The organism is Sphingobium sp. WTD-1 (assembly GCF_030128825.1).
GTDB lineage: Bacteria > Pseudomonadota > Alphaproteobacteria > Sphingomonadales > Sphingomonadaceae > Sphingobium.
On the sequence record NZ_CP119127.1, the window covers coordinates 1,045,343 to 1,158,561 of the forward strand.

Annotated in this window: 105 protein-coding genes (2 of these 105 running past the window's edge); 63 read left to right on the top strand and 42 right to left on the bottom strand. The window is 66.0% G+C overall.

All coding sequences use genetic code 11. From position 1 onward, the window contains the following. The 5 genes in view from N6H05_RS05180 to N6H05_RS05200 are tightly spaced (at most 22 nt apart) and all read right to left on the bottom strand, a layout consistent with a single transcriptional unit that may run on beyond the window. On the bottom strand, nt 1-1,155 hold the 5' portion of the coding sequence (locus N6H05_RS05180; RefSeq protein WP_284112959.1) for an acetyl-CoA C-acetyltransferase. 9 nt of this gene lie to the left of the window's left edge; the window shows 1,155 of its 1,164 coding nt (coding positions 1-1,155); it begins with the start codon at nt 1,153-1,155; its stop codon lies beyond the left edge, outside the window. Between the two features lie 3 nt (nt 1,156-1,158). Then, complete coding sequence (locus tag N6H05_RS05185) at nt 1,159-1,953, bottom strand: enoyl-CoA hydratase/isomerase family protein (RefSeq protein ID WP_284112961.1); 795 nt, start codon at nt 1,951-1,953, stop codon at nt 1,159-1,161. Next, nucleotides 1,953-2,714, bottom strand: a complete 762-nt coding sequence (locus N6H05_RS05190) for a 3-hydroxyacyl-CoA dehydrogenase (RefSeq protein WP_284112962.1) — start codon at nt 2,712-2,714, stop codon at nt 1,953-1,955. The genes N6H05_RS05185 and N6H05_RS05190 overlap by 1 nt, the downstream gene beginning before the upstream one ends. A gap of 22 nt (nt 2,715-2,736) precedes the next feature. After that, entirely contained in the window at nt 2,737-3,921 is a 1,185-nt protein-coding gene (locus tag N6H05_RS05195) for an acetyl-CoA C-acyltransferase (protein ID WP_097384870.1), read from the bottom strand. A gap of 12 nt (nt 3,922-3,933) precedes the next feature. Then, the gene (locus N6H05_RS05200; protein WP_284112963.1) at nt 3,934-5,058 is read right to left on the bottom strand and encodes an acyl-CoA dehydrogenase family protein; all 1,125 of its coding nucleotides are present in this window, start codon (nt 5,056-5,058) and stop codon (nt 3,934-3,936) included. 83 nt (nt 5,059-5,141) lie between these two features. Between N6H05_RS05200 and N6H05_RS05205 the strand changes: the two genes are divergently transcribed. The 12 genes from N6H05_RS05205 (at nt 5,142) to N6H05_RS05260 (ending at nt 18,914) form a co-directional block, all read left to right on the top strand. Beyond that, nucleotides 5,142-5,777: a TetR/AcrR family transcriptional regulator gene (locus N6H05_RS05205; RefSeq protein ID WP_284114172.1), complete on the top strand. Its 636-nt coding sequence runs from the start codon at nt 5,142-5,144 to the stop codon at nt 5,775-5,777. Nucleotides 5,778-5,889: 112 nt separating this feature from the next. Further along, the gene (locus N6H05_RS05210) at nt 5,890-6,429 is read left to right on the top strand and encodes a nuclear transport factor 2 family protein (protein WP_284112964.1); all 540 of its coding nucleotides are present in this window, start codon (nt 5,890-5,892) and stop codon (nt 6,427-6,429) included. An 11-nt stretch (nt 6,430-6,440) separates the two neighbouring features. Continuing rightward, entirely contained in the window at nt 6,441-7,316 is an 876-nt protein-coding gene (locus N6H05_RS05215; RefSeq protein ID WP_284112965.1) for an SDR family NAD(P)-dependent oxidoreductase, read from the top strand. A 1-nt stretch (nt 7,317) separates the two neighbouring features. Then, complete coding sequence (locus N6H05_RS05220) at nt 7,318-7,866, top strand: nuclear transport factor 2 family protein (RefSeq protein WP_284112966.1); 549 nt, start codon at nt 7,318-7,320, stop codon at nt 7,864-7,866. A gap of 163 nt (nt 7,867-8,029) precedes the next feature. Then, on the top strand, nt 8,030-9,478 hold the full coding sequence (locus N6H05_RS05225; protein WP_284112967.1) for an NAD-dependent succinate-semialdehyde dehydrogenase: 1,449 nt from the start codon (nt 8,030-8,032) through the stop codon (nt 9,476-9,478). A 19-nt stretch (nt 9,479-9,497) separates the two neighbouring features. Continuing rightward, the gene (locus tag N6H05_RS05230; RefSeq protein ID WP_284112968.1) at nt 9,498-10,175 is read left to right on the top strand and encodes an SDR family NAD(P)-dependent oxidoreductase; all 678 of its coding nucleotides are present in this window, start codon (nt 9,498-9,500) and stop codon (nt 10,173-10,175) included. Nucleotides 10,176-10,327: 152 nt separating this feature from the next. Next, nucleotides 10,328-10,483: a hypothetical protein gene (locus N6H05_RS05235; protein WP_004209077.1), complete on the top strand. Its 156-nt coding sequence runs from the start codon at nt 10,328-10,330 to the stop codon at nt 10,481-10,483. 186 nt (nt 10,484-10,669) lie between these two features. Beyond that, on the top strand, nt 10,670-12,499 hold the full coding sequence (locus N6H05_RS05240) for a flavin-containing monooxygenase (protein WP_284112969.1): 1,830 nt from the start codon (nt 10,670-10,672) through the stop codon (nt 12,497-12,499). A gap of 167 nt (nt 12,500-12,666) precedes the next feature. Continuing rightward, nucleotides 12,667-14,043 (top strand): aromatic ring-hydroxylating oxygenase subunit alpha, encoded by a 1,377-nt coding sequence (locus N6H05_RS05245; RefSeq protein ID WP_284112970.1) that lies wholly within the window; start codon nt 12,667-12,669, stop codon nt 14,041-14,043. After that, entirely contained in the window at nt 14,040-15,824 is a 1,785-nt protein-coding gene (locus N6H05_RS05250; RefSeq protein ID WP_284112971.1) for a thiamine pyrophosphate-binding protein, read from the top strand. Before N6H05_RS05245 ends, N6H05_RS05250 begins: the two co-directional genes overlap by 4 nt. 74 nt (nt 15,825-15,898) lie before the next feature. After that, a complete protein-coding gene (locus N6H05_RS05255) occupies nt 15,899-17,314 on the top strand; it encodes an aldehyde dehydrogenase family protein (RefSeq protein WP_284112972.1) in 1,416 nt (471 codons plus the stop codon). 1 nt (nt 17,315) lies between these two features. Beyond that, nucleotides 17,316-18,914 carry an SMP-30/gluconolactonase/LRE family protein gene (locus N6H05_RS05260; protein WP_284112974.1) on the top strand — a complete coding sequence of 533 codons (1,599 nt, stop codon included), beginning with the start codon at nt 17,316-17,318 and terminating at the stop codon, nt 18,912-18,914. Here N6H05_RS05260 and N6H05_RS05265 read toward each other — a convergent pair. Next, a complete protein-coding gene (locus N6H05_RS05265) occupies nt 18,900-19,733 on the bottom strand; it encodes an IclR family transcriptional regulator (protein WP_284112975.1) in 834 nt (277 codons plus the stop codon). The genes N6H05_RS05260 and N6H05_RS05265 overlap by 15 nt on opposite strands. 155 nt (nt 19,734-19,888) lie before the next feature. On the opposite strand from N6H05_RS05265, the gene N6H05_RS05270 reads away from it, so the two are divergent. The 4 genes from N6H05_RS05270 to N6H05_RS05285 all read left to right on the top strand — a co-directional run bounded on the left by N6H05_RS05270 (nt 19,889) and on the right by N6H05_RS05285 (nt 24,909). Continuing rightward, a complete protein-coding gene (locus tag N6H05_RS05270; protein ID WP_502958960.1) occupies nt 19,889-21,457 on the top strand; it encodes an acetate--CoA ligase in 1,569 nt (522 codons plus the stop codon). Nucleotides 21,458-21,473: 16 nt separating this feature from the next. Then, nucleotides 21,474-22,622, top strand: coding sequence for an FAS1-like dehydratase domain-containing protein (locus N6H05_RS05275; protein WP_010338881.1), 1,149 nt, complete (start codon nt 21,474-21,476; stop codon nt 22,620-22,622). A gap of 68 nt (nt 22,623-22,690) precedes the next feature. Next, nucleotides 22,691-23,908: a CaiB/BaiF CoA transferase family protein gene (locus N6H05_RS05280; protein WP_284112977.1), complete on the top strand. Its 1,218-nt coding sequence runs from the start codon at nt 22,691-22,693 to the stop codon at nt 23,906-23,908. Between the two features lie 83 nt (nt 23,909-23,991). Continuing rightward, a complete protein-coding gene (locus tag N6H05_RS05285; RefSeq protein ID WP_284112978.1) occupies nt 23,992-24,909 on the top strand; it encodes an SDR family NAD(P)-dependent oxidoreductase in 918 nt (305 codons plus the stop codon). Nucleotides 24,910-24,913: 4 nt separating this feature from the next. Here the strand turns inward: N6H05_RS05285 and N6H05_RS05290 are convergent, their stop codons facing one another. From N6H05_RS05290 to N6H05_RS05325, 8 genes are all read right to left on the bottom strand, one after another. Further along, nucleotides 24,914-25,321, bottom strand: a complete 408-nt coding sequence (locus tag N6H05_RS05290) for a nuclear transport factor 2 family protein (RefSeq protein WP_284112979.1) — start codon at nt 25,319-25,321, stop codon at nt 24,914-24,916. A 4-nt stretch (nt 25,322-25,325) separates the two neighbouring features. Next, entirely contained in the window at nt 25,326-26,489 is a 1,164-nt protein-coding gene (locus N6H05_RS05295; RefSeq protein WP_284112980.1) for a sulfotransferase family protein, read from the bottom strand. Nucleotides 26,490-26,510: 21 nt separating this feature from the next. Further along, the gene (locus tag N6H05_RS05300; protein ID WP_284114174.1) at nt 26,511-27,260 is read right to left on the bottom strand and encodes a 3'(2'),5'-bisphosphate nucleotidase CysQ; all 750 of its coding nucleotides are present in this window, start codon (nt 27,258-27,260) and stop codon (nt 26,511-26,513) included. 8 nt (nt 27,261-27,268) lie between these two features. Then, a complete protein-coding gene (gene cysN, locus N6H05_RS05305) occupies nt 27,269-29,203 on the bottom strand; it encodes a sulfate adenylyltransferase subunit CysN (protein WP_284112981.1) in 1,935 nt (644 codons plus the stop codon). A gap of 127 nt (nt 29,204-29,330) precedes the next feature. Then, nucleotides 29,331-30,236 carry a sulfate adenylyltransferase subunit CysD gene (gene cysD / locus N6H05_RS05310; RefSeq protein ID WP_161733842.1) on the bottom strand — a complete coding sequence of 302 codons (906 nt, stop codon included), beginning with the start codon at nt 30,234-30,236 and terminating at the stop codon, nt 29,331-29,333. A 23-nt stretch (nt 30,237-30,259) separates the two neighbouring features. Next, nucleotides 30,260-31,516: an alkyl sulfatase dimerization domain-containing protein gene (locus tag N6H05_RS05315; protein WP_284112983.1), complete on the bottom strand. Its 1,257-nt coding sequence runs from the start codon at nt 31,514-31,516 to the stop codon at nt 30,260-30,262. Then, nucleotides 31,513-32,526, bottom strand: coding sequence for a zinc-dependent alcohol dehydrogenase (locus N6H05_RS05320; protein ID WP_284112984.1), 1,014 nt, complete (start codon nt 32,524-32,526; stop codon nt 31,513-31,515). The genes N6H05_RS05315 and N6H05_RS05320 overlap by 4 nt, the downstream gene beginning before the upstream one ends. 21 nt (nt 32,527-32,547) lie before the next feature. Next, nucleotides 32,548-33,369: an SDR family oxidoreductase gene (locus N6H05_RS05325; RefSeq protein ID WP_099231313.1), complete on the bottom strand. Its 822-nt coding sequence runs from the start codon at nt 33,367-33,369 to the stop codon at nt 32,548-32,550. Between the two features lie 151 nt (nt 33,370-33,520). Between N6H05_RS05325 and N6H05_RS05330 the strand changes: the two genes are divergently transcribed. The 4 genes from N6H05_RS05330 to N6H05_RS05345 all read left to right on the top strand — a co-directional run bounded on the left by N6H05_RS05330 (nt 33,521) and on the right by N6H05_RS05345 (nt 36,534). After that, entirely contained in the window at nt 33,521-34,387 is an 867-nt protein-coding gene (locus N6H05_RS05330) for a helix-turn-helix domain-containing protein (protein WP_284112985.1), read from the top strand. Between the two features lie 127 nt (nt 34,388-34,514). Next, entirely contained in the window at nt 34,515-35,666 is a 1,152-nt protein-coding gene (locus N6H05_RS05335) for a sulfotransferase family protein (protein ID WP_284112986.1), read from the top strand. A 3-nt stretch (nt 35,667-35,669) separates the two neighbouring features. Beyond that, entirely contained in the window at nt 35,670-36,137 is a 468-nt protein-coding gene (locus N6H05_RS05340; protein ID WP_284112987.1) for a VOC family protein, read from the top strand. A 13-nt stretch (nt 36,138-36,150) separates the two neighbouring features. Beyond that, complete coding sequence (locus N6H05_RS05345) at nt 36,151-36,534, top strand: VOC family protein (RefSeq protein WP_284112988.1); 384 nt, start codon at nt 36,151-36,153, stop codon at nt 36,532-36,534. Nucleotide 36,535: 1 nt separating this feature from the next. Here the strand turns inward: N6H05_RS05345 and N6H05_RS05350 are convergent, their stop codons facing one another. Beyond that, the gene (locus N6H05_RS05350; protein WP_284112989.1) at nt 36,536-37,348 is read right to left on the bottom strand and encodes an SDR family NAD(P)-dependent oxidoreductase; all 813 of its coding nucleotides are present in this window, start codon (nt 37,346-37,348) and stop codon (nt 36,536-36,538) included. 246 nt (nt 37,349-37,594) lie between these two features. Here N6H05_RS05350 and N6H05_RS05355 point away from each other — a divergent pair, with 246 nt between their 5' ends. The 9 genes from N6H05_RS05355 (at nt 37,595) to N6H05_RS05395 (ending at nt 46,889) form a co-directional block, all read left to right on the top strand. Further along, nucleotides 37,595-40,024, top strand: a complete 2,430-nt coding sequence (locus tag N6H05_RS05355; RefSeq protein ID WP_284112990.1) for a TonB-dependent receptor — start codon at nt 37,595-37,597, stop codon at nt 40,022-40,024. Nucleotides 40,025-40,231: 207 nt separating this feature from the next. Next, the gene (locus N6H05_RS05360) at nt 40,232-40,912 is read left to right on the top strand and encodes a TetR/AcrR family transcriptional regulator (protein ID WP_284112991.1); all 681 of its coding nucleotides are present in this window, start codon (nt 40,232-40,234) and stop codon (nt 40,910-40,912) included. A gap of 42 nt (nt 40,913-40,954) precedes the next feature. After that, nucleotides 40,955-41,938: an acrylyl-CoA reductase (NADPH) gene (gene acuI / locus N6H05_RS05365; protein WP_284112992.1), complete on the top strand. Its 984-nt coding sequence runs from the start codon at nt 40,955-40,957 to the stop codon at nt 41,936-41,938. A gap of 4 nt (nt 41,939-41,942) precedes the next feature. Next, on the top strand, nt 41,943-43,619 hold the full coding sequence (locus tag N6H05_RS05370) for a class I adenylate-forming enzyme family protein (RefSeq protein WP_284112993.1): 1,677 nt from the start codon (nt 41,943-41,945) through the stop codon (nt 43,617-43,619). Further along, a complete protein-coding gene (locus tag N6H05_RS05375; protein WP_284112994.1) occupies nt 43,616-44,029 on the top strand; it encodes a nuclear transport factor 2 family protein in 414 nt (137 codons plus the stop codon). Before N6H05_RS05370 ends, N6H05_RS05375 begins: the two co-directional genes overlap by 4 nt. Before the next feature lie 5 nt (nt 44,030-44,034). Beyond that, complete coding sequence (locus N6H05_RS05380) at nt 44,035-44,907, top strand: sugar phosphate isomerase/epimerase family protein (RefSeq protein ID WP_284112995.1); 873 nt, start codon at nt 44,035-44,037, stop codon at nt 44,905-44,907. A gap of 27 nt (nt 44,908-44,934) precedes the next feature. After that, the gene (locus N6H05_RS05385) at nt 44,935-45,696 is read left to right on the top strand and encodes an SDR family NAD(P)-dependent oxidoreductase (protein WP_284112996.1); all 762 of its coding nucleotides are present in this window, start codon (nt 44,935-44,937) and stop codon (nt 45,694-45,696) included. After that, on the top strand, nt 45,696-46,118 hold the full coding sequence (locus tag N6H05_RS05390) for a nuclear transport factor 2 family protein (RefSeq protein ID WP_284112997.1): 423 nt from the start codon (nt 45,696-45,698) through the stop codon (nt 46,116-46,118). Before N6H05_RS05385 ends, N6H05_RS05390 begins: the two co-directional genes overlap by 1 nt. Nucleotides 46,119-46,196: 78 nt before the next feature. Further along, entirely contained in the window at nt 46,197-46,889 is a 693-nt protein-coding gene (locus N6H05_RS05395) for a CDP-alcohol phosphatidyltransferase family protein (protein WP_004209043.1), read from the top strand. A gap of 6 nt (nt 46,890-46,895) precedes the next feature. Here N6H05_RS05395 and N6H05_RS05400 read toward each other — a convergent pair whose 3' ends face one another. Continuing rightward, entirely contained in the window at nt 46,896-47,435 is a 540-nt protein-coding gene (locus N6H05_RS05400) for a cupin domain-containing protein (protein ID WP_284112998.1), read from the bottom strand. A 185-nt stretch (nt 47,436-47,620) separates the two neighbouring features. Here N6H05_RS05400 and N6H05_RS05405 point away from each other — a divergent pair, with 185 nt between their 5' ends. The 4 genes from N6H05_RS05405 (at nt 47,621) to N6H05_RS05420 (ending at nt 51,528) form a co-directional block, all read left to right on the top strand. Beyond that, the gene (locus tag N6H05_RS05405) at nt 47,621-48,403 is read left to right on the top strand and encodes a hypothetical protein (RefSeq protein ID WP_284112999.1); all 783 of its coding nucleotides are present in this window, start codon (nt 47,621-47,623) and stop codon (nt 48,401-48,403) included. A 100-nt stretch (nt 48,404-48,503) separates the two neighbouring features. After that, nucleotides 48,504-49,241, top strand: coding sequence for an SDR family oxidoreductase (locus tag N6H05_RS05410; protein ID WP_284113000.1), 738 nt, complete (start codon nt 48,504-48,506; stop codon nt 49,239-49,241). 51 nt (nt 49,242-49,292) lie between these two features. Next, nucleotides 49,293-50,762, top strand: coding sequence for an aldehyde dehydrogenase family protein (locus N6H05_RS05415; RefSeq protein WP_284113001.1), 1,470 nt, complete (start codon nt 49,293-49,295; stop codon nt 50,760-50,762). Between the two features lie 31 nt (nt 50,763-50,793). Then, on the top strand, nt 50,794-51,528 hold the full coding sequence (locus N6H05_RS05420) for a TetR/AcrR family transcriptional regulator (protein ID WP_010336464.1): 735 nt from the start codon (nt 50,794-50,796) through the stop codon (nt 51,526-51,528). A gap of 264 nt (nt 51,529-51,792) precedes the next feature. Here N6H05_RS05420 and N6H05_RS05425 read toward each other — a convergent pair whose 3' ends face one another. Genes N6H05_RS05425 through N6H05_RS05440 form a run of 4 tightly spaced genes read right to left on the bottom strand, consistent with a single transcriptional unit; the run spans nt 51,793 to nt 55,912 of the window. Continuing rightward, nucleotides 51,793-52,599, bottom strand: coding sequence for an enoyl-CoA hydratase/isomerase family protein (locus N6H05_RS05425; RefSeq protein WP_284113002.1), 807 nt, complete (start codon nt 52,597-52,599; stop codon nt 51,793-51,795). A gap of 10 nt (nt 52,600-52,609) precedes the next feature. Continuing rightward, nucleotides 52,610-54,820, bottom strand: coding sequence for an acyl-CoA dehydrogenase family protein (locus tag N6H05_RS05430; RefSeq protein ID WP_284113003.1), 2,211 nt, complete (start codon nt 54,818-54,820; stop codon nt 52,610-52,612). A gap of 5 nt (nt 54,821-54,825) precedes the next feature. Next, entirely contained in the window at nt 54,826-55,659 is an 834-nt protein-coding gene (locus tag N6H05_RS05435; protein ID WP_004209035.1) for a coniferyl-alcohol dehydrogenase, read from the bottom strand. A gap of 22 nt (nt 55,660-55,681) precedes the next feature. Beyond that, on the bottom strand, nt 55,682-55,912 hold the full coding sequence (locus N6H05_RS05440) for a ferredoxin (RefSeq protein ID WP_284113004.1): 231 nt from the start codon (nt 55,910-55,912) through the stop codon (nt 55,682-55,684). A 234-nt stretch (nt 55,913-56,146) separates the two neighbouring features. On the opposite strand from N6H05_RS05440, the gene N6H05_RS05445 reads away from it, so the two are divergent. Genes N6H05_RS05445 through N6H05_RS05470 form a run of 6 tightly spaced genes read left to right on the top strand, consistent with a single transcriptional unit; the run spans nt 56,147 to nt 61,045 of the window. Further along, nucleotides 56,147-57,400, top strand: a complete 1,254-nt coding sequence (locus N6H05_RS05445) for a cytochrome P450 (RefSeq protein WP_010336460.1) — start codon at nt 56,147-56,149, stop codon at nt 57,398-57,400. Further along, nucleotides 57,400-57,804 carry a Zn-ribbon domain-containing OB-fold protein gene (locus tag N6H05_RS05450; RefSeq protein ID WP_004209032.1) on the top strand — a complete coding sequence of 135 codons (405 nt, stop codon included), beginning with the start codon at nt 57,400-57,402 and terminating at the stop codon, nt 57,802-57,804. Before N6H05_RS05445 ends, N6H05_RS05450 begins: the two co-directional genes overlap by 1 nt. Beyond that, nucleotides 57,801-58,967 carry a thiolase family protein gene (locus N6H05_RS05455; RefSeq protein WP_284113005.1) on the top strand — a complete coding sequence of 389 codons (1,167 nt, stop codon included), beginning with the start codon at nt 57,801-57,803 and terminating at the stop codon, nt 58,965-58,967. The genes N6H05_RS05450 and N6H05_RS05455 overlap by 4 nt, the downstream gene beginning before the upstream one ends. 5 nt (nt 58,968-58,972) lie before the next feature. Beyond that, nucleotides 58,973-59,719 (top strand): DUF2889 domain-containing protein, encoded by a 747-nt coding sequence (locus N6H05_RS05460; RefSeq protein ID WP_284113006.1) that lies wholly within the window; start codon nt 58,973-58,975, stop codon nt 59,717-59,719. A 13-nt stretch (nt 59,720-59,732) separates the two neighbouring features. After that, on the top strand, nt 59,733-60,701 hold the full coding sequence (locus N6H05_RS05465; protein ID WP_284113007.1) for an alpha/beta hydrolase: 969 nt from the start codon (nt 59,733-59,735) through the stop codon (nt 60,699-60,701). A 50-nt stretch (nt 60,702-60,751) separates the two neighbouring features. Further along, entirely contained in the window at nt 60,752-61,045 is a 294-nt protein-coding gene (locus tag N6H05_RS05470) for a hypothetical protein (RefSeq protein ID WP_284113009.1), read from the top strand. 88 nt (nt 61,046-61,133) lie between these two features. Here the strand turns inward: N6H05_RS05470 and N6H05_RS05475 are convergent, their stop codons facing one another. The 3 genes from N6H05_RS05475 to N6H05_RS05485 all read right to left on the bottom strand — a co-directional run bounded on the left by N6H05_RS05475 (nt 61,134) and on the right by N6H05_RS05485 (nt 64,925). After that, nucleotides 61,134-62,408: an amidohydrolase family protein gene (locus tag N6H05_RS05475; RefSeq protein WP_284113010.1), complete on the bottom strand. Its 1,275-nt coding sequence runs from the start codon at nt 62,406-62,408 to the stop codon at nt 61,134-61,136. Next, entirely contained in the window at nt 62,401-63,267 is an 867-nt protein-coding gene (locus tag N6H05_RS05480) for a helix-turn-helix domain-containing protein (RefSeq protein WP_278393190.1), read from the bottom strand. Before N6H05_RS05480 ends, N6H05_RS05475 begins: the two co-directional genes overlap by 8 nt. A 77-nt stretch (nt 63,268-63,344) precedes the next feature. Further along, nucleotides 63,345-64,925: a class I adenylate-forming enzyme family protein gene (locus N6H05_RS05485; protein ID WP_284113011.1), complete on the bottom strand. Its 1,581-nt coding sequence runs from the start codon at nt 64,923-64,925 to the stop codon at nt 63,345-63,347. On the opposite strand from N6H05_RS05485, the gene N6H05_RS05490 reads away from it, so the two are divergent. Next, nucleotides 64,915-65,937 (top strand): enoyl-CoA hydratase/isomerase family protein, encoded by a 1,023-nt coding sequence (locus N6H05_RS05490; protein ID WP_284113012.1) that lies wholly within the window; start codon nt 64,915-64,917, stop codon nt 65,935-65,937. The genes N6H05_RS05485 and N6H05_RS05490 overlap by 11 nt on opposite strands. Here the strand turns inward: N6H05_RS05490 and N6H05_RS05495 are convergent. Genes N6H05_RS05495 through N6H05_RS05515 form a run of 5 tightly spaced genes read right to left on the bottom strand, consistent with a single transcriptional unit; the run spans nt 65,899 to nt 71,503 of the window. After that, nucleotides 65,899-67,293 carry an amidohydrolase family protein gene (locus N6H05_RS05495; RefSeq protein ID WP_284113014.1) on the bottom strand — a complete coding sequence of 465 codons (1,395 nt, stop codon included), beginning with the start codon at nt 67,291-67,293 and terminating at the stop codon, nt 65,899-65,901. The genes N6H05_RS05490 and N6H05_RS05495 overlap by 39 nt on opposite strands. Then, complete coding sequence (locus N6H05_RS05500; protein WP_284113016.1) at nt 67,287-68,441, bottom strand: CoA transferase; 1,155 nt, start codon at nt 68,439-68,441, stop codon at nt 67,287-67,289. Before N6H05_RS05500 ends, N6H05_RS05495 begins: the two co-directional genes overlap by 7 nt. 1 nt (nt 68,442) lies before the next feature. Beyond that, on the bottom strand, nt 68,443-69,939 hold the full coding sequence (locus N6H05_RS05505; protein WP_284113017.1) for a class I adenylate-forming enzyme family protein: 1,497 nt from the start codon (nt 69,937-69,939) through the stop codon (nt 68,443-68,445). Between the two features lie 10 nt (nt 69,940-69,949). Continuing rightward, nucleotides 69,950-70,240 carry a hypothetical protein gene (locus tag N6H05_RS05510; RefSeq protein ID WP_169862486.1) on the bottom strand — a complete coding sequence of 97 codons (291 nt, stop codon included), beginning with the start codon at nt 70,238-70,240 and terminating at the stop codon, nt 69,950-69,952. Nucleotides 70,241-70,276: 36 nt separating this feature from the next. Continuing rightward, entirely contained in the window at nt 70,277-71,503 is a 1,227-nt protein-coding gene (locus tag N6H05_RS05515) for a CaiB/BaiF CoA transferase family protein (RefSeq protein WP_284114175.1), read from the bottom strand. Between the two features lie 219 nt (nt 71,504-71,722). On the opposite strand from N6H05_RS05515, the gene N6H05_RS05520 reads away from it, so the two are divergent. Next, nucleotides 71,723-72,514 carry an SDR family oxidoreductase gene (locus N6H05_RS05520; RefSeq protein ID WP_284113019.1) on the top strand — a complete coding sequence of 264 codons (792 nt, stop codon included), beginning with the start codon at nt 71,723-71,725 and terminating at the stop codon, nt 72,512-72,514. A gap of 199 nt (nt 72,515-72,713) precedes the next feature. Further along, nucleotides 72,714-73,016 (top strand): hypothetical protein, encoded by a 303-nt coding sequence (locus N6H05_RS05525; RefSeq protein WP_004209466.1) that lies wholly within the window; start codon nt 72,714-72,716, stop codon nt 73,014-73,016. Nucleotides 73,017-73,130: 114 nt separating this feature from the next. On the opposite strand, the gene N6H05_RS05530 is transcribed toward N6H05_RS05525, so the two are convergent. Together N6H05_RS05530 and N6H05_RS05535 are read right to left on the bottom strand one after the other, a co-directional pair. Beyond that, nucleotides 73,131-73,595: a MarR family winged helix-turn-helix transcriptional regulator gene (locus N6H05_RS05530; RefSeq protein ID WP_278983945.1), complete on the bottom strand. Its 465-nt coding sequence runs from the start codon at nt 73,593-73,595 to the stop codon at nt 73,131-73,133. A gap of 82 nt (nt 73,596-73,677) precedes the next feature. Beyond that, nucleotides 73,678-74,934 (bottom strand): acetyl-CoA C-acetyltransferase, encoded by a 1,257-nt coding sequence (locus tag N6H05_RS05535; protein WP_010335447.1) that lies wholly within the window; start codon nt 74,932-74,934, stop codon nt 73,678-73,680. Between the two features lie 160 nt (nt 74,935-75,094). Between N6H05_RS05535 and N6H05_RS05540 the strand changes: the two genes are divergently transcribed. From N6H05_RS05540 to N6H05_RS05555, 4 genes are all read left to right on the top strand, one after another. Next, complete coding sequence (locus tag N6H05_RS05540; RefSeq protein WP_284113020.1) at nt 75,095-76,759, top strand: MFS transporter; 1,665 nt, start codon at nt 75,095-75,097, stop codon at nt 76,757-76,759. 133 nt (nt 76,760-76,892) lie between these two features. Then, nucleotides 76,893-79,082, top strand: a complete 2,190-nt coding sequence (locus N6H05_RS05545) for a TonB-dependent receptor (protein ID WP_284113021.1) — start codon at nt 76,893-76,895, stop codon at nt 79,080-79,082. A gap of 25 nt (nt 79,083-79,107) precedes the next feature. Continuing rightward, on the top strand, nt 79,108-80,145 hold the full coding sequence (locus tag N6H05_RS05550; RefSeq protein WP_284113022.1) for an NAD(P)H-dependent amine dehydrogenase family protein: 1,038 nt from the start codon (nt 79,108-79,110) through the stop codon (nt 80,143-80,145). Between the two features lie 2 nt (nt 80,146-80,147). Continuing rightward, nucleotides 80,148-81,083, top strand: coding sequence for an SDR family NAD(P)-dependent oxidoreductase (locus N6H05_RS05555; RefSeq protein WP_284113023.1), 936 nt, complete (start codon nt 80,148-80,150; stop codon nt 81,081-81,083). 98 nt (nt 81,084-81,181) lie between these two features. Here the strand turns inward: N6H05_RS05555 and N6H05_RS05560 are convergent, their stop codons facing one another. From N6H05_RS05560 to N6H05_RS05570, 3 genes are read right to left on the bottom strand one after another with little or no spacing between them, the layout of a single operon-like run. Beyond that, complete coding sequence (locus tag N6H05_RS05560) at nt 81,182-82,045, bottom strand: SDR family NAD(P)-dependent oxidoreductase (protein WP_284113024.1); 864 nt, start codon at nt 82,043-82,045, stop codon at nt 81,182-81,184. Next, on the bottom strand, nt 82,042-83,268 hold the full coding sequence (locus N6H05_RS05565) for an MFS transporter (protein ID WP_284113025.1): 1,227 nt from the start codon (nt 83,266-83,268) through the stop codon (nt 82,042-82,044). Before N6H05_RS05565 ends, N6H05_RS05560 begins: the two co-directional genes overlap by 4 nt. A gap of 50 nt (nt 83,269-83,318) precedes the next feature. Beyond that, nucleotides 83,319-83,972: a TetR/AcrR family transcriptional regulator gene (locus tag N6H05_RS05570; protein WP_284113026.1), complete on the bottom strand. Its 654-nt coding sequence runs from the start codon at nt 83,970-83,972 to the stop codon at nt 83,319-83,321. Nucleotides 83,973-84,041: 69 nt separating this feature from the next. Between N6H05_RS05570 and N6H05_RS05575 the strand changes: the two genes are divergently transcribed. The 9 genes from N6H05_RS05575 (at nt 84,042) to guaA (ending at nt 93,907) form a co-directional block, all read left to right on the top strand. After that, nucleotides 84,042-85,427, top strand: coding sequence for a hypothetical protein (locus N6H05_RS05575; RefSeq protein WP_284113027.1), 1,386 nt, complete (start codon nt 84,042-84,044; stop codon nt 85,425-85,427). Continuing rightward, nucleotides 85,424-86,842, top strand: a complete 1,419-nt coding sequence (locus N6H05_RS05580) for an acyl-CoA reductase (RefSeq protein ID WP_284113028.1) — start codon at nt 85,424-85,426, stop codon at nt 86,840-86,842. Before N6H05_RS05575 ends, N6H05_RS05580 begins: the two co-directional genes overlap by 4 nt. Before the next feature lie 113 nt (nt 86,843-86,955). After that, nucleotides 86,956-88,353, top strand: coding sequence for an MFS transporter (locus N6H05_RS05585; RefSeq protein WP_284113029.1), 1,398 nt, complete (start codon nt 86,956-86,958; stop codon nt 88,351-88,353). A 17-nt stretch (nt 88,354-88,370) separates the two neighbouring features. Next, nucleotides 88,371-88,673, top strand: coding sequence for a DUF1330 domain-containing protein (locus tag N6H05_RS05590; protein ID WP_284113030.1), 303 nt, complete (start codon nt 88,371-88,373; stop codon nt 88,671-88,673). A gap of 22 nt (nt 88,674-88,695) precedes the next feature. After that, nucleotides 88,696-89,349, top strand: a complete 654-nt coding sequence (locus tag N6H05_RS05595; protein WP_284113031.1) for a carboxymuconolactone decarboxylase family protein — start codon at nt 88,696-88,698, stop codon at nt 89,347-89,349. Nucleotides 89,350-89,467: 118 nt separating this feature from the next. Beyond that, a complete protein-coding gene (locus tag N6H05_RS05600) occupies nt 89,468-89,698 on the top strand; it encodes a biotin/lipoyl-containing protein (RefSeq protein ID WP_004209482.1) in 231 nt (76 codons plus the stop codon). Nucleotide 89,699: 1 nt separating this feature from the next. Beyond that, complete coding sequence (locus N6H05_RS05605; RefSeq protein WP_284113032.1) at nt 89,700-90,803, top strand: Gfo/Idh/MocA family protein; 1,104 nt, start codon at nt 89,700-89,702, stop codon at nt 90,801-90,803. A gap of 114 nt (nt 90,804-90,917) precedes the next feature. Further along, nucleotides 90,918-92,153: a TCR/Tet family MFS transporter gene (locus N6H05_RS05610; RefSeq protein WP_284113033.1), complete on the top strand. Its 1,236-nt coding sequence runs from the start codon at nt 90,918-90,920 to the stop codon at nt 92,151-92,153. Nucleotides 92,154-92,335: 182 nt separating this feature from the next. Next, a complete protein-coding gene (guaA, locus tag N6H05_RS05615) occupies nt 92,336-93,907 on the top strand; it encodes a glutamine-hydrolyzing GMP synthase (protein ID WP_017499169.1) in 1,572 nt (523 codons plus the stop codon). 150 nt (nt 93,908-94,057) lie between these two features. On the opposite strand, the gene N6H05_RS05620 is transcribed toward guaA, so the two are convergent. The 5 genes from N6H05_RS05620 to N6H05_RS05640 form a co-directional block, all read right to left on the bottom strand. After that, nucleotides 94,058-95,419, bottom strand: a complete 1,362-nt coding sequence (locus N6H05_RS05620; protein ID WP_284113034.1) for an aromatic ring-hydroxylating oxygenase subunit alpha — start codon at nt 95,417-95,419, stop codon at nt 94,058-94,060. A 74-nt stretch (nt 95,420-95,493) separates the two neighbouring features. After that, nucleotides 95,494-96,273, bottom strand: coding sequence for an enoyl-CoA hydratase/isomerase family protein (locus N6H05_RS05625; RefSeq protein ID WP_284113035.1), 780 nt, complete (start codon nt 96,271-96,273; stop codon nt 95,494-95,496). Next, nucleotides 96,273-97,481 carry an acetyl-CoA hydrolase/transferase family protein gene (locus N6H05_RS05630; RefSeq protein WP_284113036.1) on the bottom strand — a complete coding sequence of 403 codons (1,209 nt, stop codon included), beginning with the start codon at nt 97,479-97,481 and terminating at the stop codon, nt 96,273-96,275. Before N6H05_RS05630 ends, N6H05_RS05625 begins: the two co-directional genes overlap by 1 nt. Then, nucleotides 97,478-98,359, bottom strand: a complete 882-nt coding sequence (locus N6H05_RS05635; RefSeq protein WP_284113037.1) for an HpcH/HpaI aldolase/citrate lyase family protein — start codon at nt 98,357-98,359, stop codon at nt 97,478-97,480. The genes N6H05_RS05630 and N6H05_RS05635 overlap by 4 nt, the downstream gene beginning before the upstream one ends. A gap of 10 nt (nt 98,360-98,369) precedes the next feature. Then, nucleotides 98,370-99,536: an acyl-CoA dehydrogenase family protein gene (locus N6H05_RS05640; RefSeq protein WP_284113039.1), complete on the bottom strand. Its 1,167-nt coding sequence runs from the start codon at nt 99,534-99,536 to the stop codon at nt 98,370-98,372. A gap of 164 nt (nt 99,537-99,700) precedes the next feature. Between N6H05_RS05640 and N6H05_RS05645 the strand changes: the two genes are divergently transcribed. From N6H05_RS05645 to N6H05_RS05655, 3 genes are all read left to right on the top strand, one after another. After that, nucleotides 99,701-100,864, top strand: coding sequence for a CaiB/BaiF CoA transferase family protein (locus N6H05_RS05645; protein ID WP_284114176.1), 1,164 nt, complete (start codon nt 99,701-99,703; stop codon nt 100,862-100,864). A 103-nt stretch (nt 100,865-100,967) separates the two neighbouring features. After that, entirely contained in the window at nt 100,968-102,350 is a 1,383-nt protein-coding gene (locus N6H05_RS05650; protein WP_284114177.1) for an aromatic ring-hydroxylating oxygenase subunit alpha, read from the top strand. A 19-nt stretch (nt 102,351-102,369) separates the two neighbouring features. Continuing rightward, complete coding sequence (locus N6H05_RS05655) at nt 102,370-103,290, top strand: TIGR03619 family F420-dependent LLM class oxidoreductase (RefSeq protein WP_284113040.1); 921 nt, start codon at nt 102,370-102,372, stop codon at nt 103,288-103,290. Here N6H05_RS05655 and N6H05_RS05660 read toward each other — a convergent pair. Both N6H05_RS05660 and N6H05_RS05665 read right to left on the bottom strand, forming a co-directional pair. Continuing rightward, nucleotides 103,287-104,201 (bottom strand): acyl-CoA dehydrogenase family protein, encoded by a 915-nt coding sequence (locus N6H05_RS05660; protein ID WP_284113041.1) that lies wholly within the window; start codon nt 104,199-104,201, stop codon nt 103,287-103,289. The two genes, N6H05_RS05655 and N6H05_RS05660, sit on opposite strands and share 4 nt — an antisense overlap. Further along, nucleotides 104,201-105,346, bottom strand: coding sequence for an acyl-CoA dehydrogenase family protein (locus tag N6H05_RS05665; protein ID WP_284113042.1), 1,146 nt, complete (start codon nt 105,344-105,346; stop codon nt 104,201-104,203). Before N6H05_RS05665 ends, N6H05_RS05660 begins: the two co-directional genes overlap by 1 nt. Before the next feature lie 140 nt (nt 105,347-105,486). On the opposite strand from N6H05_RS05665, the gene N6H05_RS05670 reads away from it, so the two are divergent. The 4 genes from N6H05_RS05670 (at nt 105,487) to N6H05_RS05685 (ending at nt 110,234) form a co-directional block, all read left to right on the top strand. Continuing rightward, entirely contained in the window at nt 105,487-105,801 is a 315-nt protein-coding gene (locus N6H05_RS05670) for a Rieske (2Fe-2S) protein (RefSeq protein ID WP_284113043.1), read from the top strand. Nucleotides 105,802-105,891: 90 nt separating this feature from the next. Next, nucleotides 105,892-107,100 (top strand): acyl-CoA dehydrogenase family protein, encoded by a 1,209-nt coding sequence (locus tag N6H05_RS05675; RefSeq protein WP_349666212.1) that lies wholly within the window; start codon nt 105,892-105,894, stop codon nt 107,098-107,100. Beyond that, nucleotides 107,097-108,077: an acyl-CoA dehydrogenase family protein gene (locus N6H05_RS05680; RefSeq protein WP_284113045.1), complete on the top strand. Its 981-nt coding sequence runs from the start codon at nt 107,097-107,099 to the stop codon at nt 108,075-108,077. The genes N6H05_RS05675 and N6H05_RS05680 overlap by 4 nt, the downstream gene beginning before the upstream one ends. A gap of 24 nt (nt 108,078-108,101) precedes the next feature. After that, complete coding sequence (locus tag N6H05_RS05685; protein ID WP_284113046.1) at nt 108,102-110,234, top strand: hypothetical protein; 2,133 nt, start codon at nt 108,102-108,104, stop codon at nt 110,232-110,234. 21 nt (nt 110,235-110,255) lie between these two features. Here the strand turns inward: N6H05_RS05685 and N6H05_RS05690 are convergent, their stop codons facing one another. Further along, a complete protein-coding gene (locus N6H05_RS05690; protein WP_284113047.1) occupies nt 110,256-111,056 on the bottom strand; it encodes an enoyl-CoA hydratase/isomerase family protein in 801 nt (266 codons plus the stop codon). Nucleotides 111,057-111,190: 134 nt separating this feature from the next. On the opposite strand from N6H05_RS05690, the gene N6H05_RS05695 reads away from it, so the two are divergent. After that, nucleotides 111,191-112,879 (top strand): FAD-dependent oxidoreductase, encoded by a 1,689-nt coding sequence (locus N6H05_RS05695; RefSeq protein WP_284113048.1) that lies wholly within the window; start codon nt 111,191-111,193, stop codon nt 112,877-112,879. A gap of 130 nt (nt 112,880-113,009) precedes the next feature. On the opposite strand, the gene N6H05_RS05700 is transcribed toward N6H05_RS05695, so the two are convergent. Next, nucleotides 113,010-113,219 carry the 3' portion of a hypothetical protein gene (locus N6H05_RS05700; RefSeq protein WP_284113049.1) on the bottom strand. 90 nt of this gene lie beyond the right edge of the window, so 210 of the gene's 300 nt are visible here — the last part of the coding sequence; the start codon falls outside the window, past its right edge — the gene reads right to left on this strand; it ends in the stop codon at nt 113,010-113,012.

Consider the following 113,219-nt stretch of genomic DNA (forward strand, 5'->3'; position numbering starts at 1 on the left):
CTCCACGATCGTCACATTGGCGATGCCGCCGCCTTCGCACATGGTTTGCAGGCCATAGCGCTTGCCCCGTGCCTTGAGCGCATGGACGAGCGTGCTCATCAGCTTGGTGCCCGATGCGCCGAGCGGGTGGCCGAGCGCGATCGCGCCGCCATGGACGTTGAGCTTGGCCGGATCGGCGCCGATCGCCTTGAGCCAGGCCATGGGGATGGAGGCGAAAGCCTCGTTCACCTCGAACAGGTCGATATCGTCGAGCTTCAGGCCCGAGCGTTCGAACGCCTTGCGGGTCGCCGGGATCGGCTCCTCCAGCATGATGACCGGATCGCCGGCGGTGACGGTCAGGTTGACGATGCGGGCAAGCGGGGTGAGGCCGAAGCGCTTGATCGCCGCTTCGCTTGCCACCAGCACGCCCGATGCGCCGTCGGTCATCTGGCTGGCATTGGCGGCAGTGATGGTGCCGCCTTCCTCCAGCGTCTTGACGCTGGCCATCGCCTCCATCGTGCCGCCACGGCGCACCCCGTCGTCGGTGTCGAAAATCCCTTCGGGAGTCAGGACGGGGACGATCTCCGCCTTGAAGGCGCCGCTGTCGATCGCGGCCGCCGCCTTGGCGTGGCTGGCGAGCGCATAGGCGTCCATATCCTCGCGGGTGAAGCCATATTTGTCGGCGATCGCCTGGGCGCCGTGGAACTGGCTGAATTCGGCAACGCCATAGCGTTTCTGGATGCTTTTGGGCCAGGGGCCGTCGCCCAGGCCGGCGGCGGCGTGGAGCTGGAAGTTGGAACCCATCGGCACGCGGGTCATGCTTTCGGCGCCGGCGGCGATGACCAGATCCTGGGTGCCGGACAGGATCGCCTGTGCCGCGAAATGCAGCGCCTGCTGCGAGGAGCCGCATTGCCGGTCGATCGTCACGGCCGGCACGCTGTCGGGCAGTTTTGAGGCGAGGACGAGGTTACGGCCGAAGGCGAAGCTCTGTTCGCCCGCCTGGCTGACGCAGCCGACGATCACATCCTCGATGGCGGCGGGATCGATGCCGGTGCGATCGACCAGCGCGTTGAGAATGGTGGCGCCCAGATCGGCGGGATGGACGTCGATCAGCCCGCCCTTGCGGGCGCGGCCGCCGGCGGTGCGGACGGCATCGACAATATAGGCCTCGGCCATGGGTCAGGCTCCTCTGAAATTGGGGGGACGCTTGGCGAGCAGGGCGGCAAGCCCCTCCTGCGCCTCACCGGCGCCGGCGATCGCCATCGATCGCAATTCACGGTCGAGCTGGGTCTCGAAACCGGTATCGAAACTGTCGTGCAGCAGGGTGCGGGCGGCGCCATAGGCGGCGGTGGGCGCATCGGCGAGGCGGGCGGCGAGAGCCAGCCCTTCGGCCTCCAGCGCGTCATCATCGACCAGCCGGGTGACGAGACCGATGGCTTCGGCTTCCTCGCCCTTGATGCGGCGATTGGTGAGGATGATCTCCTGCGCGCGGCGCAGGCCGACGAGGCGCGGCAGCAGCCAGCTGAGCCCGCCATCGGCGGTCAGGCCAATCGCGCCATAGGCTGCGGTATAATGGGCCGAGCGTGCCGACAGTACGACATCGCCCAATATGGCGAGGCTGAAGCCCGCGCCCGCCGCCGGACCGTTCACCAACGTCACCAGCGGCTTGGCCATGTGAGCGAGGCGGGTGACGGCGGCGTGGAAGGTGGCGATAAGTTCGCTGAGGACGGTGGGCAGCTGCGCGCCCGCGCCGCCCATCAGCGCGACATCGCCGCCCGAGCAGAACAGCTTGCCATTGCCGGTGAGGACGACGCAGCGGACCGCCGGATCGCCCTCGCAGCGGATCGCGGCGTCGAGCAGCGCGCGGGCGAGCGGCAGGTCGATCGCATTGCCGACCGCTGGCCGGTCGAGCGTGATCCGGGCAATGCCGTCGGCGATCGCCAGCGCCACGCCATCGCTGCCCGCCCCGCTCATCAGCGCGGCGCCATGCGGATGGCGCCGTCGAGGCGGATCACCTCGCCATTCAGCATCGGGTTGCGGACGATCGATTCGACCAGCTGGGCATATTCGGCCGGCTTGCCGAGGCGGCTGGGGTGGGGCACCTGCGCGCCCAATGCATCCTGCACATGCTGGGGGAAGGCCTCCAGCATGGGGGTCAGGAAGATGCCCGGGGCGATCGTCATGACGCGGATCTTATGCTGCGCCAGATCGCGGGCGATCGGCAAGGTCATGCCGACCACGCCGCCCTTCGACGCGGAATAGGCCGCCTGGCCGATCTGGCCGTCATAGGCCGCGACCGAGGCGGTGTTGACGATGACGCCGCGCTCGCCGTCAATCTCCTCGGCCGCTGCCGCGCGAGCGGCGAATTTGGAGATCATGTTGAAGGTGCCGATCAGGTTGACGGTCACCGTCTTGCTGAACGTGTCGAGCGGATGAGGCAGATTTTCCTTGCCCACCGTCTTCACGGCCGGGGCGATACCGGCACAGTTGACCAGGATGCGGGCGGTGCCGTGGGCGGCCTCCGCCGTGTCGAGCCCGGCGGTGACGCTTGCATCGTCGGCGACGTTGACGCCGACATAGAGCCCGCCGATTTCGGCGGCGACCGCCTTGCCGGCATCCTCATTGAGGTCGAAGATCGCGACCTTGGCACCCTGCGCCGCGAGCATGGTGGCGGTGGCACGGCCGAGGCCGGAAGCGCCACCGGTGACGATGGCGGCCAGTCCCTTGATATCCATTATCTGTCCTCTCCTGGCAGAATTATACGAGTTCGACGGCCATGGCGGTGGCTTCGCCGCCGCCGATGCAGAGGCTGGCGACGCCGCGCTTGAGGCCGCGCGTTTCCAGCGCGCCCAAGAGGGTGGCGACGATGCGCGCGCCCGATGCGCCGATCGGATGGCCGAGCGCGGTGGCGCCGCCATTGACGTTGAGCTTGTCGGCCGGGATGCCCAGTTCCTTGGCGGCGATCATCGCGACCACGGCAAAGGCTTCGTTGACCTCGAACAGGTCGACATCCTCGACCGACCAGCCGGCCTTGGCCAGCAGCTTGCGCATAGCCGGCACCGGGGCGGTGGTGAACTTGGCGGGTTCATGGGCATGGGCGGCGGTGGCGACGACCTTCGCCACGATCTTCAGGCCCTGCTTTTCCGCAACGCTCTGGCGGGTCATCACCAGCGCGGCGGCGCCATCCGAAATGGACGAGGCATTGGCGGCGGTGATGGTGCCATCCTTGACGAAGGCGGGCTTGAGGCCGGGGATCTTTTCCGGCCGGGCCTTGCCGGGCTGTTCGTCGGTATCGATGACGGTGTCGCCGCCCCGGCCCGATACGGTGACGGGCGTGATCTCGCGGACGAAGGCGCCGCTGCCGATCGCCGCATTGGCGCGGTCGAGCGAGCGGATGGCATAGTCATCCTGGTCGGTGCGGGTGAACTGATAGTCGCGCACGGCCTCTTCGGCGAAGACGCCCATCGCCTTGCCGGGTTCATAGGCATCCTCCAGCCCGTCCATCATCATCGTGTCGATGATGCGGTCATGGCCGATGCGGGCGCCACTGCGATGCTTGGGCAGGGCATAGGGGGCGTTGGTCATGCTCTCCATGCCGCCGGCGATGACGATATCCGCCGCGCCCGAGGCAAGCGCCTCATGCGCCATGATCGCTGCCTGCATGCCCGAGCCGCACATCTTGTTGACGGTCGTCGCCTCGGTATTGAGACCCAGGCCTGCGCCCAGCGCCGCCTGACGCGCGGGCGCCTGGCCAAGGCCGGCGGGCAGCACGCAGCCCATATAGATGCGATCGATGGCGTCAGTGGCGACGCCGGCCCGCTCGACCGCGGCCTTGACCGCCGTCGCGCCAAGATCGGTCGCCTTGACCGCCGAGAGCGCGCCCTGGAACCCGCCCATGGGGGTGCGGGCATAGCTCGCAATGACTACCGGATCGTCCTGCATCGAAATACTCCTTCAAAGGCTGCGCGCAATGACCATGCGCTGGATGTCCGACGTGCCTTCGTAGATCTGGCACACGCGGACATCGCGGTAGATTTTCGCGATTCCGAATTCTTCAAGATAGCCATAGCCACCGAGGGTCTGCATCGCGCCGGATACCACTGCCTCGGCGGCTTCGGAGGCGAACAGCTTGGCCATCGACGCCTGGGTCAGGGCCGGCTGGCCGCTGTCCTTCATCGCGGCGGCGGACAGGACGAGCTGGCGCGCGGCCTCCAGTCGGGTGGCGAGATCGGCAAGGCGGAAGCCGACCGCCTGATGCTCGATAATGGCTTTTCCGAAGCTCTTGCGGTCCCTGGCGTAAGCGACGGCAATTTCCAGCGCCGCCTGCGCCATGCCGACGCACTGAGCGGCGATGCCGATGCGGCCGGTCTCCAGATTGGCGAGCGCGATGCGATAGCCCTGGCCCGGCTGGCCGATCAGCAGATCATCCTCGACGAACATGTCCTCGAAGCGCAGCGCGCAGGTGTCCGACGCGCCCTGGCCCATCTTGTGCTCGACCTTGTCGACCGCATAGCCCGGCCGGTCGGTCGGCACGATGAAGGCAGACAGGCCTTTCTTGCCGGCGTCGGGATCGGTGACGGCGATGATCATCACCAGCCCGCCGATCTTGCCGGAGGTGATGAACTGCTTGGCACCGGTGATGCGCCAGCCGCCATCGACCTTGACCGCGCGGGTGCGCACGGCCGACGCGTCGGACCCGGCATCGCTTTCGGTGAGGGCGAAGGCGCCGATGGTGCGGCCGCCGATCAGATCGGGCAGGAAACGGGCCTTCTGCTCTTCGCTGCCATCCTTGAGCAGGCCCGAGACGAGGATCGAATTCTGGATCGAGACGATGGTGGAGAGGGCGCCGTCGGCGGCGGCCAGTTCCATCAGGGCGAGGGCATAAGAAACCGAGTCAGCCTCCGCGCCGCCATAGGCTTCGGGCGCGGTCATGCCCCACAGGCCAAGGCCGGCCATCTCCTCGAACAGCGAACGGGGATAGCCGCCCTCCACCTCGAATCGGGCGCTATGGGGGCGGATCGTCGCCTGGGCGAAATCCCGGACGGTATCGCGAATCGCGCTCTGGATTTCGGTCAGCATAAACCCTTGCGTCTCTCCTATACTCATGAGTAGGTTGCGCCTGTTGCGATTTCTTGTCAACAGGCGGCATGGAGGAACAGCAGGTGTCGGCGAAAAGCGCAGTGGCGATCCCGTCTCCCTTCCGCACGCGGGAGGAAAAGGCGCGCGAGCGGGAAGAAAAGCGCGAGGCGGTGCTGCGCGCGGCGGTGCGCATGTTCAACGCGCGCGGTTTCCATGCGACCTCGCTGGACGATGTCGCCGCGAGCCTGGGGATCAGCAAGCCGACCATCTATCATTATCTGGGCAACAAGGAGCAGGTGCTGATCGAATGCGTCACCCGCGGCCTGGAAATGCTGCGCGCGGCGGCCGACGAAGCGCGCGCGGGCGAGGGCGGTGGTCTGGCCCGGCTTGTCTATTTCCTGCGTCGCTATGGCGCGGTGATCATGGATGATTTTGGCGCCTGCGTGGTGCGGACGGGTGACGAATGCCTGTCGGCCGAAGGGGCGATCCTGTTCCGGTCGCGCAAGCGCGACATCGACCTGGCCATGCGCGGGCTGATCGCCGACGCGGTGGCGGACGGGTCGATCGCCCCGGTCGACGTGAAGCTGGCGGCCTTCACCCTGGCGGGCGCACTCAACTGGGCGGCGCGCTGGCGCGATCCGGCGGGCGCGATGAGTGCCGAGGCGATCGCGGCGGCGCAGGTCGACCTGCTGATTGCCGGCCTCGCCCCGCGCGGCTGAGGCTGCCCGGCTTTCTCCTGTCCGAATTGGTCAAGCGACGCGCCATGGCGCACGCCTATGACCGGCCCATGGACAGACAGCCCGCCGCGACGGGCGGGAAGGAGAGGGCCGGATGGATATTGCCGCCACGCCATTGCAGGCGATGCTGGACCGGGAGACGATCCGCGATTGCCTCGCCCGGCTGGCGCGGGGTGAGGACCGGCGCGACGCCGATCTGATCCGGGCCTGCTGCTGGCCGGACGGCAGCACCGACTATGGCGTGTTCGCAGGCGATTTCGATGCCTATCTCGCCTGGGTGGTGCCCGGTGCCGACGCGATCCTCTGCACCCAGCATCTGCTGGGGCAGAGTTTCATCGACCTGGCGGGCGACGCGGCGCGGGTCGAGACGCAGGTCCAATCCTATCATCGCATCGACATGGGCGATGCGCAGCGCGACGTCATGATCGGCGGCCGCTATCTCGACATTTTCGAGCGGCGCGACGGCCAGTGGCGGATCGCGCGGCGCACCATGCTCTATGACTGGGTGCAGGATATCGGCGTCTCAGCCGACTGGAGCCAGGGCGTGATGGGCATGGCATTCAGCGCGCCGCATTTCACCGGCCGCGCGAACGGCGATCATAGCGTGCGCTTCTTCGCGCGCGAAACCGACTGAGGGAGAGGATCATGAAGCCGCTGGACGGCAAGGTCGCGATCGTCACCGGCGCAAGCCGGGGGATCGGCAAGGGGATGGCGCTGGCGCTCGCCGAGCAGGGGGCGACTGTCTATGTCACCGGGCGCACGGTCAATGCGGGCGACCATGAACTGCCCGGCACGGTCGGCGAGACAGCGGCGCAGTGCGATGCGCGCGGGCGGGGCATCGCGGTACAGGTCGACCATGGCGACGACGCGCAGGTAGCGGCCCTGTTCGACCAGGTGCAGCGCGAACAGGGACGGCTCGACCTGCTGGTCAACAACGCCTTTGCGATCCCCGAGGATCTGACCGTGCCGGGCAGCTTCTGGGAAAAACCCTTGTCCAACTGGGACATGGTCGATGTCGGCGTGCGCTCCAACTTCGTCGCCGCGCGCCATGCCGCGCAGATGATGGTGCCGCAGGGTTCGGGGCTGATCGTCGCGATATCGGGCTATGTCGGCGTGACCTATACCTATGGCGTCGTGTTCGGCACCGCCAAGTCGGCGGTCGACCGGATGGCGCGCGATATGGCGATCGAGTTGCAGCCCCATGGTGTCGCCTCGCTCTCGCTATGGCAGGGGCTGACCATGACCGAGCGGGCGCAGCGCAACATCGCTGCCAATCCGGCGATGAAGGCGCTGACCGTGACCAATCCGCTGGTCGGCTGCTCGCCCGAATTTCCCGGCCGGGTGATCGCCGCGCTGCTGGCCGATCCGGCGATCATGGCGCGATCGGGCGGCACCTTCATCACGGCGGAGCTGGCGCGGGATTATGGCATCACCGATGTCGACGGAAAGACCATCCCGTCGCTGCGGGCCGAGCGTGGGGCGCCGATCTGGCAGCCGATCGCCCCACGGACGGAGGCATAGGATGGACGCGGATCGCCAGGCGCGGATCGACGCGCTGCTCGACCGGCAGGACATTGTCGACTGCCTGACCCGGTTCAGCCGGGGCATGGACCGGTTCGACCGCGCCCTGTTCCTGTCCGCCTTTCATGATGACGCCACCGTCGCGGCGGGCAGCTTCGTCGGCGCGCCCGATGCGCTCTATGCCTGGGCCAGCGCCCTGCATGAGGGCGGGCAGGTGGCGACCCATCATAATCTGCTCAACATGACGATCGATATCGATGGCGACGGTGCCCATGCCGAAACCTATTATCTGTTCGTCGGCCGCAACCGGGACGAGAGCAACTGGATCGCCGGCGGGCGCTATCTCGACCGGCTGGAACGGCGCGATGACCAGTGGAGGATCGCGCTGCGCACCAACATGATCGAATGGTCGGGGATTGTGCCGACGCTGCCGCTCCCCTTTGGCGACATACCGGACCTGCATGCCAATGGCGCGCCGGCACGGGACGCGAGCGACCCCTCCTATCAGCGACCGCTGGTCAATCGACGGGCGCCGCATATTCCCCAATAGCGCGCATCGCGGGGTCGATCCTTGGGCGGGGACATTCTGTCCACGTTGACGCCGCTTGCGCTGCATCCCACCTTCGCATCGAAATGGGGCCATGCTGCGTTGAACGCAGTGGCGGGCGCGCCCTGCGCCCGTAGCCCCGCATCCTGCCGAAGAAGGTGATCCGATGACCATAGCCCTTGCCGACCCCAGCCTGCTGCGCGAACAATGCTATGTCGACGGCCAGTGGATCGGCACCGCCAGCATCGACGTGACCGATCCCGCGACGGACGAGCGGCTGGCTGGCATTCCCGCGATCGACGAGGCGGGGACGCGCGCGGCGATCGAGGCGGCCGAGGCGGCACTGCCAGAGTGGAAGGCGAAGACGGCTGGCGAGCGGTCGCGCATATTGCGCCGCTGGTTCGAGCTGCTGATCGCGCATCAGGATGACCTGGCCATGATCCTGACCCGCGAGCAGGGCAAGGCGCTGACCGAGGCCAAGGGCGAGATCGCCTATGCCGCGAGCTTTATCGAATGGTTCGGCGAAGAGGCCAAGCGCATCTATGGCGAGATCATCCCCAGCCATCGCGCCGACAGCCGCATCGTCGTCATCAAGCAGCCGGTCGGCGTGGTCGCCGCGATCACGCCGTGGAATTTCCCCGCCGCGATGATCACGCGCAAGGCGGCACCGGCGCTGGCGGCGGGCTGCACCATGGTGCTGAAGCCCGCGACCCAGACGCCGCTGACCGCGCTGGCGCTGGCCGCTCTGGCCGAGCGCGCGGGCGTGCCCAAGGGCGTGTTTAACGTCGTCACCGGATCGTCGCGGGTGATCGGCGCGGAACTGACCGGCAACCCGTTGGTGCGCAAGCTGAGCTTCACCGGATCGACCGAGGTCGGCAAGACGCTGATGGCGCAATGCGCGCCGACGATGAAGAAGCTGTCGATGGAACTGGGTGGCAATGCGCCCTTCATCGTCTTTGCCGACGCCGATCTGGATGCGGCGGTCGAAGGCGCGATCGCGTCCAAATATCGCAACAGCGGCCAGACCTGCGTCTGCGTCAACCGCATCCTGGTGCAGCGCGACGTCGCGCCGGCCTTTGCCGAGAAGCTGAAAGCCGCCGTCGCCAAGCTGAAGGTCGGGCCGGGCACGCAAGCGGGCGTGACCCAGGGGCCGTTGATCGACGAGAAGGCGGTTGAGAAGGTTGAGGAGCATGTCGCCGACGCGCTGGCCAAGGGCGGCACGCTGGTGAGTGGCGGGCATCGCCATGCACTGGGCCATAGTTTCTTCGAGCCGACCATCATCAGCGGTTGCACGCCGGAGATGAAGCTGGCCGACGAGGAGACGTTCGGGCCGCTCGCCGCGCTCTTCCTGTTCGATACGGAAGAGGAGGCGGTCGCGCTGGCCAACGCCACCGAGGTCGGCCTGTCGGGCTATTTCTATACCCGCGACCTGTCGCGCGCCTGGCGCGTGGGCGAGGCGCTGGAGGTCGGCATGGTCGGCATCAACACCGGCCTGATTTCGACCGAGGTTGCGCCGTTCGGCGGCATCAAGGAATCGGGCATGGGTCGCGAAGGATCGCGCCATGGCATCGAGGACTATGTCGAGATCAAATATCTGTGCATGTCCGGGATCTGACGCAGACTATCGAAAGGGGATGATGATGGCGGGAGTGGTGGCGGTAACCGGCGCGGCCGGTGCGCTGGGCCGGGCGGCGGTGCAGGTGCTGCGCGCGGCCGGCTGGACGGTGGCGGGCATTGATGTGGGCGCGGTTCCGTCCGACAAAGTCGACCTGGCGCTGGGCGGCGTTGACCTGTCCGACGAGCAGGCGATGGCTGGCGCAGCCGAGAAGATCGGCGAAGCGCTGGGCGGCCTCGACGCTCTGGTCAATATTGCCGGCGGCTTCAGCTGGGAGACAGTGGAGGATGGCTCGGTCGCCACCTGGGACCGGCTCTATGGCATGAATGTCCGCACCGCATTGATCGCGACTCGCGCCTTGTTGCCGCTGCTGCGCGATGGCGGCGGGGCGATCGTCAACATTGGTGCGGCGGCCTCGGTGAAGGCGGCCGCCGGCATGGGCGCCTATGCCGCGTCCAAGGCGGGCGTCGCGCGCCTGACCGAGGCGCTGGCCGAAGAACTGAAGGATGCGGGCGTGCGCGTGAATGCGGTGTTGCCCAGCATCATCGACACGCCGGCCAACCGCGCCGACATGCCCGACGCGGATGCCAGCCGCTGGGTCGCGCCCGAGGCGCTGGGCGGGGTGATCGCCTTCCTGCTGTCGCCTGCTGCGGCGCCGATCACCGGCGCGCTGATCCCGGTCACCGGCCGGGTCTGATCGCGATCGACCGGTTGCCGTTGCAAGGCGCGCAACCGGTCGATGGCGTTTCGTGCAACTGGCCTTGGCGCCTTTGCATTTGCGAAAAAAGCCTGGGAGGACCAGATGAACCTCGATGCTGCGACGCAGCAATATTCTTGTCTGAGGTTCTTATGTTTTCGCTCATCTCGCTCTATTTCGCCTATCGCCGGGACGTCGTCACCGCCGAGCGTTATATCGCCGCGCTGACCCCCGCTGCCGAGCCGGTTTCGGCCGATGTCGTGACCTTCCCGGTCGCCAAGGAAGAAAAGCTGGCCCGCGCCGCCTGATCGGCGCGCCAGCTGACGACTGACTACCTCTCCCGCTGACTGCCCATTTTCGGGGCAGCGCCGCGGCCAGAAGGCCGCCAAGGGATCGCCACAGCGCTAACAGCGCCGGCCCGCCGCTCCGCCATTGCAAGTCAACATATGTGTTGATTAACAAAATGGCGAGAACAGCGATCCCCAGGAGAGGTCATGACCTGCAAGCCGACGCAGACGCCTGCGGCTGACACATTCGATATCCCGACCCTGCGCGAGAAATATCGCGCCGAGCGCGACAAGCGGATGCGCGCCGACCGGGAAGGGCAATATCAGCCGACCACCGACGACACGACGCACAGCTATGACGTCGACCCGCATATGCCGGTCGTCGCGCGCGACCCGATCGTCGAGGAACTGGATGTCGTGGTGCTGGGCGCGGGCTTTGCCGGCCTGCTCGCCGGCTATCATCTGACCAGGCAGGGCGTCACCAATTTCCGCAATATCGACCATGGCGGCGACTTCGGCGGCGTCTGGTACTGGAACCGCTATCCCGGCATCCAGTGCGACAATGACGCCTATTGCTATCTGCCGCTGCTGGAAGAAACCGGCTTCATGCCGTCGAAGAAATTCGCCGACGGCGCGGAGATCCAGGCCTATTGCCGCCAGATCGCCGAAAGCTTCGGTTTCGCCGACAAGGCATTGTTCCACACCCTCATCACCTCGCTGAAATGGGACGAGACGATCCAGCGCTGGCGCGTCGGCACCAGCCGGGGCGACGAACTGCTGGCCCGCTTCGTGGTGATGGGCTGCGGCGTGCTCAACATGCCCAAGCTGCCCGGCATCGCCGGCATCAACAGCTTCAAGGGCAAGATCTTCCACACTGCCCGCTGGGACTATGATTATAGCGGCGGTAGCTACGCCAATCCGGTGCTCGACAAACTGGCCGACAAGCGCGTCGCCATCATCGGCACCGGCGCGACCGCGATCCAGGCGGTGCCCTATCTCGGCCGCTACGCCAAGCAGCTCTATGTCATCCAGCGCACGCCATCGACCGTGGACGAGCGGCCCAATCCGGCGACCGACGCCGACTGGGCGGCATCGCTGCAGCCCGGCTGGCAGGCCGATCGCCAGGCCAATTTCCACCGCGCCGCGATGGAATCCTTCGCGCCGGGCGAGCCGGACCTGATCTGCGACATCTGGACCGAGATTGCCCGCAACCTGTCGGCCGAACTGGAAGCCGAAGGCTGGCCGGAAATGTCGATCGAGCAATATATGGCCAAGCGCGAGGTGGTTGATTATCGCGTGATGGAGCGGCTGCGCGCCCGCGTCGACGAGATGGTCGAGGACAAGGCGACGGCTGAGGCCCTGAAGCCCTGGTATCGCTTCCTCTGCAAGCGGCCGCTGTCGAGCAACGAGTTCTATCCGACCTTCAACCGGCCCAATGTCACGCTGATCGACGTCGCCGACAGCAAGGGGCTGGAGAAGATCACCGAGAAGGGCTTCGTGTCGGGCGGCGTCGAATATGAGGTCGACTGCATCATCTTCGCCAGCGGCTTCGAGGTGACGAGCGAGCTGAAGCGCCGCTGGGGCATCGATGCGGTGGAGGGGCGCGATGGCCTGTCCATCTACGATCATTGGGCCAATGGCCCGCGCACCCTGCACGGCACCATGACCCATGGTTTCCCCAACCAGTTCTTCATCGGCTATATCCAGGGCGGCCTCAACGCCAGCGTGACCGAACAGTTCGGTCGCCAGGCGGAGCATATCGCCCATATCATCCATACGGTGATGGATAAGGGCGCCAAGGTGGTCGAGACCACCCTGCAGGGGCAGGAGGATTATGTCCGCCATTTCGAGGAAATGGAAATCGACATGACTGCCTTCCAGCAGGAATGCACACCCAGCTATTTCACCAATGAAGGCCAGGTGAAGGCGCCCTGGGCACTGTTCCGCAGCTATGGTCCGGGCTGGGGCGCCTTCCAGAAACTGGTGCAGGACTGGCGCGCGAAGGGCGATCTGGATGGCATGGAATTGCGGTCCTGAGCCATGGGCCGGATCGCCCCGGGGATGGTTCGTAGCGCTCGCCGCTCTTCCCTTGGGGCGCTCCCGCCAGTTGCGATAGGCAGGTTGAAAATATTGTCCTTGCGGACCCGGCGAGCGGACTCGCGGGCCGTACCCAGCGGGCAACGCGGACGTTGCAGGAGGATGCCATGAGCAAGATCGACAATATCGATGTGGAGGCGCTGGCCAAGCCGCTGACCTACCCGACCGAGGCATTCCTGTCGAAGGACTATGCCCTGGCGGAAAAGGAGAAGCTGTGGCCCCATGTCTGGCAGATGGCGGCGCGGGTCGAGGAACTGCCCGATGTCGGCGACTGGATGACCTACGACATTTGCGATGAGTCGATCATCATCGTGCGGACCGCGCCCGACACATTGCGCGCCTTCTTCAATGTCTGTCCGCATCGCGGCCGCCAACTGGTCGATGTGCCCAAGAACGTGCATTCGGTGCGCGGCAAGAACCGGCGCAGCTTCGTCTGCGGCTTCCATGGCTGGACCTTCGATACCGAGGGCAACAACACCTATATTCTCGACCCGCAGGACTGGCAGGGCGCGCTCAATGCCGAATGCACCCGCCTGTCGGACGTCAAGATCGACACATGGGGCGGCTGGATCTGGATCCACATGGACCTCAATGCCGAGCCGCTGATCGATTTCCTGGGCGATGCCGGCCGCATCCTGTCCTACTTCGAAATGGACAAGATGCGCTACAAATGGCGCAAATGGGTGGTCTATCCGGCCAATTGGAAGACCGCGCTGGAGGCTTTCATGGAGCCTTATCATGTCGCGGGCACCCATACCCAGCTGCTCGATTATGGCGATTATTACGCCTATAGCGCGGCCTATGGCCTGCATGGGGTGAGCGGTTTCGACCAGCGCGACCCGGCCTTCCAGATGAGCCAGAGCAGCAGCGTCACCCGCGCCGGCAAGGGCGACGATCCGCGCCGCTCCACCTATGAGCTGATCCGCGAGAATTACGAGACGCTGAACTATGCCGCCTCGACCGAGACTTTGGTCAATGCGGCGAGCCGGCTGGTCGACGAACTGCCCGAGGGCACGGCGGCCGGCGACGTCATCGCCCATTGGCTGAAATCCGCCAAGGCGGACGATGCCGCGCGCGGCGTCATCTGGCCGGAAATCCCGCCCGAGGTGATGGCCGAGGCGGGGCTTGCCTGGCACGTCTTTCCCAACATGTCGGTGCTGCAGGGGATCACCTTCGCCCTTTGCTACCGCACCCGTCCCTATGGCGACGATCCCGACATGTGCATCTTTGAATCCTACGCGATCGAGCGCTTCCCCGAGGGCGAAGTGCCGGTGACCGAATGGGAAGAGACGGAGGCCACCGCCGAGGGCTGGGGCGCCGTCCTCGCCCAGGACTTCTCGAACATGGAATGGGTGCAGAAGGGCATGAAGTCGCGCGGCTTCCGCGGGCCGCTGCCCAACCCCCACCAGGAACGCAAGATCACCAATTTCCACCGCAACCTAGCCACGTACATGGGTACGGGCGCACCGAGGTTACTCAAATGAGCTATGACGATCCCAAGCCCGCCGTCAACGTGAACGCCACCGACAAGAAGGGCACGCCGGTCTACAAGCGGATGCTGGACCTGTTCGAGGCCGAAGGCATCAACACGCTGTTCGGTATTCCCGACCCCAATTTCGTCCACATGTTCCTGGAGGCCGAACGGCGCGGCTGGACCGTGGTTGCGCCCCATCATGAGGCCGCTGCCGGCTTCATGGCCGAGGCCGCGTCGCGCATCACCGGCAAGCCCGCCGTCGCGATCGGCACGCTGGGGCCGGGCATCGCCAATATGGCGCCCGCGATCCAGTGCGCGCTGGTCGAAAATTCGCCGGTCATCTTCCTGTCGGGCCAGCGCGCCCGTGTCACCGAACAGCGCGTCCGTCGCGGCCGCATCCAGTTCGTCAAGCAGATGCCGCTGTTCGAAAATAGCGTCAAATATGCCGCATCGATCGAATATGCCGACCAGACCGACGAGGTCGTGCGCGAGGGCATTCGCAAGGCGATGGGCGGCACCCCCGGCCCGGTCTATATCGAATATCCCAGCCACATCATCCTGGAAGAGCTGGACCTGCCTGCGCCGCTGGCGCCGGACCGCTATCGCCTGGTCAACCAGGGCGCGGACATCGACCGGGTCAAGGAAGCGGCCGACCTGATCCGTGCGGCCAAGAACCCGATCCTGCTGGTCGGCCATGGCGTCCACACCTCGCGCTCGGGCGCGGCGGTGAAGGAGCTGGCGGACCTGATGCACTGCCCGGTGATCCAGACCTCGGGCGGCACCAGCTATATCAAGGGGCTGGAAGACCGCACCTTCCAATATGTCTTCTCCAAGGCGTCGATCGAGGCGGTCACGGAGTCGGATCTGGTGCTGGCGCTGGGCACCGAACTGGGCGAGCCCGTCCATTTCGGCAAGTGGCGCTACTGGATGAAAAATGAAGCGATCCGCAAGTGGATCTATGTCGAGCAGGATCCGGCCGCGATCGGCGTCAACCGCCCGATCGACGTGCCGCTGGTTGGCGACCTGCGCGGCGTCGTGCCGCAGCTGGTCGAGGCGCTGAAGGATACGCCGCGCCCGCCCGCGCCGATGCTGGAAGCCTTCATGCGCGACGGCCAGGCCGAACTGGACGAACTGGCGGCGGAATCGCGCACCAAGAGCGATGGCACCGGCGACCTGCCGATCCATCCCGCCCGTCTGGCGGTGGAAGCGACCGAGGCCTTCCCCAAGGACGGCATCCTGATCCGCGACGGCGGCGCCGGCGTGATCTTCCAGTGGACCTACTCCCAGTGCAAGCCGAACGACGTCATCTGGAACCAGAATTTCGGTCATATCGGCACCGGCATTCCCTATGCCACTGGCGCGATGCTGGCGGACAAGGCGGCGACGGGCGTCAGCCGGCCGGGCCTGTTGCTGACCTCCGACAGCAGCTTCATGTTCCATATCGCCGAACTGGAAGTGGCGGTGCGCACCAAGCTGCCGCTGGTCTGCGTTGTCGGCGTGGATAATCAGTGGGGCCTGGAAGTGGGCGTCTACAAGCGCACCTTCGGCCAGGGCACCGAAGAAACCGGCACCCATTGGAGCAAGGAAGTCCGCTTCGACAAGATCGGCGAGGGCTTTGGCTGCCACGGCGAATATGTGACCCGCGCGGAGGACATCAAGCCGGCGATCGCGCGCGCCTATGCCAGCGGCAAGCCGGGCGTCGTCCATGTCGTGATCGACCCCAAGGCCAATTCGGAAGAAATGCCGAAATATGCCGAATTCCGCACCTGGTATGCCGAAGGCACCCAGTAAGAAATGATCTCCGGGCCGGCGTCATGCCGGCCCGGCCATTTATAAGATAATCCCTCTTTTGCACGGGTGAGGACATGCGCGACTATCGGAACTTCTATATCGACGGCCAGTGGGTCGCCCCGGTCGAACCGAAGACCGCGGATGTCATCAACCCCGCGACCGAGGCGGTGGCCGGCACCATCTCGCTCGGCGGCGTGGCCGACGTGAACAAGGCGGTGGCCGCCGCGCGCAAGGCCTTTGCCGGCTGGTCGCAGACCACGCGCGAACAGCGGCTCGACCTGCTGCTCGCCATCCAGGCGGAATATGCGCGGCGCCAGACCGAGCTGGGCGATGCGATCATCGAGGAAATGGGCGCGCCGTCCTCGCTCGCCCATGGCTTCCATGTCGGGCTGGGCGCCGGCCATCTGCAGACCGCGATCGAGGTGCTGCGCGAGTTCAAGTTCGACGAGCCGCATGGCGCGACGATGATCGCGCGCGAGCCGATCGGCGTCTGCGCGCTCATCACGCCATGGAACTGGCCGATGAACCAGACCTGCGTGAAGATTTTCCCGGCGCTGGCGACCGGCTGCACCATGATCCTCAAGCCGCCGCAACTCGCGCCCTTCTCGGCCCAGATCCTGGCCGAAATTCTCGACACGGCGGGCGTGCCGGCGGGCGTGTTCAACATGGTCCAGGGCAGCGGCAGCGTGATCGGCACCGCACTGTCGACCCATGAGGATGTCGACATGGTGTCCTTCACCGGGTCGGAGCCGGTTGGCGTGCAGATTCAGAAGGACGCGGCGACCACGATCAAGCGGGTCGGGCTGGAACTGGGCGGTAAGAGCGCTTTCATCGTGCTGGATGATGACGCGCTGGCTGCCAATGTCGCCGGCGCGACCGGCGGCATGATGGGCAATTCGGGCCAGACCTGCAGCGCCGGATCGCGCCTGCTGGTGCCGGCATCGCGCATGGATGAAGTGATCGCGGCGGCCAAGGCGGCGGCGCAGGCAGTGACGGTCGGCGATCCGACCGGCAATGTCGCGATGGGGCCGGTGGTGTCGAAGAGCCAGTACAACATCATCCAGGACTATATCCGCAAGGGCCTGGACGAGGGGGCGACCCTGATCGCCGGTGGCCTTGGCCGGCCGGAGGGGATCGACAAGGGCTGGTTCGTGCAGCCGACGGTGTTCGTCGGCACCAACGACATGGTGATCGCACGCGAGGAGATTTTCGGCCCGGTGCTGGTGATCATCGGTTATGACGATATCGATCATGCGGTCGAGATCGCCAATGACAGCAATTTCGGCCTTGCCGGCTATGTCAGCGGCACCGATGTCGACCAGTGTCGTGCCGTCGCCCGGCGGATGCGCACCGGCTGGATCAGCATCAATGGCGGCTTCGATTTCCACGCGCCCTTTGGCGGTTACAAGCGCAGCGGCAATGGCCGCGAATGGGGCGAGCATGGCTTCCTCGAATATCTCGAAGTGAAGTCGCTGCTGGGCTACGCCTGAGATGGCGGTCCAGTCCGGGCGCTATGGCGCCGCCAGTGCTGCGGTCGCTGCCGAAGGCTGGACCCTTGCGCGGCTGACCCCGCCCAGCCGCCTGCACGGCGCCAATGGCCTGGCGACCGGGCCGGACGGCCGACTTTATGTGGCGCAGGTCGGCGGCAGCCAGGTCAGCGCGATCGATGTCGATAGCGGCGCGATCGAGACAATCAGCGCGATGGGCGGCGCCATCGTCGCGCCCGACGATCTGGTGTTCGACGACGCCGGTAACCTCTATCTGACCGAGATTACCGAGGGCCGGGTTGCGATGCGCACGCCATCGGGCGACGTGCGGGTGGTGCGCGGCGACATTCCGGTCGCCAACCCGATCACCTGGCATCAGGGCCGGCTGATCGCGGGCGAATGCCGCATCGGCGCGCGGATCATGGAACTGGACCTGGATGGCGGCGAACCGCGCATCATCCTCGACAATATCGCGATGGCCAACGCCTTTCAGGTCGGCCCGGACGGCAAGCTCTATTTTCCCGTGATGGGCGCCAACGAGATTTGGCGGGTGGACATCAATGGCGGCGCACCCGAAGTGGTGGCCGGCGATCTGGGCGTGCCGGATTCGGTCAAGTTCGACAGCAAGGGGCGGATCGTCACGACTCAGGTGGCCAGCGGTCAGGTGTTGCGGCTCGATCTGGTGAGCGGCACGCGCGAAGTGCTGGCCGACCTTGGCCCCGGCCTCGACAATGTCAGCTTCATCGGTGACCGCATCTTCGTGTCGAGCATTCCGGGCGAGATCACCGAATTGCTGGGCGACGGCAAGGTCCGCTCCGTCGTGCCCCGCGCGCTGCAATGGCCGCTGGGCCTGGCCATGAGCGCGGACGGCGCGCTGTTCGTCGCCGACGGCACCTTCGGTTATACGTTGCAACCCGGCGAGGCACTGACCCTGGCCGGCATGATCTTCTACCCCGGCTGCCCCGGCTATATGCGCGGCGTCGCCGCCGGGGCGCAGGCGGGGGAGTGGATCATCAGCACGGGTCTGGGCGCGGTGGCGCGCTATAGGCCGGGGCAAGGGGAAAGCGATTTCCTCGCCACCGGCCTCGACCAGTTGATGGGCGTGGCGGTTGCGCCGGGCGGCGCGGTGATCGTCGCCGAATATGGCACCGGCCGGCTGCTCTCGATCGAGAATGGCGCTGTCAGCGAACTGGCCACCGGACTCGACAAGCCGATGGGCGTGGCGCTGGCGCCGGACGGGAAAGCCTATGTCGCCGAGGCCGGGGTGGGGCGCGTGGTACGGGTCGCGGGCGGTCGCAGCGAGACGATCATTGACGGCCTCGGTCGCCCGGAAGGGCTGGCGATCCATGATGGAACATTGTTCGTCGTCGATACGCGGACCAAGACATTGGTCGCCACCGACCTGTCGGGCGGCGCGCGCGCGACGATCGCCAGCGCCCTGCCGGTCGGCGCACCGGCGGGCGTCACGCCCAAATTCCTGGGGCCGATCGGTGACATGGCCGGGCCGATGATCAATTTCGCCGATGTGACGGCGGGACCGGACGGCACGCTCTATGTCTCGGGCGACGCGGAGGGGAGCGTGCTGGCGCTACGCCGCCGGTAAGGGACGGTCGCCGCTGAGCTGCTCGCTGAGCGCGTCCGCAGCCTCGACCAGCGCCTGTTGCAATGCGCCCAGCCCCTCGCGTTGCAGCGCGGCGCCGATGCCGATCGCGACCAGCGCATGGACCGGGCGGCCCGCGCCTTTCCATACGGGCGCGGAGACGACGGTGATGCCGGCAATATATTGGCCCTCATCCACCGCGAAGCCCTGCGCGCGGGTCTGGCGCAACTGTTCCATCCAGTCCTCGAACGGCGGCGGATCGTCCCAGCGCAGCGTGTCGAACCGCGCCTTCAGTTCCTTCTCGCCATAATCGCCAAAGGCGGCGATGCAGCGGCCGGTGGCGCTGATGAGCGCAGGAAAGCGGCTGCCGACCTGGGCGCTCAGTTGGAATCCGCTGCCCGACTGCGCCATGGCGACGACGATCATATGATCGAGGCCCACCGCTTGCACCCCCAGCATGGTAAGGCCGAAGCGCTGCGCCAGCCGATCCAGCACTGGCTGGGCAAGGTCGTTGAAAGCGTCGCGGCGCAGCCAGTTGCGCGCCAGCGTCAGCACGCCGGCCTGCAGCGCATAGCGTTTTGTGTCGGGATCGAAGGCAACCAGTTCCTCCTCCACCAATGCGCGCAGCACATAGAGGCAGGTGCTGGGCACCAGCCCCAGTTCCTTGGCGATCGCCTGCACGCCCAGCGGCCGATCGCTCTTGCCCAGCAGGCGCAGGATCGCGGCGGCGCGGGCGATGGCGGGCGCCTTGCTCTCCTGCACGGCCTTGGCGACCTTGCGGACGGTGGAGGGCGGGCGGGGCGTCGTGCGGCTGTCGGTCATGGCATCATCCTATCGCGACACCGATGGGCTGTCATTCGAAATATAGAACATCATTCACCATTTACAACAAATGAGTCGCTGTGACATCGCTTGTTGCAAGTAGCGACGGGGTTTCGACCCGTTCGCCCGGTTGAATGCCGGACCGATGGGATGGGATGATGGCGAAGCTAACCGACTATCGCAGCTATGCCGATGCACAGGCACATGCGACCTCAGCGGCGCTGTGGGATCTGTTCGACGGCGATCGCGAAGACCTCAACATCGCCCATGAATGCATCACCCGCCATGCCGACGGATCGGGCCGCGCCGCCGTGCGCATCGCCCATGCTGATGGCCGCGACGAAATATTGAGCTTCGACGCGATCGCGGCGGGCGCCGCGCGCTTCGCCCATTGGCTCGATGCCGAGGGTATTCAGCCGGGCGAGCGCATCGCCTTCATGCTGGAGCCGTCGCTGCCCTTCTATGTCTGCCTGTTCGGGGCGATGCAGACCGGCGCGATTTCGGTGCCGCTCTTCACCCTGTTCGGCCCGGATGCGTTGCGGCTGCGGGTGGATGACTGCAAGCCGACCATTCTGATCACCAATGCGGAAAAGGCGGAGCTGGCGCGCAGCATGGACGGCCCGCGCGTGATCGTCGCCGACGACGCATTGCTGGCCGACCTTGCCCGCTTCCCGGCGACCTACAGCCCGAAGACCAAGGCCAATGACCTGGCCGTCTTCCAATATACGTCGGGCACCACCCGCGAACTGCCCGAGGCGGTTAAGCACAGCCATCGCGCGCTGGTGACCTTGATGTTCGCCGCGCTCTACGGCACCGGCATCCGGCCGGGCGATGAGTTTTTCTGCCCCTCCTCGCCCGCCTGGGGCCATGGCCTGTGGCATGGCACGCTGGCGCCGCTGGGCCTGGGCGTGACCACCGGCACCTTTGCCGGTCGCTTCGATCCTGTGCGGCTGATGCAGGCGCTGGACGCTTATGGCATCACCAACATGTCGGCCGCCGCCACCCATTATCGGATGATGAAGAATAGCGGCCGGGCCGCCGACTTCGCCTTCCATTTCGACAAGCTGTCCTACACCGGCGAGCCGATCGACCCGGCGACGCTGGAGTTCATCGACGCCCATTTCAAGGTGCCGGCCTGTTCCATGTACGGCACGACCGAGATCGGCGTGGTGCTGGTCAACTATCCCGGCGCGCAGGATTTCATGGTCAAGCCCGGTTCGCTGGGCAAGGCGGTGCCGGGCCAGAGGCTGGAAGTGCAGCGTCCCGATGGCAGCGCCTGCGATCCCGGCGAGATTGGCGAGCTGATGCTGTGGCGCCGCGACCGGTGGGAAACCACCAAGGACCGGGCGAAGATCGACGGTGACGGCTATTTCTACCATTGTGGCCGCGCCGACGACGTCATCATCTCGGCCGGCTGGACGATGAGCGCGGTCGAGATCGAGAATACGCTGCTCAAGCATGAGGCGGTGCTGGAATGCGCGGTGATCGGCGTGCCCGACGACAAGCGCGGCCAGGTGGTGAAGGCCTTCATCATCCTCAATCGCGACGGCAGCGACGCGCTGGTCCGCGAACTGCAGGACTTCACCCGCGAAAAGCTCGCCCAGCATGAATTCCCCCGCATCGTCGAATTCGTGACCGACCTGCCCAAGACGCCGGCCGGCAAGGTTCACCGCAAGATTTTGAGAGATCGTGAGGCCGCCAAGGCGGCCGAACTCGCAAACTGAAGTCAGGAGAAGAGAGATGGCAACATTGGCCGAAGCGCCCGTGAACAAATTCCCCAAGATCACTGAGGAGGGGCTGGACGACCTGCGCAAGCGCATTGGCGTCAAGATCGAGAATACGGTCGAGCCGTGGAATTACGAAGCCACGCGCGACGCGATCCGCCATTATGCCCATGGTATCGGTGACGATAATCCGCTGTGGTGCGATCCGGCCTATGCCGAAAAGACCAAGCATGGTTCGCTGGTCGCGCTGCCGAGCTTCCTGTTCACCACCAGCCGCATCATCTCGGGCTATTGCGGTGGCCTGTCGGGCGTCCATGCCATGTGGGCGGGCGCCGACTGGACCTGGCACAAGCCGGTGCTGCGCAACGACACGATCCGCACCGAGGCCTATTTGAAGGATCTGGTCGAGCATCAGACCAAGTTTGCCGGCCGCAGCTTCCAGCAGATCTACCATGTCGATTTCTTCAACCAGTCGGGCGACAAGGTCGCCGAAGGCGACAGCTGGGTGTTCCGCACCGATCGCGACGAAGCGCGCGAGCGCGGCACCAAATACACCGAAGCCCGTGGCCGCGTGGAGCCCTTCACCGACGAACAGCTCGCCGAAATGTACAAGCTGTACGAGAAGGAAGAAATTCGCGGCGCCACGCCCCGTTATTGGGAAGATGTGCAGGTCGGCGACGAACTGCCGCGCATGATGAAGGGGCCGATGACCGTCACCGGCTTCATCTGCTACGCGCAGGGCTGGGGCGGCCTCTATATCCGCGCCAACAAGCTCGCGTGGAAGATGCAGCAGAAGCATCCCGGCACCGGTATCAAGAACCGCTTCAACGTGCCCGATTGCCCGGAACGCGTCCATTGGGACGAGGCGTTCGCGCTCGAAGTCGGCGCGCCGGGCGCCTATGACTATGGTCCGGAACGCTGCAGCTGGCTGACCCATCAGGTCACCAACTGGATCGGCGACGACGGCTTCCTGCATAAGAGCAAGTGCCAGATCCGCCGCCACAATCCCGATGGCGACGTGATCTTCATCGACGGCAGCGTGATCCGCAAGTTCGAGGAGAACGGCAAGAAATATGTCGAGATCCAGCAGCGCGCGGAAACCCATCGCGGCGAAGTCTCGGCCTTCGGCACCTCGATTGCCGAACTGCCCAGCCGCCCGGCCTGATCCGGGCGCGGCGGGCCGTTCCTTCCCCCTGGGGAGGATTTGGGACGGGACGGCCCACCGAAAGATGCATGATGGACAGCTGCGACAAGAGTGAATGGGCAGGGCCGCTGGCCGGGGTGCGGGTGCTGGATTTCACCCGCGTCCTGGCCGGCCCCTCGGCCGCGCTCGCGCTCGCCGATCTTGGCGCGGAGGTCATCAAGGTGGAGCCGCCCGGCAGCGGCGATGACACCCGCAGCTTCCCGCCGCTGCGCGAAGGCGAAAGCCATTATTTCCTCAGCGTCAACCGCGGCAAGAAGAGCATCGTGCTCGACCTCAAGACCCCCGAGGGGCTGGCGATCGCGCGCGATCTGGCGGCCAAGTCCGACATCGTCATCGAAAATTACCGGCCCGGCGTGATGGACCGGCTCGGCCTTGGCTATGAGGCGCTGTCGGCGCTCAATCCCGGCCTCATCTATTGCGCCATTTCCGGCTTCGGCATGACCGGGCCGCTCAAGGACCGGCCGTCCTTCGACATCGTGCTCCAGGCGATGTCGGGGGCGCTCAGCGTCAATGGCGAACCGGGCGGGCTGCCGACCAAGCTCGGCATTCCGCTGGGCGATCTGGTCGGTGGCATCAACGGGCCGATCGCGATCCTCGCCGCCCTGCATGAGCGCCATGCGACCGGGCGTGGCCGGCTGATCGACATCAGCCTGATGGACGGAATGATCGGCCTGCTCGGCTATCTAGCGCAACTCAGCTTCTTCACCGGGCAAGATCCGGTGCCGCAGGGATCGCAGCATCCCAATCTCGTCCCCTATGGCGTCTTCCCCGCCAGCGACGGGTCGATCGTGATCGCCTGCCTCACCAATCATTTCTGGGGCAAGATCTGCGCCGCGCTGGGGCTGGACACGCTGGCCGACGATCCGCGTTACGACATGCTGGGCAAGAGGCGCGAACGGCGGGCGGAGGTGAACGCCTTGCTGTCGGCGGTGACGCAGACCCGTACCGTGGCGGATCTCGCCGAGTTGTTCGCCGCGCATCAGGTGCCCCATGCGCCGATCCTGACCATCAGCGAGGCGCTGGCCCAGCCGCAGACGCTGGCCCGCAACATGGTGGTGGAGACCGAGCATAAGAGTTTGGGCACGATCCCGATCGTCAACCGCCCCTTCCGCTTCCCAGGCGCCGAGCAGCCGGTGCCGAGCGCGCCGCCGGTGCTGGGCGAGCATAGCGATGCGCTATTGTCTGACCTGCTGGGCATGGACGCACAGACCATCGCCCGGTTGCGCGACGCCGGGATCGTCGCCTGAGCGATCATTTGGCGCCACGCTTGGGGCGACGGCATCGCCGCCGCTAAGCTCCCCGCCAATCATCATCCGGGAGAGAGACTATCATGCTGCGATTTGACGACCGCGTCGCCCTGATCACCGGCGCCGGGCGTGGCCTCGGCCGGTCCTATGCGCTGCTGCTGGCGGCGCGCGGCGCCAAGGTGGTGGTCAATGATCCCGGCGTCAGCATGCAGGGTGAGGGGACCGACGCTGGCCCGGCCCAGTCGGTGGTGGACGAAATCCGCGCCGCCGGGGGACAGGCGGTCGCCTCGACCGACAGCGTCGCCACGCCCGAAGGCGGGCAGGCGATGATCGACCTCGCCCGCGACCATTTCGGCAGCATCGACATCCTTATCCACAATGCCGGCATCGTCCGGCGCGGCGGTCTGGCGGAGCTCAGCTATGCCGATTTCGAGACGGTGCTCGACGTCCATCTGCGCGGCGCCTTCCATGTCGTGCGCGCCGCCTTCCCGCATATGTGCGCGGCGAACTATGGCCGCATCGTCCTCACCGGATCGATCAACGGCCTTTATGGCAATGCCGGCGTGGTCAATTACAGCGTTGCCAAGGCCGGGATGATCGGCCTGTCCAACGTCGCCGCGATCGAAGGCGCGGCCCATGGGGTGAAGAGCAATATCATCCTGCCCGGCGCTGTCACCCGCATGGCCGAAGGGCTCGACACCAGCGCCTATCCGCCGATGGATCCGGAGCTGGTCGCGCCCGCCGTCGGCTATCTCGCGCATCAGGATTGCGCGGTCAGCGGCGAGATGCTGATCGCCATGGCCGGGCGCGTCGCGCGGGCCTACACGATGGAGACGGTCGGCGTGTTCCAGCCCGACTGGACGATCGAGCAGATCGCCGATCGGCTGGAGGCGATCCGCGACACGCAGGACGCGTTGCTGTTTCCGCCGGTGCCGACCGGCCATCTCGACCATCTGCGCTACAGTTTCGCGATGGCCAGTCAGGGGGCAAAACAGGGCTGATCGCTCAGCTCTGTTTCGCCGCCATCATCGCCTGGATCAGTGGCTTGATCTGGGCTTCCACCGGCGCCGGGTTGAAATGCTCGGCGACCGAGGCGATCCGACCATCGCGGATGCGCAGCAGGAAGATATAGCGATTGGCGAAGGGCTCGCCATTCACCAGTGTGCCCGCCGACCGCACCTCGGCCGCGACCCGGTCCCCTTCCGCCGTCAGCGAATCGACGGTGAAGCTCAGCCCGCCCTGGAACAGCGACCCGAGCATTGCGACGCCGCGCTGATAGGCAGCGCGCGGCGCATCGACGCCCGACGTCGTCGTCCAGGCGGTCATGTCGTCGGTCAGCAATTCATCCGGCAGTGCCGCCGCCGACAGGGCGGCGAAGAAGCGGCGGGCGAGGTCATGATGGGCCTGCGTCATCGGATCAGGCCTTCACGGGAATCGAGAAGCGGTCGGTATAGGCCTTGAAATGGGCGTGGATCTGCGCCCGATCCAGCCCATAATCGGCCAGGTCATAGCTGTGCTTGCCATGCTTGCCCTGTGGATTGGCGGCCAGCATCGCGGTCATGCCGGCTTCCGCTTCTGCCGTGAACGGTTCGTCAAAGCGGGCATAGAGCTTGCGCATCTCGCCGATCGGGTCACGCAGCTGGTCGTCATACTGGATGTCGTGGATCGCATCCTGGCCATGCTTTGCGCGATAGGCCAGCATCCGCTCGATCATCAGGTCGAAGGTGCGCAGCTGCGAGCGGCCGACCTCGACCGGGTCGACATCGGCGCTGAACATCTTGCGCACCTGATAGACGAGGGAGCAGGCCGAGCCGACGACATCGGCCGGATCGCGATGGGTCATCACCAGCTGGGCATCGGGATAGACGGTGGTGAGGTCGTCCAGGAACAGCGGATGCCAGGGATTTTTCAGCGTCCAGCGGCCGCCATTTTCCGCCTGCAGCAATTGCAGCAGCCGCTTGTGATAGCGGAAGGCGGGCAGGTAGCTCGTGGCGAACAGCCATTTCTGATAGCTCGGGATGTGCAGGACCGAGTCATAATATTGGGCGCAGAAGGACGGTGCCATGGCGAACTGGCACTCGGTCGGGCTGTCGGCATCCTCATGATGGATGGCCGAAATATGCGGCGCATATTTGAGCGACATGTCGAGCCGCGCCTGTTCCGCGACATAGCGCGGGTCGCTGCTGAGCGTGCCGGCGGCGGCGGGCGGCGCCGAATTGAACGCTTCCCAGCGCAGGAAGGACCGGCGGGCCGGATCGGCGTTGAGCAGGTTTATGGTCAAGGTCGTGCCGGTGCGCGGCAGGCCGAAGACGAATAGCGGCTTCTCGACCGGGGCGTCGAGCAGGTCTGGATGACGGGCGAGCCAGTCCTCGACCTGCAAGCGGTTGGCCAGCGTCGCGGTCAACTGCTGCGCCCAGCGGCCTTGCGCGGCTTCGGTGAGGTTGGCCTCGCGATTGATCGCGTCGACCAGTACGTCCAGCCCTTCCAATATGGCGTCGTCGCCCAGGTCGGAAAGGCCGGTCTGTTCGCGCGCGGCGGCGACCAGGGCGTCGGCGTCGAGGCCGATGGTGTCGGTGGTCATGATCCTCTTCCCTTCTGTTCTTCAGGCGGCCTGCGCCGCGATCTCGGCCAAGGCCCCCAGCACCATGTCGGCATGTTCATGCCGGCAGATGAGGAGGTCGGGCATATATGTGTCTTGCTGGTTGTAGGTCAGCGGCGATCCATCGATGCGGGATGCGTGGAGGCCGTGGGCGAGTGCGACGGCGGCGGGTGCGCAGCTGTCCCATTCATATTGGCCGCCGGCATGGAGATAGATGTCGGCCTGTCCCAGGATCACCGCCATGGCCTTGGCGCCGGCTGATCCCATGGGGACCAGTTCGGCGCCCAGCGCTTCGGCGACCGCGACCGCCTGGGGTGCGGGGCGGGTGCGGGATACGACCATGCGGAGCTTCTCGGGCGCGGGCGGGATTGCGCGCGGCTGGTCGGTGCGCAGGACGATGCCGTCGTCATGGCCGGGCAGCGCAACCGCACCGATGGTCGGTACGCCGTCGATGGCAAGACCGACATGGACGGCCCAGTCGGCGCGTTCCTCGCCATATTCGCGGGTGCCGTCGACCGGATCGACGATCCACACGCGGCTGTGCTGGAGCCGCGCCCCGTCACAGGCCATCTCCTCGGAGAGCAGGCCATCCTGTGCCCGCTGCTCCCGCAGCGCATGGACGAGGAACTGGTTGGCGGTCTGGTCGCCGGCCTTGCCGAGCGCCCTGGCGCTGAACAGGCCCGAGGCGCGGACCTCCAGCAGCAGGCGGCCGGCGGTTTCGGCGAGATGGGCGGCCAGGTCCGCGTCTGTCATCATGTTGCTCATTTGAGCGGCATGATCTTGCGGATGATATGCTCGGCGGCTTCCTGTGGCGTCATCTCGACGGTGTTGACCCGGATCTCGGGGCTGGTGGGCGCTTCATAGGGACTGTCGATGCCGGTGAAGTTCTTGAGGCTGCCCGAACGAGCCTTCTTGTAGAGTCCCTTGACGTCGCGTGCCTCGGCAACCTCGAGGGGCGTATCGACGAAGATCTCGATGAACTCGCCATCCGGCAGCATCTCGCGCACCATCTCGCGCTCGGCGCGGAAGGGGGAGATGAAGGCGGTCAGCACGATCAGGCCTGCATCCGCCATCAGCTTGGCGACCTCGCCGACACGGCGGATATTCTCGATCCGGTCGGCCTCGGTAAAGCCCAGATCCTTGTTGAGGCCATGGCGGATATTGTCGCCATCCAAGAGGAAGGTGTGGCGGTTCATCAGCGCGAGCCGCTTTTCCACCTCATTGGCGATGGTCGACTTGCCCGAGCCGGACAGGCCGGTGAACCAGAGGATGCGGGGCAGCTGGTTCTTGAGCGCGGCATGGTCCTGCCGGCCGATATCGGTCGCCTGCCAATGGACATTCTGGGCGCGGCGCAGCGAGAAGTGGAGCATGCCCGCCGCCACGGTGCGGTTGCTGATCTTGTCGATCAGAATGAAGCCGCCGAGCGTGCGGTTGTCGGCATAGGGCTCGAAGCTGATCGGCTTGTCGGTCGCCAGTTCAGCCACGCCAATGGCATTCAAGTCCAGCGTCTTGGCGGCCAGATGCTCCATCGTGTTGACGTTGACGACATATTTGGGCGCCTGGACGGTGGCCGATACGCTCTGCGTGCCGATCTTGAGCCAATAGGGCCGGCCCGGCAGCATCGCCTCGTCATCCATCCACACGATGGTCGCCTCGAACTGGCTGGAGACTTGCGGAGGATTGTCGGCGACCGCGATCACGTCGCCGCGCGAACAGTCGATCTCGTCGGCAAAGCAGAGCGTGACCGACTGGCCGGCAATCGCCTCGTCCAGGTCACCATCCAGCGTAACGATGCGACTGATGGTGCTGGTCTTGCCCGAGGGCAGCCCCCGCACGGCATCGCCCGGCTTGACCGATCCGCTGGCGATCAGGCCGGCAAAGCCGCGAAAGTCGAGGTTGGGGCGATTGACCCACTGGACCGGCATGCGGAAGGGCTTGGCCGCTGCAGTGGTGGCATCGACCTCGACGCTTTCGAGATGGGCCATCAGGGTCGGCCCCTGATACCAGGGCGTATTCTCGGACCGGGCGGTGATATTGTCGCCCTTGAAGCCGGAGATGGGGATGGGCGTGAAGGCGCTGATGCCGATGCTCTGCGCGAACGCGGCATAATCGGCGACGATCCTGTCGAACACGGCCTGATCATAGCCGACCAGGTCCATCTTGTTGACGGCGAGCACGATGTTGCGGATGCCGATCAGGTGGGCGAGGTAGCTATGGCGCCGCGTCTGGGTGAGGATGCCCTTGCGCGCGTCGATCAGGATGACGGCCAGGTCGGCGGTGGACGCGCCGGTGACCATGTTGCGGGTATATTGTTCATGGCCGGGCGTATCGGCGACGATGAACTTGCGCTTCTCGGTGGCGAAGAAGCGATAGGCGACGTCGATGGTGATGCCCTGTTCGCGCTCGGCGGCGAGGCCATCGACCAGCAGGGCGAAGTCGATCTCGCCGCCTTGCGTGCCGACGCGCTTGCTGTCCGCCTGCAGCGCTTCGAGCTGATCCTCGAAGATCATCTTCGAATCATAGAGCAGCCGCCCGATCAGGGTGGACTTGCCGTCATCGACGCTGCCGCAGGTGATGAAGCGCAGCATGGTCTTGTGCTGATGGACGTCGAGATAGGCGTCGATGTCCTGCGCGATCAGCGCATCGGTCTGGTAGATCGGGGCCTGGCTGTCGGGCTGGGTGAGCGTATCGGTCATTGGCTTTGTCCCGTCATCCCAGCGAAGGCTGGGATCTGGTTGATCTTGGAGAGGGTCAGCCCGGAGGCCTGAGGCCCCGGCCTTTGCCGGGGTTGACGCTTCGGAACGCTACGCATTCCGTGGCGCGTCAAAAGTAACCCTCCTGCTTCTTCTTCTCCATGCCGGCGCCGCCGGCATCCTTGTCGATGGCACGGCCCTGGCGCTCGGATGTGGTGGTGAGCAGCATCTCCTGGATCACCTCGGACAGGGTGCTGGCCTCGCTCTCGACTGCGCCGGTGAGGGGATAACAGCCCAAAGTGCGGAAGCGGATCGAGCGCTCGACCGGCACTTCGCCGGGCGCGAGCGGGAAGCGGTCATCATCGACCATCAGCAGCATGCCGTCGCGCTCGACGGTGGGGCGCGGCGCAGCGAAATAGAGCGGCACGATCTCGATGCCTTCGAGCTGGATATATTGCCAGATGTCGAGCTCGGTCCAGTTGCTGATCGGAAAGACGCGGATGCTCTCGCCCTTGGCCTTGCGCGCGTTGTAGAGGTTCCACAGTTCGGGCCGCTGGTTCTTGGGATCCCAGCCGTGCGAGGCAGTACGGAAGGAGAAGATGCGCTCCTTGGCGCGGCTCTTCTCCTCGTCGCGCCGCGCGCCGCCAAAGGCCGCGTCGAAGCCGAACTTGTCGAGCGCCTGCTTCAACCCTTCCGTCTTCCACATGTCGGTATGGAGCGCGCCATGGTCGAACGGGTTGATGCCGCGCGCCTGCGCCTCGGGATTATGATGGACCAGCAGTTCCATCCCCGCGTCGCGCGCGGCCTTGTCGCGCAGATCGTACATCGCCCGGAACTTCCAGGTGGTGTCGACATGGAGCAGGGGGAAGGGCGGCGGCGAGGGATAGAAGGCCTTCTTGGCCAGATGCAGCATCACTGCGCTGTCCTTGCCCACCGAATACAGCATCACAGGCCGTTCCGCCTCCGACACAACCTCCCGCAATATATGTATACTCTCCGCCTCTAGGCGCTCCAAATGGGTCAGACTGCGTGCCATGATTATGCTTCCTGAAATGGGTGTCAGGCGGCCGGGAGCCGCTTTTCGGCGTCAGCGATTTCCGCCTTCAGCCACATGGTTTCGGACAGGTTGGTGCCGCCGCTGCGGGCGAGCAATTGTTCGAGCGCTGCCTTCTTGACGGTCAGCGCTGCCTCATGGTCGGGCGCGACGCCCAGCGCGATGTCGAGCAAGTGCAGCGCCTCGAGCGGACGCCCCGCCGCGGCATGGACATGGGCGCGGGCGGCCAATGCCCCGGCGCCGCCGGCCAGTTCGACCAGATCGGGATAGACGGTCGGGCGCGGCACGCCATAAAGGGCGGTGGTGCCATCCTCATAATGGAACCAGCCGGCATTTTCCTCCCAGATGGCGCGGACCACCCAGCTGGTCTTGCCGTGAAATTCGCCGATGCGGATATCCTCGGGCAGGACGATCTCGCGCATCAGATCCTGCACATCGCGGCCGGCATTCATGCCGGCGATGGTCTCGCGCTCGATATAGGTGACGGCGGCGTGCATCCGGTCGAGATCGGCGCGGATCATGTCCGCGCCACGGATCGGATCGCCATGGCCGGTGATCACCAGTTCGGGCTCCAGCGACCGGACATGCTCCAGCGACTGGAGATAGGCGCGCACCAGCCGGGGCCGGTCACCGCGCATCGTCACCAGATTGGGCATGGAGCGCCACACCGGGCCGAACAGATTGCCGGTGAAGATGATCTTTTCCTCGGGCATCCAGACGAAGACCGAGCAGAGCGTCTCGCCGCCAGGCGTCTTCACCACCTCGAACTTGCGGCCGCCTTGTTCGAAGGCATGGACGGTCTCGACCATCCGGTCGGGGACGATGCGGGGCGGCTTGGGCGGCGGACCGTCGCGCCGGGTCATCGACGCCCAAAGCTTGCCCGATCGGATGCCGAGGAACGGGCCGAGCCGGTCGAAATACTCCTCCGTGTCAACAAAGTTGACACCCGTGATCACCTCCGTTCCCGGCTCCTGCTGGTCGGGCAGGGCGCCATAATGGTCGGGATGGGCCTGGGTGACGATGATGCGTTTCAGCGCGCCGGTGCGGTGCGGCGCGAACAGGCCCTTGTTGCGCGCGCCATTGCCCAGGAAGCCGGTATTGACCAGCAGGTCGCCGTCCGCCGTCGTCACCAGATAGGCGTTGGAAATATCCTTCACCATGAAGATGCTATCGGTGATCGCTTCCGCCTCGGTCTGGCCCTGTCCGGCCATGACGAGGGCGCCCAGCGGCGTCTGCGGCTTCTCGGTGGCTTGCGTGCTCATGCGTCGGCTCCCTCGAACTCGATCATGACCTTGGCGGATTGCGGGCGGGCAGCGATTTCCAGCCCCTCCATCACCTGCGCGAAGGGCAGCTTGTGGCTGATCAGCGCCGCGATCTTGTCCTTCAGGCGCGGCATGGCGGCGATCACGTCGGGCATTTCGGTCGGATAGCCGACCGCCGTGGTGATCGTCATTTCCGTCGTCAGCATCGGGCCGGCGGGCAGCTCGATCGGCTTCATATAGGCGGCGGTGATGACATGGCGGGCATGGGTCTTGGCCATGGCGATCACGTCGGCCAGGATGGAGGGCGCCCCGGCCGCGTCGATATAGGCGTCGGTCTGCGCCTTTTCGCGGCCGAACACGGTGGTGGTGCCATGGATCGCCTTGATCCGGGCGATCACATCTTCCTTCGCCGGATTGATTGTGTGGGCGCCGAGCGCGCGGGCGCGTTCCAGCCGTTCCTCGGCCAGGTCGAGCGCGATCACATCCTGGCAACCCCGGTCGATCGCCCAGAGGACCATGCCCAGGCCGATCGGGCCGCAGCCGAAGATCACCACCTTGTCGCCGGCCTTGGCCTGCGCCCGGTTGACGCCGTGCATCGCCACCGACAGCGGTTCGCACATGGCGGCGACATCATAGGGTATGCCGTCCGGGATCGGCAGCAGGCTGTCACCCAGCCGCGCGTCGCGGACCAGCAATTCCTCGGTAAAGGCGCCCTCCGGTCCGCCGCTGCCGATGAAGCTGGGGGTCATCATCGGGTTGATGATGACGCTCTGGCCGACGCTGACGCCCGCCACTTCCTCACCGACGATCATGATCTCGCCCGCGCCCTCATGGCCGAGCGCGGTCAGCTTGCCGGGGCCGGGAATGCCGCCATTCTTGATATAGCTGAGGTCGCTGCCGCAAATGCCGCAGGCCTTCATCTTCACGACGACGTCCTTCGGACCCGGCTCGGGCCGCTGATAGGCGTCGAGCCGGACATCGTTCACATCATGGATGTTGAGCAGGTGCATCGGGGCGCTCCGTCGATCGGCTCAGAAGGCGTAGGGCGGATAGACGAGGCTGCCGCCGTCGATGACGATCGTGTCGCCGCTATGGTAACGCGAGGCGTCGGACGCGAGATAGGCGCCGATCCCTTCGAAATCCTCGATCGCGCCGGGGCGATGGATCGGCGTCTTGGCCGAGAAATGGGCGTCGACGGCGGCCATGCGGGCCTGCATCTCCGGGCTCATCTCGCCATCGCCGCCGATGCCGGTCTTGATATAGCCCGGCGCGATGCTGTTGGCGCGGATCTCATACTTGCCCAGTTCCGCCGCCATGCCACGCACGGCGGCGCCCATGCCGCCCTTGGACGCGGCATAATTGTTGATCCCGGCAATGCCATGGAACATCGACAGGCTGCCGCAATAGACCAGGCTGCCGCCTGGCTCGCCAGCCTCGGCGCGGGCGACCATCGCCTTGGCCCCTTCGCGCAGGGTGAAGAAGGCGCCGTGCAGGTTGACCGCCAGCAGGTCATGCCATTCCGCCGAATCCAGCGTCAGCACCGAACGCGAGCGCGAGGCGCGGCCCGAATTGGCGAAGACGCAGTCGATGCGGCCGAAATCGGCGAGCAGCTTCGCATAGCCGTCGACGATCGCCTCTTCCGACGCGACATCGACCTGATAGGTTTCGACCCGGCCGGCGCCTGCTGCGCGCAGGGCGGCGGCGGCGGCTTCGTTCTTGTCCGCATTGCGCGCCCAGATGGCGATGTCGCCGCCCATCTTGGCGACGCCCATGGCGAAGCCCAGGCCAATGCCGCCATTGCCGCCGGTGACCAGCGTGACCTTGCCCGTGCAGTCGAAAAGACCCTTAGCCATTCATCTCTCTCCATAGGGTGCCGCATCGTTGGCGGCTTGCCTGATGGCCCAAGGATGCGGGCGACTCCGGCGCCGATGCAATTGACCAGACTATCGAGAATGAGCCATAGTGCAGCGATAGGGCCAAACATGGCCAGAGAGCGGGGGAGCGATGGCGGAATCCTATGCCAGGTCGGTTTTCGAGGCCGAGATTGCGGTGCCGCAGGCCCAGGCACGGATCATGCGGCTCGACCTGGCGGGGCCGACCGACCGTATTTTCCGGCGCGAGCGCCATTATTGGCTCGACATGTGTCTGACCCCCCGGCCCGAGCGGGTGCGCGGCTGCTATGCCGACCATTGGGGGCCGCATCGCTATGAGCGGCTGGGCGAGATTTTCCTGGTGCCGCCGGGGCAGGCCTTGCGGTTGCGGACCGAAGGAGAGGGCAGCCAGTCTTCGGTCGTATGCGAGATCAAGGCGGAGGCGATCGACCGCTGGCTCGACGGGCCGATCGAATGGACCGACAGCCGCCTCGCCGCCTGCCTCGACATCGCTCATCCGCATATGCGCGCCTGCCTGTTCCGCCTGGCGGAGGAGGTGAACCGGCCGGGGCCGGGCAGCATCGTGCTGGCCGAACTGATCGCCGGGCAACTGGCGATCGAGGTGGCGCGCTATTGTCAGGCGATCGCCGAGGGACCAGCGACCGGGGGCCTTGCTACCTGGCGGCTGCGGCGGATCGACGAGCGGCTGCAACTGGGCGGCGCGGCGCCCTCGCTGGAGGAGCTGGCCGCGCTGTGCAACCTGTCGGTGCGCCAACTGACGCGCGGCTTTCGCGCCAGCCGGGGCTGTTCGATCGGCGACTATATCGTCCAGTGCCGGATCGATGTCGCCAAACGCTATCTGGGATCGAGCGAGAGCATCAAGGAGATTGCCTTCGCGCTCGGATTCGCTTCGCCCTCCAGCTTCGCCTTCGCCTTTCGCCGCGCCACCGGGGCGACCCCGCGCCAGTTTCGCCAGCATCTGACATCGCGCCCGCGATAGGGGCGGACGCTACTCTTCTGATATGGCCTGATATCGATAGTCCGTCCCGTTCACTTGATCGGGCAGCATTGGCGCGCATCGCCCTGCTGCCCATGATGGCGGCAAAAGACATCAGGAGAGATATGCCATGGGCGCAGCTTTGGTTGCCGACGCGCTGATCGACCGCGCGATCAAGGCCACCGGCCTTGATCGCTTCGATTCCGACAGCTATCGCGAAGGGCTGGACATTTTGCTCGCGGATGCGAACCAGACCGGCCTGTCGGACAGCGGCCATGCGCGGATGGAGGCCAATGTCGTCGACCTCCTGTCCAATCGCCTCCGGACCACCGACTATCTGGCGCAGCGGCCCGAGCTGCTGGAACGGCCGGTCGAGCGGCCGGTCTTCGTCTTCGGCATTCCGCGCACCGGCACGACCCTGCTCAGCAATCTGCTCGCCTGCGATCCGGCCCGGCGCTCACCGCTGACCTGGGAGATTGACGAGCCGGTGCCGCCGGCGACCAGCGCGACGCTCAAGAGCGATCCGCGCGCCATCGCCCGGCTTGAACAGGAAAAGGCGATGCTCGCCGCCCGGCCGGAAATGGGCAAATATTATCGCAATTCGGCCGTCTATCCCAATGAGTGCATCTTCTTCATGGCGCATGATTTCAAGGCGCTGGCGCTGGAATCGCGGGGGAAGCTGCCCAATTATCGCGACTGGCTTTTCTCCACCGACATGACGTCGGCCTATGAATATCACAAACGCTTCCTGCAATTGCTGCAGGCCGATGCGCCGGGCGTGTGGAACCTCAAAATGCCGAGCCACAGCCTGTGGATCGAGACGATCCGCAAAATCTATCCCGACGCCCGATTCATCTGGACCCATCGCGATCCCTATACTGCGATGGGCAGCTTTTGCTCGATCATCAGCCTGGGGCAGATGGCCTTTACCGGCCGGGTCGATCCTGAATGGCTTGCGGAAAACTGCACCTATCAGGCCCGGCTCCATGCCGACCGCATCATGGATGCGCGCGAGCGGCTGGGCGAGGACAGCATGGTCGATGTCCATTATGCCGACCTCACCACCGATCCGATCGGCACGATGCGGCGGCTCTACGCCGCGCTGGGCGATGAGTTCACGCCGGAGGCGGAGGCGGCGATGCAGGCCTGGCTGGACGACAACCCGCAGGGCAAGTTCGGTCGCCACGATTACAAGCTCGCCCAATATGGCCTGTCGGTCGAACAATTGGCGCCGCATTTCGAGCGCTATCTGGCGCGCTATGACGTCGCGCGGGAGGGCTGAGCCATGCTGACCGGCCATCATTTCCAGAACGCCTATGTCACCCGCAATGTCGACAAGGCCGTCGCCCAGTTCCGCGACCAGGCGGATATCCGCACCCTGTCGGAGATCGAGGTGCCGGTGCAGCTCTGGACCCCGCAGGGCGAGGGGCAGGGCGTGCAGAAGCTCGCCTTCGTCTGGGTCGACGACATGCAGTTCGAACTGATCCAGCCGATATCGGGCGATGTGCTGGCGCTCTATCGCGATGCGCTGCCCGATGATGATCGGCTGGTCTTCCACCATATCTGCAACCGGGTCGATGACTGGGCCGCCTTCATGGCGCGGATCGAGGACCAGCCCTATCCGGTGGTGCTCAAGGGCGGGACGCCGGGCATGCTGGAGTTCGTCTATCTCGATACCCGGCCCTGGCTGGGCCATTATGTAGAATATGTGTGGATGGGACCGGACCGCTGGAAAGGCATGGGCGGCCTGTAAAAGGAGAGAATAGATGATCAGCATGGCCCGTTTCGGCACCCGCGACCTGGATGGCGCGAAGCGTTTCTATGACGGCATTGCCGAACTGCTGGGGGCGGTGCGGGCCTATGATCGGCCCGATCTGGTCGCCTACAAGACCGCCGAGGGCGGCATGCTGCTGATCGGCATCCCGTTCGAGGGGGATGCGACGCCGGGCAATGGCAATCAGGTCGGTATCCAGGCGGAGAGCCGGGCACAGGTCGATGCGGTCCATGCCCGCGCGCTCGAACTGGGCGGCAAGTGCGAAGGGAAGCCCGGCATTCGCGGCGATGATCCCAATGGCTTCTACGGCGCCTATTTCCGCGATCTGGACGGCAACAAGATGACGATCTTCCGCTTCGGCCCGCCGGAAGCCTGACTCAAAGCAGGCTGCCGCCGTCTACCGGATAGACCTGGCCGGTGATGAATCCGGCCTGGTCCGACGCCAGATAGACGGCGAGCGACGCGACCTCTTCGGCAAAGGCGACGGGACGGCCCAGCACGGTCTGGCGCGATCGCCTTGCCATGTCTTCCGGGCTGGTGCCGGCAAAGGCCTTGGCAAAGAAATTGCTGTCGGGATGGAAGCGGCTGCCCATGCTGAAGGCGGCCGGGTCGCGCGAAACCGTACCATAAGGGGCGACGCAATTGACGCGGATGCCGTGCTGCCCGACTTCCTTGGCCAGCACCTTGGTAAAGCCATGAACCGCCGCCTTGGCCGCCGAATAGACCGGCAGCATATAGTCGCCGACGATTCCCGCCGTGGACCCGATATTGACGATCGCGCCGGCCTTGCGCGCGACCATGCCGGGCAGCACGGCATGGGTCATGCGCAGCAATGTGCCCAGATTGAGGTCGATGTCGCCATCCCAGCTTGCCGGGTCCGAATCGACGAAGAATCCTGCGCCGACATTGCCACCGACATTGTTGACGAGAATCGTGACGTCACCCAGTTCGGATGTCGTTGCCAAAATTTGCGCAGGAGCGGCCCGATCGCTGAGGTCGGCCGCCACGAAGCGCGCCTCCTTCGCACCGGCGGCGATCGCCTGCTCCACCAGCCGGGCGCCAGCCGACTGGTCGCGCCCCACCGCAACCAGCTTCACTCCTTCGGCCGCCAGTCCAAGGCTGATGGCGCGGCCGATATTGGCGGTCGCGCCAGTTACGATCGCGACTGTGCCCGCCAGTTGCATGTCCATTACGCTATCCCCTCTCATGCGCCATCGGCCGGCCATCATGCAGGGGGAAAGGGTGGGCGCAAATCGCCCCGGGGATCAGTGGCGATCAGGCGGAATCGCGATGGCGATATGTCGTCATTTTCGGGGGTGTCGGGCTTCTCGGGCCGCCAATATCAGGCATAACGAGAATCAACCAAAGCAAAAAAGATCACTGCATCAATGGTGACTCAATAGTCAACATGATGTTTATTTGGGGAGGCTTCATTTATGAATCGCATGTCGGCCTATTATTTGATCGGCGCGAGTGTCGCGGCACTCACTGTCGCGACGCCAGCTCTTGCCCAGGCGCCCGAGGAGCAGGCTGCAACCACGAACGCCGGGTTCGATCCGCAGATCATCATCGTCGAGGCGCGTCGTCGTGGCGAAGACATTCAGGACGTGCCTGCGGTGGTCAACGCGGTCACCGAACAGGCGATCGGCAACCTCAACATCCGCACCTTCAACGAAGTCCAGGCGCTGGCGCCGGGCCTCGAACTGACCAACAACGCCAATGGCATCGGTGGCAATGCGCGCCTGCGCGGCGTGAATTTCGACGCCAATGCCAGCGGTAACAGCGGCACCATCCAATTCTATTTCAACGACGCGCCGCTCTCGCCGGGTGCCGTGCTGCAGCAGATGTATGACATCGGCCAGATCGAAGTGCAGCGCGGGCCGCAGGGTACGCTGCGCGGCCGCGCTTCGCCGTCGGGTTCGATCACCATCACCACCCGCAAGCCCGACCTCAACCAGTTTGGTGGCGCCATCGACTGGACCGGCAACGATATCGGCACGCTGAACTTCAAGGGCGCGCTGAACCTGCCGATCATCGAGGGGATTGCGGGCATTCGCGTGTCGGGCGTCTGGAACGAGGATGATGCCGATCGCGTCCGCCCGATCAGCGGTGGCCCGAGCCCCTGGTCGCGCACCAAGAGCACCCGGGTCGTCGGCACGATCGAGCCGACCGACTGGCTTAAGCTGGAAGGCACCTATCAATATATGGACCGCGATGCGCGGACCTATGACCAGGCGATTTCCTTCAGCGAAGCCAATCCCAATGCCACGCCCAGCCCGGTGCTGATCACCGCCAAGGATCGGCTGTCGATCCAGGAATCGCCGCGTATCATCAACCAGCGCTTTGACATCTTCAACTGGCGGTCGGAACTGGCCTTCGCTGGCCAGCGCCTGATCTATCAGGGCATGTATACGAAGCAGAAATTCCATTCGACCGACAATGTCGACGATGGCAATTTCTTCGTCGGCCGCGACGTCAACCAGGTCACCGACACCGTGGCCAAGGAAACCTCGCATGAAATCCGGTTGCAGAATGAAGAACGTGTGTTCGACATGTTCGACTATGTCATCGGCTTCTTCGACGACAAGCTCAACCCGCCGACCCATCTGACCTCGCCGACCATCGTGCGTCTGCCTGCTGCCCTTGGCGGCCGCATTGCTTCGGTGGTGCAGACCGAGATCGACCGTACCGGCAAGGCGCATGAGCAGTCCTTCTTCGGCAACCTGACCGCCCATTTCGGCGAGGCGACCGAACTGGCGGGCGGCCTGCGCCAGATCAAGTACAAGTCGCAAAACTATCTGGCGGTCAATGGCAACACCATCGCCGCAGATACGCAGGATACCGACAAGCTGATCTACAGCGCGTCGCTCAAGCATAATTTCACGCCGGACTTCCTGGTCTATGCTGCCACCGGCAGCTCCTTCCGTCCGGGCATCAACGTGGTCGGCGACTTCAATATCGCACCGTCGGCGCTGGAGCGGTCCTTCCTCGACCTGCCACCCGAAACCTCCAAATCCTATGAGCTGGGCTTCAAGAGCACGCTTATGGGCGGGCGGATGCGCTTCAACGTCACCGCCTATCACCAGAAGTACAAGAACTTCCCCTATCGCGTGCCGAACAGCGGCGTTTACTATGTAAACACCGTCGCCGTCCGCAATGCGGCCGGCCAGGTCACCGGCACCGCGCAGCAGGTGGGTTCGTTCAACTTCGTGGGCGCTGTCCCGGTCGAGGTGAACGGCGTGGAAAGCGAACTGGGCTTCGACATCACCCGCAGCTGGAACGTCAATCTGACCGGCAGCTATTCGCTCGGCAAGATCAAGAACGGCACCATCCCGTGCAACGATCTGAACGGCGACGGCATCCCCGATCCGGTCGGCAATGCGCCGAGCTTGGCGGAACTGCAGGGAGCGGTCGGTGCCGACAATCTCTCGGCTTGTCAGGTGAACCAGCGCGCGGCCTTCCTGCCGCCGATCACCGCCACGCTGCAGAGCGAGTTCCACACCAGCATTTCGGGCAAGACCGACGGCTTCATCCGTGGCCTCGTCAATTATAACGGCAAGTCGAAGGGCGATCCGGGCAATAATTATGACGATGTCAGCGCCTATGCGCTGGTCAATCTCTATGCCGGTATCCGCGATCCCGATGGCGGCTGGGAAATCTCGCTGTTCGCCAAGAATCTGTTCGACACGACCAAGGTGCTGACGCGGACCACACCGCTCTTCACCGGCTATCAGCAGATCACCGGCTTCACCGCGACCGGCGCGACCACGGCGGCGGCGACCTATACCAGCACCTATACCGGTGCCACGGTCACCCCGCCGCGCGAATTTGGCGTCAATCTGCGCTTCGCCTTCGGTTCGCGCTGATCCATCCGCGCAACGGCTAAAGGATCGGCCGGGCAGCCCCAGGGTTGTCCGGCCGATCGGCGTTTGAGGCCAGGACCTTCGCGGGAGCGATGAGGCCATGGCTGCCGGGTGGCAGCGATTGACTCTGGCCCCGGAGCGGGCAGGGATGGAGCCGATCAACAGGGCTGATCATTATAGGCTCTGAACGATCAACCCAGGTGAGGCAGCATGACGGACATTCGGAAAAGGCGCGCCCGCGATCCCGTGGCGACCCGCGAGGCCATATTGGAAGCGGCCCGTGCGTTGCTGGCCAAGGATGGACCGGATGGCGTCAGCCTGTCGGAAGTGGCCCATCTCGCCGGCGTCAATCGCGGCACGGCCTATCAGCATTTCGAAACCCGCGAGAAGCTGATCGAGGCGACCGCGGATTGGGTTTCGGAACGCATGTTCCGTTCGGTCTTCGGCGATCCCGATACGATCGGCGAGCGCCGGGTCGAGGAAGTCGACATTGCCGACACCACCGATCGTCTGGCCATGTTCGCGATGGACAATCCCGAACTCTGCCGCATCTGGCTGCTCCAGCTTCTGGCCTCGCCCGATCCGATGGCTGATCCCTTCTGGCGCGAATATGAAGGTTCGCTTCAGCGCTTCGCCAATAGCGATCTCGCCGAAGACGGCGTCGATGCCGAAGTCCTGTCGGTGCTGATGCTGGCCGGCGCCTTTCTCTGGCCGATCTGGGCGCGCAGTCATGCGCGCGAAGAGGGCGAACGGCGCGCGCTCGGCCGTCGCCTCGCCCAGGAATGCCTGCGTCTGTGCATGTTCGGATCGATGCGCAGCGACAAATTCCCCGACATTGCCGAGCGGCTCGGCCGTCCGCTCGCGCCGCTCCCCAGGGTTGCCCAGGGATAGGCTGCCCGATTTCCCTTTCTCTCTTCAAGAAGGACCGACCGCATGTTTTCCGCCATCCTGATCGAAAAGACCGACGACAAGCAGAGCGTCTCGCTCGCCCAGGTCGATGAGGCGCAGCTGCCCGAGGGTGATGTCACCATCGACGTCGATTATTCGACCCTGAACTACAAGGATGGCCTGGCGATCACCGGTGCCTCGCCGGTGGTGCGCAAATTTCCGATGGTGCCCGGCATCGATCTGGTCGGCACCGTCCGCAGTTCCGACCATGGTGACTGGAAGGCCGGCGACAAGGTGGTGCTGAACGGCTGGGGCGTGGGCGAGGGCCATTGGGGTGGCCTCTCCCAGGTCGCCCGGCTGAAGGGCGACTGGCTGGTGCCGCTGCCCACGGCCTTCACGCCCAAGCAGGCGATGGCGATCGGCACCGCCGGCTATACCGCAGCGCTCTGCGTCGAGGCACTGGTGAAGGCGGGCGTGACCCCCGACCAGGGCGAAATCCTCGTCACCGGCGCGACCGGCGGCGTCGGCAGCGTTGCGGTCGCTTTGCTCAAGAAGGCGGGCTTCACCGTGATCGGCTCCACCGGCAAGTCGGCCGAGGGCGACTATCTCAAGACGTTGGGGGCCGACGGCGTGATCGACCGCGCCGAACTGTCGGAAAAGGGCAAGCCGCTGCAGAAGGAGCGCTGGGCCGGCGTGGTCGACTCGGTCGGCAGCTTCACCCTGGCCAATGCCTGCGCCCAGACCCGCTATGGCGGCGCCGTCGCGGCCTGTGGCCTTGCCCAGGGCGCCGATTTCCCGGCGACCGTCATGCCGTTCATCCTGCGCGGCGTGCGCCTGCTCGGCGTCGACAGCGTGATGGCGCCCAAGCCCGTGCGCCTCGCCGCCTGGGCGCGGCTGGCCCGCGATCTTGACCCGGCGCTGCTGGAGGTGATCGCGCAGGAGATCTCGCTCGGCGATGCGATCGGCGTCGCCGCCGACCTGCTCGCCGGCAAGGTGCGCGGCCGCGTCATCGTCGACGTCAACCGCTAAGCCGATGGCTGCGCTCTCGATCGTCGCCGGCCCGCCTCTTTCTGAAGAGGAGGGCCTGGGCACGCTGACGCTCGGCGGCTGGCTGCATGAGGTCACGCAGGCCCATGCCGGGCGGGAGGCGCTGGTCTTCCACGGACCCGATGGCGTGGTCCGCTGGAGCCATGACGATCTGTGGGCGCAGGCCAATGCGGTCGCCCGGTCGCTGGTCGCCTGTGGCGTGGGCAAGGGGACGCGCGTCGGCGTGTTGATGACCAACCGGCCGGAATTTCTCTCGGCCGTGTTCGGCATCGCGCTCGCCGGCGGCGTCGCCGCGACGCTCAGCACCTTCTCGACCCCGGCCGAACTCGACCATCTGGTCCAGTCCTCGGCCTGCTCCGTGCTATTGCTCGAACGCAGCGTGCTGAAGAAGGATTTCGGCGCGATCCTCGCCGATCTGGAACCCGCGATCGGCGTCGCGGGCGACGGCCGGCTGGTCTCCACCCGCTTCCCCTTCCTACGCCATCTCGCCGCCGTCGACGGAGCGATGGGTCGGATCGAGGACTGGGGTGCTTTCCTCGCGCGCGGCGACGCTGTCGATCAGGCGCTGGTCGATGCGACCGCCGCTACCGTCATGCCGGCCGATCCGGGCGTGCTCTTCTTCTCCTCCGGCTCCACCGCCAAGCCCAAGGGCATCATCAGCGCGCATCGCGGCCCGACCTTGCAGCTCTGGCGCTGGAAACGCTTCCTGCAAGCGAAGCCCGACGCCCGCGCCTGGTCGGCCAACGGCTTTTTCTGGTCGGGCAATTTCTGCATGGCCATCGGTGGCGCGCTGACCGGCGGCGGCAGCCTGATCCTGCAACAGACCTTCCAGCCGGCGGAAGCGCTGAGCCTGATGGAAGCGGAAAAGGCGACCATGGCCTTTGCCTGGCCGCATCAATGGGCGCAGCTGGAAGCCGCGGCCAATTGGGGCGATGTCGACCTGTCCGCGCTCTATTATGTCAATCCTACCAATCCGCTCGGCCGCCATCCGACCGTCAGCACAAACTGGCAGGAACCGATGGCCGCCTATGGCAATACCGAGACCTTTACGATCAGCTCGATCTTCCCGTCCGGCACGCCCGAAGAACGGATTGCCGGCAGCCATGGCGCGCCGCTGCCCGGCAATATCTTCAAGATCGTCGATCCGCTCACCGGCGCGGTCGTGCCGCTCGGTGAACGGGGCGAGATCGCGGTCAAGGGGCCGACCCTGATGCTGGGCTATGTCGGCATCCCGCTTGATGACTCGGTCGATGGCGAGGGGTTCTTCCGCACCGGCGACGGCGGCTGGTTCGACACGGAAGGACGGCTGCACTGGGAAGGGCGGCTCAACGACATCATCAAGACCGGCGGCGCCAACGTCTCGCCGATCGAGATAGACAGCGTCATCAAGACCTGTCCGGGCGTCAAGGTGACCCAGACCGTGGGCGTCCCGCATGAAACGCTGGGCGAACTGGTGGTCACCTGCATCGTCCCGCATGCGGATGCCATGCTGGACGAGGACGGCATTCGCGGCTTCGCGAAGGAGCAATTGGCGAGCTTCAAGGTGCCCCGCCGCGTGCTCTTCTTTGCCGAGAGCGATCTGGAACTGACCGGCAGTGCAAAGATCAAGACGGCGGACCTCAAGGCGCTGGTGGTCAAGCGGCTGGAGGTCGAGGCTGCGTGACCGATCCGGCCGGGCAGGCGCTGGCTATCGCCAATCTCAAGGCGCGCTATTGCGCGGCGGCGGATCTGGCGGCGCAGGCACCTGACCAGGCAAGGGCGCTGTTCGCCGACATCTTCACCGACGATTTCGTGGGTGATTATGGCCTGACGCCGTTGCTCGGGGCGGCCGCGATCATCGATTTCCTCTGCACCGCTATCGCCGGCAACAGCCAATGGGTGCTGCACATGCTCCATTCACCCCGGATCGAGGTGCAGGAAAGCGAGGCGACCGGCGACTGGACCGTCTTCGTCCAACTGAAACGGCGCGATGGCGGTGCGGTCGACACGGTAATGGGGCGCTATAGCGACCATTTTCGCCTGACCCCGGCGGGCTGGCGCATCGCCCGCGTCACCTTCGCGCGGGTGGAATGACCGGGATGACTGATCCTCTCGGGCGTCGCTCGCTGCTGCTGGGCGGCGCTGCATCGTTGATGCTGGCCGGCCATGCCCCGGCAAAGCGATATAGCCCGGTGTTGGGCCTGGCCGATACGACCGTGCGCAAGGAACTGGCGCGCGACTATGCCGGCACGCTGCACGCCGTGGCGGCAATGGGCTATGGCCGGTTCGGTTTCCGCCTCGCTTCCTATGTCGCCAACGACCCGTCCGAACCCACGCCGCAGGACAAGGCCCGCATGGTGCGCGATGCCGGCATGACGGTGGGCGTGGTCCGGCTCGGCGTGCGCGGTGCGGACTATGACCAGCAGTTCGATCAGGCGGCGGCGATCGGCGCGAACATCGTCGCGCTGACCACCGCGCCGATCTTCATTGCCAGCCGCACGCTGGGGCAGACGACCCGCGCCGCGCTCGACGCCTATATCCCGCAGCTTGCGGCGCTGGGGGAAAAGGCGAAGGCGGCCGGCCTGACGCTCGCCTATCATAATCATTGGTATGATCTGATGCCGATCGACGGCGACCGGCCGCTCGACCTGATGGCCAGCCGGATACCGCCGGACCTGCTCTCGTTCGAGGTCGACCTGGCCTGGGCCTGGTATGCCGGGGTGGCGCCGCTCGATCTGCTGGCGGCGCTGGGACCGCGGGTGGTGTCGATGCATCTGAAAGACATCGACCGGAACCATGGCACGGCGATCACCGACCATGCGGTCACGCCCGGCAGTGGCGAGATGGACTATGCCGCGCTGATGCCGCGTATCGCCCGGCTGACCCGCGCGACCGGCTATGTCGAGGTCGACAATCCCGAAGATGGACTGGCCGCCGCGCGCGGCGCCATGGCCTATCTGCGCGGCCGATAGGATTTCAACCAGAATAGGAGGCAGAGGATGGCGGGACGTTTCGTGGGCAAGACCGTGCTGGTGACGGGCGGCGCGGCGGGGCTGGCGCGCGCCTATGCGCTGGCCTTCGGTGGCGAGGGCGCGCACCTGATCCTGGCCGACATCAACGAAGCGGGGCTGGCCGAGAGCAAGGCGCAGGTCGAACAGCTTGGCGCCACCGCCGCCGTGCATCGCGTCGACATGAGCGACGAGGCCGATATCCAGGCCTTCGCCGCCAATGTGCTGGCCGTCCATGAGCGGCTCGACGTGCTGATCAACAATGCCGGCCTCCATGCTGGTGAGATTGCGCGCGGCTTCTTCGGTCTGGGCCAGGCCAAGTGGCAGCATTATTTCGCGGTCAACACCATCGGCCCGCTGCTGCTGGCCGAAGCATTGCGGCCGGCGCTGGCGAAGGCGAAGGGCGTCATCATCAACAAGTCGTCGATGGCCAGCTACAACCCCGCCACCGCCTATGGCATCACCAAGGCCTCGCTCAATATCTTCACCCATGCGATGGCGATGCAGTTCGGCCAGGACGAGATACGCTGCGTCGGCATCGCGCCGGGCCTGATGGCGACCGAGGCGGCGCAGGACGGCGTTGCCGCCGACAATTGGGAGCGGCTGAAGGGCATGCAGTCGGTCAAGCGCCAGGGCACGGCCGAGGATATCGCCAATCTCGGCCTGTTCCTCGCCTCCGACGAGGGCAGCTTCATCAACAATCAGGTGATATTGTGCGACGGCGGCAACCAGATGCGCGGTTTTCGCTTCTGATGGCCGCGCCCGATTTTGCCGACTGGCTGGCCATCGCCAATGTGAAGGCGCGCTATTGCCGCCTGCTCGATACCAAGGATTGGGACGGCTTTGCCGCGCTGTTCACGCCCGATTTCCGGCTCGACGCGACCGGATCGGGCGGGCCGCTGCTGGAGGGGCGCGATGTCGCGATCGCCAGCGTCCGCGCCTCGATCGACGCGGCGCGCACCGTCCATCATGTCCATTCGCCCGAAATCGCCATCGACGACGACACCGCGACCGCCATCTGGGCGATGCAGGACCATCTGGTCTGGTCCGATGGGCGTATGCTTACCGGCCATGGCCATTATCATGAAGATTATCGCCGGGAAGACGGCCAATGGCGCATCGCCCGATCCCGCCTCACCCGGCTGGTGATCGACATGAAGGCGCCACCGGCCTGAACGGGAAGGCGGGCACCATGTCGTCATGCGTGGGGGATGTTGCCTTGTCCGCGCCACATATGTCCTCGATAAGGGATCATGACAGATCAAAGACATGATGCGGCCACGACGCTGGACCGCATCCAGCAAAATTTCCTGGCGCGCTCCGAACGCCAGCTTCTCACCTGGCTGTGCGCCCGGATGCCGCGGCAGGTCACACCCGATCTTTTGACCCTGCTGGGGCTGATCGGCGCGCTGATGACCTTCATCGGTTATACCGCCAGCAATGTCGGTGCATCCTGGCTGCTGCTCGCGATCCTGGGCTATGTCGTCCAGTGGTTCGGCGATTCCATGGATGGCAGCCTGGCGCGCTACCGCCGGATCGAACGGCCCTCCTATGGCTATTTCATCGATCATAGCTGTGATGGACTGGTGACCTTGCTGATCCTCGCCGGCATCGGCCTCAGCCCCTATGTCACCATGGATGTCGCCCTTGTGGCGCTCGCCGGCTATCTGCTGCTGTCGATCCACGCCTATCTCTCCGCCCGCGTGCTGGGGGAGTTCAAACTCTCCTATCTGTCGGCCGGCCCGACCGAATTGCGGCTGATGCTGATCGCGCTGACGGTGATGATGATGGTGCTGGGCGACAAGCCCGGCCTGTTCGGGCGCTGGTCCGGCTTCGACATCTTCGTCGGCACGGTCGGGGTGATCCTGATCATCCTGTTCGTCGGCCAGACGCTGGTGACCGGGCGCCGGCTGGCCGCGCATGAGGCGGCAAACGGGCGGGGCTGATCGCCCCTATCCGCCGCCGGGCTCGGTTCCGAAGGACAGGCCCGACGGTGGCGTCTCGCCCGTCCAATGCGCGCGCTGCGCCGAGACCTGCGCCACTGCCCGATCCCAATAGGCGGGGTTGTTGGCGAGCATCCTGATGTCGAAGCTGTCCGATCCGCGAAATTCCAGCACCTCGACCCCCTGGTCGCCGGGCACATAGGTGTAGGGGACATTCGCGCCGACGAAGAAGCCGTCGCCTGCGCCCAGTTCCTCCGTGCCGATCCGCAGCGATCCGGCGAGGATGAAATAGAGGCAGTCGACATCATGGCTGTGGCGCGGCAGCGGAAAGCCGCTGCGGAACCAGGCATGGGTGAGGCTGAGGCCCGGCATGGAAAAGAGCAGCTTCACCCGCGTGCCCTCCAGCATGCCGGCTTCGACCGCGGCGATGGAGCCTGCCATCTCGATCGGCGTCGGCGGCACCGTCGCCATCAGGCCGCTTTCCTCGAAATCGGTCGCATCCTTCGCGCGGAACAGGGCGAAGCGGGGTGCGGCTACGGGGTCGGTCATCACGCGTCCTTCCGGCATGATTGCGGCGTCAGGATGCGGAGCGCTGCCGACAGGGTCAATTCGCGCCCGCTTCTCAATGCCCCGGCGATCATTGGCCGGCCGCTCTGGCATGTGGTGGGCATCCATGCTGGATTGCCGCCACATAATGGGTCGGGACCAGCCGGCCGGGCAGCCGGGGACGAGGAATGAGCCTGTATACCACCATCCATCTGCACAATGTCGCGGCCGACCGGGCGGAGGATTATGCCCGCTGGTTCGACGGCGCGCATCAGCAGGATCTGGCCCGGCTGCGCGGCTTTCGTTCGGCCGATCGCTATGAAGTCACGCCGCAGCAGATCATGCCCGACATTCCCCAGCCCTGGCGCTTCCTGTCGGTCTATGAGTTTGATTATGCCGCGCCGGAGATCGACCTGCCGGCGCTAGCGCCCTTGCTGGCCGATGCGCGCGATGCGGGGCTGATCGACGACAGCGACGAAAGCGAGCGCATCCACAGCTATGCGATGTATTCGGACTGGGTCTCCAGCCCCAATCACCAGGCCGACCAGCCCTTTTCCGGGGTCTCGATCATCCTCGCCAATTTCGTCGCCGGGCGGGAGGCGGAATATCATCACTGGTATGACACGGTCCATGGCCCCGAAGTGACGCGTGTGCCGGGCAAGGTGGCGATGAAGCGCGGCCGTCTCTCGCCGCTTCAGGTCGAACCGCGCCGCTATTGTCCCGGCAGCGACCTGGTCTTCTGCGCCCAGCAGACCGACGACCTGCTGTTCACGGTCAAGGATTTCAGCGCCCGCGCGCGCGGCGTCAGCCCCAGCGGCGTCGCCTTCCAACCGCGTTCCTCGGCCGGCTCCTTCGCCCGCACGGTCCATTATTTCGCCAGGGTCAGCGGTGACAAATTCTGGCCCGGCGGCATCGCCTATGATGGCGACCTGTCCGTCTATCCGGCCGATTTCGCGCGGCCGGCGGGCTGAGGCGGGGAACCATCGCAAGCGCGATGCGGCATGGCCTTGCCCGGCCGAAGAAGCCATGCGCTATTAGCATGAAGTTTGAAAAGAACAGGTGGAGCGAGAGGTGAGCAAGGTCATCGTCATTACCGGTGCGGGCGACGGGCTGGGACGCGCATTGGCGCGGCGGTTCGCGCGCGATGGCGAAACCGTCATCCTGCTGGGCCGCACCCTGTCGAAGGTCGAGGCGGTCGCGCAGGAACTGGGCGAACCCCATTTCGCGGTGGCCTGCGATGTCGGCCATCCCGATTCCGTCCGCGCCGCCTTTGCCGCGATCGCGCAGCGCCACCCCAAGGTCGACGTGCTGATCAACAATGCCGCCATCTACGAACCCTTCACCCTGGCCGAGGTGCGCGACGAGCAGATCGCAGCATCGCTCGCCACCAATGTCGCCGGCCCGATCTATTGCGCGCGCGAGGCGTTGCCGCTGCTGCGCGGGGGCGGCCATATCATCAATGTCACCAGCGAATCCGTGCCGCTGAAAATGCCGATGCTGTGGCTTTATGCCGGCGGCAAGGCGGGCCTTGAACTCATGTCCGACATGTGGGCGCGCGAACTGGAGCCCGAGGGTGTGCGCGTCACCGTGGTCCAGGCCGGCATGATGATGGACGAGACCAAGACCGGCAGCAGCTGGCCGATGGATGTCGCGATCCGCTTTGCCCAGGAAAATGCCAAGGTCGGCCTCAACCTGCGCGAGCGCGGCATCAGCCATTATAATTCGGTCACCGACGTCTTCCGCGCCGTGCTCGACATGCCGGCGGACCTGCACATCGGATCGGTCGCCCTGAGCGCGCGCAAGCGCTGACCGGGCGACTTATCCACAACATCCACAGAAGTTATCCACAGGAAGGCGATCATGGCCACTCTTCCCGAAGCCAAGCTCTATATCGACGGCGTGCTGCGCGGTGCCGAAGGCGGCAAGACCTTTGAGGTGATCGGTCCCTGGACCGGCGAACCGGTCGGCACCGCCGCCGATGCCTCGCCCGCCGATGTCGAGGCCGCGATCGTCGCTGCCCGCCGCGCCTTCGACACCACCGACTGGTCGACCAATGTCGACCTGCGCGTCGCGCTGGTGACGAAGTTGCGCGACCTGTTCCAGGCGAACAAGGAACGGCTGTCGGACCTGGCCCGGCATGAGGCCGGCGCCGCCATGGGCGCGGTCGGCCGTGCCCATGTCGACATGGCGCTCGACGGCTGGGACGATTATCTCGCCGTCTTTCCCAAGCTGGAATGGGAAAAGGATTATGGCGGGCGCACCGGCTATGGCTTCGAAAGCCTGCGCAAGGCGGTCTATGAACCGATTGGCGTGGTGGCGGCGATCACCCCCTGGAACGTGCCGCTCTATGTGAATGTCGGCAAGGTCGTGGCGGCGCTGCTGGCCGGCTGCACCGTGATCCTGAAGCCCGCGCCCAACACGCCGGGCATGGGCGCGATCTTCGGCGAACTGGCGGTGGAGGCGGGCTTCCCCGCCGGCGTCATCAATGTCGTGTTCGGCAGCGATCCGGCGCTGGCCGGCGAGATGCTGGTCACCGATCCGCGCGTCGATCTTGTCTCGTTCACCGGATCGACGGGCGTCGGCAAGCGCATCATGGAACAGGGCGCTGCGACGTTGAAGCGCGTCTTCCTGGAACTGGGCGGCAAGTCGGCGAAGATCGTGCTCGACGATTCCGCCAATTTCGCGATGGATGTCGCCCAGACCATGCTGGTCTTCCATGCCGGCCAGGGCTGCGCCGTGCATTCGCGCCTGCTGGTGCCGCGCAGTCGCTATGAGGAGGCGAAGGCGATCCTCAAGCATGCCTATGCCAGCTTTGGCGACAATTGGGGCGATTTCGACAATCCCCAGCACATCATGGGGCCGGTCATTTCCAAGCGGCAGATGGAGCGGGTGCTGTCCTATGTCGATATCGGCCAGGCCGAGGGCGCGACCCTGCTGGCCGGTGGCAAGGCGCGGCCGGACAAGGGCGGCGGCTATTTCATCGAGCCGACCTGCTTCGTCGACGTCACCAACGACATGCGCATCGCCCAGGAAGAGATTTTCGGACCGGTGCTGGTGGTCATCCCGTTCGAGGATGATGCCGATGCCGTGCGCATCGCCAATGAAAGCAGCTATGGCCTGTCGGGCGGCGTCAGTTCGGGCAATCTTGACCGGGCGATCAATGTCGCCAAGCAGATCCGCAGCGGATCGATCAGCGTCAATGGCGGCATGTGCATCGCCGGCGACTTGCCTTTCGGTGGCTACAAGGCCAGTGGTGTAGGCCGCGAATGGGGCCTCGAAGGGATCGAGGAGTTCCTGGAAACCAAGCTGATCGCCTGGCGCGCCGCCTGAGGCGCGCGACGGGGCATGGATAGGACGGGTTTTGACGGCAAAGGCATCGATTGCGGCGGACGGGCCGTCGGAACCCAAGGGCCGGGGACGGGCCACCAAGGCGCTGAGCCATAATCTTAATGGCCAGCGCCTGGGTCGCAAGGGGCGCGACACGCGCGAGCGCATCCTGGCCGCGACCAACGAATTGCTGGCGGGACCGGTGGATGTCGAAATCTCGCTGAGCGCGGTCGCGCGCCAGGCCTCGCTCGGCATGACGTCGCTCTATAATTATTTCTCCGACCTCACCGAATTGCTGCTCGCCGTGCTGGAGCCGGTGATGGCCACGGCCGAGGCCGATTATGTCGGCCTGTTGCGGACCCGATGGAGCGAGGAGGAACTGGGCGAGAAGGCGCTGGCCTTCGTCACCGCCTATCATGGCTTCTGGGTCAAGCATTCTCGCCTGCTCCACCTGCGCAACAATATGGCCGATCGCCAGAATGAGCGGATGATGCTGCATCGCGTCCATGCCGCCCAGCCGGTGATGCGGCTGCTGGTCGACCAGATGGATGGCGGCAGCGAAGAGGCCGGATCGCCGGTGTTCAGCATGGGCACCGCGCTGATGACCGGGCTGGAGCGTGTCGTCACCGTCACCACCGACATGGCGCTGCAGAATATTCTCCATTCCCCCCATCCGCTGGCGCGCACCCATTTGCTGCGGGCCGAGGCGCGGCTGATGGAACTGGGCATCCGCGATTATCGCGCGATGCTGCGCGACGCGCGCGCCTGAGAGCGGCGCGCGTTCGACTTATCCACAGGCTTATCGACAGAAGTTATCCACAGCTTTTCCCACGCCTATCTGTGGAAAAAGCTGTGGATAAGTTTGTGGATGGGAGAAGGCGCTTAGCATGTGTTGGAAAATCCGGCCGTAGCCGGATTGCCGCACCAGCCCACACCCCCACCCGGCCTCCCATCAGGATACCATGTCTGGGAGGCCGGGTGGGGGTGTGGGCTGGTGCCGATGCGCCGGAGGCGCATTTCTCCAAACGAATTCCTATTCCTTCTTGCCGCCGATGCCTTTCAGATAGCGTTCCATCCCCTCCAGATAGGCGGGGTTGAGCATCAGCGCGCTGTTGGCCATGCGTTCGACATGGCGACCCATGGACGGGCCGACTTCGGCGGCCAGCTCGATCGCGATCTTGGCGGCGCCCATCTGTTCGCCATTCTGCTTGGTGAGGTGCCGGCAGAAGGCGAGGGCCGCGTCGTCGAAGCCCTCGTCGGGCATGACGTCATGCACCAGGCCCATGATGAGGGCGCGGTCGGCATCGGCCTTCTGGTTGCCCATGATCAGCCAACGCGCCCAGTGCGGGCCGCAGATGCGGGTCAGGCGGCTGACCCCGTTGGAGGCCGGCAGCACGCCGAACAGCCCTTCGGGGAAGGAGAAGGCGGCTGACTTGGCCGCCAGGCGGAAATCGCAGGACAGCGCCATTTCCAGCCCGCCGCCGACGCAGGTGGCGTGGATAGCACAGACGATCGGCTTTTCCACATGCTCCATCTCGTCATAGATGCGCTGCATCCCGTTGAGCTGGAGCCGGTGATTTTCGCGGATGCCACTGGGCGTGCGGGGATATTCCCTGGGCGACCCGCCGCTCTTCATGTCCGCGCCGGAACAGAAATAGCGGCCGGTCGATCGGACCAGCATTACCTTCAGCTCCGGCGTGTCGCGGAAACGGATCAGCGCCGCCTCGAACAGCGCCATCGTCTCCGCCGACAGGGCATTGAGCTTGTCCGGCCGGTTCAGCGTGGCAATGAGGATGCCATCCTGTTCCTGCGTCAGCAGATGGGGCGCGTCGTCCGTCATGCGATCTTCCTCAGGCGCGGGTGCGCGGCAGGCCTAGGCCCTTTTCCGCGATCATGCTGCGATGCACCTCGCTGGTGCCGCCATAGATGGTCGATCCCTGGGCGTGGCGATAGAACATGTTGATCTCCTCCGCCGGCCCCTTGCGCTTGGAGAGCGAGGCCGGGGCGGTAAGATCGAGCAGGTCGCGCGCGTCGGTCAGGAACTTCTCCGAACTGAACATCTTGGCCATCGGGCCATAGGCATGGTTCGGCTTCTTTTCCGACATGACCCATTGGGCGCGATAGGTGATCAGCTCCGACGCCCATAGATTGGCGGCGGTGCGGGCCAGCCGCGCCTGTGCGCTACCATCCTCGATCAGCGGCCTGCCCCTGTGGATAAGTTCGCGACAAAGGGCTTCGCCGGCCTGCAGCATCTTGCGCTGATATTTGGCGAAGCCGCCGCCATGTTCCAGCTCCAGGCTGGCGCTCATGGTGCGCACGCCGCCATCGATCTCGCCCAGTCGCCAGCTGTCGGGGATGCGCACGCCATCATAGAAGGTGATGTTGGTGCGCTCGTCCTGGAAGGTGTGGACCGGCTGCACCGTCACGCCATCGGCCTTCAGCGGCACGATGAACATGGTGAGGCCCTTATGCTTGGCCACGTCCGGATTGGTGCGGCAGAGCATCAGCACATAGGTGGACAGGTTGGCGCCCGACGTGAACATCTTGGTGCCGTCGATCCGCCAGCTGCCGTCGGATTCCTGCGTCGCGCGGCATTGCGCCGCGAACACGTCGGAGCCCGATCCGGGTTCGGAATAGCCGAGCGAGCAGATCACCTCGCCGCGCATGATTTCGGGCAGCACCGCCTGCTTCAACTCGTCGGTGCCGAAGCGGTGGATGATGAGCGACACCATCTGCGTCACATTGGCGGCGGGGTTATTGTATCCCTGCTCCTCGAACGCATCCATCGCCGCGGTCTTCTCATAGGCCGACAGGCCCCGGCCACCCACATCCTTGGGCAGGCCGAGATAGAGGAGATTCTGCGCCGCCAGCTTGCGGTTGAGTTCGGGGTTATAGCCCTCCCAGCTATAGTGGAAGGTCGCCCGCATCTCCGGCGTCACATTGGCCGCGAAGAAGGCGTCGATCTCGTCCTTGATCGTCTGCGCGGCTTCGCCCAGGTCGAAATCGACCGGCATCGGTCCGGCGTCGGGCAGGGCGGCGGCCTCATCGGCGTAGAGCCGGCGCCCGGCCTCGTCGAGCCAGCGCTGCGGATCGCCGCCGATCAGCGGCCAGGCCTTGGCCCGCAGATTATAGAGGAAGATGTCATATTCGGTGGTGAGGCCATAGCCGCCGAAGGTGTGGAGCGATTGCGCCACCGCCTTGGCCGCGCTCTGGGCGTTCCACCAGGCGGCGATCGATATCGCGCCCCCAGCTTCGGGGGCGCCGTCGGCCAGGTCGCGGATCGCCTTCCACACCAGGAACTTGCCGCCGTCGATCTCGCAGAGAATGTCGGCCAGCGGATGGGAAATGGCCTGGAACTGGCCGATATATTGGTCGAACTGCTTGCGCTCGCAGGCATAGGCAGCGGCGAGCTTCAATGCCTCGCGGCCGATGCCGGCCAGACCGGCGGCGATCAGCAGCTTCCATTCCTCGATCCCGGCGGCGAAGGTCGCCAGCGCCTCGGCACCCGATGCCAGCACCGTGCGCGGATGCGCCGACAGGTCGATCTGCGCGATCGGGGTGGAGGCAAGATTATCCTCCGCCTTGCGTGCCTCTGCGGGCACGGTGACGAGGATGATGTCTTCGCCCGACCGGGCCAGCACGGCTTCGGCCACCAGGCCACCGCCGATCCACTGGACGGGCGTGTCCGCGACATCCTCGAAGGCGAAGCTGGCGACCGCATCGCCCGCCAGCACCCGGCCGAGCAGGTCGGCCGTCGCCTCGCCGCCCAGTTGCGCCAGCAAGCGCGCCGCCACCAGCGCTTCGGCCAGAGGCCCCGATGCCAGTGTCCGGCCCGCTTCCTCCATCAGGATGGTCGCGTCGAACAGGCCAAGGCCCAGGCCCCCGGCCTCTTCGGGCACGCGGATCGACAGCGCGCCCAGCTCCGCCAGCCCCTGCCACAGGGTGGGGTCGAAGCCGGTCGGCGCGGCGGCGCGGACCCGCGCCATGCTGCTATGTTCGTCCAGGAAGCGCGCGAACATGTCGCGCATCATCTCCTGATCGTCGGTCAGGTCGAAATTCATGGGGGTCAGGCCTCGGCGGGCGCCGAACGCCGCATCATGACGCTGAGGTCCACCTGGCCGGTGGCGACGCCGCCCATGAAGCCGCCATCGACCGGGAAGACCACGCCATTGACGATGCCGGCCAGATCGCTGTTCAGCAGCACGATGCCGCCCGCCTGTTCGGCCGGGGTCGAATAACGGCCCATCGGCTCGGCGGCGGCGGCGACCACATCCTTGCCGGACGCGGCTTCGAACGTCGCCATCATCGGCGTCTGGGTGGGCGAGGGCAGGGTGCAGTTGATGCGAATGCCCTTCTTGATGAGATGCGCGCCCATAAACTGGGTCCAGACGATCACATTCTCCTTGGAGAAGCTGTAGCCTTCCTTGACCACATCATCGAGATGCGCCTCGCACCAGGCGACGGCGGCGTCATAGCCCTTGGTGGTGACGAATTCCATGTTGGTCGGGATGCGGCGGCTCCAGCCCAGCCCGCCGGTGGAGGCGATGCTGGCGATCGCGCCGCCCGGTCCCATCAGCGGCAGCACCTGTTCGGTCAGGTGGCGCAGGCCGATGAAGTTCACCTTCATGACGTCGAGCGGCGGGAAGGACTGGGGCAGGCCGGCGCAGTTGAACAGCGCATCCACCTTGCCGCCGATGCCGGCCACCGCCGCCTCGATCGAGGCGGGATCGCGCAGGTCGACATTGGTGAAGGAGGCGAGCGGCAGGCTGCTGTCCCTGAAGTCCAGGCCATGAACCTCGGCGCCCAGCTCCAGCAGCAGCTTGGCGGTCGCCTCCCCCATGCCAGAGAAGCAGCCGCTCACGATCACGCGCTTGCCCTTATAGCCCAAAATGTCGCTCATCTCGCTCTCCCGGATTCTCTGATTATGCCTTGGCCTGGGGCGGCCAGCTGATGCTGCCATCATCTTCCTCGACGAAGATGATGCGTTCGGGGCAGGCGCGCGCGCCGCGCTTGGCGGTCTGTTCCTCGCCGTCGGCCACGTCGAAACCCTCGGTCGCGATATAGCCGTCCTCGTCCAGCGGATACATGTCCTCGGACACGGCGGCGCAGCGGGCATTGCCCACGCAGCCTGACTTTTCGATGCGGATTCTCATCTGCCCTCTCCGGCTATTCTGACCTTCCTTAGAAAGGAGATTACGGCCCCGATCAACGTGGCGCCCGGCACAATCGCCATCGCGATACGGAGCCGCGACGCGGATCGTCGGTGCGTTATCTGGCGCCGCCACACCCAGCCCCTTTGCCTTTGCCGGGCCGCCGGGCAAAACGGGTCCGACAAGAAGGGACGCGTCCTGCACGCGCCCGCCCCAGCAGGGAAGACGGAGAGAATCATGGCCCACGCCACCTTGAGCCCCGCCGCGCCACAGCCGGCCCATGTGCCCGACGCGCTCGTCTATGATTTCGATGTCCATGCCGATCCGGGGCTGCTGGCCGATCCGCATGCGCGCATCCTCGACCTGCTGAAGACGGCGCCGCCGGTCTTCTGGACGCCGCGGAATGGCGGCGGCTGGGTCGCGCTGACCCATGCCGCCAATTATGAGGCGTCGCGCGATACCGAGACCTATTCCAGCGAGTTCGTGCCGGCCGACAAGATGAAGGCGCTGCTCGCCTCGCTGCCGCCGGGCGCGCCGCATATTCCGCAGCCGATCCCGATCACGCTCGATCCGCCCGAACATACCAAATATCGCCAGCCGCTGCAGAAGGTCTTCTCGCCCAAGACAATCGCGGCCCTGAAGGACAGCATCCGCGAACTGGCGGGTGAGCTGATCGACGCGATCAAGGCCGATGGCCAGTGCGAGTTCATGAGCACCGTGGCCGAGCCGCTGCCGGTGCAGGTCTTCCTCAAGATGCTGGGCCTGCCGCTCGAACGGCTGCCGGAATATCGCCAGATCGTGAAGGAGCATATGGAGGCGATCGATACCGATCGCGAAGGCTCCATGCGCCGGTTGCAGCGCATTGCCGCGGCGATGCGCGATACCGTGCTGGAGCGCAGGGATAATCCGAAGGACGATATCATTTCCATGCTGTGGAAGCTGGAGGTGGACGGCCAGCCGAGCACGCTTGCCGACATGGAGAATTATGGCGTGCTGCTGTTCATCGCCGGGCTCGATACGGTGATGAACGGCATGGGCCTTGCCATGCGCGGCCTGGCGCTCGACCTGCCATTGCAGGCGAAGTTGCGGGCCGAGCCCAAGCTGGTAGCCGAAGCGGCCGAGGAAATGCTGCGCCGCTATACCTTCACCGTGCCGATGCGGGTCATCAAGAAGCCCGCCGAACTGGCCGGGGCCAAGATGATGCCCGGCGACATGCTCAAGCTGTTCCTGCCCGCCGCCGATCTGGATGCGAAGGAGTTTCCGCAGCCCGACAGCTATGATCTTGATCGCGAGAACAATGTTCACATCGCCTTTGGCGTCGGCCCGCATCGCTGCCTGGGTTCCCACCTCGCGCGCGTGGAGTTGCAGGTTCTCTATGAGGAGATGCTGGCGCGTCTGCCCGAATTCCGGCTCGATCCGGCCAAGCCCACGGTCTTCCATGGCGGCCATGTGATCGGCATCGAAAGCCTGAACCTGGTCTGGGACGTCTGATGGTCTGGCAACGTTCGCGCCCGCGCCTCGACCGGGAAAATCGCGCCTTCTGGACCGGCGGGGCGGAGGGGAAGCTCAACATCACCCGCTGTGATGATTGCGGCCAGTTCACCCATCCGCCGCGCGAGATCTGCCGTCATTGCCAGTCGGAAAATGTCGGCCCCCATGCGGTCGCCGGCACCGGCGCGGTCGATACCTATACGATCAACTATCAGGCCTGGGCCAAGGATATGGAGGTGCCCTTCGTCATCGCCCGCGTCCGGCTCGACGATGTGCCCGGCGTCTATCTGACCACCAATATCGTCAACTGCCCGGTCGATGCCGTCGACATGGATGACCGCGTCCGCGTCACCTTCGAGGAGCAGGACGGCATCTGGTTTCCCCTGTTCGAGAAGGTCGCATGAGCATGGCGCGCGAAGCCTATATCACCGGCATCGGCATGTCGGAGGTCGGCGTGCGGCTGACCCGGTCGCCGTTGGGCCTGACACTGGACGCCGTGCGCGAGGCGATTGCCGACGCCGGCCTGACGCTCGACCAGATCGACGGTGTCGCCACCTATCCCGGCAAGATGTCGACCTTCCTCGGCTTCTCGCCGGTCAGTGCCGACGATGTGATCGAGATATTGGGCCTCAACACACGCTGGCACATCGGCGCGGCGGAGGCGACGGCGCAGCTGGGCGCGATCGCCGAGGCGGCGATGGCGGTGAAGGCCGGCCTTGCCCGCCATGTCCTGTGCTTCCGCACCGTCTATGAAGCGGCGGCGCTGGCCCGCCCCGAAGAATTTCCGCCGATGGAGCGGCGCAAGGATGTGTCGGGCAATTCGCAATGGGTCTCGCCCTTCGGCGCCTTCTCGGCGGCCAACTGGACCGCGCAATTCGCGATGCGCCACATGAAGCGCTATGGCCTGACCCGCGAACAGCTCGCCCAGGTGGCGCTGAACGACCATGCCAATGCCGCGCGCAACCCGCGCGCGATCGTCAAGAAACCGCTGACCATGGACGACTACATGGCGGCGCGGATGATCAGTTCGCCCTTCTGCCTCTATGATTGCGACCGTTTCACCGATGCCTCGACCGTGCTGATCGTGTCGGCGGGCGATGCGCTGGGCGAGGTGAAGACGACGCCGATCCGCATCGCCGCCAGCGCCGGATCGGTCGAGCGCTACAGCTGGGACCAGGCCGAATGGGCGAGCGCCTATCCGACCGGGCGCGACCTGTGGAAAAATACCGACTACACCGCCAGGGATGTCGATACCGTCCAATTCTATGACGGTTTCGCCTTCCAGCCGATCACCTGGCTCGAAGGGCTGGGCTTTTGCGATGTCGGCGAAGGCGGCCAGTTCCTCGAAGAGGGCAAGCGCATCGCGCTCGACGGCGAATTGCCGATGAACACCGGCGGCGGCCAGCTTGGCTGGGGACGGCTGCACGGCTTTGGATTCGCCTATGAATCGGTGGTGCAGTTGCGCGGCGAGGGCGGCGAAAGGCAGATCGCCGGCGACCCGAAGGTGGCTGTGGCGACATCGGGTGGCGGCCCCATGGCGGCGGCGCTGCTGCTGGCGAAGGACTGATCGCGATGGACAGCGGCATGCTGGACATGCTGCCCGGCTTTCGCCGTCGTTTCCTGGTGACGCCGCTGCCCGGCCGGGTGACCGCCGCGGTCGAGGATGATTATCACAGCATGGCCGTCATCCTGCATCATGACGGCGCGCGCATCAGCGGCGTCGACGCGATCATGGAGCGGGTGCCCTGGACCACCTGTCCGGGTGCGCCGACGGTGCTGCAGGCGACCTTCACCGGTGTCGCGCTGGCTGAGGCGGCGGCGCGCGGCGAGAAGAAGGCGAACTGCACCCATTTGCACGACCTGGCCGTGCTGGCTGCGGCGCACGCTGGCGACGCAGCGCCGACCCGCTATGAGATATTGGCCTGTGATCCGCTCGAAGGCGAGGCGGTCGCGGAAATCAGGCGCGACGGCGTACCGCTGCTGCAGGTCGCCCATCGCAGCCATGTCATGACTGCGCCAGCCGACATTGCCGGCCAGTCGCTGATGAAGCTGCGGCCCTGGATCGACGCGCTGGACGAGCCCCAGCGTGAGGCCGCCCGGCTGCTGCAATGGGGCACGATCCTCGCCAATGGCCGCCTGATCCCGATGGAGCGGCAATCGACCGCGACCCGCGTGCCGCCCAACTGCTTCACCTTTCAGCCGGAAAATGCGGTGAGGGCACAGCGTGTCGGCAGGGTGATCGACTTCACCGCCGAACCTCTGGTGCCGCTCGACCATTTCGATGGTGCCGCCTATGACCGGCCGCGCGACGCACAATAGAGGAAACGGGACGATGGACGAGGCGCGGCAACTGGTAGCCCCCGAATTGCGCGCGGCGCTCGACCTCTTCCCGCCACTCGACCTCAGCGACCAGACGATCGCCGCCTTCCGCCAGCCCTTTGCTAACCGGCCCGCCGAACCGATGCCCGAAGCGCTGGCCGCCGTGCAGCGCGAAGAAATTTTCCTGCCCGGCGCGCCCGGATCGCCCGATGTGCGCTGCCTGCTCTATCGCCCGGCAGAGACCGTTGGCGATGCGCTGCGGCCGGCCTATCTTCATATCCATGGCGGCGGCTTCGTGCTCGGCATGGCCGACATGAGCGACCTGTCCAACCGGGCGTGGGTGGCGCAACTGGGCTGTGTCGTCCTGTCGGTCGATTATCGGCTGGCGCCCGAAACCCCGTTCCCCGGCGCCCGCGACGATTGCTACGCCGCGCTCGCCTGGCTGCATGACCAGGCCGACGCGCTGGGCATCGATCCGACCCGCATCGCCATCGGCGGCGAGAGCGCGGGCGGCGGCCATGCCGTGGCGCTGGCGATCCATGCCCGCGACCTTGGCGCCTATCCGATCTGCTTCATGCTGCTCGACGCGCCGATGCTGGACGATCGCACCGGCAGCAGCGCGCCGCGCCACCCCGTCACCGGCCGGTTCGTCTGGACCCCGGCGCAGAACCGCTATGGCTGGGGGGCACTGCTCGGGCAGGAAGCCGGCACCGACCATGTCCCGAGCGACGCCGTGCCGGCCCGCTGCCCCGACCTGTCCGGCCTGCCGCCTGCCTTCATCAGCGTCGGCGCGCTCGACCTGTTCCTGGAGGAGGATATCGACTTCGCCCGCCGGCTGCTGGCCCTCGGCATCGCGGTCGAACTCCATGTCACGCCCGGCGCCTATCATGGCTTCGGCCTGGCTGGCGCCGACACGCCGCAGATGCAGGCGCTCCAGGCGATGCGCCTCGCCGCCCTCCGCCGCGCGTTTCAGCTCAGGTAAGGGGCGGCGGGCTTCTGGTCGTCGATTGCGCCCCGGTCGCTGAATCGATTATGGCCGTCGACAGCGAACGAAAAGGGGATGTGATGGCTGCGTTACTTTCAGTGGATGAGCGACGCGAGCATTTTGCCCATTGCGTCCAGCTGTTCGGCGGCACCACGGCTTTCTCGCGCCGCCTGGGCATAGACGAGCGGGCAATCCGCCGTTTTATCAATGGCGAGCGCCCTATTGGCGACGGACTTCTGGAGGATACTGCGAAGGCCTTGCGCCTGCTCATCGCAGAGGCAAGCGCGGCCGAAGGGCAGATTGCCGGCGCGTTGAGCGCGTCGCGGACCGATCCGTCCTGACCCGACTCATCCGGTCAAATTTCTATCCGACGAAAAAAGGGGCGCTCTTGGTAGAAGCGCCCCTTATCTACATGTCTGTCCCGGTGGATCAGATCGGCAGCTTGTAGAGGTTCACCGCATTGTCCTGCAGCACCTTCTTCTTCACCGCGAAGTCATAGCCGCCCAGCACATCCTTGAGATGTTCCTGCACGCCCGGATAGAGCGAGGTCGGGTGCGGGAAGTCGGTTTCGAACATCAGCTTGTCGACGCCGATCGTTTCCAGCAGCAGCTTGGGCGCGACCTTCTCGAACCAGAAGGTGACCCAGAAATGGTCGCGGAAATATTCCCACGGCCGCTTGTTGAGCAGGCCGACCTTGCTCGGCAGCATTTCGTCGAACTGATGTTCCAGCGCCTCGATCGCGAAGGGCACCCAGCCCGCGCCGCTTTCGATCAGGCCGATCTTCAGCTTCGGGTGGCGGTCGAGCCGACCCGACACCATCCAGTTGCCCAGCGTCGCGGCATTGCCGATCGAGAACATGGTGGCGACCACCGACAGCGTCTGTTCAAAGCCGAAGCCGTCCCAGGTGAGCGTATTGGGGTCGATCGCCGCATTGAGGTGGAAATTGAGCGGCAGCCCTTCGGCCTCGCACATTTCCAGGAAGGGCGTCCAATAATCATGCAGGAAGCTCGGCACGCCAACGCGCTCCGGCGTGTCGGGCAGCACGAAGCCGCGCAGGCCCATGTCGACGCAGCGCCGCGCTTCGGCCTCCATCGCCTTCTGGTCCCAGAAAGGCAGATGGGCCATGTTGAAGATGCGGTCGCCCGACACCTGCTGATATTCGGCCGATGCGTCATTATACATCTGGATGATCGCGACCGCGAGATCGGGGTCGCCCAGCGACATCAGCGAACCGGCCTGGGTCACGCCCGAATTCTGGAAGCCGATCTGGGCATAGATGCCCATATCGTCCATTGCCTGCAGCCGTTCCTTGATCAGGTGACCGCCCGGATGCGCCTGCGCCAGCTTGGGGAAGGCAAGGCGACCGAGCAGCTTGTTATTGTCGGCGCGGATGACGTTTCCGCCCATCGATCCGAAATTCCGGTCACCCACATACCAGCGTTCGACCCCATCGGCATCCTGCTTCACATAGGGCACCTTGGCCTTGTACTTGGCCGGCGCGCGCGAGGTGAAGAGGTCGGGCGCTTCGGTGATATGGGTGTCGGTGTCGACGATCTTGATGCCGGCCAGCGACGGGTCGAGCCCGCCCGACTGGGTGCTGTAGTCGACCTCGCGGATGACGCCGCCTTCGGTATAGCCTTCGGCCGACCAATATTTGCGCGCGGCCTGGGCGTCGGCGACGTCCTTGTCCTTCACATCAGCCATGCTTCACCTCCAGCGCGCCCTGCCAGTTGGCGGATTCGAAGATCGGCTGGACGGAGGCGGCCGGCGACTGTTCCTCGACCGAGCGGCGGACCGCTTCGCTGAGCGTGCGCTGCAGGCCGGCGGCGTCAATCTGGTCGGACGGTTCATAGACGAAGCCGATCGCCAGCGGCTGGCCGTCGGGCATGTGGGGCAGCAGCATGGCGGTGACGTCGGCGATCGAACCGAAGCCGGCAAAGCCGCTGATATGCCCCTCGTCACGGCAGCGCTGCACCTGGCCGGCAACGTCGGCGAAGACGAACTTGCGCTCCTGCGGCGCTTCGGCATTGAGGCGACGGATCAGGCCGTCGCGGCGCGGCTGCTGCACGGTCGAGAGCATCAGCAGGCCGGCGGCGGAGTCGGTGAGCCGTTCCTGGCGGCCACCGGCCAGGCCGTTATTGGCCGAGGTACGCAGCGCCTTCTTGCCGGCGCGCCAGTGAACGATCTGGATGTTGAGGCCGACCATGCCGAACACGGCAATGCCAAGGCCGGTCTGGGCCGACAGGCGATCGATCAGGCCGTTGAGGACGCCATCGCGTACCATGCGCGGCTGGATCGCGGCACCCAGCATCGCGGCGCGCGGGGTCGGCGAATAGGCGCGCGAACCCGGATCCTTGTGGAGCAGGCCCAGATCGACCAGGCTCGACAGCAATTCGGACGTGCTCGACTGCGGGCGGTCGAAGCGGCGGACAATGTCCATCACCGTCGCCTGCGGATGATCCTCGTCGAAAAATTCCAGCACCTCGACCACGCGCTTGGCGATCTTCGCCTTGTTGGACTCGGTCTTGGCTACCCTCGGCTTATGGGACTCGATCAGAGCCATGGTTCCTCTCCTTCGTTATTGAACATGGTTGTTCACTAACGCCGGGAGGCTGTCAACAGAAAATGAGATACCCTCGTTTATGTGATATTCTCTGTCTCATTCTGCGTTTCCGGCGACATATTCGCAAACAGCGCCTGAAGCGCGCGGCGATCGGTCTTGAGCGACGGGGTGCGCGGCAAGTCCCTGACGAACAGCCATTTTACCGGAACATGGGTGGCAGGCAGATGCTGGCGCACATGCGTTTCCAATGCTGCGACCGCAGGTGCAGCAAAATCGGCGTGAAGCCGGATCGCTGCCGCCGGCACTTGCCCCAGCCGGTGATCCGCCATGCCTGTCACCGCCGCTTCGGCGATAGCGGGGTGCAGCATCAGCGCGCGTTCGATCGACTCGGGCAGCAATTTGAAGCCGCCGCGGATGATCGCGCCGTCGGCCCGGCCGCGCAGGAACAGGAAATCATCGGCATCGATCAGGGCGATGTCGGAGGTGCGAATCCAGTCCTGGCCGATTCGCGGCGAGATGACTTCCAGCAGACCTTCGGCGCCGGATGGTAGCGGGACGCCGCTCTCTGGATCGACGATGCGCAGCTCAGCACCCGGCATGGCGCGGCCGACCGACCCGATCTTGCGGGCGCCCCATTCGGCATGGAGCGCGGCGGTCATCGACGCCACCGGGCCGGCGAACTCGGTGGCGCCATAGGAGAGCAGGATGGGGATGCCGTAGCGCGCCTCGAACGCCTGTTGCACGCCGGGATCGAGTGGCGCGGCGCCGCAGCCGATCGCGTGGAGCGAGGCGAGGTCTTCGACCGCTATGTCGGCATCCAGCACGGCCTGCACGCTGGCCGGGGGCAGGCCGCCATGGCTGGGCCGCCAGCGCCGAACATGGGCATGCCAGGCGCTGAGCGAGAAACGCTCCAGCAGTTCGACCCGCTGCCCGCGCAGCAGCATCGGCAGCGTCGAATAGAGGCCGGTGATGTTGCCGAGCGGAAAATAGAGGAGGAAGGGCGGTGCGGCCTGGGGATCATCCGCCTGCTGCCGGGTCAGCGGGGTCGAGAGGAAATGCCGTTCTAGCAGTGCATAGGGCACGGCGAAACTTTTCGGCGGTCCGGTGGTGCCGCTGGTCAATATCTCGATCTGCGGCGCGGCAGGGCCGTGGCGCTGCTGAACTTCTGGCGAGGCATGTTCATGACCCGGCAGGGCGGCGGCGGCCATGCCGTCGATCGCGACCGTGACCATGCCTTCGGCGGCCAGCACCGTCCGGATCTCCGGCCCGATATCCTCGGCAAAGGCGACCAGCGCAGCGGGGGCCATCCGCGTCAGGTCGCGGGCGATCGCGGCGTCCGACTGAAAGGCATAGATCATGCGGATCGTTCGCCCCTGCGCAATCAGGCCCAGCAGCGCGGCGAGCGCTGCCGGCCGATTGCGCGCGACGAAGGCGACCGGGGCATCCGCCGCAATGCCGCTGGCCTCCAGCGCGGCCTGGATCGCCTGGGCGGTGGCCCGCAGCGCACCCCAGCCGAACCAGTGCCCCTGATATTCGATCGCTGCCTGATAGGCCGGGCGCTGCAGGGCCGCGGCGGCAAGCGCGGGCAGATTCTTATGCTCCATCTCCATGGCGCGACTGTGCGTCAGGTCGGACCGCCGGTCAGCAATGCTGCGCAACGCCCTGGCGATCAGTGCTGCGTCCGCCTTTGCCGCGCTTCGGCCTGGTCCTAACCTGCCACCCATGCCCGGCCCCGCCGCCCTGATCGACCCCGATGGCCTGACCCTTCCATGGACCGGGGATGCGCAGCCCTATGGGCTGGTCGATCTCGACCGCGCGCCGCGCAGCGATGCGCCGTTGCACCTGCCGCCCTTTCCTCTGCTGGGGATTGGCGACCCGACCCATCCGCTTGCGTCGCGGCTCGATGCGCTGGTCGAACTGCCGGTGTCGCTCAATGCGATCACGCAGCAGATCGTGGCCCAGCCGGAAGCGGCGCGGGTGCTGGTGCAATTGCTGCGGCTGATCGACGGGCTGGACCCGGCCCAGGCGCTGGTCGCGGAATCGCTTGCTTATGGCCTGCTTCAGGGCAGCGCTGGCCACGCCCGCTGGCTGGCCGCACAAATGCCGGCGCCGGTGCAGGCGCCCGGCGCCATCCGTCTGGATCGGGAAGGCGACCGGCTGGCGATCCTGATCGACCGGCCCGACGCCCATAATGCCATCGACCGCGATCTGCGCGACGGATTGCGCGCGGCGTTCGACATTGCCGCGCTCGATCCCGATATCAGCCATGTCAGCCTGCGCGGCGCGGGCCGCAGCTTCTGCACCGGCGCGGATCTCAGCGAATTTGGCACCACGCGCGATCCGGCAACCGCCCATGACATAAGGATGCAGACGCTGCCCGCCCATGCGTTGCTGCGCTGCGCCGATCGGCTGTCTGTGCATGTGCAGGGCGGCTGCGTCGGATCGGGCCTGGAAATGGCGGCCTTTGCCGGCCACATCGCAGCCAGCGCCGACGCCTGGTTCCATCTGCCCGAACTGGCGATGGGGATCATTCCGGGCGCTGGCGGCTGCGTCTCGCTCAGCCGCCGGATCGGGCGTCAGCGCGCGGCGCTGATGATCCTGTCGGGCAAGCGGATCAACGCCCGCACGGCGCTAGGCTGGGGGCTGGTCGACACGATCATGGACGACTGATCCGGCGATCCACGTCATCGCGACATCGTCGGCCAGCAGGCGGTGCCGCGCCTGCGCCCAGGGGCGATCCAGCAGGCACAGGTCGGCCGGTGCGCCGACGGCCATGCTGCGCTGTCGGCTCAGATCCAATGGATCGGCGAGATAGAGGGCCAGCGCCGCCTCGGGCGTCAGCGCCTCGTCCTGTCCGATGACCGCGCGACTCTGCGTTTCGCGCGACACCGCCGCGCGCATCGCCGCCCAGGGATCGGCAACGCCATAGGGGGCGTCGCTGCCCGCTGCCAGCACCAGCCCGGCGCGGGCGAAGGCGCCCAGCCGATAGAGCAAGGGCCGCTCGCGCGGTTCGACATCGTGCAGATACTGATCGCCGCGCTCGGCGATGAAATGCGGCTGGCTCACCACCTGCACGCCTAATTCGATCATCTGCTCCAGTAGCACATCGGGGGTGATGCCGGCATGTTCGATCCGGTCGCCCGGCCGCGCGCCGGCCTGTGCCAGCGCGGCGAGGGTGAAGACCAGTTCGGTCTCGGTCGTGCAATGGCTGGCGATCGCTCGCCCCTGGTCGTGCGCGGCGCGCAGGAAGGCGACGCACTGGTCGAAGTCGGGCAGGGCATTTTCATGCAGGTGCAGCTTGGCCGGGCCGACCGCGATGCCGGCCGGCGGCGGCGCATCCCCCAGCGCCAGCGTGCCGGCGGCAACCAGATGCTGCGGCAGGTGCCCGGTCGCGCGCTCGGCGGCGAACCAGGCAAGGCTCGTGCCGTCATTGCCGGGCGACATGTCGGTAATGCCGGTGACGCCATGGCGGGCCAGTTCGCGCCCCACCGCGTCGAGAGCCGGCGGTGTGCCGCCCAGCGCCCGGCGCAGCCAGCCATCCTCGTCGAACAAGCGCCCGGTCCAGCGCCCGTCGATCTGCTCCAGCCCCGGCGGCGGTGCATCCAGCGCCAGCAGCAGGTCGAGCGCCCGGCTGTTGAGCAGCCACATCCGCCCCGACCGATGCTGGATGCGCACCGGCCGTTCGGCTTGCCAGCGGTCGATCGTCAGCGCGTCGGGCAGGCAGGCGATGCTTTCATGATAGCCGATGCCGCGCAGCCAGCCTTCGCCCGGTCGCGCCAGCGCGGCGGCCAGATCGGCTTCGCTGGTCACGGCCGGCGGTCCGCAGGGCAGCGAGGCGCGGGCGACGGCATAGGCCGCAAGATGGATATGATGGTCGTGCAGGCCGGGCAGCAGGGCGCCGCCACCGGCGTCGATCACAGGCTCGCCGGGCAGGGGGGCAAGCGCGCCGATTGCCGCAATCCGTCCTTCGGCGATGCGCAGATCGGCCCGGCCCTTGCCCCATAATTCGGCATCGCGGATCAGCATAGCCAGGCCCCATTATCCTGCCCCAGCGCCGCGACCGGCCCCGTGGTTCGCGATGGAAGAGCGGGGAAGGCATCGCCCTCGGCCTCGGCCCAGCGTTGCAGTGTCGCGGTAAAGCCGGCCGCGTCGCGCGCCCGTTCCCAGCCGATCGCCTCGGCCACTACGGCGCTCATCGACAGCAGCAGATGCGCGCCCGTGCCTTCATGCCATTGCGCCAACGCCTGCCGCGCCGCATGGAGTCCGGTCAGCGGGTCGGCGCAGGCGTCGCCGCCAAAGCCGATCCGCCCGCTCGCCTGTCGCAATGCGGCGCTGAGGCCGCCGGCGACGCTGCAATCATCGCCAAAGCCGATCCAGTGGGCGGCGTCGCCCTCCGCGCCATGGCCGGTGATCGTCACCCAGACCAGCCCCGGTACCTCGCGCACCAGCGCGTCGGCATCGATCCCTAGTTGCGCCAGTGCGCGCGGCCGGGCGGCGGCGATCACCATGTCGGCGCGGTGGATCAGCGCGATCAGCGCCGCCCGATCCTCCGCATCGCGCAGGTCGATCGCGACATTGGCCTTGTGCTGGTTCAGCCGCGCGAACAGCCGCGGATCGCCCGCGCGCATCCGGTCGGGCCGGTTGCGGCTCTCCACCTTGATCACTTGCGCGCCGGCCAGCCCCAGCAGATGCCCGGCCAGCGGCCCGGCCCACAGCGCCGACAGGTCGATCACCAGCGGCGGACGGTCGCGCATCGGCCGCGCACCCCCTGTCATCATCACGCGACAGGCCGGGCTGGCCGGCACCTCATCGATCGCCGCGATCGCGAGCCCCAGTTGTCGCCCCTGTGTCACGATTGCAGACGCCTTTGCAGAAGCAAAGGCTGTGACAATATCGCTGTCACTTTCGATGCCTGCCTCACCGAACAGCGCCGGCATCAAGTCCCGGTCGTCGGGCCGCGCCAGGGTCAGCGCGACCTGCCCGTCGATCATGTCGTAGAGCCGGCATCCCCCACCGGCCGAGCGCCGCCCCGGTATCAAAAAGCCGTTCAGCGCCGCCCGCTCTCCCAGCAGCTGGGCGCCGCTCAACTCCGCCAGTGCTGGCGTTCCCGCCAGCGCCCGGATCGCCTGCAATTGCGCCTCGGCCCAGCCGGCAAGCGGCAGGGCGAGAGCCATGTCAGGCTGCGAACAGCTTCTTGATTTCCCGGCGGAGGAGCTTGCCCATTTCATTATAGGGCAGGCTCTTAGCAAAGAGCACGCGTTCGGGCACTCGCGAAGAACGCAGCCGGGCACGGATGACCTGCTTCAGTTCCTCATCGGCCGGCGCCGCATGGCCGTCGCGCACGACCACGATCAGGCCGACCGCCTCGCCCCATTCGGCGGACGGGATGGCGACCGCCGCCGCTTCGGCGATGGCGGGCAGGGCCAGCATCACATCCTCGATCTCGCCGGGCGAAATATTCTCGCCGCCGCGCACGATCACGTCGTCGGCGCGGCCCGACAGGAACAGATAGCCCTCGGCATCGATATAGCCGGCGTCGCGGGTCGGGAACCAGCCGTCGGCGTCGAGCGCGCTGCGCTCGCGATATTCGCCCGACACCTGGTCGCCACGGACATAGATTTCGCCCGGCTCGCCGGCCGGCAGGCAGCGACCTTCCTCGTCGCGAATCTCGATTTCCACCGTCGGCAGCGGCCGGCCGACCGACGCCAGCCGGGCGCGGGCGGCCGGATCGGTCGCGGCATGGGCGGCGCGATGTTCGTCCGGTCCCAGCAGGGCGACGGTCGAGCTGGTCTCGGTCAGGCCATAGGCGTTGGTGAAGCCGGTATCGGGAAACAGGTCGAGCGCGCGCTGGATCAGCTCCAGCGGCATCTTGCCGCCGCCATAGGCGACCGCGCGCAGGTTGCTGAGGTCGGGGCGATTGCCCTTGTCGACGGTCTCGATGATGCGGGAGAGCATGGTCGGCACGACGAAGGCGTTGCTCGCCCGCTCGCCTGCCGCCAGGTCCAGCCAGGCGGCCGGATCGAACGCCGGCAGCAGCAATATGCGGCGCAGCGCATAGATGGAGCTGAGCAGGGCGGCGATGCCGGCGATATGATAGGGCGGTACGCTGACCAGCGCGGCATCCTCTTCCGGCGCGGCGCCAAACTCGACCGTGCCCAATATATAGGAGACCAGATTGGCGTGGCGCAGGATCGCCGCCTTGGGCGCGGCGGTCGTGCCGCTGGTGAACAGCTGGATGGCGACGCCATCGCCCTCGTCCGCCTCGGTCGGTGCATCGACCGCAGCGTTGAGCGCGGCGGCGACGAAATCGGCCCGCGCCAGCACCTTGTTGTCGGCCGAGGGGCAGAGCCGTTCGACCCGCACGACATCGCCGACGATCAGCGCCGGGGTGATCCGCGCCAGCAGCGAGGCGAGGTCCGCGTCGGCCAGCCGATAGTTGAGCGGCACATAGGGCACGCCGGCGATCGCCGCGCCGAACAGCGCCATCGCCGCCGCCTCGCTGCTCTCGTCCAGCAGCGCGACATGGCTGCAGCCACTGTCCCGGATCAGCGCGGCGGCGCCGCGCGCGCCAGCCAGCAGCCGGGCATAGCTCCAGCGCTGGCCGTCACAGACCAGGCCGATGCGGTCGGGCGCGGCATCGGCCGCCATTTCGAGGAACAGGGCGATGTTCATGGGATGGGCGTCAGTCCGAAGCGGGCAGGGGCTTGGCGTCCTTGGGGCTCAGGGCGACGCCGTCGACCGACAGCGAACCCTTGCCCGGCTTGACGCATAGCAATTCGAAATTGCCGGCCGGATCGACATAGCGCTTGCCCATCAGCGTGCCCGCGCTGAAATCGGCGGCGGGGGTACCCACCGCTTCTGGCTTGGCTTCGCCCATGGCGCTGCCGCCGCATTCGATCGTGCCGGTGCCGCTGCGGATCACCATCACTTCGGTGTCGCACACCGCGCTCTTCAGTTTCGTACCCGGTTTCATATCATTCCTGCCTTCCAGCCCCCCGACGTTACCCCTTCAAGCGATAGCGCCGCTGGCCTTCCATTGTTCAATCTGGTCCCACTCGACGCCCAGTTCCATCAGCACCAGTTCGGTATGCTCGGATGCCTGGGGCGAGCGCGTGGTCTGCACCGGCTGGCCGTCAAACTGCACCGGCCCGCGCACCAGCCGCAGCGGCGCGCCGCCATCGGCGCCCTCCACTTCGATGATCATGTCGTTGGCGATCGCCTGCTCGTCGGTCAGCAGATCCTTGAAGCTCTGGATCGGCGCCCATTGCCCCTTCATCGTCTTCAGATGCTCGCGCCAATAGGCGAAGGGCTTCTGACCGAAGGCCTTGACCAATATGTCGCTCGCGGCGCCGGCATTCTCGATCAGCGCCAGCACATCCTTGAAGCGCGGATCGTCCGCCGCCTCGGGCACGCCGACATGGGCGAAGGTGTCGGCGATCAGGCCGGTGGGGCTGACCATGCACAGGTTGATCGTGCCGCCGTCCGAGGTGCGGAAATTGCCCATGAAGGGGTTGCGCAGCGATCCGCCGGAACTCGGCATGCCGTTGCGGGTCAATATGTCGGTCTCCATCACCTGTGCGATCAGCGCGCCCGACGCCCACCAGGCGCTCGACAGCAGCGAGACGTCCAGCTCGACCGCCTCGCCGGTCTTTTCGCGGTGGAACAGCGCGCCGGAAATGCCGCCGGCGATGAACATGCCGCCGATGGAATCGCCAAAGGCGGGAATGCCCTGGGTCAGCGGGCCGGGCAGTTCCTCGGGCGTCATCGCATGGGCCACGCCGCTGCGCGACCAGAAGCAGGTGCCGTCGAAGCCGCCCACCTCGCGCTCCGGCCCCTTGTTGCCCAGCGCGCTGCCACGGGAATAGATGATGTTGGGATTGACCGCGCGGATATGCTCGACGTCGAACTTGTTCTTCTGCCGCACCTGGGGAAGATAGTTGGTCAGGAACACGTCGGCGCTTTTGGCCAGCTCATAGAGCACGGCCTGGCCTTCCTCCGTCGACAGGTCGATGCCGACGCTGCGCTTGCCGCGATTGGGATGCTCGAACAAAGTGTGGCGCAGCGGGTCGAGCTGCACCCCGCCCATGTTCAGGAACCCGCGCTGCGTGTCGCCGCGCACCGGATGCTCGATCTTGATGACGTCCGCGCCCCAGTCGGCCAGGATCGCGCCGGCAGCCGGCACATAGGTGAACTGCGCCACTTCCAGAACGCGCACCCCCTTCATCACCTGGGTCATAAAATCAGCCATCCCCTCATTCGCCGCATGATGCGACCTGTTGGGGAAAGGGTAGAAGCTGCGCTGGTCGCCGCAAGTCCGGCGGGCCTGCTATCGCTATCGCGATGCGCCCCGGCCCCCTAGCGCCGCAGCGATATTGCCGGCGTCGGCCGGGCCATGGGTTGAGCCGCCTTGCCGCTGTGCCATAGCCGGTCCGAAAACAGATGTGGGAGACATGCCATGAAACTCGACTCTTCCCTGTCCGCCGTGGTGACCGGCGGCGCGTCGGGCCTGGGGCTGGCGACGGTACGGGCGCTGCGCGAAGCCGGCGTCAAGGTCGCGATCTTCGATATCAACGAGGATAGCGGCCAGGCGATCGCGGCGGAGGTCGGTGCTACCTTCTGCAAGGTCGACATCATGTCGGAAGACAGCGTGCTCGCCGGTTTCGACGCGGCGCGGGCGGCGCAGGGGCAGGAACGCATCCTGGTCCATTGCGCGGTGGTGTCGAAGGGCGGCAAGACCGTGTCGAAGGACAAGGAGACCGGCGGCTTCAAGCGCATGTCGACGCAGGATTATGCGATTTCGGCCGAAGGCGTGCTGGTCGCCAGCTATCGCATCGCCTCGATCGGGGCGCTCGGCATGGCGGCGCTCGACCCGCTGGAGGATGGCGAGCGGGGCAGCATCCTGTTGACCTCCAGTGCTGCGGCGCAGGATGGGCAGGTCGGCCAGGTCGCCTATGGCTCGCTGAAAGCCGGGGTCAACGGCATGGTGCTGCCAATGGCGCGCGACCTGATGGAGCTGGGGATTCGCGTCAATGCGATCATGCCGGGCATCTTTGCGACGCCGCCGATGCTGCGCTTCAAGGACATGAACCCGGCCATGTACGAAAGCCTGAACAACAGCGTTCCCTTCCCCAAGCGTCTCGGAAAGCCCGAGGAATTTGCCGGGCTGGCGCTGGAGATCACGCGCAACAGCTACATCAATGCCCAGCTGTTCCGCATCGACGGCGCGATTCGCTTTCCGCCGCGCTGAATCAACGGCGCTGCATCCATTGGGCGAAGAGGCCGCGTTCCATATGGACGCGGCCTTTTGTCTGCCTGTCCAAGCCGCTGTTCGCACATGCAAAAATAAATACTAAGCTAGGTTGACATTATCGCCGGCAATAGCTAACCTAGCTTAGTGTTAAGGGGATATCGTTCCTCGACTCGTTTTTAGTTGAAGAGGTTGTGCCATGACTCGTTTCGCCAAGATCGCCCTGTCGCTCTCCCTCGCCGCTGCTGCCCTGCCGCAGGTCGCTGCCGCCGGCGAAGCCGTCCAGATCAGCGCAGCCACTGCCGCCGCCGATTACAAGGGCAAGATGCTCTACACCGCCAGCGGCGATCGCCTGGCCGCCATCTATCGCGTCGCGGCTGACGGCAACGCCCAGATCATCCTCAACGGCAAGATGGTGAATGTTCCGGCGTCCAGCCTGACCGCCGCCGACGGCAAGCTGACCACCAGCCTGTCGAAGAAGGATCTGCTGACCGCGCACTAAGAGATCGCCGGGCGCGGCCTCCCCTGCGCCGGCCGATAGCGAATGGGCCGCTCCTTGCCGGAGCGGCCCTTTTTTATGTCCGGGAAGGGAGGGGCGCCGGGACGGCGGCAACCTTCAGGGCTTGACGATATTTTCGGAAATCGTGTCGAGCAGGCTGTTCAGGCGCTTGAGATCCTCAGTGGATACGCCGGCAAAGGCGACCTCCTCATTCTCCTGCGCGATGCCTGATAGCTGCATGGTGATCGCCTGGCCGCGCTCGGTCAGGAATACGGCATGGGCGCGCCGGTCGTCATCCTTCTGCCGCCGTTCCAGCAGGCCGTCGGCACAGAGCCGGTCGATCAGCCGCCCGGCCGATGCCTCGGCCATTTCCAGCAGGTTGGCGATATGGCGCTGGGTCGTGCCGGGATAGCGCGCGACCGCCGCGATCACCGTCCATTGCGAGCGGGTGACGCCCAGCCGCACCACGCTCTGGTCGAAATGCGCGCGCAGCTGACGGGCGATGATCGTCAGCTTCATCGTCGCGTTGCGCATCAGCGCCGGCGGGTTGTCGGCGAGTGTCTTGTCCTGCAGGCTTTCCATTGTGCGCGCAGCATAGCGCCATCGCGGCGAAACGAAAGCAGCCTCCTCCTGTTCGGCGCAGCGCGGCGGCCGGACGATCCGATCAGACACGTTCGATGATGATCGCGGGCGCCATGCCCCCGGCCGCGCACATGGTGATCAGGGCATAGCGGCCGCCGCTGCGCTCCAGCTCGTCGAGTGCGGTGCCGATCAGCACCGCGCCGGTCGCGCCGATCGGGTGGCCGAGCGCGATGGCGCCGCCATTGGGATTGAGCTTGGCGCGGTCGACGCCTAGGTCGCGGATGAACTTCTCCGTCACTACGGCAAAGGCTTCATTGACCTCGAACACATCGATGTCGGCCACGGTCAGCCCGGCCTTGGCCAGCACCTTGCGCGCGGCCGGGACCGGGGCGTTCAGCATCAGCGTCGGATCGTCGCCGACATTGGCGGTCGCGACGATGCGGGCGCGGGGCTTGAGCCCATGGGCGTCGGCATAGGCTTTCGAGGCGAGCAGGATCGCGGCCGCGCCATCGACCACGCCCGACGAGGTGCCGGCATGATGCAGTGGCTCGATCGCAAGATCGGGATATTTCTGGTTGATGAGCTGGCGGAAGGTCGGCCCATCCTGGCGCGAGGGCATGTCCATGAAGGCTGCGAAGGCGGGTTTCAGCCCGGCAAGCTGCTCGGCCGTGGTGTCGGGGCGGGGATATTCCTCATGGTCCAGCACGACGCTGCCATCCTCGTCATGCACCGGCACGGTCGACCTGGCGAAGCGGCCTTCCTTGAGCGCGATGCCGGCCCTGCGCTGGCTTTCGGCGCCAAAGGCATCCAGATCTTCGCGCGTGATCCCTTCCATCGCGGCGATCGCATCGGCGGCGACGCCCTGGTTCGACTGGGGATGCTTGTCCTGCAAGCGCATATTGCCGGTGCCAAGCCCGCCAGCGGCCTTCACGCCGGCCTCGCGCAGCGACTGGCCATACCAGGTGACATAGGACATCATCTCGGTGCCGCCGGCGATCACCAGATCCTCCATGCCGGACATGATCTGCGCCGCAGCCAGATTGGTGGCGGTCAGGCCGCTGCCGCAGAAGCGGTCCAGCGTCACGCCTGAAGCCTTGACGTCATAGCCCGCATCGAGCGCCGCCATCCGGCCAAGGTCGCCACCCTGCAACCCCATCTGTGCGCTGGTGCCCCAGATGATGTCATCGACATCGGCGGTGTTCAGATTGTTGCGGTCCTTGAGCGCTTTCAGCACCGCGACGGCGATATGCTGCGGGTGCATGTGCGACAGCGCGCCCTTGCCCATCTTGCCGATGCTGCGCGGGGTGCGGACGGCATCAATGATATAGGCGTCGGTCAAGCATCTTCTCCCGGTCTCTTTTGCCGCAGGCGCGGCTCTCGCATCCTATCGCATGGAAGCGGGACGGCCCCCAATCGCACAGGCGATTGATCGCGCGCGGATTGGCCTGTGTCGCCCGGCTGGTGCAGGCTGGGCGGGCAGATGATGAGGAGGGAGAAGGATGGCGCAAGGCGAAGTCGCGCAGGCGACGGGCGGCAGCTTCGCGCCGCTGCGCGAACCGGTGTTCCGCCGCATCTGGACCGCCAGCCTGCTCTCCAACTTCGGCCAGCTGATCCTGGGCGTCGGCGCGGCATGGGAAATGACGCGGATGAGCGCGTCGCCCAGCATGGTGGCACTGGTCCAGACCGCGATGATGCTGCCGCTGATGCTGGTGACATTGCCCGCCGGCGCCTTTGCCGACATGTTCGACCGCCGGCGGATCGCGATGAGCGGCCTCGCTTTCTCCATGGCCTGCGCCGCGCTGCTGACCTTCCTGGCCTGGACCGGGCATAGTTCGCCCTGGATGCTGCTCGCCTTCTGTTCGCTGATCGGCGCGGGCGTCGCGCTCTATTCGCCGGCCTGGCAGGCGTCGATCAGCGAACAGGTCGGGCCGCGCCTGCTGCCCGCCGCCGTGGCGCTGGGCACGATCAGCTATAATGTCGCGCGCAGCTTCGGTCCGGCGCTGGGTGGCATCATCGTGCTGGCGGCCGGTGCCCATGCCGCCTTTGCGATCAACGCCATCTGCTATCTGCCGCTGTTCCTCGCCTTCTTCGCCTGGCAGCGGCGTCATGTCCCTGCGCGCCTGCCGCCCGAACAGTTCCACCGGGCGATGGTGTCGGGCATGCGTTACGCGCTGCATGCGGGGGCGATCCGCACGGTGCTGCTGCGCGCCTTCCTGTTCGGACTGGCCGGGGCGTCGGCGTCGGCGCTTGCGCCGCTTGTGGCGAAGGATCTGCTGGGTGGCGATGCCAGCGTCTATGGCCTGTTGTTGGGCGCCAGCGGGGTGGGCGCCGTGCTGGGGGCGCTGCTGGTCGGGCCATGCCGCGACCGCTTCGGAACGCAGCGGACCACCGCCGTGCTGGCGCTGGTCAGCGGCATCGCGCTCGCGCTGGTCGGGGTCAGCCGCCATGTGCCGCTCACCTGCCTGGCATTGCTGGTCGCGGGGGGCGCCAATATCCTGACCATCGCCCTGTTCAACGTCTCGGTCCAGCTGTCGGCACCGCGCTGGGTCACGGCGCGGGCCTTGTCGCTCTTCTCCTCGGCGCTGACCGGCGGCATCGCGATCGGCGCGCTGCTCTGGGGGCTGGTGGCGCAAAGCTGGTCGGTCGACATCGCCATGTATGGATCGGGGCTGGCATTGGCATTGCTGCCGCTGGTGGGCTGGCTGTTGCCGCTGCCCGAAACCAGCGAGGCGGATGTCGAGCCCTTCGTCATTGCGGGCGAACCGGAAGTCGGCATGGCGCTCACCCGGCGTTCCGGCCCGGTCATCATCGAGATCGACTATGATGTCGATCCTGATCAGGCGCGCGATTTCTATGCGGCGATGGTGGAGGTGCAGCGCACCCGCATGCGCAATGGCGGCTTCAACTGGTCGATCGCGCGCGACATCGCCAATCCCGCGCTGTGGACTGAGCGCTATCAATGCCCGACCTGGGGCGATTATCTCCATATGCGCGATCGTTTCACCCAGGCCGACAAGCTGGCGCAGCAGGTGGCGCGCGCCTTTGACCGCAAGGCCGGCGAGGTACGGGTGCGGCGGCGGCTGGAGCGGCCATTCGGATCGGTCCGCTGGCGCGCCGATACGCCCGATCCGCGTCAGGATACGATCGGATATCTCGGCCCCTGAACGCGGCGCGGCAACGCCGAGGCGATGAGTCCGGCGCCGACCGCTTATCTGCGCGCGAGACCGTCGTTCTCCGCACTATCATGCCGCCCATAGGGAAGGCCGGACCACCGGCACCGATCATGGGAGGCAAGGGATGATCCATCGGAAGACGCTTATTCGTTCGTCGGGCATTGGCGCGGCCATGCTGCTGGCCACGGTCTCGCACCTGGCCGTCGCGCAGGAGGCGGCGCCGCCGCCGGTCCAGAATGACCAGGATCTGATCATCGTCACCGCGCAGCGTCGCGCCGAATTGTCGCGCGACGTGCCGATCAGCATCACCACCGTCACCCAGGACCAGCTGACCAGCGCCGGCGCCAGCCAGCTGACCGACATCGCCACCGTCACCCCGGCGCTGCGCTTCGACAGCGCCGCCGCCTTCGTCCAGCCGACCATTCGCGGTGTCGGCACCGCGGTCGCCAGCTCGGGCGGCGGCGCCAATGTGGGCATCTATGTCGACGGCTTCTACTCGCCCAACCCGCTGGCCGCCGATTTCCAGCTGATGAGCCTGAAAAGCGTGCAGGTGCTGAAAGGACCGCAGGGCACACTGTTCGGCCGGAACACCACCGGCGGCGCGATCCTGCTGACAACCGCCGATCCCAGCAGCGACGGCGCGGGCGAGTTCAAGGTCAGCTATGGCCGCTTCAACAGCCTGGCGGTGCAGGGCTATGCCACCTTCGGCGTAGTTCAGGATGTGGCGATGGATGTCGAGGCGCTGTTCCGGCGCGGCAACGGCTTCGTCCATAATATCACCACCGGCAGCGACCGCGACGGGCGCTATAGCAACTGGTCGGTGCGAACGGGGATCAAGGCGGACCTGAGCGATTCCGTGTCGCTGCTGCTGCGCTACACCCATAGCGATACCGACGATCCGACCCTGCTCAACACCAACATCTATGTCGGCGACGATATTGGCGGCGCGGGCACCAACCTGCCGTCCAGCCTCTACGCGACCAAACATGATGACGTGGCGACCGGCGGCCCGACCGAATTCCTGTCGAACAATGATGTGATCCAGGGGACGCTGAAGGCGGACCTGGGCTTTGCCGACCTCACCTCCTACACCCAGTATCGCGACGAAAATTCGCTGATCGTCGAGGATCTGGACAGTACGGCGGCGAATATCTTCCTGTTGCACATTCCGGTGCGCAACCAGACCGTCTCGCAGGAATTGCTGCTGACCTCGAAGCCGGGCGGGCCGCTGCAATGGACCGCCGGCCTCTTCTACTTCAACAACAAGGATCGATGGGGCACGCGGGTCGGCACGCCGACCGCCGGCGATCCGCTCGCCAGCATTGCGCTGGGCGGTTCGGGCACCAACAGCAAATCCTATGCCGCCTTTGCCGACCTCACCTATGCCTTCACGCCCGACCTCTTCTTGACGGTGGGTGGGCGCTACAGCCACGACAGGATCGGCGACGCCTATTATATCATCCCCTTCTCGGCCACGCGCACCTATGTGCCCGACCTCAAGGGCAACAAGTTCACGCCGCGCGCGGTGCTGCGCTATAAGCCCAGCGAGGAATCGAGCGTCTACGCCTCCTACAGCAAGGGCTATAAATCGGGCATTCTCGACGTCGGCGGCAATACCGGCAACAAGGTCGCGCCGGAGGATATCGACGCCTTTGAAGCGGGCTTCAAATATGATGATCGCCGCCTGTCGGTCGATCTGTCGGCCTATTATTATGATTACAAAAATCTGCAGGTGTCGCTCTATCGCGGCAACCCGCCCTCGGCCCAGATCATCAACGCCGCCTCGTCGGAAATCTATGGTCTGGAAGGCCAGCTTTCCTATCGGCTGACCGACCGGTTCCAGTTCAATGTCGGCGCCGCCTATACCCATGCGCGCTACACCAATTTCGAGGATGCGCCGATCTATACGCGCTGCACCCTCGCCAGTTGCGCGGCGCAGGGGATCAGCTTCGTCGTCGTGCCGACCCAGCTCAACGATGTGCATATGCAGCGCACGCCCGACTTCACCGGCAATGTCGGCGCGCGCTACACGCTGGACCTGGCGGGCGGTTCGCTCGCCCTGGCGGGCAATCTCTATTACACCTCGAAATTCTATTTCGGCCCGTCCGGCACCCAGTTCGCGCAGAAGGGCTATGAGGTGCTGGCGCTGCGCGCCGAATGGACCGACGCCAGCGATCGTTTCTCGCTGGCCGTCTTCGGCGACAATGTCACCGACAGCCGCTACCGCACCCAGGTACTCAGCAATAATTTCGGCATCGGCAATGTCTGGAGCGCGCCCGCGACCTGGGGCGTCCAGGCCGGCGTCAAATTCTGATCGGGCGGCAAGGGAGAGGATGGCGATGGGCAAGCACTATCGGGTGATCCAGTGGGCCACCGGCAATATCGGCGGCCGCGCCCTGCGCGCGGTGATCGAGCATCCGGGGCTGGACCTGGCCGGCCTGTGGGTCAGTTCGGCGGCCAAGGCGGGGCAGGATGCCGGCACGCTCGCCGGCACCGTGCCGCAGGGCATCACCGCCACCAGTGATGTCGACGCGCTGGTCGCGACGCCGGCCGACTGTGTCCTCTATATGCGGCAGGGGACCGATATCGACGAACTGTGCCGGCTGCTGGCATCGGGCAAGAATGTCGTCACCACGCGCGGCGATTTCCACCACCCCGCCTCTCTGGACCCGGACGTCCGCGCCCGGATCGAGGCCGCCTGCCAGGCCGGCAACAGCTCGATCTACAGCACCGGCTCCAGCCCCGGTTTCGTGACCGAGGCGCTGACAATCCCGCTGCTCTCGCTCTCGCGCCGGCACGACTGCCTGACGATCGACGAGTTTGCCGACATGGAAAGCCGGGATTCGCCCGATTTGCTGTTCAACATCATGGGCTATGGCGTCGCGCCGACCGCCTTCGACCAGCGCAAGGTCGACTATGTGAAGCATGATTTCGCCGGCTCGCTTGCCCAGCTGGCCGACGCCGCCGGCATCGCGGTCGACCGGTGGGAGGCATTCGGCGAAATGGCGGCGGCGACCCGCGACGTGACGATCGCGGCCGGCACGATCGCGGCCGGCACGGTCGGCGCCCAACGCATCACCATATCGGGGATGCAGGGCGACAAGGCCGTGCTGCGCTTTCGCGCCAACTGGTATTGCACCCGCGACATCGACCGGCCCGACTGGGAATTGCGCGAATCCGGCTGGCGTATCCGGGTTGAGGGCGACACGCCGCTCGACGTCCACATCAGCTTCCCGGTCGCGCCGGAGGATTATGCCGCCTTCACGCCGGGCCTGACCGCCCATCGCGCGGTGAATGCCATTGCGGCGGTCTGCGATGCGCCGCCGGGAATCCGCACCACCGCCGACCTGCCGCAGATCATCGCGCAACTGGGGTGAGCATGGACAGGATCGATTTCACCGGCCGCACCATCCTCATCACGGGGGCGGGCGGGGGCCTCGGCCGCGCCTATGCGCGCGACATCGCCGCACGCGGCGGCGCCGTCATCGTCAATGATCTGGGCGGATCGGTATCGGGGGAGGGGGCATCCTCGACCATGGCCGACGCCGTCGCGGCGGAAATCGTCGCGGCGGGCGGCATCGCGATCGCCAATGGCGATGATGTGTCGTCGCCCGACGGCGCGCAGGAAATGATCGACCTCGCCATCGCCCGTTTCGGCCGGATCGACGCGGTGATCGCCAATGCCGGCAACATGCGCTTTGCGCCGCTCGAGGATCTGACCGCGACCGATCTCGACGCGCTGCTCGCCGTCCATGTGCGCGGCTCCTTCAATGTCGCGCGCGCCGCCTGGCCGCATATGCGGGCGCAGGGCGGCGGCCGGCTGGTGCTGACCACATCGGGCGGCGGGATGCTGGGGATGGGGCAATTGTCGGCCTATGGCGCGGCCAAGGGCGGCGTCATGGGGCTGATGCACAATCTGGCGGAGGAGGGGCGCCCGCACGGCATCCTCTGCAACGCGGTCATGCCCAATGCCGCCAGCCGCATGTCGGCAGGGATGAGCGAGGGGACGCTCGGCCATAATCCCTGGGGCCGGGCGCTCGGTCCCAGTTTCGATCCACGCTTCACCGCCGGCCTGGTCGCGTATCTGGCCCATGAGTGCTGCACGTCGACCCACAGCATCTATTCCGCGCTGGGCGGCCGGATCGCACGGGTGTTCGTCGGCGCGACGAAGGGATGGGACCATGGGCTGGACGCGCCGCCGACTGCCGAGGATATCGCCGCCCATATCGACAGGATCAGCGACGATGGCGCCGGCTATGCTATCCCGACCGATATCTTCGACGAGTTCCGCATCGTGGCCGAGGGGCGGGGCTAGAGCATTCTGAAGTCGGCTGGAACAGCCGACGACTCGCAGAATGCGGCAAACAAAAGGAAATTAGAGCATTCTCCGATTCAACCTAATCGGAGAATGCTCTAGAAACCCGCCACCATCGCTTCGCTGAGCTGCCATAGCTTCAGCGCCTGAGCATCATCCTGTGCGGCCGCCGACGGCGTCAGTTCCGCGCGCTGATGGAAATAGCCGCCGCTGCTGTGCCCCGGTTCCTCGGCGCTGGCGAGCCAGACCAATGTGTCGGCTGCCTGCGCCGGGGTGACCGACCGGTCGAGAATCGATTCCATATAGGCCTGCATCGGCGCGTCGCAGTGGCTGGCGAAATTGCTCGCGACCACACCAGGATGCATGGCGTGGGCGATGATGCCGTCACCGGCCACGCGGCGGGCCAGTTCGCGGGTGAACAGGATATTGGCGAGCTTGGCATGGCAATAGGCCGCGCCGCCGACGAAATTGTCGGCGAAGCTGAGGTCATCCCATTGGATGCCCGGACTCTGCTCATGCCCGGTCGAGGACACGGCGATCACGCGCACCGCGCCCGGCCCCCGCCTGGCGGCGGTGGCGCGCAGATTGGGCAGCAGCGTCTGCGTCAGCAGGAAGGGCGCGAGATGGTTGGAGGCAAAGGTTGCCTCGAACCCCTCCGGCGTGATCGTCCGCTCCGCTACCACGCCGCCGGCATTGTTGAGCAGCGCGTCGATCTCCGGCGCGCTTGCCGCAATTTCCTGCGCGACCCGCGCCGTATCGGCCATGGCGGAAAGATCGGCGCGCAGCATCGTGAAATCGCCGCCGGCATCGGCCCCGAGGTCGGCCTCCGCCGCGGCGCAGCGGTCGGCGTCTCGGCCGATGCCGATCACGCGCCAGCCCTGTTGCAGCAGGGCGCGGGCGGCTTCCTTGCCGACGCCGGCGCTGGCGCCGGTAACGATCGCGGTGCGTTGGGTGTCGCTCATGCGTAGACGGGCTCCATGGTGGGGGGACGGCGCCCCAGGGTCAGGAACAGGGCAGCGCCGGCCAGGGTGACGCAGGCGCTGAGCGCCAGGAACGGCGCATAGCTGCCCCAGATGCTCAGGGTCAGGCTGAGCGTCAGCGATCCCAGCGCCGCCCCGCCCGCGATCGCCGCGCCGACAAAACCCATGACCAGGCTGAACACGCCCAGGCCAAAACGGCGCGAGACGAGATAGGCGGCGATGTCGCCCTCCGCCCCCTGCGCCAGCCCCATCATCGCGACCGAGAGAGCCAGGACGATGGTCGCATCTAGCGGCGAGGCCATCAGCGCCATGCCGATCGCGGGCATCGCCAGCGCCAGCGCGGCGACATGGTGCGGCGGCATCCGGTCGAGCGACAGGCCGCAGGCGAAGCGGCCCAGCAGCACGCCGATGGCATAGATGGAAATCAGCCAGGTCGCGGTCTGCGACGCGGCGCCGCTGTCCATCAGCACCAGCTTCATCTGGGCCGAAGCGAGCCCCTGTGGGAAATTGACCAGCACCATGCCGACGATCAGCACCCAGAAGGCGGGATTGCGGAAGATGACGCGGCTGCCGACCGGCGCTGGCCCCGCCTGTTTGTCGGTTTCGTCATGGGGATGCACGCCGATATGGGCGGGCGTCAGCAGCACCGCGATCAGGCCGAAGACCAGGGTGACGCCGCCCATCAGCAGATAGCCGTTGCGCCAGCCCTGGCTCTCGATGAAGCTGCCGAGCAGCGGGGCGATCACCGCGCCGACCAGCGGCGGGCCGGTCATCACGATCGAGAAGGCAAGGCCGCGTGCCCGCTCGAACCGTTCGGCGACGATGCGGGTATAGACCGGCGATGTGGTCAGCGTGCCAAGGATGATCTGCAGCACGGCGACGGCGAAGAAGGCGCGGATGCTGCCGGGCTGGAAGGCGAAGCCGAGATAGGCGATCGGCCCCGCCAGCACGCCCACGGCGGAGACGGCGCGCACCCCGAACCGGTCGGTCAGCCGCCCAGTGATCGGCTGCATGATCAGCATCAGTAGGCCGAAGCTGCCGAGCAGGGCGAATTGCGATTTTTCCCAGCCGAACTCGCCGATCATCTTCGGCGCGAACAGGCTCATCGTATAGGCCGACAGGCCGATGCCGAAGCCCAGTCCCATCGTCGCGGCAAGCAGGGGGCGCCAATGCGTCCGCAATTCGCCCCAATAGGCCGATCCCATATCCCTCTCCTCATCTGGTGCCGGCCCCCTCTTGCGGGTGGTCCGGGTTGCTAGTCCGATCTGGTCCTTATGCCGTTCAGGAACAGGTGCACGGCGGCCCGCACCCAGTCGTCCACCTCGGCGGCGCTCATAGGCTGGGGGGAACCCACCAGCCGGATCGGCCCGCCCAGCACCATCGTCATGAACAGGCTGGCTGCCATGTCCGGACGGTCCACGCAAATCGCCCCGGCGCTATCATGGCGGCGCAGCAGGTCGGCCAGATGGTCGTGCACCGGCTGGGCGCCCTGGCTGTAGGACAGCATCAGAAGGTCGGGGAAGCGATAGGATTCGGTGGTGATGATCCGCCGCAGCCGAACACCCTCGGGCGTCGACAGGTCGGCGATGCGCAGCCGGGCGATCGCGACCAATATGGTTTCCAGATCGTCGCCGGCGATCGCCTCCAGCGCGGCGCGCGGCGTGGCGGTGCGGGTGATCGCGCGGCCAACCGCGGCCATGAACAGCGCCGCCTTGTCGGCATAGCGGGCATAGATGGTGCGCTTGGTCATGCCGACGGCGGCGGCCACCGCCTCCATCGTCGTCAGCTCGAACCCCTTGTCGAGGAACATGTCGAGCGCCGCGTCGAGCATTTCGGCCTGGCGCGCCTGCGCCTGCGCGCGGGTCGGGCGCCCGGCGGCGGGGCGGGGGTCTGAAATCGGTGTGTCCATGACCAGCATCATTATGGCCCTTGCCGCCTTTTGCGAATCATGCATAATGATACGCATCAGGTGCTATTAATGCACCAGAGCCACAAGGGCAAGGAGCAGGATATGGGCGCGCAGGCCGATCGCCTCACCGGACTGGTCAGTTCGGACTATCGATTCAACATTCCCCACGCCGAATTGCGCGACGCGCAGATCGCGGCGCTGAACGAACGGTTCCAGGAAAAGAAGGACGGCATCCGCCTGCTCGGCCACCGCGCGCGGGAAGCGGGGATCAGCGAAGTGACCTCGCTCGACGACGCGGTGAAGCTGCTGTTCCCGCACACGGCCTACAAGAGCTATCCCGAAAATTGGCTGATGCAGCAGCGCTGGGACAAGCTGACCCAGTGGCTGGGCACCATTTCGGCCCATCCGGTCACCGACATCGATCTGGACGGCATCACCGATGTCGACGACTGGATCGCGCGGCTGCAGGCGGCGGGCCATTATGTATCCTGCTCCAGTGGCACCACCGGCAAGTCGGCGATGCTGATCGCGTCGCAGGCGGACATGGACTGGTCGAAGGTCGATACCGTCAACGTCTTCGCCTGGGGATCGGGCGTGCAGCCGGCGCAGGATCGTCGCATCATGGGGCTGGCCCCGGTCGCCAAAGTGCCCAAGAACGAGATTATCGGGGAGGCCCAGCGCGCGGCCTTTGGCGATCCCGCCAAGGAAATGTTCCAATATCCGGTGCCGCCGATCACCGTCGGATCGCTGACCCGCATGGTGGTGCTGCGCAAGGCGATGGCGGACGGCAGTGCGCTGCCCGGCGACATTGCCGAGTTCGAGGAAACGTCCCGCTTCCGGCAGGAGGCGATGGACGCCGCCGTCCATATCGCCGCCGATGCGATGATCGAACATCGCGCCGACAAACTCTATATCGCGGGCATGTGGAACGCGCTTTACCATGTCGCCAAGGCGGTGCGGGAGCGCGGTTATAACGCCAAGGATTTCAACCCGGACAACTGCATCTATATCGGCGGCGGCCTGAAGCGCGCGCAACTGCCGGACGATTATCAGCAGTTCGTGCATGAGACCTTCAACATTCCCGAAGGCCGGCATTTCCAGAATTATTCGATGCAGGAACTCAACAGCGGCATGCCCAAATGCCGCGAGGGCGGGCGCTATCATGTGCCGCCCTGGATCGTGCCGATGATCCTGGACAAGGATGGCGATGCGCTGATCGATCACGCCCATGACGGCGAGGTCGAGGGGCGGGCCGCCTTCTTCGACCTGTCGCTCGACGGCCGCTGGGGTGGGGTCATCACCGGCGACCGGATATCGGTCGACTACAGCCCCTGTGCCTGCGGCAATAGCGGGCCATCCATTCGCGACAATATTGCCCGCTATGCCGATCTGGACGGCGACGACAAGATCGGCTGCGCGGGCACCGTCGATGCCTATGTGCGAGGTGTGGCATGAGCGTGCTTGAACAGACGGCCCCGGTCGAAACGGCGGCCGAACCGATCCGCGTCGATCATTTCGTGCGCGGCAGACTGGTCGAGGGCGGGGCGGTACGCCATCGCTCGCGCGACCTGGGCGTCGATTTCGCGACGCCGCAGATCGACCTCAACGCGCTGGTCGCGCCGCGATCAGAACTGCCGCCGCTGCTCGACGTGCCGGTCAGCGAGATCATCGATTTCCTGGTCGAGGCCGGGCAGCGGATGGATTTCGAAACCAATCCCTATCTTCAGGCGGCGCTGGAGCATACGGTCAAGGTGAATCCGCTGCCGCGCCGGGTGGTGGAAAATCTGTTCCGGCGGGCCAAGCATTTCCTGACGCCCGAGGGACTGCGCTGCAGCATCGAATCGAGCTTCCTCAACCCCGCCGCACTCGACCGCTGGGTGGAGCGCACCGACATGCACGGCAATCGCGGCGCGCTGCGCGCCTTTCCGCCGCGCATGGTGCATATGCTGGCCGGCAATTCGCCCACCGGCTGCATCTCGTCGATCGCGCAGGGCGCGCTGGTGAAGGCGGTCAATGTCTTCAAGATGCCGTCGAGCGACCCATTCACCTGCGTCGCGATGCTGCGCACCATGGCCGATGTCGATCCTAATCATCCGGTCGTCCGGTCGATGTCGGCGGTCTATTGGCGCGGCGGCGACGAGCGGATCGAAGGGACGCTCTATCGCCCGCAATATTTCGACAAGATCGTCGCCTGGGGCGGCGGCGACGCGATCAAGAATGTCATCAAATATCTGGGGCCGGGCATCCAGATGGTGTCGTTCGATCCCAAGACGTCGATCTCGATGATCGGGCCGGAAGGGTTCGATCCCGCCGTCATCGACGATGTCGCCGATGCCGCCGCCACCGACGTCGCGACGATGAATCAGGAGGCCTGCCTCGCCAGCCGCTTCATCTTCGTCGAGGGCGATCGGGCCGGGGTGGAATCCTTCTGCGCCAGGTTGCAGGAAAAACTTGGCCAGGATCGCGAAACGGCGTCGGCGGTGGCGCATCCGCTGCCGGTCGAGGTGCGCGACGAGATCGAGATGCTGACCCTGATGGGCGACGATACCAAGGTCTGGGGCAAGCCCGATGGCCGGGGCCTCGTCATCCTGACCGACGAGCCGGTCGATTTCCACCCCAGCAACAAGACCGCCAATGTCGTCCATGTCGCCTCGCTGGATCAGGCGGTGCGCTATGTGAATGTCGCGACCCAGACGATCGGCATCTATCCGCCCGAGCGGAAGCTCGCGCTGCGCGACCGCCTCGCCAGCGCCGGGGCGCAGCGCGTGGTGCGGCTGGGCGGCGCGGCCAAGCATGTGATGGGCGGCGCCCATGACGGCATGCTGCCACTCCAGCGTTTCGTCCACTGGATGAGCGACGAGGACGCCTGATCCTCTATGATCGGACGGGGAGGGGCCATCGCGCAAGCGATCCTTTCCCGCCCGCATTGCCTCGCGCGGCGAACCGGTTTCAAATCCTGCCCGGACAAGACGGCTCCAGCCGCATGATCGTCGCGCGCCACGACCGCGCCGCAACAGGTGAGGACAAGCGCATGGCAGACAGCGACCCGCATTTCGACACGGCTTCCGCTGTCACGCCGCCCGAAGCGCTGCCCTCCATGGCCTATCGCGCCTATTTCCTGCTGCTGATGGTTCTGGTGTCGGCCTCGGTCCAGGGCGAACGATATCTGATGGTGGTGATGGTGGAGCCGATCCGCCACGAACTGGGCCTGTCCGACGCCGCGATCGGCATGGCCAAGGACATGATCATCGCGATCGTCTATATCCTCGCCATCATCCCGCTGGCGCGGCTGGCCGATGGCTGGTCGAAGCGCAAGATTGTCGCCATCGCCGCCACGGTGTGGAGCGCCGCCGTCATCGTCTGCGGTCTGGCGAAAAGCTTCTGGATCCTGCTGATCGGCCGCGCCGGCATCGGCCTTGGCGAAGGCGGCTTCACCCCGCCGTCCCAGGCCTGGATCGCCGATCTTTTCCCGATCCGCCAGCGCGCGACCGCGCTGTCCATCTTCCTGCTCGGCGCCTCGCTCGGCACCTTTCTCGGCCCGGCCGTCGGTGGCTGGGCGGTGCAGGCCTATGGCTGGCGCGAGACGCTGATCTTTGCCTCCATCCCCGGCTTCATCCTGGCGCCGATCGTCTGGTTCACCCTGCGCGACAGCCGATCGGGGCTGGCCGACGGCGCCTCGGCCGAACAGGCGCGGCCCGTGCCCTTCCTTCAGACCGCGCGCGAATTGCTGGCGATCCGCACCCTGCCGCCGCTGATCGCTGCCGCCTCGCTCAATGCGCTGCTGACCATGGGCTTCATCAGCTGGGCGCCGGCCTTCATGGAGCGGACCCATGGCATGCCGGCCAGCCAGGCCGGGTTGCAGATGGGCGGCGCGCTCTTCTTCGGCTCGGCGATCGGCCATACGCTGGGCGGGCCGCTGGCCGACTATCTCGGCCGTCGCGACATGCGCTGGTATGTCTGGATCCTGATGCTGTCGGGCGCCTGCGCCACCGGCATTGGCTGGATGATCCTGACCGGGCCGGGTGAACGCGTCTTCCCGCTCTATGGCCTCAACATGCTGCTGGGCGGCCTCTCCGCCGCGCCGCTGATGGCGGTGGTGGCGGGGCTGGTGCCCTCGCGTTCGCGCGCTACCGCGATCGCGGTGCTGATGGTGTCGATCCAGGTCGTCGGCTTGGGCGGCGGACCGGTGCTGGTCGGCGCGCTCAGCGACGCGCTGCGCCCGGTCTATGGCGAGGATTCGCTCGGCATGGCGATGCGCTGGGCGCTGCTGGTCGGCATTCCCAGCACCATCCTCGCCTGGTTCGCCAGCCGCAGTTGCCGCAAGGATTTCGCCGCGGCCGGCGGCTGGGACCGCAGCACCATGCCCGCCGCCATCCACTGACGCGAGGAGCGCTGCCGATGCCCGCCTACATGATCGTCACCCGCGAAGGCCCGATCGCCGATCAGGAAGCGATGGACGCCTATAGCGCGATGAACCGCGCCAATGCGGCGACCTTCGTTGCCCAATACGGCATCCGTCCGCTCGCCGTTTATGGCGCGCAGCAATTGCTGGAGGGTGACGGCGCGGACGGCGCGATCATCCTGGAATTTCCCGACGCCGCCAAGGCCCGCGCCTGGTATGACTGCCCCGAATATCAGGCGGCCTTGCCCTATCGCATGAAGGCAGCGCCCTATCGCGTGCTGCTGGTCGAGGGACTTTGAGATTCTCCATCAAGGACGCATCATGACCGACATCACCCCCCGTATTTCCCATCTGCCGCGCGACCAGTGGACCGACGACGCGCGCGAGGTTTTCGCCTTCTGGGGCGAACCCAATGCCTGGGAGGAGGGGTCCAAGACCAATGTCATGATGGTGATGGCCAACCATCCGCCGCTGGGGAAGGTCTATAATATCTGGGGCAAGCATCTGCTGATGGCGAACAGCCTGTCGACGCGTGCGCTCGAACTGCTGATCCTGCGCGTCGCCTGGCGGGTGAACTCGGCCTATGAGTGGCATAATCATGTCGGCTATGCGCTCAACGCCGGCATCACGCTGGAGGAAATCGGCGCGATCCGGGATTTTCCCGAAGGCGGCGACTGGGCGGAGCAAGATACTCTGGTGCTGCGCTCGGTCGACGAACTGATCGAGGATGGCAAGATCAGCGACGCCACCTGGGACGGGCTGGGCGCCCATTTCGACACCCGGCAGAAGATGGATCTGGTCTTTTCGATCGGCCATTATGTCATGACCAGCTGGGCGCTTTCCTCCTTCGGCGTCGGCATCGAGGGCGGCGCCGACCCGATCGGCTTCGACCTCAAGACCGGATCGGGCAGGACGCCGGGCAAGACCTTCAAGCCGGGCGAAACGGATAATTGGACCGACACGCGCGGTTACTGATCCCCGCCCTTCTATCGCGCCGGTGATATGGCGGCGGCGGGCCGCTTTTGCGCATTGTCCGCCGCCAAAGGCGCGATAGCAGGGGAACAGATATTCGCTGTTTCAAAGGGGACACACCATGGCCACCGACATCCTGCTGCCCAAGATCGGCTTTTCCATGACCGAGGCACAGATTGCCGAATGGCTGGCCGAAGACGGCGCGACCGTCACCGAGGGCCAGCCGCTCTATCTGCTCGAAGCCGACAAGTCGGCGAACGAGGTCGAGGCTCCGGCCAGCGGCACGCTGCGCATCATCGCCCAGCCGGGCGAAACCTATGAGGTCGGCACCGTTCTGGGCACGATCGAATAAGATGGTGCTGCGCGTCGGCATCGTCAGCGCCGCCTGGGGCGCCTTCGCGCACCTGCCTGCCTGGCGCGCCATTCCGGGCGTCGAGGTGACGGCGATCTGCACCTCGCGCGAGGAAACGGCCCGCGCCGCGCAGCAGCGGCTCGGTCTGCCGCGCGCCTTCTGGAATGCGGAGGAGATGTGCGCCGATCCCGACATCGACATTGTCGACCTCGGCACCCGGCCCAGCATCCGCCTGCCGATGGTGCTGGCCGCACTCGCCCATGGCAAGCATGTCTATAATGCCAGCCCCCACGCCCCCGACTGGGCCGGGGCCAAGGCGATCGACACGGCCTGGCAGGGCGGCGCCAGCATCGGCGTGGTCGACGCCTTCTCGCAATATCTGCCCGCCCTGCGCCAGATGAAGGCGATGCTGGACGATGGCCATATCGGCGCGCCGCTCGGCGGCACCTGCCATTTCAACATCTCGCTGTTCAACCAGCCCAACAAGCTGTTCCCATACAACTGGTTCGCGCAGGCCGGGCAGGGGGTGTCGGCGGTGCGCAACAATGGCAGCCATGCCCTCTATCTGCTGCTCCACCTGCTCGGCCCGATCGCCGAACTGGTCGCCGACGACAGCCAGATACTCAAGCGCTGGACTTTCCCGGACGGCGACACCATCACGCCCGAAACCACCGATCTCGCCAATGTCATCCTGCGCTTCGAAAGCGGGCTGGTGCTGCAGATGCAGATCAGCTGGAGCATGGCGCTGCATGACGGTTTCCTGCTCGACCTGTTCGGCGAGAGGGGACGGATGGTCTCGACCTCGCCCACTTTCCCGACCGCGCGCGACTGCACGCTACGCGCCGGGCAATTGGGCGGCACGCTGGCGGATGTGGCGCTGCCCGATGCATTCAAGGCGACGCCCGGCATCGCCCTCGACTGGCAGAGCGAGCCCCAGCCCAGCTACCCGATGGCGCTGTCGATGCAGGCCATGGTGGCGGCGATCCATGGTCGCGGCGTGGCGGCCCCGGACTTCGCCCGCGCGCTGGAGGTCGAACGCATCCAGGAAGCGATCCGCATCTCCAGTGCCGAGCGGCGCTGGATCAAAATTGCGGATATCGTCTGAAGCCCGTTTGCAGGTGAGCGAACGGGCCTATCTGGCTGACATCGTCGCGTGATATGGTGAACTTGGGTATGGGAAGCCTTGGCATCGCCATCCCGGCAGGATAGCGCCTGCGCTATGATCGCCCCCACCCATCCGCGCCGCACCGCCGCCATCGCCTTCATCCTGGTGACGGCCCTGTTGGACGTCATGTCGATGGGCATCGTCATTCCGGTGCTGCCGCAGTTGATCGAGACATTGTCCGGCTCCAGCACCAGCGCGGGCCTGTGGAACGGCCTGTTCGTCGCGCTTTGGGCGGCGATGCAGTTTCTCTGCTCGCCGGTGATCGGTTCGCTGTCCGACCGCTTCGGGCGCCGGCCGGTGATCCTGATCTCGGTCGCGGGGCTAGCGCTCGACTATGTGCTGATGGCGCTCGCGCCCAATCTCTGGTGGCTGGCGCTGGGCCGCATCCTCGCCGGCATCACCTCGTCCAGTTTCACATCCACCTTCGCCTATATGGCCGACATCACCCCGCCGGAGGGCCGGGCGCGCGGCTATGGCCTGATCGGTGCGGCGTTCAGCGCGGGCTTCGTCGCCGGGCCTTTGCTGGGCGGGGTGCTGGGCGAAATCTCGCACCGCGCCCCTTTCTGGGCCGCGGCCGGCCTGTCCGGCCTCGCCTTCCTCTATGGCCTCGTCGTGCTGCCGGAATCGCTCGCCCCGGAAAAGCGCATGGCCTTCAGCTGGCGCCGCGCCAATCCCTTCGGCGCGCTGCAATTGCTGCGCTCTCACCCCGAATTGTCGAGTCTCGCGATCGTCAATTTCCTCCTCTATTTCGCCCATCATCTCTTCTCGGCCGTCTTCGTCCTCTATGCCGGCGACCGCTATGGCTGGGGCGCCTGGCAGGTCGGCACCTTGCTGGCGCTGGTCGGGCTGATGGACATGGGGGTTCAGGGTCTGCTGGTCGGCCCGGTGGTCAAGCGGCTGGGCGATCGCACGACGATGGTCGTGGGCCTCGGCTTCGGCGCGGTCGGCATCGCCGCCATGGGCCTGGCGCCCACCGGCTGGCTGTTCGTCGCGGCCATGTTCCCCAATGCGCTCTGGGGCCTGGCCATGCCGACCATCCAGTCGCTGATGACGCAGCGCGTCTCCGAAAGCGAACAGGGTCAGTTGCAGGGCGCCAACAACAGCGTCGGCGCGATCGCCGGCATCGTCTCCCCGCTCTTCTTCGGCGCGGTCTATTCCGCCTCGGTCGGCCCCCGCCCGATCCTGCCCTTCATCGGCAGCGCCTTCCTGATCGCGGCGCTGGTGCTGGCCGGTGCCGCCCTGCTCGGCCGCGCAGCGGGACGCAAACAGGATGGTCCTGCGCCGGCCTAGAGCATTCTGAAGTCGGCTGGAACAGCCGACGACTCGCAGAATGCGGCAAACAAAAGGAAATCAGAGCATCATCCGATTTACCCTAATCGGATGATGCTCTGAACCGGGAAAACTGGACATATCGGGGCGGTGCGACTAACCGGGCGCGAATCCCTTCCACCGCTCGACATAAAGGCGATTCGATGACGCTGCCCCTTCAGGATTCCATCCTTATCGTGGACTTCGGCAGCCAGGTGACTCAGCTCATCGCCCGGCGCGTGCGCGAAGCCGGCGTCTATTCCGAGATCGCCCCCTTCACCCAGGCCCAGGCCGCGTTCGACCGCATGAAGCCCAAGGGCATCATCCTGTCCGGTTCGCCTGCTGGCGTACCGGAGGAAGGCAGCCCGCGTGCGCCGCAGGCGCTGTTCGATGCCGGCGTGCCGATCCTGGGCATCTGCTATGGCCAGCAGGTGATGAGCCATCAGCTGGGCGGCGAAGTGCGCCCCGGCCACGAGACCGGCGAAGGCGGCGAATTTGGCCGCGCCTTCCTGACCGTGACCGAACCCTGTGCCCTGTTCGACGGGCTGTGGGAAGTCGGCGAACGGCATCAGGTGTGGATGAGCCATGGTGACAAGGTCACGAAATTCGCGCCCGGCTTCAAGATCGTGGCCGTGTCGGACGGCGCCCCCTTCGCGGTGATCGCCGACGAGGAACGCAAATTCTACGGCACGCAGTTCCACCCGGAAGTCGTGCATACGCCCGACGGCGGCAAGCTGATCGCCAATTTCGTCCGCCATGTCTGCGGCCTGGCCGGCGACTGGACCATGGCCGAGTTCCGCCAGGTCAAGATTGCCGAGATCCGCGAACAGGTCGGCACCGGACGGGTCATCTGCGGCCTGTCGGGCGGCGTCGACAGCGCGGTGGCCGCCGTCCTCATCCATGAAGCGATCGGCGACCAGCTCACCTGCGTGTTCGTCGACCATGGCCTGATGCGCCTGGGCGAAGCCGAGCAGGTGGTCAGCCTGTTCCGCGAGCATTATGGCATCAAGCTGGTGCATGTGAACGCCGAGGAGCGCTTCCTGGGCGGCCTCGCGGGCCTCACCGACCCGGAAAAGAAGCGCAAGTTCATCGGCGGCGAATTCATCGCCGTGTTCGAGGAAGAAGCCGCCAAGATCGGCGGCGCCGACTTCCTGGCGCAGGGCACCCTCTATCCCGACGTGATCGAATCGGTCAGCTTCACCGGCGGCCCTTCGGTCACGATCAAGTCGCACCATAATGTCGGCGGCCTGCCCGAACGCATGAACATGAAGCTGGTCGAGCCGCTGCGTGAGCTGTTCAAGGACGAAGTGCGCGTGCTGGGCAAGGAACTGGGTCTGCCCGACATTTTCGTCGGCCGCCATCCCTTCCCCGGACCCGGCCTCGCCATCCGCATCCCTGGCGAAGTGACCAAGGAACGCTGCGACATATTGCGCAAGGCCGACTTCATCTATCTGGAGGAAATCCGCAATGCGGGCCTCTACGACGCGATCTGGCAGGCATTTGCCGTGCTGCTGCCGGTCCGCACCGTCGGCGTGATGGGCGATTACCGCACCTATGACAGCGTTTGCGCGGTGCGCGCGGTCACCTCGACCGACGGCATGACCGCCGACATCTATCCCTTTGACGCAGCCTTCCTGAGCCGCGTTGCGACCCGCATCATCAACGAGGTCAAGGGCATCAACCGCGTCGTCTACGACTATACCAGCAAGCCGCCCGGCACGATCGAGTGGGAATAAAGCTGAAATGGCGAATGTCCTGGGGGCATTCGCCGGCTTTACTCGGCACCGCAAGGTGCCGTGGGTATCGGAACCGCGGGGACGGTCATCCGATGTCTTCGGCGGCATAAGCTGCCGCAGCCATAAAGCGCGATGGGGTCTGCCCGCGACTCAGTCCATTATCGCGGGCGCGCCCGTCCCCATGTAGCGGGACAGATTGTAATGAAGGCTGGCCACCGCTCGCTCCATATAGGGGTTGGGCTGGGTGCCGCGGAAGCCGACATTCTTCATGCCCTGCTGCACCGCCTGCATGTTGGTGAAATCCTGCTGCAGCACCGGTGGCCATTGTTCCGCGCTGGTATATTCCCATTCGGTGGCGGGCGTTTCGGCGTCCGGGAACAGTTCATAGACTGCCGCCTCGAAAATGCACTTGTCCGGGTCCGTGCCATAGGGGCGGGCGGAATAGCAGAGCATGTTGTTGACGGCATGGCCGATCTGGAAATTGGGGAAGATCTGCCAGGCGGTGCCACTCTTGGCGGTATGGGCGGGTTCGACCACCGGCCAGAAGACGCCGCGCCGTTCATCGTCGGCGCGGGCGGTGGCGAGCCAGTGCTGCAGCACCTGCGGCGCAGGGGTGCCCTCGGGCAGCTCGTCCTTCAATCGCTGGGCGGCGGCGACCAAAGTCATGGTCGTGTTGGTGTTGGCATTTTCCCAGGTGAAGAGCTGCATCTCCGCGGTCGACAGGCGCGGGTCGTCGCCTGAACCGATGCGCAGCTTGGCCTGGTTCTCGTCCATATTCTTGGGTGCTTCATAGCCGATATTGGTGTGCAGCCCATGTTTGCGCGCCCAGCCGCGGAATTCGCCAAAGGCGTTGAATTCGGGATGGGTGGTCTGGACATGATAGGTCTCGCTGAACGCCTCCATCGCGACCTTCCAGTTGCAGTCGAAGATGATCCATTTGCGCCAGCGATAGCGCATATTCTGAAGGCCGAAGGGATCGAGCATGTCGGGCACCACGCCCAGATAGTCGGCGAGCGGGCCGCAATCGGGATCGAGATTGATCCAGGCCCAGCCGCCCCATGTGTCGACGTTGACCTTGCCGAGCGCGGTGCGCTGCGCCGTCAGCTTGCCCTGCCAGTCATCGGCATGGTTGGCGAAGGTGCATTGGCCCTGGCGGTCGAAGGTCCAGCCATGGAAGCCGCAGATGATCGACTTGCGGTTGCCGCGCGCATTGCGCTGGCCCGCTGGCGTGTCGATCAGGCGGCGGCCGCGATGCGGGCAGACATTATGATAGGCGCTCAGCTCATCCGGCCCGGTGCGCATGATGATGACCGAATCTTCGAGAATGTCGTAGGTGACGAAATCGCCAACCTCGGGAATATCCTCCAGCCGGGCCGCCTGCAGCCACACCTTGCGCCATAGCCGGTCCTGCTCGGCGCGAGCGTAATCCTTCGACACATAGGCTTCGACCGGGACGATGACCGGCTCGATCAGATCCTCGCCGGGCGCGCCGATGCTGCTGATCTCGTTCATGGCCTATTCCTTCTCCATTTCACCCTTTTGCCATGCCCGCGTCACCCGGACTTGACGATTTCAGACAGTCGAGCTTAGCGCCCGGTCCATTGCGGCATGCGTTTTTCGGCAAAGGCGCGTGGCCCTTCCTGCGCGTCCTTGCTGTTATAGGCATGTTCGGAGGCGGCGCGGGCGGCCTGTAGCGCGGCGGCGCGGCCCATCTCGGTCGCCAGCATCACCGTGTCGCGACCCGCCTTCACCGACAAGGGCGCACCCTCCAAAATCTCCGCTGCCAGATCGAGCGCCGCCTGCATCAGCGCCTCTGGTTCGGCCAGGCAATTGACCAGGCCGATCTCATAAGCGCGCTGGGCGGTGATCGGTTTGCCGGTCAGGATGATCTCCATCATGATCCGCTGCGGGATCATGTGAATCAGCGGCGCGGCCCAGGGCGAGCTGCGCCCGACCTTCACCTCGGTAATGGCGAAGCGCGCGGCCGTGCTGGCAACGCACAGGTCGCAGGCCTGGGCGATCATCCAGCCGCCGGCAAAAGCGACGCCATTGACCGCCGCGATCGTCGGCTTGCTGAGTTCGATGCTGTCATAGGGCAGCGGGAACATGGCGCGCGGCGGCACGGTCATGCCGGTGTCGACCATTTCCTTGAGGTCGCCGCCCGCGCAGAAGGCCTTGTCGCCCGCGCCGGTCAGGATGGCGACGCGCAGCGCCGGATCAGTCTCGAACCGTTGCCAGGCGGCGCGCAGCCCCTCGCGCACGTCGCGGCCCAGGGCATTGCGCTGGTCGGGGCGGTTGATGGTGAGGATGGCGATGCCGTCGGGTCGCGCCTCGAACAGGACTGCGTCGGTCTGCGCTTCGGGCATCAATACCCCCTCTGCTGGATGATATGGGCCGCCCGCTCCAGTTCCTCGCGGAAGGCCGGGTCGGCGATGGCGATCAGGCGGCGGGTGCGTTCGGCCAGCGTCTGCCCTTTCAGTTCCGCCGCACCATATTCGGTGACGATGATGTCGACATCGCTGCGCGCGGTGGTGACCGGGCCGGACAGGCTGGGCACGATCTTGCTGAGGCTTCCGCCCTTGGCCGAGGCGGAAAGGGCGATGATCGAGCAGCCGCCGGGCGAACGGGCGCCGGCACGGACGAAATCGACCTGGCCGCCGGTGCCGCCGAGATAGGCTGCACCCGACTGTTCGGCATTGACCTGGCCGGTGAGGTCCACCTCCAGCGCGCTGTTGATGGTGACAAGGCGGGATAAGCGCCCCAGCACGGCAGCGTCATGGGTATAGCTGGTCGCGCACATGCGGATCGCGGGATTATTGTGCGCCCAGTCATAGAGGCGCCGGGTGCCGATCAGCGCGCCGTTGATCGAGACGCCGGTGTCGATTTCCTTGCGCGCGTTGGTCAGCACGCCAGCCTCCGCCAGTTCCACCAGCCCGTCGCCCAGCAGCCGCAATATCGCGTCTGGCACCGCGCCGACCCCGGTCTGGATTACCGATCCGTCACCGATATAGGCGGCGCAGTGGCGGGCGATCGCCTCGTCGATCTCGCTGATCTTCGCCGGCGCCACCTCGACCGGCGGGCGCGTCACGGGAATGGCGACGTCGATGGCCGAGGCCGGGATCAGCTCGCCCGGCACATAGGGCACCGCTTCGTTGATCTCCGCGATGACCACCCGCGCCTTGTCCACGGCGGCGCGGACATAGTCGCCGATCAGGCCGCAGCTATGGTTGCCGTCGGCGTCGGCCGGGCTGAGCTGGATCATCGCCACGTCGCAGCCGATGATGCCGGCCGTGATCATCGGCGCGACCTGGCTGACATGGATGGGGATGACCTGCAGCTTGCCGGCCTTGGTCATCGACCGCAGCGCGCCGATCGCGCCCATGGAGGAAAGGCGGAAACTGTCGGCGCTGTCCGGCGTGAACAGCCCCGAGAAGCTGGTGGCGATGAAGGCGGACAGGTCGCCGATCCCGGCGCCCTGCTCGATCAGTGCGCTCACCAGGCTGACCGGCTCACCACAGGCCTGGCCAAAGACGATGCGGTCGCCGCGCCGCAGATAGGGGGTGAGGTCGATCACAAGGCCCCGGCCTGGCGCAGCAACTGCTCGGCGCGGCTGAGATAAGGCCGGTCGAGCATCCCGCCCTTGTAGCCGATCGCGCCGACGCCGGGATTGGCGGCGAAGATGTCGACGATCGCCTGGGCCTCGGCAATTTCCTCTTCAGTCGGGGTGAAGGCGGCGTTGATGACATCGACCTGCGCCGGGTGGATCGCCAGCATGCCGCGATAGCCGTCGCGCCGGACCTTCTCGGCCCGCGCCTTCAGCCCGTCGAGATCGCGGAAGTCGCCCTGGATCGTCTCGATCGCGGTGACGCCGGCGGTGGCCGCGCCCAGCAGGCACATGGAGCGCGCCAGTTCATAGGTGAAGCCATAGCTGCCATCGGCATTGCGGTTGGAACTGGCGCCGATCGAGTCGGCCAGATCCTCCGCGCCCCAGGTCAGCGCCACCACGCGCGGCGCGCCCTTATAGTCGCCGGTATGGAACATGGCTTCTGCCGTTTCGGTGACCAGCACGATCAGCGGGGTCGATCCCCGTTCGATGCCATGCGCCGCCTCGAACGCGGTCAGATAATGGTCGAGCCGTTCGACATCCTGCCGGCCATAGACTTTGGGCAGCATGATGCCGCCCGGCCGCGCCGGCATGATCGCGGCGAGATCGTCGAGCGTATAGGGCCCGTCGAGCGGATTGACCCGTACCCAGAGCCGCTCGCGTCCTTCACTACGGGCGGCGAGGAAATCATGCACCATCTGGCGGGCGAGCGGCTTGTTTTCGGTCGCGACCGCATCCTCCAGGTCGAACAGCGCGATGTCGGCGGCGCTGTCCGCCGCCTTGGCCATCTTCTTCTCGCTGTCGCCCGGCGCGAACAGCCAGGAGCGCATCTTGATCGGCAGCGTCATCGTTTTCGCCTCAATAGGATTTGGGCAATTCCAGCACCTTTTCGGCGATGAAATTGAGGATCATGTGGGGGCTGACCGGGGCCGTGCGCGGGATCAGCACTTCGCGCAGCAGTCGTTCGACATGATATTCCTGGGCATAGCCCATGCCGCCCAGGGTCAGCATCGCGGTATGGCAGGCCTCGAACGCGGATTCGGCGGCGAGATATTTGCCGCTGTTGGCTTCCACGCCGCAATCCTCGCCCTTGTCGAACAAAGTGGCGGCCTTCATCACCATCAGGTTGGCCGCCTCCAGCTGCATCCAGCATTTGGCGAGCGGATGCTGGATGCCCTGATTCATGCCGATCGGCCGGTCGAAGACGATGCGTTCGCGGGCATAGCGGGCGGCGCGCTGGATCGCGTTGCGGCCGATGCCGATCGCTTCGGCGCCGAGCAATATGCGTTCCGGGTTCAGCCCCTTGAGGATGATCCTGAAGCCCTGACCTTCCTCGCCGATCCGATCCTCCTCGGGGATGAAGAGGTCGTTGATGAACAGCATGTTGGAGCCGACCGCGTGGCGGCCCATCTTGGGGATCAACTGATGCTCGATCTTGCTGCGATCCAGTTTCGTGAAGAAGAGCGACAGGCCCTGCGTCTTGTTCTTCACTTCATCGAGCGGGGTGGTGCGGGCGAGCAGCATCATCCGGTCGGCGACATGGGCGTTGGTGATCCAGATCTTCTCGCCATTGACGCGGTAGCCGCCCTCGACCCGTTCTGCGCGGGTCTTGAGCTTGGTCGTGTCGAGCCCGGTATTGGGCTCGGTCACGGCAAAGCACATCTTCTCCGCGCCCGAGATGATCGGCGGGATCATGCGCTGCTGCTGCTCCGCCGTGCCGAACAGAGCGATCGGCTCCAGGCTGAAGACCGGCCCGTGGATGCTGGACGCGGCGGTCATGCCGCCGCCGGCCTCCGCCACCGCCTGCACCATGATCGCAGCCTCGGTAATGCCCAGGCCCGCGCCGCCGGTGGCTTCGGGCATGGCGATGCCCAGCCAGCCGGCATCGGCCATCGCCCGGTGGAAATCGAACGGAAAGACGGCATCCTTGTCCCGTTCCAGCCAATAATCGTCGGGGAACAGGGCACAGAGCTGGAACACCGCGTCGCGGATGTTCCTCTGGTCTTCGGTCAGGGCAAAATCCACGTCTCTGGGGGCCTTCTGCTGGCGTCTGGATGATCGCCTGCGGGTATCATCCGGCCTCCCGCGCGCACAATCGGGCGGCCCTACATATCGGTGGGGCGAAGGGGTTGCGCGTGGATTTCGCCGCGCCCTTGGCCTAGCCCCAAGGCAGTTATGGGGAGAGGATGATGGACGCGACGCACATGCCTAAAGGGCCATTGGCCGGGATCCGCGTGGTGGACCTGACGGCGATGGTGTTCGGCCCCTATGCGACCCAGATCATGGCCGACATGGGCGCCGACGTGATCAAGATCGAGCCGCCGGCCGGCGATGCGACGCGCTACATCAATGCCGGGCCGACGCCCGAGCTGGGCGGCGTCTTCACCAACGTCAATCGCGGCAAGCGCAGCCTGGTGCTGGACCTGCGGCAGGAGGGCGACAAGGCGACGCTGCGCGCGCTGATCGCCACCGCCGACGTCTTCATCCATTCGATGCGCGGCAAGGCGATCGCCAAGCTGGGCTTCGACTATCAGGCGGTGAAGGCGATCAGGCCCGACATCGTCTACACCAATTGCTATGGCTATAGCCGGCGCGGGCCGGACGGCGACAAGCCCGCCTATGACGACACGATCCAGGCCGAATGCGGCATTCCGCACCTGCAGCAACTGATGACCGGCAAGCCCGATTTCATGGCGACGATCATCGCCGACAAGGTGGCGGGCCTCACTGGCCTCTATGCGACGATGATGGCGCTGTTCCACCGCGAGCGCACCGGCGAGGGGCAGGAGGTGGAAGTCTCCATGTTCGAGACCATGGCGTCCTTCATGCTGACCGAACATGCGAGCGGCATGCTGTTTGATCCGCCGCTGGGGCCGGCCCATTATCACCGCGTCGTCGCCCGCAACCGCAAGCCCTATGCGACCAAGGACGGCCATGTCGCCGCGCTGGTCTATAATGACAAGCATTGGAACGCCTTCGTCGCGGCGGTGAACCCGCCCTGGGCGACCGACGAGTTCGACACGCTGGCCAAGCGCGCGAAGCAGATCGACCGGGTCTATGGCCTGCTGGGCGAGACCTTTGCCGAGCGGACGACGCAGGAGTGGCTGGAGCTGCTGGAGGCGCTGCATATCCCCGCCGCGCCGCTGCGCACTACCGACGAACTGTTCGACAATGCGCATCTCAACGCCATCGGCTTTTTCGAGACGGTCGAGACGCCGCAGGGGCCGGTGCGCTTCCCCGGCGTGCCGACCTGGTTCTCGCAGACGCCGGGCCGGGTCGCGGGCGGCGCGCCGGAACTGGGCGCGCACAGCCGCGAAGTGCTGGACGAACTGGGGGTGGCGGTCCATCGGTAGGGCGATGGGTTGGGGCGCTGCCTTGGCGCTCCCCAGCCCAGCCTTTACCACTTCATCCAAGCAAGAAATCTGGGTGAGGCATGGCATGGTTGAGGCTGCTGAAATGACGCGCGCGGGCTTCCCGCTGGAAATCAGCGATCCCGAGCGCATTCCCACGGCACGCTATTATGACGCGGATTTCTATCGCCGCGAATGCGAGGAACTGTGGCCCCATGTCTGGCAGATGGCCTGCCGCGTGGAGCAGGTGCCGGAGGTCGGCGACTGGATCGAATATAACAACCTGGGCAAGTCCGTCATCATCGTGCGGACCAAGGACGGGATCAGCGCCTATCATAATGCCTGCCGCCATCGCGGCGTGCCGCTGACCGAGGGCAGCCATGGCAATTGCAAGGGCAAGGGCTTCATCTGTCCCTTCCATGGCTGGCGCTGGAATATCGAGGGCAAGAATACATTCGTCTATGGCCGGCACATGTTCAGTGAGCATCAGCTGGACGAGCAGGATCTGGCCCTGCGCCCGTGCCGCACCGAGATCGAGATGGGCTGCGTCTTCATCAATTTCGATGATGAGGCGCCGTCACTGCGTGAACAGCTCGGCCCGCTCGCGGTGGGGCTCGACGCCTATAATGCCGACAAGATGCGCGCCGAATGGTGTTTCGGCACGGTGCTGCCGGCCAATTGGAAGGTCGCGATGGAAGCCTTCATGGAAGGCTATCATGTCATGCGCACCCACCCGCAACTGCAGCAGAAGGTGCCGATCCTCTACAACATGATGTACGGCATGGACACGGGCGGGATCGGCGTGCCGATCAATCCCAACCGGTCGATGAAGGAGAATATCGAGGACCAGGTCGAGCATATGCAGCTGCTGAGCGACGGCATGGCGGGCATGTGCCATGCCAAGGATGTCGCCGTCGCCCGCACCCTGATCGATGTGGACCTGCCCGAAGACCCGCAACAGGCGATCATGCACTGGTTCGGCATGGTCAATCATTGCGTGACCCAGGCCGGGCAGGCGCGCGGCGAACCCACGCCCGATCTCAACAAGCTGGCGGTGGAAACCCCGGTCAAGTCGGTGGAATTCATCTTCCCCAACTATTTCCTGCTGCCCTTCCTATCCAGCATGGCAGCCTATCGCATCCGCCCGCTCGGCCCGGAAAGCTGCATGTTCGAACTCTGGTCGCTGACCCATTTCCCCGAAGGACAGGAGCCGCCGGTGGTGATGGAACCGGTGATGCTGCCCTATGACAGCGACCAGTTCCCGATGATCCCGCGCCAGGATTATTCCAACATCCCGCTGCAGCAGAAGGGGCTGCATGCAGAGGGCTTCGACTTCATGCGCCTGTCCAAGGTGATCGAAGGGCTGATCAGCAATTATCAGCGGATCATCGACGGCTATATCCGGCATGAACCCATGGATAAGCTGAGCGCGGCGACACAGAAGCTGGCCGGCAATTTCGACGGGCCGGTGCTCGACCTGGGCTTCTGAGCCGGCGGGAGGCGGGGTCATGAAATTCGCCTTCGGCATGCCGCGGCTGATCGAGCTGAAGGCGACGATGCAGCCCTGGGAATTGTCGGTCACGGGCGCGGACCAGACGCGGCTGGCCAGGCTGGCCGATGATCTGGGTTACGACATGATCAGCGTGCCGGAACATTTTCTGATTCCGCGCGCCCATGTCGACCTGTCGGGACCGCATCATTTCCATGCCTATGCGGCGATGGGCTATTATGCCGGGGCGACCCGTCGCATCCGCATCAACAGCTCGATCGCGATCCTGCCGCTGCAGCATCCCGCGATCACCGCCAAGGCGCTGTCGACGATCGACTGGCTATCGGACGGCCGGGCTATGGTGACCTTCGGCGCAGGCTGGCTGGAGCAGGAGTTCGACCTGCTCGGCGTCCCCTTCCACCAGCGCGGGCGGATGTGCGACGAATATCTGGCCGCGATCGTCGAGCTGTGGACCAGCGACGATCCGCAGTTCGAGGGCGAGTTCGTGTCCTTCCGCGATGTCGCCTTTGCGCCGCGTCCGGTGCAGCAGCCGCATCTGCCGATCTGGATGGGCGGGGAAGCCGACGCCGTGCTCAGGCGCGCCGCGCGCCATGCCAGCGGCTGGTGGCCCTATCTGACCAAGCCCGAGGATATCCCGGCGAAGATCGACTTCATCAAGTCGCAGCCCGGCTATGACGGCCGTCCGTTCGACGTGATGTATGGCTTTGCCACCAGCCGGGTCGGCGAGGGCCATGCCGTGGTCGATGATCCGCGCGCCCGGCCGGGCATGACCGCGCCAGAGATCATCGACCGGCTCGGCTGGTTCGGGACGCTGGGCGTCACCATGAGTTCGGTGCCGATCCCGGCGGTGCGCAGCATCAGCGAATATGAGGATTATGCCCGCTGGGTGATCGAGGAGATCAAGCCCAAGCTGGCCTAACCCCAGAGCGCGTCGGCGGCGTCCAGCGCCTGGCGGCCGCGTCCACCCAGATCGCCGATCAGCGCCTTGAGCCGATAGGTCCACAGATGCAGCGGATGCTCCAGCGTCATGCCCATGGCGCCGAGGAACTGGTGAAAGTCGTAGACGCAGCTGCGCGCCGATTCCTGCGCGTGCAGCGCCGCCAGCGCCGCGTCGCCGGCATCGAGCGTGGCGGCCGCCTTCATCGCCAGCCAATAGAGGCCGTTGGCGCGCACCTGCGCCTCGGCCAGGCGATGGCGCAGCGCCTGGAAGGTGGCGAGCGGGCGGCCGAATTGCTGGCGATCGGTGACATAGGTGGCGGTGCTGTCGAGCGCCGCAGCGAGCAGGCCCGCAGCCTCCGCCGCCAGCGCGACGCGCCAGCGGGTGCGGATGTCGTCGGCCGACACATCATGATCGGTCAGGTCTTCCGGCTGGGCGATCAGGCTGCCCATTGGATAGGCGTAGAGGGCTTCCGGTTCGGCTTGGACATGCTCGGGGCCGGCGATGAAGTTGCGCACGCGGTCCGGCCCGACCAGCAGCACCGTCGCGCCGGGCGCAAGGAAGCGGACCGGGCGATGCATCTTGCCTTCTTCCATCAGGCAGAGCGGGCGTGGCGTCGTATCGCCGAGCAGCGGGCGGATGAGGGCGCTGGCGGCTGCTTCCACCGTCTGGGGCAGGCGCGCCAATCGCTCGACCACCAGGGCGGCGCTGATCGCGCCCAGATCGGGATCGAAGCCGATGTCGAGGAAGCCGCCCTCTGCCAGGTCACGGTCGAGCGCGTCACTGGTAAGGGCAAAGCCCGCCTCATGCAGCGTCGCGCCGGCATAGGGCCGGGTCAGCGTGTCGATCGCATCGAGGATCGCGATCTGGTCGTCGGTCAGGGACAGGTCCATCAGCGCGGCTCCCGCGGCAGTTTGAGCACATCGGTGGCGATGATGTTGAGCTGGATTTCCGCCGCGCCGGCGGCGATGCCCGCGACGATGCCGCGCTGATGGTGCATTTTGAGATAGGGATGGGCGTCGGCCAGCGCCTGCGGCAGATATTCGACGATGAATTCGCACACGCGCCGTTCGGCCATCACCGTGGCGAAGCGGGCGGAGCTGGATTCGGCACCGATCGCCTCGCCCCGGCAGCGGCGGTCGACGATCGCATAGCTGGCCATCCGCGCCGCTTCGCACAGGGCGGCGGCATGGGCCGCCTCGATCCGCACCGCTTCGCCGGCAAATTCATCCTGGGCCTGCAATAGCGCCACTGCCCGGTCGAGCGCGGCGCGGGCGAGGGCATAGCGGGGAATGCCGAGCCGCTCATTGGTCAGCGAATAGCCGATAATTTCCCAGGCCTGGCCTTCCTCGCCCAGCCGCGCCTCCACCGGCACGACGACATCGTCGAAGAAGACTTCGTGAATATCGCCTTCGCCGATCAGCGAGGGGATTTGCCGCACGGTGATGCCGGGCGTGTCCATCGGCACCAGCAGGATGGAAATGCCCTTCTTGCGATCGTCGCTGGTGCGGCAGACCAGGAAACAGGTGTCGGCCAGGCCCGCATAGCTGGTCCATATCTTCTGCCCTGACACGCGATAGACGTCGCCGTCGCGGATCGCGCGGGTGCGCAGCGAGGCGAGGTCGGAGCCGGAACCGGGTTCGGAAAAGCCCTGGCACCAGAGTGCGCGGCCGCCGGTGATGGCGGGCAGATAGCGCGCCTTCTGCGCCTCCGAGCCGTAGCGGATCAGCGTCGGTCCCACCCAGTTGACGTTCATATATTGGCCGCCGCGTGGTTCGCCCGCGATCCACATTTCCTCGGCCAATATGGTCTGGTGCCAGGGATCGAGCCCCTGGCCGCCAATCTCCTTGCTCCAATGCGGGGTCAGCAGGCCTTCGTCGGCCAGGCGCCCGCAGAAAGTGCGGGCATAGTCGGTCAGCGCCGGGGAGGCCGGGCCATGTTGCGAGAAACGCTCCCAATCCTCCGGCAGCGTCGCGGCAAGAAAATCGCGCAACCGCTGGCGAAAAGCCTCTTCATCCTGCGTCCATTCAAAATCCATCGGTCCACGCATCCCCTGCCGAACAGGGATGCGATACTTAAGAGCAGCGCGGCGCGACAGGGCAACGGGCAAGAGAACGCCCCGGTGATGGGCGTGGGCCGGGCCTTGCCGCGCTCCACCGGCTTGGGCAGCTTTCGGGCATGAGCGAGCGCGATTTCAAAATGGCAGCCCCCCTGGAAGCGGTGCCGCTGGGCAAGACCAGGGCCGTCACCCTCAACGGCCAGACTATCCTGCTGTGCAACAGCGACGGGCAGATCCACGCCATTGCCGCGCTCTGCTCCCATGCCGACGAACCGCTTGCCTGCGGTCGCATTCGCCTGGGCTGGATCGCCTGCCCGGCCCATGGCGCCCGGTTCGACCTGGAGACCGGCGCGCCGCTGACCGGCCCGGCGAGCGAACCGATCGCCACCTATCCCGTCCGCATCGTCGACGACATGATAGAGGTGGCGATCTAGCGCCATCGCCTTGGGGATATCGCCGGCCGCCATCTTGCGAGGGAGGGCGCAATTGGGCCTAGCGTCGGGCATGAGAGGAACCGGAACGGGATGGAGGGGCAGGCTTTGACCGACGCGCTCGACGGGCTGCGGCAGGAAGTGCGCCAGTGGCTGGCCGACAATGCGCCGCAGGGCTGGCGCGAGCGCAGCAGCAGCGAGGCCGCTTTCCTGAAAATCCAGCGCGACTGGTTCGCCAAGCTGGTCGAGGGCGGCTATGCCGTGCCGCACTGGCCCGCCCAATGGCCCGGCGGCGGCCGTTCGCTTGCCGAACAGAAGATCCTTTATGAGGAACTGGCCCGCGCCGATACGCCGCGGCTGCTATTATCCTTCATGTCGACCTATCATGCCGCCTGCACCCTGTTCGAATGGGCGAGCGAGGAGCAGCAGGCGCTGCTGATCCCGCGCATCCTGGCCGGCGAAATCTGGTGCCAGGGCTTTTCCGAACCCAATGCCGGATCGGACCTCGCCAATGTCCGTACCCGCGCCGAGCGGGTCGGCGACCATTATGTCGTCAACGGGCAGAAGCTCTGGTCGACCATGGGCCAGTTTGCCGACAAATGCCTGCTGCTGGTGCGCACCAGCAATGACGGGCCGAAACAGGCCGGCCTCACCTATCTGCTGCTCGACCTCAAGGCGCCGGGCGTTACCGCGCGGCCGATCCATCAGATTCACGGTGACGAGGAATTTGCCGAGCTGTTCCTCGACAATGTCGAGATTCCCGTCAGCGACCGGTTAGGCGAAGAGGGGCAGGGCTGGGCGGTGGCGCAATCCACCCTCTCGTCCGAACGTGGCCTGACCTTGCTGGAACTGAGCGCCCGGCTGCGTGGCGCCTTGTGGCGGCTCGCCGACCTGATCCGCGCGCAGGGCCGGCAGGACGATCAGGGCATAGCGCGCGACTTCGGCCGGTTGAGCGCAAAGGTGGACGCCACCTGCGCCGTCGCCGACCAGTTCCTCGCCAACCGCATCGCCGGGATCGAGCGGGTCGGCGACGCGTCGATCGTCAAGCTGTCCTATTCGCGCACGCTGCGGGAGTTCACGGCGCTTGGGATTCGGCTGGGTGGCATCGACGCGCAATATCACAGCCCGATCACCTTTGGCGGCGGCATGGAGACCGGCAACTGGATGGCCGATTTCATGAATAGCTATGCCTGGACCATCGCCGGCGGCAGCGACGAGGTGCAACGCAACATCATCGCCGAACGGCTGGTGGGCATGCCGCGCGAACCGAAAAGCTGGACCTTGAAGGAGGGCGCGGCATGACCATGACCCGCGCGGAAGTGCAGGATGCGGCCGACAAGGCGTTCGGCCAGAGCGATCTGGCCCCGGATGCGGCGCAGAGCTGGGCGCTGATCGCCGAGATGGGCTGGCTGATGATGGGCGTGCCGGAGGAACTGGGCGGCCTGGGCCTCGGCCGCGAGGCGGCGGGCGTCATCCATCAGGGCATGGGCAAGGCATTGGTGCCCGGCCCCGTGCTGGCGCAGATGCTGACGATCGAGGCGCTGGCGGCGGCCGATGATCTGGCCGAGCGCGACGTGCTGATCGCTGACGCCATGGCCGGCGAGGTGATGACCGCGTCGCTGGCGGGTGGGCTGGATGGCGCTGAGCGCCTGACCTGCGTGCCCGATGCCGATACCGCCAGCCATATTTTGCACGTCACGGCCGATCGGGTGGCGCTGGTGCCGGCCGAGCAGGTTGCCGTCACCTATCGTGCCGGATGGGACAAGAGCCGTCGCCTGTTCGATGTCGTCCTTGAAGGCCCCGGCCTCACATTGGCGCAGGGCGATGCCGCCCGCGCGCTGGCCGATCGGATCGAGGCGCTGCGCCTCTTCTGCCTGGCGGGCGACAGCCTGGGCGGCGCGGAGGCGGCGCTGGCGATGACCGTCGCCTATCTGGAAACGCGGCAGCAGTTCGACCGGCCGCTGGCGCTGTTCCAGGCGCTCAAGCATCGCGTCGCCGACATGCGCACCCAGTTGAGCGCGGCCGACGCGCTGTTCTGGAGCCGGGCGCAGCAGGCCGAGACCGATATCACCGCACTGGGCGCGCTCAAGGCGCTGGCCTGCGCCGTCTATCGGCTGGTCGCGGAAGAGGCGATCCAGCTCCATGGCGGCATTGGCCTCACCATGGAGCATCCCTGTCACCTGTTCCTGAAGCGCGCGATGCTTAATTGCGCGCTCGGCGGCGACGCGGATCATTGGGACGAACGGACTGGCAGGGCGGTGCTGGAGGCAGCAGCCTGAACCGGCAAAAAGGGAGAGGAAGCGATGCGTCGATCGATTGCAATGGGCATGACAGCCCTGTCAGCGCTACTGATGGCCGGCATGGCGGGGGCGCAGCAGGGCGGCGCGCCTACGACCCCGGCAAGCGCCGCCGAAGACCCGCTCTTCATCCAGCCCTATATCGATATCGACGAATGGCGCGATGCACCGGTGCGGCACCGCTATGTCCATGGCGGGTTCAAGGGGACGGAAACCCGCTTCTCCTTCTATTTCCCCGAAAAGAAACAGTATCAGGGCCGCTTCTTCCAGCACATCACCCCGGTGCCTGATGACGAAAATCTGGCGCAGAAGCTGATCGATGGCGAGGAAAATTATATCGGCTTCTCGATCGCGTCGGGCGGCTATTATGTCGAGACCAATGGCGGCGGCCGCGACCAGGTGGGCATGCCGGGCAAGCCCAATGACTTCACCATCGCCGCCTATCGCGCCAATGCCGCATCGGCCCGCTATTCGCGCGTCGTCGCGCAGCAGATGTACGGCGGCAAGCGCCCCTATGGCTATGCCTTTGGCGGCAGCGGCGGCGGCTTCCGCACGGTCGGGTCGATCGAGAATACGACCGGCGTATGGGACGGCGTCGTCCCCTATGTGCTCGGATCGCCGATGGCACCGCCCAACATGTTCTCCGTGCGGATGCGGGCGATGCGGGTGCTCAATGACAAGTTCCCGCAGATACTGGACGCGGTCGAGCCGGGCGGCTCGGGTGATCCCTATGCCGGGCTGACGCCGCAACAGGCATCGGTGTTGCGCGAAGTGACGGCGATGGGGTTCCCGACGCCGAGCTGGTTCGGCTGGAAGACGATGGGCATCCACGGCTTTGCTGCCCTTTATGGCGGGATGGTGATGGCCGATGCCGGCTATTTCACCGATTTCTGGACCAAGCCGGGCTATCTCGGCCATGACGACCCGAAGAGTTTCGACGGCTATCGGCTGCAGCATGACGCGACCATCGCTGCACCGATCAGCGCGGCGCAGGCGGCCGAACTGAAGCTCGATACCCGCATCACCGATGGCGCCGCCAATGTCGACAATGCCTTTGCCGCGCTGCAGGGCCGGGCGGCGCAGCGCATCGTCGCCTTCCGCCTGTCTAGCTCGCCGCCCAAGACCTATTTCGTCGGCGGCGACCTGATCGTCGGGTCGGGCGCGGCACAGGGCAAGCGGCTGACGATCAACCGCATCGCTGGCGATGTCGTGATCCTGGGCGTGGTGGACGATGCCGTGGTCGACCTGCTGAAGGCTGGCGACAAGGTGCGGGTCGACAACAGCAATTTCCTGGCCGCCGAAACCTATCACTGGCATCAGGTGCCGCCGGCTAATGCCGGCTATCCGGTATGGGACCAGTTTCGCGGGGCCGATGGCAAGCCGCTCTATCCCCAGCGGCCCTTCCTGCTCGGCCCGCTCTTCACCGCCGCGACCACCGGCAAGCCGATGGGCCAGCCGCCGATGACCGGCCAGTTTCAGGGCAAGATGATCCTGGTCGAAAATCTCTGGGATCGCGAAGCCATGCCCTGGCAGGGCGACTGGTATCGCCAGCGGGTGATCGCTGCGCAGGGCGCGGGCGCCGACCAGAATTTCCGCATCTGGTTCACCGACCATGCGCTGCACGGCGACAGCAGCCATCAGGAAGACCCGACCCGTACGGTCAGCTATCTGGGCGTGCTGGAACAGGCGCTGCGCGACCTCTCCGCCTGGGTGGAAAAGGGCGTGGCTCCGCCCGCCAACACCGCCTATCGCATCGATAATGGCCAGGTGATCGTGCCGGCCGATGCGGCGGCACGGGGCGGCATCCAGCCGATCGCGAGCGTCACCGCCAATGGCGGTGCGAAAGCCGTCGTGAAGCCGGGCACGGCCGTCACCTTCCGCGCGACCATCAGCGTGCCGCCGGGCACCGGCCGGATCGTGTCTGCGGAATGGGATTTCGACGGCAGCGGCGCCTTTGCCGAAAAGGCGAAGCTGCCCGGCGGTTCGGGTAGCAGCCTGACGCTGACGACGCGCCACAGCTTCGCTGCGCCCGGCACCTATTTCCCCGCGCTGCGCATCGCGTCGGAGCGCAAGGGCGACGCCGCCACCCCCTATGCCCGCATCCAGAATCTGGGTCGGGTGCGTGTGGTGGTGGAGTAGCGAAGGGGCGCCCCGGCGCCTCTATCGCCCTGTAAACTTCGGTGTCCGCTTCTCTTTCAGCGCAGCGATGCCTTCACGGTGGTCGGCGGTGCGGACGCTGAGCGATTCATAGGCGATGCCGGCTTCCATCACGGTGCCGGCGATCCGCTTCAATTCCATGTTGGTCAATATCTTGGTCCAGCGGATCGCATTGGGCGCCCCGGCCAGCAGCTTGGCGCAGAAGGCATCGACCGCCCCGTCCAGCTCGTCGGCCGGCAGGCAATGGTTGATGAGGCCGATCTCCGCCGCCCTGGCCGCACTCAGCAATTCGCCGGTCAGCAGATATTCCTTCGCCTTGGCAAGGCCGATCCGCTGTGCCCAGATGACCGCGCCGCCATCGCCGGCGACCAGGCCGATGCCGACATGCGGGTCTCCGATCTTCGCCCCCTCGGCGGCGAAGATGATGTCGCACAGCAAGGCGATCGACGCGCCCAGGCCGACGGCATGGCCGTTCATCCGGCACACCACCGGCTTTTCGATGTCGAGCAGGGCGGACACGATCCGCTTCGCCTGCCGCGCCTCATGATCGAACAGATGCGGATTGGCGGCATTATGCTCCATATGGGCGATGTCGCCACCGGCCGAAAAGGCACGGCCCGCGCCGGTCAGCAGCACGACGTCCGAGCCATTGTCGCGCCCGGCAAAGGCCAGTGCCTCGGGCAATTCGTCGTGCAGGTCGAGATTGACCGCATTCAGCGCGTCCGGCCGGTTGAGCGTCATCACCAACAGCCGCCCCCGCCGCTCCAGCAGGATGGTGCGATAATCGGGCAGGTCATGGCTCATGCGTCTCTCCTTGCGGCCTGCTCTAGCATGGCGCCGCGCGGCGCGAACGTCGCCGTGGCGATGAGCGTGGCTCCGCCCTCCCCATCATCGCCCCGGCACGATAGCCCGGACGCACAGAAAAGGGAGAGCGGCGCATGGACGGGTTCGACGAGATATTCGACTGGGTGGTCGTGGGCAGCGGCGCCGGGTCGATGAGTTCGGCGCTGGTCATGCGCCAGGCCGGCAAGTCGGTCGTCATCCTGGAAAAGACCGACAAGATCGGCGGCACCACCGCCAAGTCGGGCGGCGTCATGTGGATTCCCGCCAACCGCTTCATGGCAGCCGATGGCGAGGCGGACAGTGCCGAAGCGGCGATGACCTATCTCGACGCGCTGCAGGCGCTCGATGGCCATCCGGCCCCCGGCACATCGCGCGAGAAGCGCCTCGCCTATGTGACGCAGGCGCCGCGCGCGGTCGATTTCCTGGTGGATCAGGGGGTCGCGCTGCAACGCGGTTCGACCTTCTGGCCCGATTATTATGATGAGCAGCCCGGCGGCTGCAAGACGTCGCGCACCGTGGTGGCGCGGCCCTTCAACCGCAAGGAACTGGGCGACTGGGCCGATCGGCTGCGCCAGGGCTTTGCGGAGTTCAACGTCACGCTGGTCGAGGGGATGGAGGCGCAGGGCCATCGCCGCACCAACAAGGCGTCGGGCAAGCTGATGGCGAAGATCGCGCTGCGCACCATTCGCGACAAGCTGCTGGGCCGCAAATATACCACCGCCGGGGCCGCGCTGCAGGGACGGATGCTGAAAGCCGTGCTGGCTGCCGGCGCCGATGTCCGCACCGATACGCCGGTAGGCGAGATCATCGTGCAGGAGGGCATCGCCACCGGCGTCGTCACGGTGAAGGACGGCAAGCCCTGGCGGATCGGCGCGCGGCTCGGCGTGCTGGTCAATGCCGGCGGCTTTGCCCGCAATCAGGCGATGCGCGACCGCTACATGCCCGGCACTCGCGCCGAATGGTCGCAGACGCCCGAGGGCGACACCGGCGAGATGCAGCAGGAACTGGAGCGGATCGGCGGCCGGCTGGCGCAGATGGACCAGATGGTCGGCTATCAGCTGACCCCCGCGCCCGGTTGGGACCAGGGCTATGTCGCGCCCGGTGCCCAATCGATGACCGGCAAGCCGCACGCCATATTGGTCGATCAGGGCGGCACCCGCTTCATGAATGAAGGGGGCAGCTACGAGCTGTATTGCGAGACGATGGTCCGGCGGAACGCCGTGGTGCCGGCGGTGCCGAGCTGGGCGATCCTGGACCGTCAATATGTCGAACTTTATGCCGTCGCCGGTCGCTTCATCGACAAGGCGATTCCCGAAGGCTGGGTGGAAAGCGGCTATCTGCACAGCGCCGACACGATCGAGGGGCTGGCGGCCAGCATCGGCGCCGATCCCGCCACCCTGGCCGCGACGGTGGCGCGCTGGAACGGCTTCGTCGCGGCCGGCAAGGATGGCGACTTTGATCGCGGCGCGCGCGCCTATGACAATTGCGGCTTCGTCGGCGATCCCTTTTCCGCGGAACGCTCCATGGGGTCGATCGAGAAGGGGCCTTTCTACGCCGTGCCGGTCGTGCCGGGCGATGTCAGCACCTATGGCGGCGTCGTCACCGATGAACGCGGGCGGGTGGTCGATGGCGCGGGCGCGCCGATTCCCGGCCTCTATGCCACCGGCGTCACCACCGCGTCGGTGATGGGCAATGTCTATGTCGCGGCGGGCGCCAGCATCGGGCCGTCGATGGTGTTCGGCTATATCGCCGCGCGCCATGCGGCGGGGCTGGACAATCAGTAACGAAGGAAGGGAATAGCCCCGGAAAACCATTGCCCCCGACGCGGGGGGGGTGCGCCGGGGGCCTGGTAAGATGTCTCGGCCTGAGGGGGCTGGCCGGGACCATTCAGAGATAGGAAGCCGCCCGCCGCTTTCAACCCGCGTCGGGCGGAGTATTTTCATCCTGCGCATCGAACCGGGCCGGACGCGAGAGCAGGAAGGGCAGGCTGGGCGAGGCGATCTTGGTCTGGCCGCCATCGGCGTGGATCAGGGTCACGCGACCGACCCCCGGCGAGGCCACGACCGCGACCACCGTATCGACCCATTGGTGCAGCACTGCGCGCGAATGGGCGAGTTCGTCGCC

What these genes read in the sequence shown, in the direction of transcription:
- N6H05_RS05185 (WP_284112961.1), bottom strand. Translation starts at nt 1,953, where the DNA reads ATGAGCGGGGCGGGCAGCGATGGCGTGGCGCTGGCGATCGCCGACGGC.
- N6H05_RS05190 (WP_284112962.1), bottom strand. Translation starts at nt 2,714, where the DNA reads ATGGATATCAAGGGACTGGCCGCCATCGTCACCGGTGGCGCTTCCGGC.
- N6H05_RS05195 (WP_097384870.1), bottom strand. Translation starts at nt 3,921, where the DNA reads ATGCAGGACGATCCGGTAGTCATTGCGAGCTATGCCCGCACCCCCATG.
- N6H05_RS05200 (WP_284112963.1), bottom strand. Translation starts at nt 5,058, where the DNA reads ATGCTGACCGAAATCCAGAGCGCGATTCGCGATACCGTCCGGGATTTC.
- N6H05_RS05210 (WP_284112964.1), top strand. Translation starts at nt 5,890, where the DNA reads ATGGATATTGCCGCCACGCCATTGCAGGCGATGCTGGACCGGGAGACG.
- N6H05_RS05215 (WP_284112965.1), top strand. Translation starts at nt 6,441, where the DNA reads ATGAAGCCGCTGGACGGCAAGGTCGCGATCGTCACCGGCGCAAGCCGG.
- N6H05_RS05220 (WP_284112966.1), top strand. Translation starts at nt 7,318, where the DNA reads ATGGACGCGGATCGCCAGGCGCGGATCGACGCGCTGCTCGACCGGCAG.
- N6H05_RS05225 (WP_284112967.1), top strand. Translation starts at nt 8,030, where the DNA reads ATGACCATAGCCCTTGCCGACCCCAGCCTGCTGCGCGAACAATGCTAT.
- N6H05_RS05230 (WP_284112968.1), top strand. Translation starts at nt 9,498, where the DNA reads ATGATGATGGCGGGAGTGGTGGCGGTAACCGGCGCGGCCGGTGCGCTG.
- N6H05_RS05235 (WP_004209077.1), top strand. Translation starts at nt 10,328, where the DNA reads ATGTTTTCGCTCATCTCGCTCTATTTCGCCTATCGCCGGGACGTCGTC.
- N6H05_RS05240 (WP_284112969.1), top strand. Translation starts at nt 10,670, where the DNA reads ATGACCTGCAAGCCGACGCAGACGCCTGCGGCTGACACATTCGATATC.
- N6H05_RS05245 (WP_284112970.1), top strand. Translation starts at nt 12,667, where the DNA reads ATGAGCAAGATCGACAATATCGATGTGGAGGCGCTGGCCAAGCCGCTG.
- N6H05_RS05250 (WP_284112971.1), top strand. Translation starts at nt 14,040, where the DNA reads ATGAGCTATGACGATCCCAAGCCCGCCGTCAACGTGAACGCCACCGAC.
- N6H05_RS05255 (WP_284112972.1), top strand. Translation starts at nt 15,899, where the DNA reads ATGCGCGACTATCGGAACTTCTATATCGACGGCCAGTGGGTCGCCCCG.
- N6H05_RS05260 (WP_284112974.1), top strand. Translation starts at nt 17,316, where the DNA reads ATGGCGGTCCAGTCCGGGCGCTATGGCGCCGCCAGTGCTGCGGTCGCT.
- N6H05_RS05265 (WP_284112975.1), bottom strand. Translation starts at nt 19,733, where the DNA reads ATGACCGACAGCCGCACGACGCCCCGCCCGCCCTCCACCGTCCGCAAG.
- N6H05_RS05270 (WP_502958960.1), top strand. Translation starts at nt 19,889, where the DNA reads ATGATGGCGAAGCTAACCGACTATCGCAGCTATGCCGATGCACAGGCA.
- N6H05_RS05275 (WP_010338881.1), top strand. Translation starts at nt 21,474, where the DNA reads ATGGCAACATTGGCCGAAGCGCCCGTGAACAAATTCCCCAAGATCACT.
- N6H05_RS05280 (WP_284112977.1), top strand. Translation starts at nt 22,691, where the DNA reads ATGATGGACAGCTGCGACAAGAGTGAATGGGCAGGGCCGCTGGCCGGG.
- N6H05_RS05285 (WP_284112978.1), top strand. Translation starts at nt 23,992, where the DNA reads ATGCTGCGATTTGACGACCGCGTCGCCCTGATCACCGGCGCCGGGCGT.
- N6H05_RS05290 (WP_284112979.1), bottom strand. Translation starts at nt 25,321, where the DNA reads ATGACGCAGGCCCATCATGACCTCGCCCGCCGCTTCTTCGCCGCCCTG.
- N6H05_RS05295 (WP_284112980.1), bottom strand. Translation starts at nt 26,489, where the DNA reads ATGACCACCGACACCATCGGCCTCGACGCCGACGCCCTGGTCGCCGCC.
- N6H05_RS05300 (WP_284114174.1), bottom strand. Translation starts at nt 27,260, where the DNA reads ATGACAGACGCGGACCTGGCCGCCCATCTCGCCGAAACCGCCGGCCGC.
- cysN (WP_284112981.1), bottom strand. Translation starts at nt 29,203, where the DNA reads ATGACCGATACGCTCACCCAGCCCGACAGCCAGGCCCCGATCTACCAG.
- cysD (WP_161733842.1), bottom strand. Translation starts at nt 30,236, where the DNA reads ATGGCACGCAGTCTGACCCATTTGGAGCGCCTAGAGGCGGAGAGTATA.
- N6H05_RS05315 (WP_284112983.1), bottom strand. Translation starts at nt 31,516, where the DNA reads ATGAGCACGCAAGCCACCGAGAAGCCGCAGACGCCGCTGGGCGCCCTC.
- N6H05_RS05320 (WP_284112984.1), bottom strand. Translation starts at nt 32,526, where the DNA reads ATGCACCTGCTCAACATCCATGATGTGAACGATGTCCGGCTCGACGCC.
- N6H05_RS05325 (WP_099231313.1), bottom strand. Translation starts at nt 33,369, where the DNA reads ATGGCTAAGGGTCTTTTCGACTGCACGGGCAAGGTCACGCTGGTCACC.
- N6H05_RS05330 (WP_284112985.1), top strand. Translation starts at nt 33,521, where the DNA reads ATGGCGGAATCCTATGCCAGGTCGGTTTTCGAGGCCGAGATTGCGGTG.
- N6H05_RS05335 (WP_284112986.1), top strand. Translation starts at nt 34,515, where the DNA reads ATGGGCGCAGCTTTGGTTGCCGACGCGCTGATCGACCGCGCGATCAAG.
- N6H05_RS05340 (WP_284112987.1), top strand. Translation starts at nt 35,670, where the DNA reads ATGCTGACCGGCCATCATTTCCAGAACGCCTATGTCACCCGCAATGTC.
- N6H05_RS05345 (WP_284112988.1), top strand. Translation starts at nt 36,151, where the DNA reads ATGATCAGCATGGCCCGTTTCGGCACCCGCGACCTGGATGGCGCGAAG.
- N6H05_RS05350 (WP_284112989.1), bottom strand. Translation starts at nt 37,348, where the DNA reads ATGGACATGCAACTGGCGGGCACAGTCGCGATCGTAACTGGCGCGACC.
- N6H05_RS05355 (WP_284112990.1), top strand. Translation starts at nt 37,595, where the DNA reads ATGAATCGCATGTCGGCCTATTATTTGATCGGCGCGAGTGTCGCGGCA.
- N6H05_RS05360 (WP_284112991.1), top strand. Translation starts at nt 40,232, where the DNA reads ATGACGGACATTCGGAAAAGGCGCGCCCGCGATCCCGTGGCGACCCGC.
- acuI (WP_284112992.1), top strand. Translation starts at nt 40,955, where the DNA reads ATGTTTTCCGCCATCCTGATCGAAAAGACCGACGACAAGCAGAGCGTC.
- N6H05_RS05370 (WP_284112993.1), top strand. Translation starts at nt 41,943, where the DNA reads ATGGCTGCGCTCTCGATCGTCGCCGGCCCGCCTCTTTCTGAAGAGGAG.
- N6H05_RS05380 (WP_284112995.1), top strand. Translation starts at nt 44,035, where the DNA reads ATGACTGATCCTCTCGGGCGTCGCTCGCTGCTGCTGGGCGGCGCTGCA.
- N6H05_RS05385 (WP_284112996.1), top strand. Translation starts at nt 44,935, where the DNA reads ATGGCGGGACGTTTCGTGGGCAAGACCGTGCTGGTGACGGGCGGCGCG.
- N6H05_RS05390 (WP_284112997.1), top strand. Translation starts at nt 45,696, where the DNA reads ATGGCCGCGCCCGATTTTGCCGACTGGCTGGCCATCGCCAATGTGAAG.
- N6H05_RS05395 (WP_004209043.1), top strand. Translation starts at nt 46,197, where the DNA reads ATGACAGATCAAAGACATGATGCGGCCACGACGCTGGACCGCATCCAG.
- N6H05_RS05400 (WP_284112998.1), bottom strand. Translation starts at nt 47,435, where the DNA reads ATGACCGACCCCGTAGCCGCACCCCGCTTCGCCCTGTTCCGCGCGAAG.
- N6H05_RS05405 (WP_284112999.1), top strand. Translation starts at nt 47,621, where the DNA reads ATGAGCCTGTATACCACCATCCATCTGCACAATGTCGCGGCCGACCGG.
- N6H05_RS05415 (WP_284113001.1), top strand. Translation starts at nt 49,293, where the DNA reads ATGGCCACTCTTCCCGAAGCCAAGCTCTATATCGACGGCGTGCTGCGC.
- N6H05_RS05425 (WP_284113002.1), bottom strand. Translation starts at nt 52,599, where the DNA reads ATGACGGACGACGCGCCCCATCTGCTGACGCAGGAACAGGATGGCATC.
- N6H05_RS05430 (WP_284113003.1), bottom strand. Translation starts at nt 54,820, where the DNA reads ATGAATTTCGACCTGACCGACGATCAGGAGATGATGCGCGACATGTTC.
- N6H05_RS05435 (WP_004209035.1), bottom strand. Translation starts at nt 55,659, where the DNA reads ATGAGCGACATTTTGGGCTATAAGGGCAAGCGCGTGATCGTGAGCGGC.
- N6H05_RS05440 (WP_284113004.1), bottom strand. Translation starts at nt 55,912, where the DNA reads ATGAGAATCCGCATCGAAAAGTCAGGCTGCGTGGGCAATGCCCGCTGC.
- N6H05_RS05445 (WP_010336460.1), top strand. Translation starts at nt 56,147, where the DNA reads ATGGCCCACGCCACCTTGAGCCCCGCCGCGCCACAGCCGGCCCATGTG.
- N6H05_RS05450 (WP_004209032.1), top strand. Translation starts at nt 57,400, where the DNA reads ATGGTCTGGCAACGTTCGCGCCCGCGCCTCGACCGGGAAAATCGCGCC.
- N6H05_RS05455 (WP_284113005.1), top strand. Translation starts at nt 57,801, where the DNA reads ATGAGCATGGCGCGCGAAGCCTATATCACCGGCATCGGCATGTCGGAG.
- N6H05_RS05460 (WP_284113006.1), top strand. Translation starts at nt 58,973, where the DNA reads ATGGACAGCGGCATGCTGGACATGCTGCCCGGCTTTCGCCGTCGTTTC.
- N6H05_RS05465 (WP_284113007.1), top strand. Translation starts at nt 59,733, where the DNA reads ATGGACGAGGCGCGGCAACTGGTAGCCCCCGAATTGCGCGCGGCGCTC.
- N6H05_RS05470 (WP_284113009.1), top strand. Translation starts at nt 60,752, where the DNA reads ATGGCCGTCGACAGCGAACGAAAAGGGGATGTGATGGCTGCGTTACTT.
- N6H05_RS05475 (WP_284113010.1), bottom strand. Translation starts at nt 62,408, where the DNA reads ATGGCTGATGTGAAGGACAAGGACGTCGCCGACGCCCAGGCCGCGCGC.
- N6H05_RS05480 (WP_278393190.1), bottom strand. Translation starts at nt 63,267, where the DNA reads ATGGCTCTGATCGAGTCCCATAAGCCGAGGGTAGCCAAGACCGAGTCC.
- N6H05_RS05490 (WP_284113012.1), top strand. Translation starts at nt 64,915, where the DNA reads ATGCTGCGCAACGCCCTGGCGATCAGTGCTGCGTCCGCCTTTGCCGCG.
- N6H05_RS05495 (WP_284113014.1), bottom strand. Translation starts at nt 67,293, where the DNA reads ATGCTGATCCGCGATGCCGAATTATGGGGCAAGGGCCGGGCCGATCTG.
- N6H05_RS05500 (WP_284113016.1), bottom strand. Translation starts at nt 68,441, where the DNA reads ATGGCTCTCGCCCTGCCGCTTGCCGGCTGGGCCGAGGCGCAATTGCAG.
- N6H05_RS05505 (WP_284113017.1), bottom strand. Translation starts at nt 69,939, where the DNA reads ATGAACATCGCCCTGTTCCTCGAAATGGCGGCCGATGCCGCGCCCGAC.
- N6H05_RS05510 (WP_169862486.1), bottom strand. Translation starts at nt 70,240, where the DNA reads ATGAAACCGGGTACGAAACTGAAGAGCGCGGTGTGCGACACCGAAGTG.
- N6H05_RS05515 (WP_284114175.1), bottom strand. Translation starts at nt 71,503, where the DNA reads ATGACCCAGGTGATGAAGGGGGTGCGCGTTCTGGAAGTGGCGCAGTTC.
- N6H05_RS05520 (WP_284113019.1), top strand. Translation starts at nt 71,723, where the DNA reads ATGAAACTCGACTCTTCCCTGTCCGCCGTGGTGACCGGCGGCGCGTCG.
- N6H05_RS05525 (WP_004209466.1), top strand. Translation starts at nt 72,714, where the DNA reads ATGACTCGTTTCGCCAAGATCGCCCTGTCGCTCTCCCTCGCCGCTGCT.
- N6H05_RS05530 (WP_278983945.1), bottom strand. Translation starts at nt 73,595, where the DNA reads ATGGAAAGCCTGCAGGACAAGACACTCGCCGACAACCCGCCGGCGCTG.
- N6H05_RS05540 (WP_284113020.1), top strand. Translation starts at nt 75,095, where the DNA reads ATGGCGCAAGGCGAAGTCGCGCAGGCGACGGGCGGCAGCTTCGCGCCG.
- N6H05_RS05545 (WP_284113021.1), top strand. Translation starts at nt 76,893, where the DNA reads ATGATCCATCGGAAGACGCTTATTCGTTCGTCGGGCATTGGCGCGGCC.
- N6H05_RS05550 (WP_284113022.1), top strand. Translation starts at nt 79,108, where the DNA reads ATGGGCAAGCACTATCGGGTGATCCAGTGGGCCACCGGCAATATCGGC.
- N6H05_RS05555 (WP_284113023.1), top strand. Translation starts at nt 80,148, where the DNA reads ATGGACAGGATCGATTTCACCGGCCGCACCATCCTCATCACGGGGGCG.
- N6H05_RS05560 (WP_284113024.1), bottom strand. Translation starts at nt 82,045, where the DNA reads ATGAGCGACACCCAACGCACCGCGATCGTTACCGGCGCCAGCGCCGGC.
- N6H05_RS05565 (WP_284113025.1), bottom strand. Translation starts at nt 83,268, where the DNA reads ATGGGATCGGCCTATTGGGGCGAATTGCGGACGCATTGGCGCCCCCTG.
- N6H05_RS05570 (WP_284113026.1), bottom strand. Translation starts at nt 83,972, where the DNA reads ATGGACACACCGATTTCAGACCCCCGCCCCGCCGCCGGGCGCCCGACC.
- N6H05_RS05575 (WP_284113027.1), top strand. Translation starts at nt 84,042, where the DNA reads ATGCACCAGAGCCACAAGGGCAAGGAGCAGGATATGGGCGCGCAGGCC.
- N6H05_RS05580 (WP_284113028.1), top strand. Translation starts at nt 85,424, where the DNA reads ATGAGCGTGCTTGAACAGACGGCCCCGGTCGAAACGGCGGCCGAACCG.
- N6H05_RS05585 (WP_284113029.1), top strand. Translation starts at nt 86,956, where the DNA reads ATGATCGTCGCGCGCCACGACCGCGCCGCAACAGGTGAGGACAAGCGC.
- N6H05_RS05590 (WP_284113030.1), top strand. Translation starts at nt 88,371, where the DNA reads ATGCCCGCCTACATGATCGTCACCCGCGAAGGCCCGATCGCCGATCAG.
- N6H05_RS05595 (WP_284113031.1), top strand. Translation starts at nt 88,696, where the DNA reads ATGACCGACATCACCCCCCGTATTTCCCATCTGCCGCGCGACCAGTGG.
- N6H05_RS05600 (WP_004209482.1), top strand. Translation starts at nt 89,468, where the DNA reads ATGGCCACCGACATCCTGCTGCCCAAGATCGGCTTTTCCATGACCGAG.
- N6H05_RS05605 (WP_284113032.1), top strand. Translation starts at nt 89,700, where the DNA reads ATGGTGCTGCGCGTCGGCATCGTCAGCGCCGCCTGGGGCGCCTTCGCG.
- N6H05_RS05610 (WP_284113033.1), top strand. Translation starts at nt 90,918, where the DNA reads ATGATCGCCCCCACCCATCCGCGCCGCACCGCCGCCATCGCCTTCATC.
- guaA (WP_017499169.1), top strand. Translation starts at nt 92,336, where the DNA reads ATGACGCTGCCCCTTCAGGATTCCATCCTTATCGTGGACTTCGGCAGC.
- N6H05_RS05620 (WP_284113034.1), bottom strand. Translation starts at nt 95,419, where the DNA reads ATGAACGAGATCAGCAGCATCGGCGCGCCCGGCGAGGATCTGATCGAG.
- N6H05_RS05625 (WP_284113035.1), bottom strand. Translation starts at nt 96,273, where the DNA reads ATGCCCGAAGCGCAGACCGACGCAGTCCTGTTCGAGGCGCGACCCGAC.
- N6H05_RS05635 (WP_284113037.1), bottom strand. Translation starts at nt 98,359, where the DNA reads ATGACGCTGCCGATCAAGATGCGCTCCTGGCTGTTCGCGCCGGGCGAC.
- N6H05_RS05645 (WP_284114176.1), top strand. Translation starts at nt 99,701, where the DNA reads ATGGACGCGACGCACATGCCTAAAGGGCCATTGGCCGGGATCCGCGTG.
- N6H05_RS05650 (WP_284114177.1), top strand. Translation starts at nt 100,968, where the DNA reads ATGACGCGCGCGGGCTTCCCGCTGGAAATCAGCGATCCCGAGCGCATT.
- N6H05_RS05655 (WP_284113040.1), top strand. Translation starts at nt 102,370, where the DNA reads ATGAAATTCGCCTTCGGCATGCCGCGGCTGATCGAGCTGAAGGCGACG.
- N6H05_RS05660 (WP_284113041.1), bottom strand. Translation starts at nt 104,201, where the DNA reads ATGGACCTGTCCCTGACCGACGACCAGATCGCGATCCTCGATGCGATC.
- N6H05_RS05665 (WP_284113042.1), bottom strand. Translation starts at nt 105,346, where the DNA reads ATGGATTTTGAATGGACGCAGGATGAAGAGGCTTTTCGCCAGCGGTTG.
- N6H05_RS05670 (WP_284113043.1), top strand. Translation starts at nt 105,487, where the DNA reads ATGAGCGAGCGCGATTTCAAAATGGCAGCCCCCCTGGAAGCGGTGCCG.
- N6H05_RS05675 (WP_349666212.1), top strand. Translation starts at nt 105,892, where the DNA reads ATGGAGGGGCAGGCTTTGACCGACGCGCTCGACGGGCTGCGGCAGGAA.
- N6H05_RS05680 (WP_284113045.1), top strand. Translation starts at nt 107,097, where the DNA reads ATGACCATGACCCGCGCGGAAGTGCAGGATGCGGCCGACAAGGCGTTC.
- N6H05_RS05685 (WP_284113046.1), top strand. Translation starts at nt 108,102, where the DNA reads ATGCGTCGATCGATTGCAATGGGCATGACAGCCCTGTCAGCGCTACTG.
- N6H05_RS05690 (WP_284113047.1), bottom strand. Translation starts at nt 111,056, where the DNA reads ATGAGCCATGACCTGCCCGATTATCGCACCATCCTGCTGGAGCGGCGG.
- N6H05_RS05695 (WP_284113048.1), top strand. Translation starts at nt 111,191, where the DNA reads ATGGACGGGTTCGACGAGATATTCGACTGGGTGGTCGTGGGCAGCGGC.